The organism is Roseateles puraquae (assembly GCF_002205845.1).
GTDB lineage: Bacteria > Pseudomonadota > Gammaproteobacteria > Burkholderiales > Burkholderiaceae_C > Pelomonas > Pelomonas puraquae.
In genome coordinates, this window is sequence record NZ_NISI01000001.1 from 680596 (window position 1) to 795938 (window position 115343).

96 protein-coding genes and 2 tRNA genes (2 of these 98 only partly in view) are annotated in these 115343 nt (G+C 67.6%); 21 read left to right on the forward strand and 77 right to left on the reverse strand.

The annotated features are described in order from the left end of the window. The 5 genes in view from CDO81_RS03100 to CDO81_RS03120 are tightly spaced (at most 9 nt apart) and all read left to right on the forward strand, a layout consistent with a single transcriptional unit that may run on beyond the window. On the forward strand, positions 1–626 hold the 3' portion of the coding sequence (locus CDO81_RS03100; protein ID WP_158218148.1) for a glycosyltransferase family 2 protein. The gene continues 349 nt to the left of window position 1, outside the view; only the last 626 of its 975 coding nucleotides appear in the window; its start codon lies off the left edge, out of view; its stop codon occupies positions 624–626. Between the two features lie 9 nt (positions 627–635). Next, complete coding sequence (locus CDO81_RS03105) at positions 636–2096, forward strand: lipopolysaccharide biosynthesis protein (protein WP_088481673.1); 1461 nt, start codon at positions 636–638, stop codon at positions 2094–2096. After that, positions 2093–3040, forward strand: a complete 948-nt coding sequence (locus tag CDO81_RS03110; RefSeq protein ID WP_088481674.1) for a glycosyltransferase family 2 protein — start codon at positions 2093–2095, stop codon at positions 3038–3040. The genes CDO81_RS03105 and CDO81_RS03110 overlap by 4 nt, the downstream gene beginning before the upstream one ends. Then, on the forward strand, positions 3037–4230 hold the full coding sequence (locus tag CDO81_RS03115) for a GNAT family N-acetyltransferase (RefSeq protein ID WP_088481675.1): 1194 nt from the start codon (positions 3037–3039) through the stop codon (positions 4228–4230). The genes CDO81_RS03110 and CDO81_RS03115 overlap by 4 nt, the downstream gene beginning before the upstream one ends. Further along, a complete protein-coding gene (locus CDO81_RS03120) occupies positions 4227–5924 on the forward strand; it encodes an asparagine synthetase B family protein (protein ID WP_241516822.1) in 1698 nt (565 codons plus the stop codon). Before CDO81_RS03115 ends, CDO81_RS03120 begins: the two co-directional genes overlap by 4 nt. 214 nt (positions 5925–6138) lie before the next feature. Here CDO81_RS03120 and CDO81_RS03125 read toward each other — a convergent pair whose 3' ends face one another. The 11 genes from CDO81_RS03125 to CDO81_RS03175 all read right to left on the reverse strand — a co-directional run bounded on the left by CDO81_RS03125 (position 6139) and on the right by CDO81_RS03175 (position 19088). Next, positions 6139–6678: a hypothetical protein gene (locus CDO81_RS03125; protein WP_088481677.1), complete on the reverse strand. Its 540-nt coding sequence runs from the start codon at positions 6676–6678 to the stop codon at positions 6139–6141. A 208-nt stretch (positions 6679–6886) separates the two neighbouring features. Continuing rightward, the gene (locus CDO81_RS03130; protein ID WP_088481678.1) at positions 6887–7450 is read right to left on the reverse strand and encodes a hypothetical protein; all 564 of its coding nucleotides are present in this window, start codon (positions 7448–7450) and stop codon (positions 6887–6889) included. An 847-nt stretch (positions 7451–8297) separates the two neighbouring features. Further along, on the reverse strand, positions 8298–9395 hold the full coding sequence (locus CDO81_RS03135; RefSeq protein ID WP_088481679.1) for a DegT/DnrJ/EryC1/StrS family aminotransferase: 1098 nt from the start codon (positions 9393–9395) through the stop codon (positions 8298–8300). Next, a complete protein-coding gene (locus tag CDO81_RS03140; RefSeq protein WP_088481680.1) occupies positions 9396–9992 on the reverse strand; it encodes an acyltransferase in 597 nt (198 codons plus the stop codon). A 4-nt stretch (positions 9993–9996) separates the two neighbouring features. Then, positions 9997–11067, reverse strand: a complete 1071-nt coding sequence (locus CDO81_RS03145) for a Gfo/Idh/MocA family protein (RefSeq protein WP_088481681.1) — start codon at positions 11065–11067, stop codon at positions 9997–9999. Between the two features lie 68 nt (positions 11068–11135). Then, positions 11136–12095 (reverse strand): polysaccharide deacetylase family protein, encoded by a 960-nt coding sequence (locus tag CDO81_RS03150; RefSeq protein ID WP_088481682.1) that lies wholly within the window; start codon positions 12093–12095, stop codon positions 11136–11138. After that, positions 12092–13405 carry a putative O-glycosylation ligase, exosortase A system-associated gene (locus CDO81_RS03155; RefSeq protein ID WP_088481683.1) on the reverse strand — a complete coding sequence of 438 codons (1314 nt, stop codon included), beginning with the start codon at positions 13403–13405 and terminating at the stop codon, positions 12092–12094. The genes CDO81_RS03150 and CDO81_RS03155 overlap by 4 nt, the downstream gene beginning before the upstream one ends. Next, positions 13398–14597, reverse strand: coding sequence for a glycosyltransferase family 4 protein (locus CDO81_RS03160; protein ID WP_088482424.1), 1200 nt, complete (start codon positions 14595–14597; stop codon positions 13398–13400). Before CDO81_RS03160 ends, CDO81_RS03155 begins: the two co-directional genes overlap by 8 nt. 5 nt (positions 14598–14602) lie before the next feature. Then, entirely contained in the window at positions 14603–15835 is a 1233-nt protein-coding gene (locus CDO81_RS03165) for a glycosyltransferase family 4 protein (RefSeq protein ID WP_158218149.1), read from the reverse strand. Further along, positions 15832–17148: a nucleotide sugar dehydrogenase gene (locus tag CDO81_RS03170; RefSeq protein WP_088481685.1), complete on the reverse strand. Its 1317-nt coding sequence runs from the start codon at positions 17146–17148 to the stop codon at positions 15832–15834. Before CDO81_RS03170 ends, CDO81_RS03165 begins: the two co-directional genes overlap by 4 nt. Positions 17149–17168: 20 nt before the next feature. Further along, a complete protein-coding gene (locus tag CDO81_RS03175) occupies positions 17169–19088 on the reverse strand; it encodes an XrtA/PEP-CTERM system amidotransferase (protein WP_088481686.1) in 1920 nt (639 codons plus the stop codon). Positions 19089–19344: 256 nt separating this feature from the next. On the opposite strand from CDO81_RS03175, the gene CDO81_RS03180 reads away from it, so the two are divergent. Continuing rightward, a complete protein-coding gene (locus tag CDO81_RS03180; RefSeq protein ID WP_088481687.1) occupies positions 19345–19740 on the forward strand; it encodes a GtrA family protein in 396 nt (131 codons plus the stop codon). 6 nt (positions 19741–19746) lie between these two features. On the opposite strand, the gene CDO81_RS03185 is transcribed toward CDO81_RS03180, so the two are convergent. The 25 genes from CDO81_RS03185 to CDO81_RS03305 form a co-directional block, all read right to left on the reverse strand. Next, positions 19747–20889 carry a TIGR03088 family PEP-CTERM/XrtA system glycosyltransferase gene (locus CDO81_RS03185; protein WP_088481688.1) on the reverse strand — a complete coding sequence of 381 codons (1143 nt, stop codon included), beginning with the start codon at positions 20887–20889 and terminating at the stop codon, positions 19747–19749. A 48-nt stretch (positions 20890–20937) separates the two neighbouring features. Continuing rightward, a complete protein-coding gene (locus CDO81_RS03190) occupies positions 20938–21876 on the reverse strand; it encodes a glycosyltransferase family 2 protein (RefSeq protein WP_088481689.1) in 939 nt (312 codons plus the stop codon). 2 nt (positions 21877–21878) lie between these two features. Then, positions 21879–22304: a GtrA family protein gene (locus CDO81_RS03195; protein WP_088481690.1), complete on the reverse strand. Its 426-nt coding sequence runs from the start codon at positions 22302–22304 to the stop codon at positions 21879–21881. 1 nt (position 22305) lies between these two features. Then, entirely contained in the window at positions 22306–23154 is an 849-nt protein-coding gene (locus CDO81_RS03200; protein ID WP_338153591.1) for a glycosyltransferase family 2 protein, read from the reverse strand. Beyond that, a complete protein-coding gene (locus CDO81_RS03205; protein WP_088481692.1) occupies positions 23151–24431 on the reverse strand; it encodes a nucleotide sugar dehydrogenase in 1281 nt (426 codons plus the stop codon). Before CDO81_RS03205 ends, CDO81_RS03200 begins: the two co-directional genes overlap by 4 nt. Positions 24432–24475: 44 nt before the next feature. Continuing rightward, positions 24476–26035, reverse strand: a complete 1560-nt coding sequence (xrtA, locus tag CDO81_RS03210) for an exosortase A (RefSeq protein WP_088481693.1) — start codon at positions 26033–26035, stop codon at positions 24476–24478. Beyond that, a complete protein-coding gene (locus CDO81_RS03215; protein ID WP_088481694.1) occupies positions 26035–27228 on the reverse strand; it encodes a TIGR03087 family PEP-CTERM/XrtA system glycosyltransferase in 1194 nt (397 codons plus the stop codon). Before CDO81_RS03215 ends, xrtA begins: the two co-directional genes overlap by 1 nt. A gap of 85 nt (positions 27229–27313) precedes the next feature. Beyond that, complete coding sequence (locus CDO81_RS03220; RefSeq protein ID WP_088481695.1) at positions 27314–28363, reverse strand: FemAB family XrtA/PEP-CTERM system-associated protein; 1050 nt, start codon at positions 28361–28363, stop codon at positions 27314–27316. Then, positions 28364–29263, reverse strand: coding sequence for an XrtA system polysaccharide deacetylase (locus CDO81_RS03225; RefSeq protein WP_088481696.1), 900 nt, complete (start codon positions 29261–29263; stop codon positions 28364–28366). 13 nt (positions 29264–29276) lie between these two features. Then, positions 29277–30374, reverse strand: a complete 1098-nt coding sequence (locus CDO81_RS03230) for an XrtA/PEP-CTERM system-associated ATPase (protein WP_088481697.1) — start codon at positions 30372–30374, stop codon at positions 29277–29279. Between the two features lie 83 nt (positions 30375–30457). Further along, complete coding sequence (locus CDO81_RS03235) at positions 30458–31999, reverse strand: TIGR03016 family PEP-CTERM system-associated outer membrane protein (RefSeq protein WP_158218151.1); 1542 nt, start codon at positions 31997–31999, stop codon at positions 30458–30460. Next, positions 31971–32954, reverse strand: a complete 984-nt coding sequence (locus CDO81_RS03240; protein WP_088481699.1) for an XrtA-associated tyrosine autokinase — start codon at positions 32952–32954, stop codon at positions 31971–31973. The genes CDO81_RS03235 and CDO81_RS03240 overlap by 29 nt, the downstream gene beginning before the upstream one ends. Before the next feature lies 1 nt (position 32955). Continuing rightward, entirely contained in the window at positions 32956–34545 is a 1590-nt protein-coding gene (locus tag CDO81_RS03245; RefSeq protein ID WP_088481700.1) for an XrtA system polysaccharide chain length determinant, read from the reverse strand. A gap of 62 nt (positions 34546–34607) precedes the next feature. Beyond that, positions 34608–35198 carry an XrtA/PEP-CTERM system exopolysaccharide export protein gene (locus CDO81_RS03250; protein WP_420893062.1) on the reverse strand — a complete coding sequence of 197 codons (591 nt, stop codon included), beginning with the start codon at positions 35196–35198 and terminating at the stop codon, positions 34608–34610. 312 nt (positions 35199–35510) lie between these two features. Next, on the reverse strand, positions 35511–36371 hold the full coding sequence (locus CDO81_RS03255) for a ThiF family adenylyltransferase (protein WP_088481701.1): 861 nt from the start codon (positions 36369–36371) through the stop codon (positions 35511–35513). A gap of 15 nt (positions 36372–36386) precedes the next feature. Continuing rightward, a complete protein-coding gene (locus tag CDO81_RS03260) occupies positions 36387–37064 on the reverse strand; it encodes a class I SAM-dependent methyltransferase (RefSeq protein ID WP_241516824.1) in 678 nt (225 codons plus the stop codon). A 132-nt stretch (positions 37065–37196) separates the two neighbouring features. After that, entirely contained in the window at positions 37197–38033 is an 837-nt protein-coding gene (pepA, locus tag CDO81_RS03265) for a flocculation-associated PEP-CTERM protein PepA (RefSeq protein WP_088481703.1), read from the reverse strand. A gap of 178 nt (positions 38034–38211) precedes the next feature. Beyond that, entirely contained in the window at positions 38212–39468 is a 1257-nt protein-coding gene (locus CDO81_RS03270) for a GNAT family N-acetyltransferase (RefSeq protein ID WP_241516886.1), read from the reverse strand. An 83-nt stretch (positions 39469–39551) separates the two neighbouring features. Beyond that, positions 39552–42305 (reverse strand): XrtA/PEP-CTERM system TPR-repeat protein PrsT, encoded by a 2754-nt coding sequence (gene prsT, locus CDO81_RS03275; RefSeq protein ID WP_158218152.1) that lies wholly within the window; start codon positions 42303–42305, stop codon positions 39552–39554. A 23-nt stretch (positions 42306–42328) separates the two neighbouring features. Next, entirely contained in the window at positions 42329–43696 is a 1368-nt protein-coding gene (gene prsR / locus CDO81_RS03280; RefSeq protein WP_088481706.1) for a PEP-CTERM-box response regulator transcription factor, read from the reverse strand. Beyond that, positions 43693–45807, reverse strand: a complete 2115-nt coding sequence (gene prsK / locus CDO81_RS03285; protein ID WP_088481707.1) for an XrtA/PEP-CTERM system histidine kinase PrsK — start codon at positions 45805–45807, stop codon at positions 43693–43695. Before prsK ends, prsR begins: the two co-directional genes overlap by 4 nt. Before the next feature lie 115 nt (positions 45808–45922). Then, the gene (locus tag CDO81_RS03290) at positions 45923–47311 is read right to left on the reverse strand and encodes a TIGR03013 family XrtA/PEP-CTERM system glycosyltransferase (protein ID WP_338153592.1); all 1389 of its coding nucleotides are present in this window, start codon (positions 47309–47311) and stop codon (positions 45923–45925) included. A gap of 645 nt (positions 47312–47956) precedes the next feature. After that, positions 47957–49099 (reverse strand): branched-chain amino acid ABC transporter substrate-binding protein, encoded by a 1143-nt coding sequence (locus tag CDO81_RS03295; protein ID WP_088481709.1) that lies wholly within the window; start codon positions 49097–49099, stop codon positions 47957–47959. Positions 49100–49249: 150 nt separating this feature from the next. Next, complete coding sequence (locus tag CDO81_RS03300) at positions 49250–49672, reverse strand: DNA polymerase III subunit chi (RefSeq protein ID WP_088481710.1); 423 nt, start codon at positions 49670–49672, stop codon at positions 49250–49252. 3 nt (positions 49673–49675) lie between these two features. Continuing rightward, positions 49676–51139, reverse strand: a complete 1464-nt coding sequence (locus CDO81_RS03305) for a leucyl aminopeptidase (protein ID WP_088481711.1) — start codon at positions 51137–51139, stop codon at positions 49676–49678. Positions 51140–51169: 30 nt separating this feature from the next. Here CDO81_RS03305 and lptF point away from each other — a divergent pair, with 30 nt between their 5' ends. The 4 genes from lptF to CDO81_RS03325 are packed head-to-tail and all read left to right on the forward strand — an operon-like array spanning position 51170 to position 54700. Then, positions 51170–52267 carry an LPS export ABC transporter permease LptF gene (lptF, locus tag CDO81_RS03310; RefSeq protein ID WP_088481712.1) on the forward strand — a complete coding sequence of 366 codons (1098 nt, stop codon included), beginning with the start codon at positions 51170–51172 and terminating at the stop codon, positions 52265–52267. Then, complete coding sequence (gene lptG / locus CDO81_RS03315) at positions 52264–53391, forward strand: LPS export ABC transporter permease LptG (RefSeq protein ID WP_088481713.1); 1128 nt, start codon at positions 52264–52266, stop codon at positions 53389–53391. The genes lptF and lptG overlap by 4 nt, the downstream gene beginning before the upstream one ends. Further along, positions 53391–53759, forward strand: a complete 369-nt coding sequence (locus CDO81_RS03320) for a sirohydrochlorin chelatase (RefSeq protein ID WP_088481714.1) — start codon at positions 53391–53393, stop codon at positions 53757–53759. Before lptG ends, CDO81_RS03320 begins: the two co-directional genes overlap by 1 nt. Next, positions 53756–54700, forward strand: coding sequence for a CysB family HTH-type transcriptional regulator (locus CDO81_RS03325; RefSeq protein WP_088481715.1), 945 nt, complete (start codon positions 53756–53758; stop codon positions 54698–54700). The genes CDO81_RS03320 and CDO81_RS03325 overlap by 4 nt, the downstream gene beginning before the upstream one ends. A 15-nt stretch (positions 54701–54715) precedes the next feature. Here CDO81_RS03325 and CDO81_RS03330 read toward each other — a convergent pair whose 3' ends face one another. Then, a complete protein-coding gene (locus tag CDO81_RS03330) occupies positions 54716–56488 on the reverse strand; it encodes a type IV pilus assembly protein FimV (protein ID WP_088481716.1) in 1773 nt (590 codons plus the stop codon). 113 nt (positions 56489–56601) lie between these two features. Between CDO81_RS03330 and CDO81_RS03335 the strand changes: the two genes are divergently transcribed. Both CDO81_RS03335 and CDO81_RS03340 read left to right on the forward strand, forming a co-directional pair. Further along, complete coding sequence (locus CDO81_RS03335; protein WP_088481717.1) at positions 56602–57306, forward strand: Crp/Fnr family transcriptional regulator; 705 nt, start codon at positions 56602–56604, stop codon at positions 57304–57306. 60 nt (positions 57307–57366) lie between these two features. Next, the gene (locus CDO81_RS03340) at positions 57367–58449 is read left to right on the forward strand and encodes a phosphotransferase (RefSeq protein ID WP_420893061.1); all 1083 of its coding nucleotides are present in this window, start codon (positions 57367–57369) and stop codon (positions 58447–58449) included. A 34-nt stretch (positions 58450–58483) separates the two neighbouring features. Here CDO81_RS03340 and CDO81_RS03345 read toward each other — a convergent pair whose 3' ends face one another. Next, a complete protein-coding gene (locus tag CDO81_RS03345; RefSeq protein WP_088481719.1) occupies positions 58484–59218 on the reverse strand; it encodes a hypothetical protein in 735 nt (244 codons plus the stop codon). A gap of 82 nt (positions 59219–59300) precedes the next feature. On the opposite strand from CDO81_RS03345, the gene CDO81_RS03350 reads away from it, so the two are divergent. Beyond that, positions 59301–59993: a glutathione binding-like protein gene (locus tag CDO81_RS03350; protein WP_088481720.1), complete on the forward strand. Its 693-nt coding sequence runs from the start codon at positions 59301–59303 to the stop codon at positions 59991–59993. A gap of 15 nt (positions 59994–60008) precedes the next feature. Here CDO81_RS03350 and CDO81_RS03355 read toward each other — a convergent pair whose 3' ends face one another. The 11 genes from CDO81_RS03355 to CDO81_RS03405 form a co-directional block, all read right to left on the reverse strand. Further along, complete coding sequence (locus tag CDO81_RS03355; RefSeq protein ID WP_088481721.1) at positions 60009–62030, reverse strand: phage tail sheath family protein; 2022 nt, start codon at positions 62028–62030, stop codon at positions 60009–60011. Between the two features lie 39 nt (positions 62031–62069). Beyond that, positions 62070–63671 (reverse strand): mechanosensitive ion channel family protein, encoded by a 1602-nt coding sequence (locus CDO81_RS03360; protein WP_088481722.1) that lies wholly within the window; start codon positions 63669–63671, stop codon positions 62070–62072. Between the two features lie 25 nt (positions 63672–63696). Next, positions 63697–64428: a sulfur oxidation c-type cytochrome SoxA gene (gene soxA, locus CDO81_RS03365; protein WP_088481723.1), complete on the reverse strand. Its 732-nt coding sequence runs from the start codon at positions 64426–64428 to the stop codon at positions 63697–63699. Then, entirely contained in the window at positions 64425–64748 is a 324-nt protein-coding gene (locus tag CDO81_RS03370) for a thiosulfate oxidation carrier complex protein SoxZ (protein ID WP_088481724.1), read from the reverse strand. The genes soxA and CDO81_RS03370 overlap by 4 nt, the downstream gene beginning before the upstream one ends. Next, positions 64748–65158, reverse strand: coding sequence for a thiosulfate oxidation carrier protein SoxY (locus CDO81_RS03375; protein WP_088481725.1), 411 nt, complete (start codon positions 65156–65158; stop codon positions 64748–64750). Before CDO81_RS03375 ends, CDO81_RS03370 begins: the two co-directional genes overlap by 1 nt. Next, a complete protein-coding gene (soxX, locus tag CDO81_RS03380; protein WP_088481726.1) occupies positions 65155–65559 on the reverse strand; it encodes a sulfur oxidation c-type cytochrome SoxX in 405 nt (134 codons plus the stop codon). Before soxX ends, CDO81_RS03375 begins: the two co-directional genes overlap by 4 nt. Further along, the gene (locus CDO81_RS03385) at positions 65559–67709 is read right to left on the reverse strand and encodes a xanthine dehydrogenase family protein molybdopterin-binding subunit (protein ID WP_088481727.1); all 2151 of its coding nucleotides are present in this window, start codon (positions 67707–67709) and stop codon (positions 65559–65561) included. The genes soxX and CDO81_RS03385 overlap by 1 nt, the downstream gene beginning before the upstream one ends. Then, positions 67706–68200 (reverse strand): (2Fe-2S)-binding protein, encoded by a 495-nt coding sequence (locus tag CDO81_RS03390; RefSeq protein WP_088481728.1) that lies wholly within the window; start codon positions 68198–68200, stop codon positions 67706–67708. Before CDO81_RS03390 ends, CDO81_RS03385 begins: the two co-directional genes overlap by 4 nt. Before the next feature lie 83 nt (positions 68201–68283). Next, positions 68284–68976: a response regulator gene (locus CDO81_RS03395; protein WP_241516825.1), complete on the reverse strand. Its 693-nt coding sequence runs from the start codon at positions 68974–68976 to the stop codon at positions 68284–68286. Further along, complete coding sequence (locus tag CDO81_RS03400; RefSeq protein WP_088481730.1) at positions 68973–70256, reverse strand: sensor histidine kinase; 1284 nt, start codon at positions 70254–70256, stop codon at positions 68973–68975. The genes CDO81_RS03395 and CDO81_RS03400 overlap by 4 nt, the downstream gene beginning before the upstream one ends. Before the next feature lie 12 nt (positions 70257–70268). After that, entirely contained in the window at positions 70269–72326 is a 2058-nt protein-coding gene (locus CDO81_RS03405; RefSeq protein WP_088481731.1) for an SPFH domain-containing protein, read from the reverse strand. Between the two features lie 411 nt (positions 72327–72737). Here CDO81_RS03405 and CDO81_RS03410 point away from each other — a divergent pair, with 411 nt between their 5' ends. Further along, positions 72738–73430: an N-acyl amino acid synthase FeeM domain-containing protein gene (locus CDO81_RS03410; RefSeq protein WP_088481732.1), complete on the forward strand. Its 693-nt coding sequence runs from the start codon at positions 72738–72740 to the stop codon at positions 73428–73430. Between the two features lie 18 nt (positions 73431–73448). Here the strand turns inward: CDO81_RS03410 and CDO81_RS03415 are convergent, their stop codons facing one another. From CDO81_RS03415 to CDO81_RS03455, 9 genes are all read right to left on the reverse strand, one after another. Beyond that, on the reverse strand, positions 73449–73673 hold the full coding sequence (locus tag CDO81_RS03415) for a hypothetical protein (RefSeq protein WP_088481733.1): 225 nt from the start codon (positions 73671–73673) through the stop codon (positions 73449–73451). Continuing rightward, positions 73666–73863: a hypothetical protein gene (locus tag CDO81_RS03420; protein ID WP_088481734.1), complete on the reverse strand. Its 198-nt coding sequence runs from the start codon at positions 73861–73863 to the stop codon at positions 73666–73668. The genes CDO81_RS03415 and CDO81_RS03420 overlap by 8 nt, the downstream gene beginning before the upstream one ends. A 144-nt stretch (positions 73864–74007) precedes the next feature. Continuing rightward, a complete protein-coding gene (locus tag CDO81_RS03425; RefSeq protein WP_088481735.1) occupies positions 74008–75681 on the reverse strand; it encodes a glycoside hydrolase family 43 protein in 1674 nt (557 codons plus the stop codon). Positions 75682–75793: 112 nt separating this feature from the next. After that, positions 75794–78961 carry a TonB-dependent receptor gene (locus tag CDO81_RS03430; protein ID WP_088481736.1) on the reverse strand — a complete coding sequence of 1056 codons (3168 nt, stop codon included), beginning with the start codon at positions 78959–78961 and terminating at the stop codon, positions 75794–75796. A 678-nt stretch (positions 78962–79639) separates the two neighbouring features. Beyond that, a tRNA-Arg gene (locus tag CDO81_RS03435) sits at positions 79640–79716 on the reverse strand. Positions 79717–79732: 16 nt separating this feature from the next. Next, positions 79733–81715, reverse strand: coding sequence for an OPT family oligopeptide transporter (locus tag CDO81_RS03440; protein WP_088481737.1), 1983 nt, complete (start codon positions 81713–81715; stop codon positions 79733–79735). A gap of 180 nt (positions 81716–81895) precedes the next feature. Next, positions 81896–81972, reverse strand: a tRNA-Pro gene (locus CDO81_RS03445). A gap of 15 nt (positions 81973–81987) precedes the next feature. After that, positions 81988–85206: a UvrD-helicase domain-containing protein gene (locus CDO81_RS03450; RefSeq protein ID WP_088481738.1), complete on the reverse strand. Its 3219-nt coding sequence runs from the start codon at positions 85204–85206 to the stop codon at positions 81988–81990. After that, positions 85203–87737 carry a PD-(D/E)XK nuclease family protein gene (locus CDO81_RS03455; RefSeq protein WP_241516887.1) on the reverse strand — a complete coding sequence of 845 codons (2535 nt, stop codon included), beginning with the start codon at positions 87735–87737 and terminating at the stop codon, positions 85203–85205. Before CDO81_RS03455 ends, CDO81_RS03450 begins: the two co-directional genes overlap by 4 nt. 149 nt (positions 87738–87886) lie before the next feature. On the opposite strand from CDO81_RS03455, the gene trxA reads away from it, so the two are divergent. From trxA to CDO81_RS03475, 4 genes are all read left to right on the forward strand, one after another. After that, positions 87887–88216 carry a thioredoxin TrxA gene (gene trxA, locus CDO81_RS03460; protein WP_088481740.1) on the forward strand — a complete coding sequence of 110 codons (330 nt, stop codon included), beginning with the start codon at positions 87887–87889 and terminating at the stop codon, positions 88214–88216. A 242-nt stretch (positions 88217–88458) separates the two neighbouring features. Beyond that, positions 88459–89724, forward strand: coding sequence for a transcription termination factor Rho (rho, locus tag CDO81_RS03465; RefSeq protein ID WP_088481741.1), 1266 nt, complete (start codon positions 88459–88461; stop codon positions 89722–89724). 127 nt (positions 89725–89851) lie between these two features. After that, complete coding sequence (locus CDO81_RS03470; protein ID WP_088481742.1) at positions 89852–90103, forward strand: type B 50S ribosomal protein L31; 252 nt, start codon at positions 89852–89854, stop codon at positions 90101–90103. Positions 90104–90248: 145 nt separating this feature from the next. Then, positions 90249–91889 carry a hypothetical protein gene (locus CDO81_RS03475; protein WP_241516826.1) on the forward strand — a complete coding sequence of 547 codons (1641 nt, stop codon included), beginning with the start codon at positions 90249–90251 and terminating at the stop codon, positions 91887–91889. Between the two features lie 5 nt (positions 91890–91894). Here CDO81_RS03475 and phoR read toward each other — a convergent pair whose 3' ends face one another. From phoR to pstS, 7 genes are all read right to left on the reverse strand, one after another. Beyond that, on the reverse strand, positions 91895–93262 hold the full coding sequence (gene phoR, locus CDO81_RS03480) for a phosphate regulon sensor histidine kinase PhoR (RefSeq protein WP_088481744.1): 1368 nt from the start codon (positions 93260–93262) through the stop codon (positions 91895–91897). 16 nt (positions 93263–93278) lie between these two features. Next, positions 93279–93980 carry a phosphate regulon transcriptional regulator PhoB gene (gene phoB, locus CDO81_RS03485; protein WP_088481745.1) on the reverse strand — a complete coding sequence of 234 codons (702 nt, stop codon included), beginning with the start codon at positions 93978–93980 and terminating at the stop codon, positions 93279–93281. A gap of 2 nt (positions 93981–93982) precedes the next feature. Next, positions 93983–94690 (reverse strand): phosphate signaling complex protein PhoU, encoded by a 708-nt coding sequence (gene phoU, locus CDO81_RS03490; protein WP_088481746.1) that lies wholly within the window; start codon positions 94688–94690, stop codon positions 93983–93985. 14 nt (positions 94691–94704) lie between these two features. Continuing rightward, complete coding sequence (gene pstB, locus CDO81_RS03495; RefSeq protein ID WP_088481747.1) at positions 94705–95490, reverse strand: phosphate ABC transporter ATP-binding protein PstB; 786 nt, start codon at positions 95488–95490, stop codon at positions 94705–94707. 12 nt (positions 95491–95502) lie between these two features. Then, entirely contained in the window at positions 95503–96363 is an 861-nt protein-coding gene (gene pstA, locus CDO81_RS03500) for a phosphate ABC transporter permease PstA (RefSeq protein ID WP_088481748.1), read from the reverse strand. After that, on the reverse strand, positions 96360–97319 hold the full coding sequence (gene pstC, locus CDO81_RS03505) for a phosphate ABC transporter permease subunit PstC (RefSeq protein WP_088481749.1): 960 nt from the start codon (positions 97317–97319) through the stop codon (positions 96360–96362). Before pstC ends, pstA begins: the two co-directional genes overlap by 4 nt. 155 nt (positions 97320–97474) lie before the next feature. Further along, complete coding sequence (gene pstS / locus CDO81_RS03510) at positions 97475–98524, reverse strand: phosphate ABC transporter substrate-binding protein PstS (RefSeq protein ID WP_088482426.1); 1050 nt, start codon at positions 98522–98524, stop codon at positions 97475–97477. A 240-nt stretch (positions 98525–98764) separates the two neighbouring features. On the opposite strand from pstS, the gene CDO81_RS03515 reads away from it, so the two are divergent. Continuing rightward, complete coding sequence (locus CDO81_RS03515; protein ID WP_088481750.1) at positions 98765–99244, forward strand: fasciclin domain-containing protein; 480 nt, start codon at positions 98765–98767, stop codon at positions 99242–99244. Between the two features lie 73 nt (positions 99245–99317). Here the strand turns inward: CDO81_RS03515 and glmM are convergent, their stop codons facing one another. From glmM to CDO81_RS03535, 4 genes are all read right to left on the reverse strand, one after another. Next, the gene (gene glmM, locus CDO81_RS03520; protein WP_088481751.1) at positions 99318–100649 is read right to left on the reverse strand and encodes a phosphoglucosamine mutase; all 1332 of its coding nucleotides are present in this window, start codon (positions 100647–100649) and stop codon (positions 99318–99320) included. 13 nt (positions 100650–100662) lie between these two features. Next, entirely contained in the window at positions 100663–101505 is an 843-nt protein-coding gene (gene folP / locus CDO81_RS03525) for a dihydropteroate synthase (RefSeq protein ID WP_088481752.1), read from the reverse strand. A 64-nt stretch (positions 101506–101569) separates the two neighbouring features. Beyond that, positions 101570–103468 (reverse strand): ATP-dependent zinc metalloprotease FtsH, encoded by a 1899-nt coding sequence (gene ftsH / locus CDO81_RS03530; protein WP_088481753.1) that lies wholly within the window; start codon positions 103466–103468, stop codon positions 101570–101572. Positions 103469–103553: 85 nt separating this feature from the next. Next, entirely contained in the window at positions 103554–104228 is a 675-nt protein-coding gene (locus CDO81_RS03535) for an RlmE family RNA methyltransferase (protein WP_088481754.1), read from the reverse strand. 103 nt (positions 104229–104331) lie between these two features. On the opposite strand from CDO81_RS03535, the gene CDO81_RS03540 reads away from it, so the two are divergent. Next, a complete protein-coding gene (locus CDO81_RS03540; RefSeq protein WP_088481755.1) occupies positions 104332–104808 on the forward strand; it encodes a YhbY family RNA-binding protein in 477 nt (158 codons plus the stop codon). On the opposite strand, the gene CDO81_RS03545 is transcribed toward CDO81_RS03540, so the two are convergent. The 6 genes from CDO81_RS03545 to CDO81_RS03570 form a co-directional block, all read right to left on the reverse strand. Then, positions 104786–105229, reverse strand: coding sequence for a DUF4149 domain-containing protein (locus CDO81_RS03545; protein WP_088481756.1), 444 nt, complete (start codon positions 105227–105229; stop codon positions 104786–104788). The genes CDO81_RS03540 and CDO81_RS03545 overlap by 23 nt on opposite strands. Next, on the reverse strand, positions 105229–105705 hold the full coding sequence (gene greA, locus CDO81_RS03550) for a transcription elongation factor GreA (RefSeq protein ID WP_088481757.1): 477 nt from the start codon (positions 105703–105705) through the stop codon (positions 105229–105231). Before greA ends, CDO81_RS03545 begins: the two co-directional genes overlap by 1 nt. An 86-nt stretch (positions 105706–105791) precedes the next feature. Continuing rightward, positions 105792–109067, reverse strand: coding sequence for a carbamoyl-phosphate synthase large subunit (gene carB / locus CDO81_RS03555; protein ID WP_088481758.1), 3276 nt, complete (start codon positions 109065–109067; stop codon positions 105792–105794). A 21-nt stretch (positions 109068–109088) separates the two neighbouring features. Next, entirely contained in the window at positions 109089–109730 is a 642-nt protein-coding gene (gene leuE / locus CDO81_RS03560; protein ID WP_088481759.1) for a leucine efflux protein LeuE, read from the reverse strand. A 10-nt stretch (positions 109731–109740) separates the two neighbouring features. Next, positions 109741–110901, reverse strand: a complete 1161-nt coding sequence (gene carA / locus CDO81_RS03565) for a glutamine-hydrolyzing carbamoyl-phosphate synthase small subunit (protein WP_088481760.1) — start codon at positions 110899–110901, stop codon at positions 109741–109743. A gap of 168 nt (positions 110902–111069) precedes the next feature. Beyond that, positions 111070–111471: a GlcG/HbpS family heme-binding protein gene (locus tag CDO81_RS03570; protein ID WP_088481761.1), complete on the reverse strand. Its 402-nt coding sequence runs from the start codon at positions 111469–111471 to the stop codon at positions 111070–111072. Between the two features lie 92 nt (positions 111472–111563). On the opposite strand from CDO81_RS03570, the gene CDO81_RS03575 reads away from it, so the two are divergent. Beyond that, positions 111564–112256, forward strand: coding sequence for a Bax inhibitor-1/YccA family protein (locus tag CDO81_RS03575; protein WP_088481762.1), 693 nt, complete (start codon positions 111564–111566; stop codon positions 112254–112256). Positions 112257–112332: 76 nt separating this feature from the next. Here the strand turns inward: CDO81_RS03575 and CDO81_RS03580 are convergent, their stop codons facing one another. Continuing rightward, positions 112333–113934 (reverse strand): alpha-N-arabinofuranosidase, encoded by a 1602-nt coding sequence (locus CDO81_RS03580; RefSeq protein WP_088481763.1) that lies wholly within the window; start codon positions 113932–113934, stop codon positions 112333–112335. 57 nt (positions 113935–113991) lie between these two features. Further along, positions 113992–115343: the 3' portion of a glycoside hydrolase family 5 protein gene (locus CDO81_RS03585; protein WP_206602061.1), read on the reverse strand. It continues 169 nt past the right edge of the window; only the last 1352 of its 1521 coding nucleotides appear in the window; its start codon lies beyond the right edge, outside the window — the gene reads right to left on this strand; the stop codon is at positions 113992–113994.

The window sequence follows — 115343 nt, forward strand, 5'->3', positions numbered from 1 at the left end:
CCACGGTTGCCCTCGCGGGCGGGCGCACCGAACTGCAATGGCCGGCCGCAGGCCGCCCGGCGTGGTTTCACGACGGCATGGCCGCCATCGTCGGCGGCGTGGACCTCGGACCGCAGCGCCTGCTGCCGCCACCGGCCAACTACTCGCCGGCGGGCGCCAATCTCGTGGCCCGCATCGACCTGTTTGACCGCGTCGGCCCGTTCTCGGAGGCCCACTTCCGGCACATGGACTACGAGTTCGGCCAACGCTGCCTTCAGCGTGGCGAAGCGGTGGCCTACGAGCCCTCGCTGGTGGTCACGGCCCCGATCGAGCCGGCCATGCTGACCCGTCGGTACTTCCGGCGCTGGTCGCTGAAGGCCGGCATCTCGCCCTGGCAGGACATGGCGCCCGACGTGCGTCATCTCGCCTGGGTGCCCCTGTGGCTGTACCGCCAGATGGTTCAGGATGCGCTGGCCTGGTTGCTCGCGCCGCTGCGGCGTGAAGCTGCAGCCGACCGCTTCTATCGCGAGCTGCGCCTGTGGCGCGCCTGGGGCACCGTGGCGAGCCGCTGGATCTCGCGACTGCGCCCGGGCGCCTACCCGGCCTGGGTCGAGGCGCGATCGCAGAAACGCAAGAACGTGTACTGAGGACGCGGCATGAGCACAGTGCGCCGGTCTCTCGGCTTTGCCTTCCTGGAGCGCTACCTGCTGATCGGCCTGCAGTTGGTGTCGTTTACGCTGCTGGCACGCCTGCTCACGCCGCACGAGATCGGCCTGTATTCGGTCTCCATGGCGCTGATCAGCATGGCCCAGGTGGTGCGCGACTTCGGCCTGGCCAACTACCTCATCCAGAAGAAAGACCTGGGCCGCGAGGACGTAGGCAGCGCCTTGGGCCTGTCCATCCTGCTAGGTGCGGGCCTGTTCCTGCTGATCAATCTGGCGGCACCGTGGATCGCGGAGTTCTACCGCGAGCCCAGCCTCGTCAACATCATCCGCATCATCTCGATCAACTTCCTGATCCTGCCGTTCAACTCGATCTCCATCGCCCTGCTGCGCCGTGACATGCGCTTCGATGCGCTGATGCGCATCAACGTGTGCGCGGCCGTCGCCAGTTGCTTTACAACGCTGGGGGCGGCGTGGGCCGGCGCCGGCTCGGTCAGCCTCGCGATGGGCGAGATCACGAGCAGCCTGACCATGGCCGTGGGCGTGAGCCTGGCGGGCGCGTGGGGCCGCTTGCCGAGGCCGCAGCTGCAGCGGTGGCGGCAGATCGTCGGCTTCGGTGGGCCGGTGACGGCGGCCAATGTGGTGACGTCCATCTCCATGGACATGAATGACCTCGCGGTCGGCAAGATCCTGGACTTCAGCCAGGTGGCAATTGCCAGCCGCGCACAAGGCCTGATGAACCTCTTCGCGCGCGACGTGATGGGGACCATCCGCGCGGTGGCCTACCCGGCCTTCTCGCGGGCCCATCGCGAGGGCGACGCGCTGGAGCAGCGTCACCTGCAGAGCCTGGCAGCCGTGAGTGCGGTGGCGTGGCCTTTCTATGGCTTCGTCGGCCTGTTCGCGCTGGAAGTGCTGCGGCTGATGTTCGGCACGCAGTGGGATGCCTCCGCGTCCCTCGTGCCCATCTATTGCGCGGCCGGCGCCGTCAGCGTCATCAACAGCCTGGTGCCCACCGTCATGCTGGCCGCGGGGCATGCCAAGCTCGTGGCGATGGCAGACCTGATCATCCAGCCGGTGAAGGCGGTCGCCCTGGTCGCTGTGTTGTGGTGGTGGCGTGAGCTGCAGCCGCTTGCGTTCGCTTTCCTCGCGATGGCCATCATTGCCGTTCCCTACTTCTATGGCTTCAAGCAGCGCTGCCTGCCCACCGACTACCGCACGCTGGCCCGGGAGTTGGGCCGCAGCGCCCTGCTGGCCTTGCTCAGCCTGGCGCCCAGCGCCCTCGTCGTGCAGGCCCTGCGTGAGCCGGGGCAAGCGCTGCCGCTGCCCGGCATGCTGGGCTGCGCAGCCTTGACCTGCGTGATGTGGCTGGTGGGGCTGCGCCTCTTGAATCACCCGCTCTATCCGGAGCTGATCGGCTTTCTTCGTCGGCGTCGCGCGCCGAGCACGCCCGCATGAACGTCTTCGTCGTCATCGTCACCTTCAACGGCGCCGCGTGGATCCGCGGCGCCCTGCAGTCGCTGCGGGACAGCGTGCACCCGTGCACGGCCGTGGTGATCGACAACGCCTCCAGCGATGACACGGTCGAGATCATCCGGCGCGAGTTCCCTGAAACCGTGCTGCGCGAGGCGGGCGGTAATCTGGGTTTCGGCCGCGGCAACAACCTGGGCATCGCCCACGCCTTGCAGCACGGCGCTGACGCGATCTTCCTGCTCAACCAGGACGCCTACGTCACCCCGCAGGCCATCGGCTTGATGGTGGATTTTCTGGAATGCGGGGCTGGCCACGAGATCGTGTCCCCCCTGCACTGCAGCCCCGACCTGACCCGCGTCGATCCGCAAACCCAGCAGGGTTATCTGCAGCGCTACGCTGCCGCGTATCTCTCCGATGCCTGCCTCGGCCAGGTCAAACCGCACTACACCATCCGCGGCATCAACGCGGCCGCCTGGATGATGCGCGCCGACGTGTTCCGCCGGGTCGGCGGCTTCGACCCGCTCTATTTCATGTATGGCGAGGACGACGACCTGATCGAACGATTCGCGCACCATGGCATCCGCACCGCCCTGCTGCCGCAGGCGCGCATCGTGCATCTGCGGGCCAAGGCGCCGCGGCCCGCGCAGACGTGGTGGCAAACCACCCGCGCGCGCAGCGAACGGTATCGCTCAGGCCTGCTGGTCGACTTGAAGCAACCTCGCGCCCGGTTGCCCGGCCGCCTGGCGCGCCTGGTGGCTGACGGCGTCATCCGCCCATTTGCCAATCTGCTGAGCTCCCATGACGTGCAAGCGTTGGTGGCCCATCTGTGGGCAACCGCGCGCGTGCTGACGGAGCTGCCGAGAATCCAGCGCCACGCTCGCCTGTGCGCCACCCCGGGCCCGCACTTCCTGGATTCACCATCGCCATGAGGCAGGCGCCGGACGGCCCGCTGAGTGGCGCTGCTCGGCGCCCGGGGCTGCCGCGCGGACCCGCAGAACGAGGCCATCCCGCGCCGACGCAAAGCGACACCGCCACGGTTCAGGCGTACGCCCATGTCCGCGACCTGCCTGCCGACGCCCTGGCGTTGCTCGCCGAGGCGGAGTCACAGCATGTCGAGTTCGGCGCTGACTGGTACGCGAACCTGATCGACACGGTGCAAGCGCAAGCCCCTCGCTCGGCGGAGGTGCGCCTGCATGTGCTGCGGCAGGACGGCCAGGTCAAGGCCGTGCTGCCGACCGTGCGGCATGCGCGGCGGCTGGGGCCGGAAGTCGCGTCGCTGTCGAACTTCTACTCCGCGCTGTATGCCCCCGCGCTGGCCGACGGCGTGGACGCGCCGGCGCTGCTGCCGCTGTTGAGGAGCCTGCGGCGCGAGCGTGTGGCGGCCTATCGCTTCGCGCCGATGGACCCGCAGTCACGCCCGTTCCAGGTGCTGCGCGAGGCCATGCGCCTGGCCGGCCTGAGCACCCATGCCTACTTCGCCTTTGGCAACTGGTACCTGCCGGTTCACCAGAGCTGGCCGGCCTACCTGCAGGCGCGCAGCGGCCAGATCCGCAGCGCCCTCAAGCGCCAGGGCAAGAAGTTCGCCGCGGAAGGCGGCCGCCTGGAGATCGTGCACGGCGGCCCGGCACTGATGCCCGCGCTGGCGGCCTACGAGTCGGTCTATGCCCGCAGTTGGAAGCTGCCCGAGCCCTACCCTGCCTTCATGCCAGGCCTGATCCAACTCTGCGCCCGCCGCGGCTGGCTGCGGCTGGGTGTGGCCTGGCTGGGCGAGCAGCCGATTGCCGCCCAGATCTGGATCGTGGCCAACGGCCGCGCCGACATCTACAAGCTCGCCTACGACGAGACCTACAAGGCGCTCGCGCCCGGCACCCTGCTGACCGCTCACCTCATGGAGCAGGCGATGGATGTCGACCAGGTCCGGGAGATTGACTACCTGATCGGGGACGACCCGTACAAGGCCGCCTGGATGAGCCACCGGCGCGAGCGCTTCGGGCTCGTGGCCTACGACCCGCTGACGGTGGGCGGGCTGCTCGGCCTGGCACGCCAACAGATCGGCGCGGCGTGGCGTCGATGGCACCCGAAACCCGCGCTGCACAACGACAATGCGGCCGCTGCGTGAAGCTCGAACCACAACAAAAGATGCACAACCACACCCTAGCGCCTGACACGCCCTTTGCCGCCGGCAACGCACGCTTCGGCACGGCCGCCGACGACGCGATGAACGCCTGGCAACAGGCCTTTGCCGCCCGTGGCGCCCGCTGCGCGGCCGACGCCGTGGGCGAGTTTGCCGTGGCCCTGGCGCTGCCCGGCGGCGGCACCTACCTCGCGGTGGACCGCTTTGCGGTTCACAGCCTGTGCTACGCGGTGCACGACGGCCGGCTGCATTTCGCCACACGGGCCGATGAACTCGCCCGCCTGCTGGGCATCCAGGAGATCGACCCGCAGGCGATCTTCAACTACCTCTTCCACCACTGCATCCCGTCGCCGCGCACCATCTACGCGGGCATCTACCGCCTGCCGCCGGCGCACTACGCGCTGTTCGAGAACGGCCAGCTCACCGTCGCGCCCTACTGGACGGCACGTTTCGATGAGCTCCGCAACCCGAGCTTCGATGAGCTGCGCGACGAGTTCCGCGGCATCCTGCGCACCGCCGTGAAGGACAGGCTCGCGGCCGATGGCCAAACCGCCTGCTTCCTCAGCGGCGGCACCGACAGCTCCACCGTCTGCGGCCTGCTGGGCGAGGCCACGGGCAAGCCGGCCGCCAGCTATTCCATCGGTTTCGAGGCCGAGGGCTATGACGAAATGGCCTATGCGCGCATCGCCGCCAAGGCCTACGGCGCCGATCATCACGAGTACTACGTGACGCCGGCCGACCTCGTGAAAGCCATTCCGGACGTGGCGGCCCACTACGACCAACCGTTCGGCAACTCGTCGGCCGTGCCGGCGTTCTACTGCGCGAGCAAGGCACGCGCCGACGGCTACACCCGCATGCTGGCGGGCGACGGCGGCGACGAGCTCTTTGGCGGCAACACGCGCTATGCCAAGGAGCGGGTGTTCCACGTCTACACCCAGATCCCCTCGCCGCTGCGCGCGGGCGTGCTGCACCCGCTCTTCATGAACCCGGTGACGGGCAACATCCCGCTGCTCAAGAAGGGCACCAGCTACATCCGCCAGGCGCGCGTCCCCATGCCCGACCGCATGCAGAGCTACAACCTGCTCGACCGGCTGGGCATGGCCGAGGTGCTCACCCCCGCCTTCCTGGCGGCGGTCGACACCCAGGGCCCGCGCGAGCACCAGCGCGCCACCTGGGCCGCCGGCCCGCATGAGGCCAGTCTCGTCAACCAGATGCTCGCCTTCGACTGGCGCTACACCCTGGCCGAGAACGACCTGCCCAAGGTGGTCGGCACCACCGCGCTGGCCGGCGTGGACGTGAGCTTCCCGCTGCTGGACACGCGGCTGCTCGATTTCTCGCTCAAGCTGCCGACCCGCTACAAGCTCAAGGGCCTGAAGCTGCGGTGGTTCTTCAAGGAAGCCCTGCGCGGCTTCCTGCCCGACGAAATCCTGACCAAGAAGAAGCACGGCTTCGGCCTGCCCTTCGGCCCCTGGGCCGTCAAGGATGCGGCGCTGAATGCCCTGGCCACCGAGTCCCTGCGCGGCATAGTGGCACGCGGCATCGTGCGGGCCGACTTCGTCGACAGCCTGCTCACCCAGCGCCTGAAGGAGCACGCCGGCTACTACGGCGAGATGGTGTGGATCTTGATGATGCTGGAGCAGTGGCTGCGCCGGCATGCGCCGAACTACCGGCTGGGTTGAGGCGGCGCTTCGGACGGACTCCAGGCTGGGGTCTGGTCCGCCCAGCAGTTGGGGTGGCGAGCGCTAGTTGAAGAGGCAGCGACGCTGGGAGGTATGGCCGCGAAAGGCTGGTTGCGGTCTTCCGCTGATGCCGGCCTGACTGCCGGCAATCGACCCTGAGCGGAATTCCACAGGCTCGGCTTCGTCGCCACAAAACGGTTGATCGGGCAACAAGTTAGCCCGTCAATTCCAAGCCGTCCTCATAACGGAATCGGTAGATTCGCTTCTCGAAGTCAACTGCCTCAACGCAATCGGGCAGGAGCGCGAATCCCTCGGAGAAGATGTCCGCCCCGGACTCACTCCAAAGAACTGCACCGTCCTCGGACAGTCGCGCGATCTCCAGTTCCCCGTGCGAAACGAATGCGTCCCTGGGTTCGTGAAAGTAGATTCCGAAGCACGTGGCTGAGTCCACCTTGGTCGACCAGATCACCTTAGGCGGCCGAAGGCTCAGGCAGACGACGTTGTCACCCACTGCCAGATACAGAAAGCCATTTCGGTAGACGGCCGAATGCTCATGGACTGCGCTCGCGCCTCCGCCGTTCGAGAACACTGCGACCGGCGCATCGTCCAACAGGACACCATGAATTGAACTCGCTCGCGATCCAACTGCCAAGTCGACTTCAAGCGCGTAGCTCCGTGCGTTGTCAGCAGAACCGATCGAGTGCCCCGGTTCATCGATGACGTGAACGGTCCCTAGCGGAGTCTTGAGGAGCATGGTCTGTTGATCTTGCGTTTCCGGGAGCTGCTGTGCACGACCGTCGGCTCCTGGGCGAGAGTACTCGCTCGCGGGCATCGCCGGAAGCCGCCGTCCGGGCCGACGACCGAAGTCCGCTTCTCAAGGCAGCGATCGGACCGTGTCGACCCGTTCCAGTCATCCACATAACGATTTTCTGGACTGATAGCAGTCGTTGCCATGCAACGCATCACTTCGCAGCTAAGGGCCGCTCGACGACTACGAGGCGCTGCCGGGACAGATAAACGAGCTTGCCATCTCGCACCGTAACGTCTGCAATGCCAGCACCATCCGAGGAGACAAAATCATCAATCAAGCTGAATGAGTCGCCGTCATTCCTCAATAGCAGGAAGCGCGTACGCCCGGCCTGCGGCACTTCTACACCGAACAACGCCAGCACAGAGCCATCCGGCTTTGCTCGTTCACCGAAGGCATGAAGGCCGTAGCCGGGAAACTTCAGCTTGAGCACTGCAGCGACCATCTGTCGTCGGTCAGGAAACTCCTTTGGCAACGACGTTGATTCAACCAGCTGCGCTGCTCGGTCAGCTTCACCCGGCGCTAGATTCTTCGTGTCGTTCCTGAACTCGTCGTAGTCTCGATAGGCCTTGCGCAGCTTGATCGACTGCCCCTGGTACTCGACAGAGTCCCCGAACCTCGCCGTGTCATCAGCCGCCTGGCAGGGCAATGCCGGACAAACGAGCAAACACATCAGCGAAACACGCCGTACCGCGGCCTGCCAAAGGTACTTCGTCATGTCGGTGTAGATAAGTAGTGCATCAACCAGCGCCTGATGCTATGCGAGGCAGCCTCCAAAGCGTCCGGTCGTCAGTGGCTGCTCCTGGCCGAGAGTACTCGCTCGCGGGCATCGTCGGAAGCAGCCGTCCGGGTCGGCCGGCGGCCGATGTCCGCTTCTCAAGGCGGCGATCGGACCCTGTCGAACCGGAGCTGCCATCCATTCTCGCGAACCAGCCACCCCAAGCCGGTCGCATGGCGCCGGCACCTCCCGTCTGAATCGCAAGCTAGAGCTGGTTGGTGCTGTACAGGTCTACTTCAAATCCGTGCCGTTCGACAAGCGCGGTGGCGAGAGTGCGAGCCGCGTTTAGGTCTGCAACGATCAAGTCCTTGCACCTTACGTAGCCAAGCGCACCCTTTGCATGGTTCGACACAGAGAACTCTTCTGTATCTAGGATCACGTCGCCTTCGTGATATCGACTGGACCAGCGATGGTGCTCAGTACCAATCGGCAAGGTGCCAACCGGAAATCGCCACCGCCGGTGGCTCCAGAGGGTCGTCTGACCGTCAACACTCAGCACCAGGCCGCATGCATGCGTCGCGACTCCGTCAAGTCGATATCTGATATCGATCCAGAGCTCTGTACAAGTGGCGTGAGCGCGCATCGCCTGAATCCTATGTAGGGCTGTTCGAGTGCTGACCTTGATGGCTGGCCGATCACGGTCACTCAGCGCTTCTCCTGGGAGCTGCCGTTCGGCGGGGTCGGCTCCTGGCCGACGGCGGACGCCAGCCGCGGTCGACTCGAAGGACGGCACCCGCTGAAATGCAGCCTGCCACCCGACCCCACACGGCCAGCAGCGCCCGCTGGCTCAACCTAGCGCCCGCGCCAGCGCAGCCACCACCTCGTCCTGCTGGGCCTCGGTCAGGTCGGCGCTCATCGGCAGGCTCATCACGCGCGCGGCGGCGCTGACGGCCTGTGGGCAGGCGTCTGACGGCGCGAAGCGCGCGTAGGCCGGCTGGTGATGCAGCGGGCGCGGGTAGTGCACGGCGGTGGGGATGCCGGCGGCCTTGAGCTGCGCCTGCACGGCCTCGCGGTCGTCCACGAACACGGTGTACTGTGCCCAGACGCAGTCGCGGTCGGGGCGCACGGCCAGCAGCTGCAGGTTCGGCACGGCGGCCTGCAGTTTGGTGCGGTAGGCGTCGCCGAGGGCCAGGCGGCGCTCGATCTCCCAGCCGAAGCGGTCGAGCTTGCCCAGCACCACCGCGCATTGGAGGGTGTCCATGCGGCCGCCGACGCCCAGGCGGGTGTGCAGGTAGCGCTGGCTTTGGCCGTGCACCCGGATCTCACGGCAGGCTTGGGCCAGGGTGGTGTCGCTCGTGAAGATGGCGCCGCCGTCGCCGTAGCAGCCCAGGGGCTTGCTTGGGAAGAAACTGGTGCAGCCGAAGGTGGAGAGGTTGCAGCTGCGCCGTCCCTGGTAGGTGGCGCCAAAGCTCTGCGCCGCATCCTCGATCACCGGCAGCCCGTGGCGCGCGGCGATGGCGTTGATGGCGTCCATGTCGGCCACCTGGCCGTACAGGCTCACCGGCATGATGGCGCGGGTGCGTGGCGTGATGGCGGCCTCGATCAGGCGGGCATCGAGGTTGGCGGTGTCAGGCTCGATGTCGACGAACACCGGCACCCCGCCGGCCAGCACGATCATCTCGGCGGTGGCCGCGAAGGTGAAGGGGCTGGTGATGACCTCGTCGCCCGGCTCCAGGCCCAGCGCCATCAGGCAGATGAGCAGCGCCTCGGTACCGCTGGCCACGCTGATGCAATGCGCCGCACCCGTGTAGGCGGCCAACGCGGCCTCCATCTCGGCGACCTCGGGGCCCATGATGTACTGCCCGTGGTCCAGCACGCGCTGGATGCGGGCGTTGATGTTGTCACGCAGAGCCGCGTACTGGCTCTTGAGATCGATGAAGTCCATTCAGCGCACGTCGAGAAGTTGCAGTTCGCCGCCCTGCAGGCGGTAGCGATCGCCGGTGTGGGGGCACTGGGCGTCCAGGGGCTGGTCGCTGTGCAAAGGCAGCTCAAGCCGCTCGCCGAAGCGACTCATCCAGCCGATCTGGCGGGCTGGCACGCCCACCATCAGCGCAAAGTCGGGCACGTCGCGGTTGACGACCGCGCCGGCGCCGATGAATGCATAGCGCCCAATCGTCGTGCCGCACACGATGGTGGCGTTGGCGCCAAGCGTGGCGCCCTGCTTCACCCGTGTGCGGCGGTATTCGTCCTTGCGTGCGATGGCGGAGCGCGGGTTGTAGACGTTGGTGAACACCAGGCTGGGGCCGCAGAAGACGTCGTCCTCCAGCGTCACCGCGTCATACACCGACACGTTGTTCTGGATCTTGACGTTGTGGCCGATCAGCACGTCGTTGCCGACGAACACGTTCTGCCCGAAGGAGCAGCGCTCGCCGATGCGGGCACCGGCGCTGATGTGCACGAAGTGCCAGACGCGGCAACCGTCGCCGAGCTGGGCGCCTTCGTCGACGATGGCACTGGGGTGGATGGTGGTGGAGGCGCTCATCGCGTCAGTAGGCCAGCGGCAGGTTGACGCGCTTGCCATCGCGCGCACTCATGTAGAGGGCGATCAAGAGCTCCAGCGACTTCAAACCCTCGCGGCCGTCGGTCTCGGGGGGGGCCTCGCCACGCAGCGCGCGGATGACGTTGTCGTAGTAGAGCGGGTGGCCGAAGCCGTAGACCGAGGTGGTCTGGTAGCTGGCGTCCTGGATGAGGGCGTCCATCTCATGGGGCGTCTGGAAGTCCCAGTGCTGGATCTCGTTGACGGCCAGGCCGCCCACCCGCACCGAGCCCTTCTCGCCCAGCAGCGTGATGGAGCCTTCGAGGTTCTTGGGGTAGGTCAGCATGCTGACGTTGACCGTGCCCATGGCGCCGTTGCGCCACTTGAGGGCGGCCACGCCGCTGTCTTCCACTTCGATGTTGCGCGCCAGCGTGCCGGTGTAGGCCATGACGCTCTCCACGGGGCCGCAAATCCAGTCGAGCAGGTCGACATAGTGGCTGGCCTGGTTCATGAACGCGCCGCCGTCGAACTCCCAGGTGCCACGCCAGGCGGCGCTGTCGTAGTAGGCCTGGGGCCGGGTCCAGAACACGTTGACGGCCACGTTGTAGAGCCGGCCGAAGCGCCCTTCCGACACGGCGCGCTTGAGCAGCTGCAGCGTCGGGTTGCGGCGGTTCTGCTTCACGACGAAGAGGCGCACACCCGCGTCGTCGCAGGCCTTGACCATGGCCAGGCCGTCCTGCCAGCGGGTGGCCATGGGCTTTTCGGTCATCACATGCACGCCGGCTGCCGCGGCCTCGATGGCCTGGCGGGGATGCAGGCCGCTGGGCGTGGCCAGCACGACGCAATCGACGCCCAGCTCGCCCTGGGCGCCCAGCAGATCGGTGAGGGACGAGAAAGCGCGGGCGCCGGTCTTGGCCACGGCCGCCTGCAGGGCCACCGGGTCGGTATCGCACACGGCCACCAGCACGGCCCGCTCGCCGTGCTTCTTGATGGCCTCCATGTGGTTCTGCGCGATACGGCCGCAGCCGATCAGCGCAAAGCGCACCAGGCGGTCGGTGACGGGAGGACGGGACGGTTGCATGCAGATCACCAGGAGAACGAATGTGCAGCCCGCATTGTCCCCGGGCTCGGCCCCCCGTGACGCCGGCCTCAGTGCGCCAGGTTGCGCAGCAGCCGCAGGCCGAACTTCAGCCGGCTGCGGTCCCAGGGCGTGAAGCGCGGGATCTGGAAGATGTCGTCCCCGCGGCGCGCGGCCGCCCAGCGGGTGGAGACGGCCGCATCAAAGCCCAGCTCCCGCACGATGCCGGGATGGACGTCGGGCAGGTAGTCACTCCCCGGCTTGCCGTTCGGGTAAGCGAACAGGCCCACCTTCTCGCCGAGCAGGGCCTGCAGCACGTCGCGGCTGCGGGCGATCTCGTCGGCAGCCTGCTGCGGCTGAAGCGTGGCGAGGATGGGGTGGCTGACCGTGTGCGCCCCGATCTGCATGCCGGCGGCTCGAAGCGCACGGACCTGCGCGCCGCTCATCATCAGGTCGTCCGGCGGTGCCACCTCGGCGCGGGTCGCTATCGCGTTGACGCAGGCCAGCCGCGGCTCGGGCGGCAGGTACTTGACGCGGCCGATCAGCGCAGCGATGGCCGCGCGGCGATGCGCGGTGTCACCCAGCACATGCTGGCCGAGGTCGTCGCCCCGGCCGTCCTGCAGCCCGCGCAGGTCCAGCGTGGGCAGCGCACTGCGCCGGATCGACTCGATCAGGGTGTCGTTCCACATCCGGCCGCCGTCCAGGAAGCCGGTGGCCACGAAGAAGCTGCACGGCAGGCCATGGCGGCGCAGCAAGGGCAAGGCGATGTCGTGGTTGTCGGCGTAGCCGTCGTCGAAGGTGAGCACCGCAGCGCGTGCGGGCAGACTGCCGTCGGCCAGGCGCCGGGCGGCCTCGTCCAGCGGCAGCACGTTGAACCATGACTTCACCCAGCCGAGGATTTCGTCGAAGCGGGCGGCATCGACCTCGTCCGGGAAAAGCGGGTCGGGCTGGGCCAGCACGCGATGAAAGATCAGCACGTTCAGACGCGCCCCAGCGCCTGCGGGCGACAACAGACTGAGCAGCGGCTTCATGGCTGGGGCACGGCCTTCTTCTTGAAACGTTTCGCCAACCAGGGCGGCAGGATGATCACGGGCTCAGGCTTCTCCGTCAGCCAGGCCTTGCGCGCCAGCCAACGCCGGCCCAGCACCACCATGACCACCATGTTGTACGGCAGGTCCCAGTAGGACAGGCTGAGGAAGGCGCCGCCCACCGCATAGCCCACCAGCGACACCTGCACCATGGCGCCCAAATCGGACAGCCATTGCGTCTCGGCCTGACGCTTACCCTGCACGCGCAGGTACTTGGCCGAGCCCCAGGCAAAGCCGAACAGCGTGAGGAACAGGATCAGGCCGATGAAGCCCTGCTCGCCCAGCATCTGGAAGTAGATGCTGTGCGCCGCGTGGACGTCCGACGGGTCAGGCGCATACAGCGCGAAGATCGAGGCCGTCCAGATGAAGAAGCCGCCGCCGAAGAAGTTGGCCTTGGCCAGGTTCCAGGCCATCCACCAGGCATTGATCCGCCCCATGGCGGAACCGTCTTCCTGATAGGTCTTGATGGTGCCCATGCGCTCCCACCACTCTGCAGGCATGAACGACAGCATCACGAGGGCCGCCACCATCATGCCGATGCCGGTGACGACCTTGTTCTTGCTTCGCAGCCACATCACGAAACCCATGGCCGCAATCGCGAGCAAGGCCCCGCGCGAATGGCTGCCCAGCGCGGAGGCGGCCATCATCAGCATGCAGAAGGTCATCACGCCCTTGGCCCATTTGGCGTGAAGCTGCATCTGCACGAAGCGCATCAGCGGAATCACCATCACCGCGGCCAGCGCCATCTCGTTGTTGCCTTCGATGTAGGTGTTGTCAGGCCCCCAGACGCGGTAGCTGCCCCCGGTCGCCACCGTGAACATGCCGCCCTTCACGCCATAGAAGCCGACCGAGATGACGTTGACCCATACGAAGAGCATCACGTGACGACGGGTGTAGAGCAGCACCATGGTCACCAGCACCATGAGGTCGATCTTCATCACGCGCTTGTAGAGCTCGAAGCTGCCGTCCCAGAGCATGGCGAATGGCAGGGTGATGGTGAACCACACCATCAGCAGGATGAGCGTGATGCTCTCGCGGTTCAACGAAAAGTCGCGCCTGTCCTTGGTGGTGAACAGACCCACGAGGGTGGCACCGCCGATCGCCGCGGCCACCGGCAGGCTCTTGACCTGCCAGGTGAGCTGGTGCGGGTTCATGATGCTGATCCACGTCCAGCACAGGATGCCGATCCAGGGCCGGCGGAAGGCTTGCAGGAAGCACCAGCCGATGATGACGAGCAGGACAAGGTCACGCATGCAAACGACTTCCCGTGACGGAATGGAACAGGTTCAGTTGACCCTGGGTGGTCTCCTGCCAGCCGAAGCGGCAGGCATAGGCCTGCACCGCCTCGCGGGCAGGTCGTGACCGCCATAGATCCAAAGCGGCAGCCGCCAGGCCTTGCGGCGAGCGGTCGTGCACGAGGCGGCCCGTGGACGGGACTTCGACGATCTCGGGAATGCCGCCCACCGCCGTAGCCACCACGGGCGTTCCGCAGGCCATGCTTTCCAGCAGCACGTTGGGCCACCCCTCGCGCTCGGAGGCCAGCACCAGCATGTCGGCCGCACCGTACCAGGCGGCGAGCTGATCCTGGGGCAAGGCGCCGAGGAGCTTCACCTCACGCGCCAAGCCCAGGCGCTCAATGTGAGCCTGGAGCTCATCGCGCAGCGGGCCGGCACCGATGATGCACAGGCGGGCGTCCAGACCTTGGCTGCGCAGGCGCGCCACCGCCTCGATCACGAGGTCGTGGCCCTTGAGCGGCACGAGGTTGCCCACCGACACCAGCAGCGGGCTGCCGTCGACGCCCAGCCGCTGGCGCAGCGCGGGCACATCCGCTTCCACGTGAAAGCGGGTCAGGTCCACACCGTTGCGCAACGCAACCTGGCGGGCGCTGGCCAGACCCAGTTCCTGCATGCGGTCCACCAGCGCCTGGCTGACGCCGATGGAGGCTCCGGCCACGCGCGAGGCCCATTGCATGAAGCGCCTGGGCAGCGCGTGGCGGCCGATGAGGTTGATGTCGCTGCCCCGGGCGGTGACGGTCAGCGGCTTGCCAAACCAGCGTGACAACAGCGCCGCAGCCACGCCGTCGGGGTAGTAGTAGTGGGCGTCGATGACGTCGAAGTCGAAGCCTTCATCCAGCAGTTGCCGCACCGCCCCGCGGGCACCGAGCGCGAGCATCAGCGGCGCCGTCGTCATTCCCACTTTGGGCAGCAGCAGGTAGCGCGGATGCAGCACGTCCAGGCCGTTGCGCTGCTCGCGCAGCGGCGTCGCGGCGAAGCGGGCGTAGTCGCCCCAGCGTGGAGCGGCAGACGGGAACCACGGCACCGGCGCCACGACGCGTGACTCGACCTCGCCGCTCTTGAGCAGTTCACGCAGGCGCGTCTCCACGAAGATGCCATGGCCCGGCCGCACGCTGCTTGGGAACAGCGTGGAGAAGGTCAGCACCTTCAGTGGGCTCACGCGCCGCCTTCCTGAGCCTCGTGCGCCTGCCACGCCTCGACGAGGACGGCACCGAACACATCGGCCGCCACGCGGTGGCCGAAGCGGTCTTCCACCAGCGAGCGCGCCGCGCGTGACAGCTTCAGGCGCAGAGCCTCGTCGGCCAACAGCCGCAGGGTCGCGTCGGCCAGCGCCTCGGCACCGTCAGCGCGCAGGAAGTGCGTGCCGTGGTCCACGTCCAGGCCCTCGATGCCGATGCTGGTGGACACCACCGGCAAGCCCATGGCCATGGCCTCGAAGGCCTTGATGCGCGTGCCGCCGCCCACCCGCAGCGGGATCACAAACGCCTGCGCATCGCGGGCATGGTCGCGCACGTCATCGACAAAGCCCGTGAAGCTCACCCCTGGCACCTGACGCTGCACCAGCGAAGGCGGCGGGTTCTTGCCCACGACGCGCAACTGTGCGTTGGGCACCTGGGCGCGCACGCGCGGCCACACGTCCTCGATGTAGAAGCGGATGCCGTCGACGTTCGCCTCCCAGTCCATCGAGCCGGTGAACACCACCACGGGCACACCGCCGGCCGGGGCCTGCCAGGAGAAGAAGTCCAGGTCGACGCCCGTCGGGATGGCACGCGCGGTCTTGAGGCCGTCGTTCTTCTCGAACATCTTCGCGTCGCGTTCCGACACGGTCACGACGCGCGTGAAGCCGGCCAGCACCTCGCGCTCGAAACGGCGCATCTTGGCGGCCTGAGAGCCCCACAGCCAGCGCAGTGCGGCGCTGGACGCGGTCTTGGCATGGCGCTCGAAGATCTCGGCCTCGACGTTGTGCGTGAAGCAGACCGTGGCGCCCCGCATCTGGCGCGGACGCAGCACGGCGGCATGCACGAAGTCGAACACGACCACATCGAACGCCTGCGCCGCCAGCGCCTGCTCCACGGCCGCCACCGCCGCGGGCGTGCGGTCGTTGACCACGTTGATCGGCAGCGCCGACAGCAGGTCAGGGGCGCGCTGCCAGCGTGGGCGTGGGGCGGCCGGGGCCCAGCCGATGAAGCGGTGGCAAAGGCGCTCGAGCTCGCCCTGCCATTGGCGCTGCTGTTCGGGAGCGGCCGGCGACAGCAGCGTGATGTCGAAGCGGCCGCTTTCCTTCAGCCCGCGCAGGATGTTGCCGGTGCGGATCTTGCCGCCGGCGTCGGCCGGGAACAGGAAGACCGGCGAGATGAACGCGATCTTCAACGGCGAGGGCTGGCTCACCAGCAAATGCCCTCGTACTGCGCAAAGCCAGCGGCGCGCAAATCGGCATACCCGTTCAGGTCCACGACACGCGCGCCCTTGGCGAGGCTGATGATGCGCTGGCGGGTCTCGGCGTCGGCATGCCCCACGACGACGATCTCGGCGCGCGCCAGGGCCGCGTCGGGCGTCTCCTGCAGCAGCTTGTCCAGGTGCGGGATCTCGCGGTCGATGTACTCCTTGTTCTTGCCCAGCAGCCGCGCGATCTTGACGAACTTGTCGTAGATGGCGAGATCGAAGCCCTTGCCCAGCAGCCGCTCGGCGAGCACCACCAGGGGCGAGTCGCGCAGGTCGTCGGTGCCCGGCTTGAAGGCCAGGCCGAACAGGGCGACGGGCTTGCGGCCGGCCGCGGCGATCAGGTCGTAGGCGCGACTGATGTGGGCTTCATTGCTGTTCAGCAGCGAGCCCAGCACCGGGATGTCCACGCCGCGCTCACGCGCGATGGTGAGGAAGCCCTTGACCTCCTTGGGCAGGCAGGAGCCACCAAAGGCGAAGCCGGGGCGCAGATAGGCCTTGGAGATGTTGAGCTGCTTGTCCTCGCAGAACAGCGCCAGCACGTCGCGGGAGTCGAGGCCCGCCTCCTTCAGCACCGCGCCGGCCTCGTTGGCGAACACGATCTTCAGCGCATGGAAGACATTGCAGAGGTACTTGACCGACTCCGCCACGCCCACGTCGGCCGCCACGAAGCTGCCCGGCACGCCGGTGTAGAGCCGTTTCATGACCTCGACGCCGGCTTCGTCCAGGCTGCCGACGATGGTCTGCGGCGGGTTGTGGAAGTCGGACACCGACGAGCCTTCGCGCAGGAACTCGGGGTTGAAGACCAGGGACAACCGGTCACCGATCTTGCGGCCCGCCGCCTGCTCCAGCAAAGGTGCAATGCGGGCCCGCGTGGTGCCCGGAGCGACCGTGCTGCGGATGACCAAGGTGTGCTGCCCGTCCTTCTTGGCGATCTCGGCACCGATCTGGCCCACCACCGCGTCCAGCGCGGTCAGGTCGGGCATGAAGTTGGGCAGCGCCGGCGTGGCGACCGAGATCAGCGAGATCTCGGTGTCTCGGACCGCCCGCGCGACGTCCTGCGTGGCGGTCAGCTTGCCGGCCTTGACCGCCGAGGCGATCAGCTCCTCGATGCCCTCCTCCACCACGGGCGACTGCCCCGAGGCGATCAGCTCGACCTTGAGCGGGTTGATGTCCACGCCCACCACCTCGTGGCCGAGTTCGGGCAGGCAGGCGCAGGACACCGCGCCGACATAGCCGAGACCGAAAACCGAAACCTTCATCCTGTTTGTCCTTGTCGAGATCAGGCCGCGGCGCGCGCCGTGGCGGTGCCCAGGCCCGCATTGCGCAGGAAGGCGTCGAACATCAGCAGCGCCCACAGCGGCTGGGCATGGTCCAGCGCGCCACGCTCATGCTGGTCGAGCAGGCGGGCGATGGTGGCGGGGTTGAACCAGCCGGTCTGGGCCAGCGCGCCGTGCTGCAGGGCCTGGCGGGTGTGCTCGCGCAGCGGGCCACGCAGCCAGCGGGCCAGCGGCACTGCGAAACCCATCTTGGGCCGGTAGAGCACGTCATGCGGCAGCATGGGCTCCAGCGCTTTCTTGAAGATGTACTTGCCTTCCTGGCCGCGCAACTTGACCGCGGAGGGCAGCGTGGCGATCCACTCCACCAGCGGATGGTCCATCAGCGGCTCGCGCACTTCCAGGCTGTGCGCCATGCTGGCGCGGTCGACCTTGGTGTTGATGTCGCCGGGCAGATAGGTGTGGATGTCCAGGTACTGCACCAGCGCGAGCGGGTCGTCGGTGTTGGCGCGGCGGGCGTGGTCGTGGAAGACCTCGCTGGCATGCCAGCCCTGCAGCTCGCGCTTGAAGCCATCGCTGAAGAGCTGCTGGCGCAGCGGATCGCGCACCAGGCCCATGGTGTTGAAGTAGGCATCGACCGAGGTGCGGGCGATGGCCTGGAAGGTGGTCTTGGCGCGGAACACGCGGGGTGCCCAGTCGGCCTTCGGGTAGATCTTGGCCAGCGGCCCGAATACGCTGCGGCGCAGCGCCAGCGGGAAGACGCTGCGCATGCGCTCTTCCATCATGTGCATCTTGTAGCGACGGTAGCCCCCCAGGCTCTCGTCCCCACCGTCGCCCGACAGGGCCACGGTCACGTGCTTGCGTGCCAGCTCGCAGACGCGGTAGGTCGGGATGGCCGACGAGTCGGCATAGGGCTCGTCGTACAGGTGGGCCAACAGGTCCACGAGACCGAAGTCATCGCTGCTGACCGTCTCGACGCGGTGGTTGGTGCGGTAGCGGTCCGCCACCATCTGCGCGAATTCGGTCTCGTTGAACTTGGGATCGTCGAAGCCGATGGAGCAGGTGTTGACCGGTTGGTCGTCGAGCTGGGCCATCGCGGCGACCACGGCGCTGGAGTCCACGCCGCCGGACAGGAAGGCACCCAGCGGCACCTCGGCCTTCAGGCGCAGCTTGACGGACTCGGTCAACCGACGGCGCAGCTCCTCGGCCGCTTCTTCCTCACCGATCTTGGCGTCCAGCGTGAACTTGACGTCCCAGTAGCGCTGCGGCGTGCCCAGCGGCTGGCCACGCTTGACGAGCAGGCGGTGGCCCGGCGCAAGCTTCTTGGCGTGCTTGTAGATGGTGCCGGGGTCCGGCACATAGCCCAGCGCGAAATAGGCCTCGACCGCACGCGGGTCGATCTCCTGGCGCAGGCCACCATGAGCCATCAGGCTCTTGAGCTCGGAGCCGAACAGCAGCCAGCCGTCTTCCGTGAGGGCGTAATGCAGCGGCTTCACGCCGAGGCGGTCCCGCGCCATGAAGAGGCAGTCGCGCCGGCGGTCGTGGACCATGAAGGCGAACATGCCGCGCAAGTGGTGCACGCAGTCCTCGCCCCAGTGCTCCCAGGCACGCACGATGGCTTCGGAGTCGCTCTTGGTGCGGAACACATAGCCGTGGCCGCGCAGTTCGTCCATCAGCTCCAGGTAGTTGTAGACCTCGCCGTTGAAGACCAGCGCGACCGACTTGTCGTCGTTGAAGATGGGCTGCTGGCCGGTGGCGATGTCGATGACCGACAGGCGTCGATGGCCGAACCCCACGCCGGGCTCGATGTGGAGGTCGCCTTCATCCGGACCCCGGTGGTGTTGGGACTCGTTCATCCGGTGCAGGCGCTCCCGCTCGGGAAGACGCTGGCCGCGGGTGTCGAACAGACCGGTGATGCCGCACATGGGTTGGACCTGATTCAGCCAATCATGGGTGAGGGGCGCGGCTGCCGGAGCGGCAAGGCGCGGAGAAAGGCGGATTCTTACCGAGCTTGACCTCGACGCCCGGCGATGAGCCCCCCAGGTGTGACGTGAAGCACGGGTTATCCCCCTGTCCAGGGGATGGATCACTGCAAGCAGCAGGACTGCTTTGCTGCCCCACAGGGCGCCGATACTTTGACGCCCGCAGCGCCACCCCGCCCTACCCCCTCGCCCCCTCCCCGTGATCGCGCAGCTGTTGTCCTTCCTCGGCGTCGGCCTTCTGGCCACCGTGTTGCAGTACGCGGTGACCGCAGGCCTCGTGCTGGCCCAACTGCTGCCGCTGCTGGCAGCCTCCACCGTGGGCAGCCTCGCGGGCGCGGTGTTGAGCTATTGGGTCAACGCCCGCCGCACCTTTGCCGACCAGAGCAGCCCGGTACGCGACCGGCGCCAACAGCTTCGCTTTGCGGCCATGGTGGCCCTGGGCTGCGGGCTGAACGCCGCCTACCTGAAGCTCGGCCTGGTGCTGGGCCTGCACCCGGTCGCGGCACAGATGATGGCCACGGTCGGTGTGCTGGCAGGTAACTTCAGCGTCAGCCGGCTCTGGGTCTATCGCCGATCGCCCCCCGGGTCGACCTGACGGCCCCTAGCGCGACGGCCGAGCAGAGCCGGCGGCGTACAGCGCGCCGTAGGCGTCGACCATGGTTTGCAGGCTGAACTCGGCGCGGGCGCGCGCCAGCGAGGCGGCGGCAAGCCGCTCGCGCAGCGCGGCATCGCTCACCAGCCGGGCGAGCGCGGTGGCCAGGGCGGCGCTGTCCTGCGACGGCACCAACAGGCCATTGACGCCATCGTCCACCAGCTCCGGATTGCCGCCCACCGCCGTGGCCACCGGTGCGCAACCGCAGGCCATGGCCTCCAGCAGCGTGTTGCTGATGCCCTCGGCCTGCGAGGGCAGCGCGAAGACGTCGACATGCGGCAGCAAGCTGGCCACATCCTTGCGGTCACCGGGGAGCCAGGCCTGCGCGATGGCGCCGGCCTGGGTCAGGCGCTCCTGCGCCGCGGCATGCAGCGGGCCACCGCCGAGCATGGCCAGCCGCAACCGCGGCCAGGCGTCGGGGCAGAGCTCACGCAGGCGCAGGAAGGCCTCCACGAGGTTCAGCGGGTCCTTGACGGCCTGCATGCGGCCGACCGCGCCGATGACCACATGCTCGCCACGCCGATACGGCCAGGCCTCGGGCGGCTGGGCCGCCGGCCCGAAGCGCTGCGTGTCCACGCCATTGCAGATGCGCTGGACCCGCGCCGGCGCCAAGCCCACGGGCCCGGTGAGATAGCTCTCGATGGCACGCGACAAGGCCACGAAGCGATGCACGCCCGCACCGTAGACACGCCGCAACCGCTGATTGGCCCGGTTCACGCCGCCCAGGTCGTTGACGTCCCAACCATGCTCGCTGTGCACCCGCAGCGGCACGCGGGCCGCCCAGGCAGGCAGCTGGAACTCCATCGCGCCGAGGTTGCGCGTGTGCACCACGTCGGGCCGAAGTTCGCGCAGCAGTCGATAGACCCGCGGGTAGAGCCACAAGCCCTGGCCAGGCGGCTTGTGCAAGGCGATGAACTGCGTGCCCGGCGCCGTGACCCGTTGCCTGAAGTCAGTGATCTCGGTCACCGCCACCACCGCATGGCGGAAGGCGGGCAGGTGGTTGATCAGGTTGACGACACCGTTCTCCAGCCCGCCGGTGTCGAAGCGGTGGAGCAGGTGAACGACCAGCGGGCGGGGGTCATCAGCAGCCAAGGCAGGCTCCCGGCGGGGTCACACACGGCATGCAGGTTTGGCGCCCCATCACAGCGTCTTCTCGATGAAAAAACGGGGGCGCTGCTTGGTCTCCAGGTAGATCTTGGCAACGTACTCGCCAATCACGCCCATCGCCAGCAACTGGATGCCGCCAAGAAAATAGATCGGGACCACCGAAGACGCCCAGCCAGGGACGACGGCCTTCATGACCAGCGTGCCGTAGATGACGAAGCAGATCATGAAGAACGAGAACACCGACACCAGAAAACCCAGCAACGTAATGAGCCGCAGGGGCACGATGCTGAAGGAGGTCACGCCTTCGATCGCGAAGGTCAGCATCTTGCGCAAGGGGTACTTGGACACGCCCGCGAAACGCGCGGCCCGGTCGTACTTGACGGTGGCGGCGCGGTAGCCGATGAGCGGCACGATGCCGCGCAGGAACAGGTTCACCTCGCCGTACTCGCGCAAGGCCTCGATGGCCCGGCGCCCCATCAGCCGGAAGTCGGCATGGTTGTGGACCAAGTCCACCCCCATGCGGCGCATCAGGCCGTAGTAGGCGGCTGCTGTCGTACGCTTGAACGCGGTGTCCGTCTGGCGGGAATCGCGCACGCCATAGACCACCTCCGCCCCCTGGCGAAACTCCGCCACCATCTGCTCGATCACGCTGACGTCGTCCTGCAGGTCGGCGTCGATGCTGACCAGGGCGTCGCCCTCCACCGTCAGCAGCCCCGCCAGCAATGCCGCCTGGTGCCCACGGTTGCGCGACAGCTTGATGCCATGCACGCGCGCATCGGCAGCCGCCAGGGATTCGATCAAGGACCAGGTGCCGTCGCGACTGCCATCGTCCACGTAGTGGATGGCGCTCTCCGGGCTGACCGCGCCGGCTTCGCGCAGGCGGCCGAGCAGTTCCAGCAGTCGCCGGTTGGTCTCGGGCAGCACTTCCTCCTCGTTGTAGCAGGGGACGACGATCGCCAGTCGAGTGGTCATGATCAGTTCCGATGATGGCTTTCAGTCTGGACCGGCCGGCGCGAACCGCCGAAGACGAGGGTGCGCTGGACGAGGAAGGAGCCTAACGCCATCGGCAGCAAGGCCAGTGCGCCGGCGGTGTAGGCATTCAGCCCCAGCCGCATCAGGCTGGCGATCAAGGCGACGTTGAGGGCGTACAGGATGAGCCAGCACAACACGAAGCGCGGCAGCAGGCGATTGTCATGGCTGCCGAACACCAGTCGCCCTTGCAAGAAGAAGCTGACCAGAATGCCCACCACCAGGGAGCCCAGGTTGGCCCAGCCGTAGGCCAACCCCAGCCACAGCAGCAGGGCGTAGACGGCATAGGCCAGGGCCGTGTTCAGGGCCCCGACGATCAGGAATCGCAGGAAGGCCCCGCTCAACCACACGCGTGCCGCAAGACGCTTCATGTCAATGGACGTGCAGGCGATAGAACGCCAGGCGCGCCAAGTTGTTCAGGGCCGGGGTCAGGCGGCCGAGCAGGCGGTCCGGCCAGGTGGTGCAGGCCTGCACCCGCGCATCGACGCGCCGGATGAACGCGCGGAATTCCCGCCCCTGGTCTCGGCCGATGGCGAGGCTCCAGGACTGCGGCCAGACGCGAAAGCTCGCCAGGTCGGCATCGCAGTAATAGGCATCGCCATGGTCGAGCAGGCGAAACCAGTAGTCCAGATCGATGACGTACGGGTTTGAGGCATCGAACGGCCCCACACGGTCCACCAGGGTCTTGCGCATCAGCACCGCGCCAGGCTCGCCCAGCAGGTTGGTGCCACGGCGAACGCAGTCTGCCACCACACGCCGGGCCGGGAGAACGCCTTCCCGGGCGCCGGGGTAGCCGCGCCGCGTCAGCAGCCGCCCAGTCGGGCCGATGACCCGACGGCTGCTGAACACCAGCGCCAGTCGCTGGCCGCGGTCCTGCTCCAGCACGCCCACCTGGCGGGCGAGGCAGTCCGGGTGCAGCAGGTCGTCGTGGGGCAGCAGCTTGACGTAGCGCCCGCGGGCTTCCCGCAGGCACCGGTTCCAGTTGCCCTGAGGCCCCAGGTTGTGCTCATTGCGCAGGTAGCGAAGGCGCGGGTCCGCAAAGGACGCGACGATGTCGGGCGTTGCATCCGTCGAGCCATCGTCAATGACGACCAGCTCGAAGTCATGCCAGGTCTGGCCCAGCACGGAGGCCAAGGCGGCCCGCAAGGGTTCACCGCCGTTGTAGGTCGGCACGCAGACCGACACTGCAGGCGGGGCGCTGGCGCCCGCCGGCCTCGTCACAGACGCCAGAGCCGGTAGCCGGCGCCTTCGATGGCCTTGGCATCAAACGCGGCCTTCACGTCAATGAAGGCGCCGCCCTTCACCAGCTTCTTGCCGATGTCTTCCATGCTCAGGCTGGCGTACTCGCGGTGCGAGACGGCCGCGACGATGGCATCGGCGCGCGGCAGATCGTCGAAGGGCATGAGGCGCACGCCGTATTCGTGCATCGCTTCCTCGGCCTCGGCTTGCGCGTCCGTCACGAACACCTCGACGCCGTAGGTCTTGAGCTCGTTGATGATGTCGATGACCTTGGAGTTGCGCAGATCGCCGCAGTTCTCCTTGAAGGTCAAGCCAAGCACGTTGACGCGGGCGCCCTTGATGTAGCTGCCGCTGGCAATCATCTGCTTGATGGTCTGCTCGGCAATGAACTTGCCCATGCCGTCATTGATGCGGCGGCCGGCCAGGATGACCTGCGGGTGGTAGCCCAGCATGTCGGCCTTGTGCGTCAGGTAGTAGGGGTCGACGCCGATGCAGTGCCCGCCCACGAGGCCCGGCTTGAACTTCAGGAAGTTCCACTTCGTGCCGGCGGCCTCCAGCACCTCCGAGGTGTCGATGCCGAGCTTGTCGAAGATGATGGCCAGTTCGTTCATCAGCGCAATGTTCAGGTCGCGCTGGGTGTTCTCGATCACCTTGGCCGCTTCAGCCGCCTTGATGCTGGACGCACGATGCACGCCGGGCACGATGATGCGCTCGTAGACCTTGGCCACCTTCTCCAGCGTCTCGGGCGTGTCGCCGGATACGATCTTGAGGATCTTGGTCAGCGTGTGCTCGCGGTCACCGGGGTTGATGCGCTCGGGGCTGTAGCCCACGAAGAAGTCCTGCTTCCACTTCATGCCGGATTCGCGCTCCAGCACGGGGATGCACACCTCCTCGGTCGCGCCAGGGTAGACGGTGCTCTCGTACACGACGATCGCGCCCTTCTTCATGTGGCGGCCCACGCTCGTGGACGAGCCGATCAGCGGGCGGAAGTCCGGGATGTGCGCATCGTCCACCGGCGTGGGCACGGCCACGATGATGACGTCGGCCTCGGCCAGCATCTTGGGGTCGTCGGTGTAGACGGCGTGCTTGGCGGCCTGGACTTCCTCGTCGGTGAGCTCGCGGCTCGGGTCGGTGCCGCGCTGGCAGGCCTCGACCTTGTGGGTGGCGATGTCGAAGCCGATCGTGCGGATCTGCTTGCCGAACTCCACCACCAGGGGCAGGCCCACGTAACCCAGGCCGATGACTGCGAGCGTATTCATGGAACGTTCCTCGTTGCTGTGATTCTTGGAAATGGCCGGGATTGTCACTGCCGCGCCGCCGCCGGCAGGTCCCGGACGCCCCGCAAAGCGGTGTCCAGACTCCCCCAATGCTTGCGCAAAAAGTCGCGCAGCAGCGCGTCGTCAGCGCCGGCAGCGGCCGGATCGGCATGCACCAGGATCACCGCGGCATCGTCGCCGTGCCCGAGCAGCGCCTGCACGGCGCCGTAGGCCTTGGCCTGCCAGTCGCTGGAGAACGCCCGGCCGTTGATCCAGTAGATCTGCCACACCCGCAGGCGCGGCGCCTGCGTGACGCTGTTGAGTTGGGCGAGCGAGTGGCCCCGCAGACTCGCCGTTCGCCAGACTTGCCCGTCCAGCTCCGCCTTGCCCGAGGCCGTGCGGGCCCAGGTGTCCGATTCCGCCGCCACAAGCACGTTCACCGACGTGACCAGCTGACGGCCCTGGCGCTGGTCGCGGTAGTAGCCGATATACACGCCCACCGCTGCGCCGCCATCCTGGGACTCGTAGCGACCATAGGCCGTAGCGGCCGGGTTCAGGAAGTGCGGCTGCCAATCGGTGAGCGGCTCGCCCACCCAGGTCAAGCCTGCCAGCTGAGGCATGCTGACCGTGGGCTTGGCGGCGGTCACGCTGTGCGACGCGTTCGCGCGCATCCCGACCGGCAGCGCCACCAGCAGCAGCGCCGCGACCAAGCTGGCCAGCACTCGCCCGGTGGGCAGGGCATGCGGCGCGGCCATCGGGTGGTCGGCCTGTGCCGAGGCGGGTTCGGCGTCAGGGTCGGCCCAGCGGGCGCCGATCATGAACATGGCCAGCATGATGAGGCCGAAGAACACCCAGCCGTAGATGATGTGGTCGACCCCCACGGCCAGCCGGTTGCCCGAGAAGTGCCCGAGCATGACGATCATGTAGGCGCGCAGCCAGTTCGCCACCAGCGGCGTCACGATGGCCACGCCGACAAAGGCCCAACGCTTGCGATTGCTGCGGTAGTTCAGGTACGCGAACAGCGTGCCCACCATCAGCGAGGCCATCAGGTAGCGGATGCCACTGCAGGCGTCCACGACCGACCAGGAGCCCGTCGGGATCACGAACTGGTTGCCTTCGCGGAACACAGGGATGCCCGTGGCTCGCACCGCCATCACGGTGAAGTCTGCGGTGCGATCGATCAGCCAGGGCGTCAGGAAGTCACCGAAGGGCACCGCGAAGAACAAGAAGCCCAGCGGAAAGGACAGGCGCGCCGCCACCGCCGGGCCGAGCAGTGCGGGCACGAGCGCAACCGCCATGCCGAGCATGGCGAACTGGGTCACGGAGTTGGCGGCTGCCAGATCGCCGAGCAGCCAGAAGAAGCCCAGTGGCAGCATCAGCAGCAACCATGCCGGCGCAGGCCGCGGCTGCATGGGCGCCAGCAGGCCACGCATGCGCCAGACCAGCCAGGCCGAGATCGGGGGCACCGTCCAGGCGTGCGCAAAGGTTTCCGAACGGTTCCAGATCACCACCATCGCGGCACCGGTCTGGGCGTACAGCAGGGCCAGCAGCGCCCAGGCGGCCAGCAAGGCGAAGAGCGGCAGGCGCCACGGCTTGGGCAGGTGCATCACGCAGCCTCCAGGTAATGATCGAGACCGGCCAGATGCGCCTCCCAGCTGCAAGCCTTCAGCACGTGGGCACGGGCCGCTTCGCCGGCGCGCGCCGCCTCGGCGGCATCGTGCAGCCACGGGCTCAGGCGCTCGACGTAGTCGTGTTCACTTTCCGCCGCCACCAGCCCGGCGAGCGGTGATGGGCTGATCGCGCGCACGCAGCTGCCCGCGGCCACCACGGGCCGGGCCATGGCCATGGCTTCGAGAATCTTGTTCTGGATGCCGCGCGCCAGTCGCAGCGGCGCCACCACGGCGGCCGCATGCTGGAGATAAGGCCGCACATCGGGCACGGTGCCGGTCACGTTCACCGCGTCACCGGCCAGCGACTGGACGGCCGGCGTGGGGCTGCGGCCGACGATGTGAAAGCGCAGCGCCGGAAAGCGCTCGCGCAGTGCCGGCAGGATGTCCCGCACGAACCAGCTGACGGCGTCGACGTTGGGCCAGTAGTCCATCGCGCCAGTGAACACCAAGGGCAGCTCCCCGGCCGTGAACGGGCTCGCGCGAGAAGCGTCGGGCGTGAAGAAGTCGGCATCGACGCCATTGCCGAGCGCGGCCAGTTTGACGTCATGGTCGGCACCCAGGCTGCGGAACAGCGCGACCTCGTTGTCGGTCACGAAGAAGCTGCAGGCCGCCCGAGCCGCCACGGCGCGCTCGAAGCCCAGCAGCTTGCCGAACTCCCGGCGGTAGAGCCACGACATCGGCCAGCGATGCTCAGGCGCGTAATCCCGCCACTTGGCGGAGTCGACATCCACGAAATCCACCAGCGTCTTCACGCCCGCCAGCTGGCCCGTGTACTGCGCCATCACCCCGCTGAACACGACCACGGCGTCGAACCGTACCTGCTGCGCCGTTCGGTTGACCCAGGCTTGCAGGCCCGCGTCACGGTAGTAGGGCAGGCTCAGCGCTTCGCCGCTCAACAGGCCGCGCAGGCTCATCAGCTTGGCCGCGCGGGGGTTGAGCCGGGCCACATGCAGGCTCTTGCACAGCGCCTGCACACGCGACAGGTGCTGTTCGTCGTCGGGGTCGTCGATGAAGGTGCCGAGATGCACCTCGTGCCGCGCCGCCAGGTGCCGAAGCAGGTGGTAGGAGCGCACCTTGTCACCCTTGTTGGGTGGGTAGGGCAGCCGGTGCACGAGGTAGAGGATCTTCATGTCAGCGCCGCCTGGTCGTGCGCAGGCCGTGAGATCCCTTCGGGGTGCGCGATCGAAATGAGCGTGCGGGCGCCATGCATCGGTCTCAGCCGAGGTTCTTCACGATGAATGGCCCGAGCCAGTTCGCCACGCCCAGCGGCAGCTTGCGCCAGGCCTTGATCATCAGTTGGTACTTGGGGTTGTTCGGGTTGTTCTGGGGAATGCTGTCGCGCTTGAAGAGCCGGTACTCGTAGGACAAGGGCTGCGGCTCGAAGCCCCAGTTCTTCTTGAAGGCATACGGGCCCGTGCCCTGCTTGCTGCGACCGTAGTCGAACACCTTCAGCCCGCGGGCGCAGGCGCGGCGCATCAGCTCCCAGTACTTGAAGTCATTGGCCGCCAGGTCACGGGCGGCTTCGTCATCGCCCGCGTAGTAGGGCAGCACCTCGTCGCGGAAGTAGAAGGTCAGCACGCTGGACAGCGGCTTGCCGTCCGGCGCGGTCACGGTCAGCACCTCGGCATCGGGCCCGAACTCGTCGAGCAGCGCCTGGAAGTACTTCTTGGGCATGGCGGGCGTGCCGTGTCGGCGCACGTTGTCGGCATACAGCGCGAAGAAGCGCTCGACGCCCGGGTCGATGTCGGCCCGCAGTTCGTTCTTGATGCCCTTGCGCACCATGGCGCGCTGCTTGCGCGGAATGGCCAGCATGTTGGCCTCTTCGTCCGGCAGGATGGCCTTGCGGAAGGTGACGTAGAGGTCCTGGCGCGGCCAGTCGGCGTGGCGCGTGGCACCGAGGTAGCGGTACTCCAGGTGAGCCGCGCCCTGCCCTCGCGCGATCTGCTCGGCTTCGGCCTCCAACGCGGCGGCGGCCTCGTCGTTGAGCGCCGCCACGCCGCCATAGACGGCGAAGGGCAGACTCGTGACCGCATGACCAAACAGGCGGCTCTTCACTTCGGCCAGCGGCAGCACGCCTTCGATCTGGCCGTCACGCTCGGCAAACAGGAAATAGCAGGGATGGCCGAACACGCGCTGGATGACGCGCATCCAGCCGCTGCGATGGAAGAACGTGGCTTGCGGGTGGGCCAGCACGAAGGCATCCCAGCGCGCGGACAAGGCGGGGTCCTGCGCGTCCAGACGCGCAATGCGGAGGGGCGCGCTCATTCAGGCGGGGCTCAGGGCGGCAGCTGCCGTGGCAGCCGGCGGCCGCACATCGCGGCCGAGGAAGATCTCGTCCATGCGGCCCCAGCGGAAGTCTTCCAGCAACTTCGCGATGCGGTCGTGGGTGCGCGAGATGTTCACGTAATGACGAAAGCGCGTCTTCGCATCGATGCCCGCCACGCGCGGCTGCTCGGCGTCGATCTCCCAGGGGTGGAAGTAGAAGACGGCGGACTGGCCATCGACCTCGTTGACGCGGCGGATCATCCAGCGCGACAGCGCATAGGGCAGCAGGCGGAAGTAGCCGCCACCGCTGCTGGGGAGATTGCGCGAACCCATGCGCACCGTGGTCACGGGGATCTCCAGCAGGCCCTCTCGCACCGGGTAGGCGAAGCGCGGAGAGTCGGGCATGCCGTAGTGGTCGTGGGCGATGGGGTAGACGCTGCTGGAGTAGTGGTAGCCCGCGTCGCGGAGCACATCGAAGGCCCACAGATTGGCCTTGCCGATGGAGAAGCTCGGCGCCCGGTAGCCGACGACCGGCACGCCGCCGAGGTCTTCGAGCAGGTGCTTGGCGCGGCGGATGTCGTCCAGGAAGGCGGCCGGATTGAGGTCGCTGGCGCGCTCATGGCCATAGCCGTGGCTGGCGAGTTCATGGCCACCGGCCACGATGGCCTTGACCACCTGCGGGTAGCGCTCCGCGATCCAGCCGAGGGTGAAGAACGTGGCCTTGACCTGCCTGTCGGCCAGCAGCGCGAGGATCCGGTCAATGTTGCGCTCGACCCGGCATTCCAGGCCGTTCCAGTCGTCGCGCCGGATGTAGGGCGCGAAGGCGGAGACCTGGAAGTAGTCCTCCACGTCAATGCTCATCGCATTGCGCAAGGGGCGGGTCGGGGTGGGCATCAGCATGGCAACCTCGCTGTCAGTGCTGCTTGACGGCGTCAACGAGCTTCTGCAGCAGCGCCAGGGTCTGCAGGTTGATGCGCTCCAGGCGCATCATGCTGCGCTCCAGGCGCTGCAGGCGGTCGGTGTGGTGATCGGCGCTCAGGGCTGCGATCTCGGAGGACAAGCCCTCGACCTCGGCCACGCTCATCTTGAGCTTGGCGACATCCAGGTTGCCGGGTGCGCTGTCCAACCCGGCGGGGCGGCTGTCGGGCAGTTTGGCCGGTGCGCTGTCCAGCGGGCTGGCGTCGCTGTGGCGCGGCGTTTCGCTTTCCTGGGCGATGTCGCGCAGGACTTCCTTCACGTCAGCCAGCGTCAGGTGGGTGCGCCCTTGCATGAAGCCGAGCAGCAGCAGCCGATCACACAAGCGGTTGATGCGGCGCGGGATGCCGTTGCTGGCCTTGTGGATGGCCGGGAAGGCGTCGTGGTCGAAGGTGGGCTTGCCCACGGAGCCCGCGCACTTCAGGCGGTGCTCCATGTAGCGCTGGGTCTCGTCCTCGTCCAGCGGGCCGATGTGGCAGGTGGCCGCGACACGCTGGCGGAACTGCTCCATCTCGGGCTTTTGCAGGATGCCACGGAACTCGGGCTGTCCCACCAGGAAGGTCTGCAACAGCGACTGGTTGCTGAACTGGAAGTTGGACAGCATGCGCAGCTCTTCCACCGCGCGGGGCGTCAGGTTCTGCGCCTCGTCCACGATCAGCAGGCAGCGCTTGCCCTGCGTCACCTGGTTCACGAAGAAGGCCTCGAGCGTCATCAACAGCTCGGACTTGGGCGCATCCTTCACGCGCACGCCAAAGGCGGCGCCCACCATGCGCAGGGTGTCCTCGGCATCAAGCTGAGTCGTGACGACATTGCCGATGACGACGTTGCTGCGGTTCAGGCTGTCCAGCAGGCCGCGCAGCAGCGTCGTCTTGCCGGCGCCGATCTCGCCGGTGATGACGATGAAGCCGTCGTTGCGCAACACGCCGTAGTCCAGGTAGGCCTTGGCGCGGCGGTGCTGCTTGCTGCCGAAGTAGAAGTTGGGGTCCGGGCTGAGCTGGAAGGGCTTGCTGCTCAGGCCGTAGAAGGCTTCATACATATCGCTGGCCCCATGACACTCGCAACCCAGCCTTCAGCGCCTTCTGGCGCCGAGCCGAGTGCGAGCAGCCGGAGCATTCCATGTCAGAACTGTTGGGAGACCGTGCCGTAGACCGAGTTCTCGGAATATGGCGCAGTACTCTCGAAACGACTGTGACGCGCGCCCAATTGCACGCTGAGACCGGAACCCAGTCGGGTATTCCAGTTGGCAAACCAGCTCGTCAACTGGGTGGCGCGGCCGGTCCCGTCGCCCTGGCTCTCCTGGCGCGAGGCCGTCAATGACAGCCCCGAGACCGGCGACAGCTGGTAGCTGCCCGACAGCGAGTAGGAACGCTGCTCCACAAAGGCGTTGGTCGCCAGGTCGCCCTGGTTCAAGCCGCTGCCCAACCGGGAAGACAAGGTCCGCGTGGCTGCAGCGGTCACGTTGGTGCGCACACCCTGCAGGGTGAAGCTCAGCTGCTGGCTGCGCGTCTGGCTGGGGCCGGACGACAGAAAGCCCTGGGAGACAGGCGCATCCGGCGACAGCCCCAGGGACTGCAGCGCGGCGCGCACCAGCGCGTCACGCTTGACCGGGTCGGGCTCGACGGAGGTCAAGAGCAGCGAGTAAAGGTCGTAGTTGGTGCGGACGCTGCCAGAAGACCCGGAGTTGCCGACGATGACGCTGCGCGTGTCGGAGTAGCGCCAGACCGAGTTGCGCATGCGATGCTCGAACACCAGCCCCCGCGTATCGCCATAGCGGTGGCTCTGGTAGTTGGCCGACAGCCGGGTGCGCGAGGTCGGCGTCCAGTCGCCCGTGACGCCCCAGGTCCGGCTGTCATTGGCCTCTCCAGACGCACTGAGGTAGTTGCTGCGCTCTTCACCCACGTTGGCACTGAGGGCCAGGTCCGGGTCGGGACGGTAGTTGGCGCCGAGCGTGAGCGTGCTGTTGCGGTTGGCCTGGGCCAGCTTGGGCCGCATTTGCTGCGTAGAGGCCTGCGCGTACCAACCCAGGATGCCAGGGCTGAGCTGGGTCAATTGGAGCGTCGCGCCCGTGCTCCGGCTGTCGCCGAGCGCGCTGCCACGCACCTCCGTCATGGCAAGGTTGCCCCGCAAGCTGACCGCAGCAAGGCCGCCCAGCTGCGAGCGCCACTGGGGCGAGACGGTCAGACTGCCGACCTCACGGCTGTTCAGATTGCTCAAAGGGGACACGCCACCCGTGCCCAGGACCGAATTGGCCTGCTGACCGAAGGCCGACACGTTTTGCCGAGCGATATTCGCCTGCGCCTCCACCGTCAAGGTCTGGGGCAGCAGTTCGGCTTGCAGGTTTGCGGACAGGGCATTCTGGATCTGCGACGGCACATCCGTCTTCAGGTAACTGATCCCGTTGAGCGAGTAGTCGAGGCTGCCGCGAAACGTGCCTGAGTTGCGCGAGACACTGATGCCAGGCGATACGGTCGTGATGAGGGCCGCATCCTTGTTCTGATCGGACAGCCGCAGGTTGTCCGTCCAGGTCTGGGTGAGCGAGAACCGCGGGGTGATCGCACCACGCCCGCCCTGCCCTTCCTGGGCCTGGGCAGCCAGGGAAAGCAGCGCAACAGCCAGCGGCAGCAGACGCGTCTCAGGCCTGAGGCGCGTCATTGCTGCCATAGCCGTATCCGTAGCCGTAGCCATACCCGTAGCCGTACCCGTAACCGTAGCCGCCCGCTGCGTTCGGGCTGGCCTGGTTGAGCAGCATCATCTTGACCGGGCAGGTCTCGATGGCGGCCAGGGCCTGCTGAACCGCGCTCTGGGCGGTCTTCTCGGCATGCACGACGATGATGATCTGACCCATGTGCGACGCCAGCACACGGGACTCCGTCGTCAGCAGCAGCGGCGGGGAGTCGAAGATGATGATGCGGTCAGGGTAGCGCTTGGCCATGTCGTCCAGCAGCTGGCGCATGGCGTCGCTGGCCAGCAGTTCGGTCGCGCGCGGATGCGGCGTGCCGCTGGGCAGGATGGTCAGTTTCTCGACGTTGGTGCGCAGCAGCACTTCGGACATCTCGACGCGCTCTTCCAGCACGTCCAGAAGCCCCGGGCCCTGCGGCAGACCGAGCATGCGCAGCACCGACGGCCGGGCGACGTCGGCATCGACCAGCATGACGGTGTTGTCCAGCTCGGCGGCGATGCTGAGTGCCAGGTTGATGGACGTGAAGCTCTTGCCCTCGCCGGCCAGCGCACTCGTGACCATCATCAGGTTGGCGTGGTTGATGGTGGCCGCGCCCTTGCCCATGGCGTTCTTGATGAGCGGACGCTTGATGACGCGGTACTGGTCGCCGGTCTGCGAACGCGGCGTGTGGGGCATCAGGAAACCCTGGGCGGCCAGGGCCACCACGTCGAGCTCGACACGCTTGGACGACGGGTGATGGCCGTCTTCCTGCAGCGACAGCCCCACCGCGGGCGCTGCAACAGGCGCAGCAGCAGCCGCCTGCACAGCCGGCGCCGGGGCCACGGGAGGCATGGCGTTGTCAGGCGCCGGCTGGCCTTGCTCATCGCCCGGCAGCACCACGCCCGCCTGGCGCAGTTGCTCCAGGCGCTGGGCGGCTTGTTCAATCAGGCTCGTCATGTCACACCACCTGCCGGCTCAGTTGCACAGCCAACACCGTCAATGCGACGGCAAACATCACCAGCAAGCCCCCGGCTCCGGCAGAGAAACGAATCAGGTCCACACGCTGGCGCGCGCGGTCGGCATCCGTGACCAGCCGCGTCACCACGCCCAGGATGGGCAGCTCGACGCGAGAGCGCAGGTCGTTGGCGTCGTGGAACACCGGGCGCAGCTGGCTGGCAGCGAAGGTCGTGAACACACCGATACCCAGGGCCGCGGCCATCGCACCGGCCAGCAGCAGCAGGCGGTTCGGCGCCACGGGCTTCGGGTTGGCGCGCGGCGGGTCGATCACGCGGAAGTCGGCCACGCCGGAAGCCACGTCGAGATCGCCCGAGATGGAGGCCTGTTCACGGCGCTGCACCAGCTCTTCGTAGTTGCGCTTGTGGATGTTGTAGTCGCGGTTGAGCTGGGCGGCTTCGGCTTCGAGCTGCGGCGCCGTCTTCAGCGCTGACAGCGCCTGGGCGTAGCGAGCCGTGTATTCGTCGACCCGGGCCTTCAACGAGGCCACCTGCACTTCAGTGGTGGCCAGAATGCGCACCAGCTCCTGCACGGCGGGCGAACCGCTTTGCTGACCAATGGTGACACTGGGCGTGTTCATCGCCTGCTTGCGCAGCTCGACCAGCTCCTTCTTGCGCTGCTCTTCCAGGTCCTTGATGAGCTTGCGGGTGCTGATGATGTCGGGGTGCTGCTCGGTGTAGCGCTGCAGCAGCCCATCGAGATTGCGTCGCAGGTCAGCCAGACGGGCGTCGAGCTCAGGCGTGGCGATGCTCGCCGTGGACTCCTGCAACAGACTTTGCGTCGTGGTCTGCGCACCGCCACGGGCCTTCTCGGCTTCCAACTGAACCTTGGCCGCATCGCGGGCGTTGACGGCCTCGCGGTACTCCAGGCGGGCTCGCTCAAGCTGGCCACTCAATTCCGAGATGCGTGCGGCGGCATCCTTGCCGTCGCCGGACATATTGGCCAAGTTCTTGAGACGGAACTCCTTCAGCCGGCCTTCCGCTTCCTCGAGCTTGGCCTCGTAGGTCTTGATCTGCTCGTTGATGAAGGTCGTGGCCGTCGCACTGCCGACGCGCGTCTGCCCCAGGCTGGACTCCACGAAGATGGAAACCAGGGCCTGCACCACTCGCTTGGCCGTCTCGGGGTTGCTGTCCCGGTAGCCGAGGATGTAGAGATTGTCGCGACCGACACTCTGGATGGAGAGGTTGGCCGTGACGGTCTCGATGGTCGCTTCCTGCTGGGCCTTGGACTGATTCTTCAGATCCAGGTCGGCCATGCGCACCAGCTTCTCGACGTTGGGCCGGCTGATCAGCGTGCGGCTGAGCATCGTGACCTGCTGCTCGACGTTCGGCTGCACGGCCAGGCCGGACATCAGCGGCTTCAGGATCGATTGCGTGTCGACGTAGATGCGCGCGCTGGCCTCGTAACGGTCAGGCAGCACGAACACCACGACAGCTCCCACCACGCCGGCCACCCAAGCGACAGCCAGGCCCACCCAGCGGTACTTCCACATCCGCCGAACGATGTTCAGAAGCTGACCAATCAGCAAATCCATCGAGAACAGTCCCTGTTAATGCAAAGCAGCCACGGCACGCATGAACTCGCGTGCCCGCAAGATCAGAACAGGCTCTGCGGAATGATGAGGATGTCGCCGGGGCGCATGTCGACATTCGCCGACACGTCGCCGCGCTTGATGAGGTCTTTCAGGCGCACCGAGTACTGCTTGTTGCCCTCGGCCGTGCGGAGGATGGTGGCGCTGTTGCCGGAAGCGAAGTCGGTCAGGCCACCCACGGCGATCATCACGTCGAGCAGCGTCATCTTTTGCTTGTAGGCCAGGAACTGCGGCCGCGCCGCCTCGCCCACCACACGGATCTGCTCACTGTAGGGGCCCACGAAATTGGTCACGATGACGGTGACGACGGGGTCGCGGACATACTTGCTGAGCTGCTTCTCGACGTCGCGGGCAACCTGCACCGAGGTCTTGCCCTGCACGATCATCTCGTCGACGAGCGGCGCGGCGATCTTGCCGTCCGGGCGCACCGGCACCGACATCGACAGCTCGGGGTTGCGCCAGACCTGGATGCTCAGGTTGTCGCCAGCACCGATGATGTAGCTGTACTCGTCTGTTGCGGCGTTCACAGGGGCAGGCGGATAGGAAGCCCCACCTAGCACACTGCAGCCCGACAGCATCACCGAACCGGCTGCCATCGTCAGGGTCAGGGTTCGCGCCGTGCGACGAAACAAGCCGTTCGCGGCGGACTTCAATGTCTCAGTAAAACCTTGAGTGCGGTGAAGCTGCTTCAATGGAATCCCCTGCTCTAATGATGGCGACAGCCCGGGCCGCCAAGCCCTAGCTGAAAGCGGGTGATCATGCCACAGCCCCCTTGGCGGAAAACAGCCGGAGCGCCCCAAGGCAGGGGGATGACGCGGCAGCTGCCGCGTGAAAAAGACCCGGCTCGGGCGATTTCCTTCCGACCCTGAACGACCCCCGCCCAAACACCCCGCCAGTGCGGGGCCGGCTTACAACTTCAAGGCAGGCCGGATGAAGGCCATCAACAGTTGCTGCAACGGATTGGCATTGCCGAACGGCCGCCACGTGTAGCGCAATTTCTGGTGATAGGCATCGAACTGCATGGCCCACGGTGCCGCGCGCAAATGCCCGCGGTTGAGCAGCACCTTGAGGACGGAGGTGCCCATCATGCCGGCGCACAGGTCGCAGGACATCATGGTCGATGGCCCGCGCCGCTCCTGGAAATTGACCGCCTCGGGCGCTACGAGATAGCTGCGCTGCAGCATCGCCGGCGACAAGCCCGCGATGAAACGCGCGTATTGCTCCACCTCACTCTTGCCGTCGACCCGGAAGTACTGCTCGAAGCTCATGCCACCCGGCTTGAAATACAGCAGCGACACGCCCATGCCCAGCGGCGCCGCCGTGAGCGCCGGAATGCCACGCGCATGGCAGGCATTGAACAGCAGGCGCCGCGCCTTGATGGCGAAGAAATCGATGCCGTCGACATAGACGTCGACGTCACGCAGGAACTCGTCGACGTTGCCCTCGTTGACGCCATCGCCGAACACCCGCACGTCCGCCTCGGGATTGATGTCGCGCGCCATGTCGGCAAGCACCGAGGCCTTGGGCTGATCGAGGGTGGACATCATGGCGCCCACCTGGCGGTTGAAGTTATGAACTTCAAAGCGGTCGAAGTCAGCAATATTGAACCGAGCCAATCCCAGGCGAGCCAGCGTCAACAGATGCGCCCCACCGACACCTCCGAGCCCGGCGATCGCAATTCGCGCCCCGCGCAGTCGCTGCTGCTCAGCCTCGGTCACCCAACCGATATTGCGCGAGAAGGCACTGGCGTAATCAAAAGCGGAATTCAAACAGTCACCTCGGTATCAGGGCTTGCGGGCGATGACGTTGTAGCAATTACCCGAAACCTCTTCGCTGACGATCTGCAGACCCGCCCCGACGATACGGGCACGAATATCCTCTCGCTCATAAGGCGTCACGAGGATGCCCTTGCGGATACCCCAGGCGTTGATGCGGTTGGCAATCGCGGCCAGGATGCCGCGCCGGGTTGGGTACAGCAGCACATTGCCCGCCCAGGTACCGCCCGGCTTGAGCACCCGCACCATTTCCTTGAGCGCCGCATCGACCTGCGGCAGGCAGTGGATGGCGTTGGCGATGTTGACGGTGTCGAATTCGTTCGCCTCGAACGGCATCTCGGCCGCATCGGCATGGACGAATCGAAAACCGGGCTGCCCCCTGAACCGGCGAATCGCGCCAGCCAGCATGGATTCGGCGTAGTCCACCCCGACGATGTCCACCTTGGGGAGCTTCTTCCAGCGGCGCCATTTCAGCACCAGGTCCAGCAGGGTAGCTGTTCCGCAGGCCACATCGAGATGCCTGGCGCCCATATTCGAGCCGAACAGCCGAACCTGTTCGGTCAAGGTGCTGTTATAGGCAAAAGTGAGGATGAAAAAACCGCGGACGTCATACCACCACGGCTCTGACTTGTAGGCCTCGGCGATTTCGTCGGCGGACTTGCGCTTCCCCTCACCCATGGTTGCCATCGACGCCTCTTGAATCGTGTTGAGAAACTGCCGGGGATGGTACTACCACGCCCTCGGCAAGCACCAATAAAAAAGCGCCCCGCAAGCGGGGCGCTTTCATGCTGCCAGAGCAGCGCGGCTTATTGCCGAATCTCAGGCCGACTTGCGACGCTTGCTGGCCACACCGACGGCCAGGAAGGCAGCGCCAACCAGGGCCAGGGCGCCCGGTTCCGGCACCGGCACGAAGAAGGCGTTGGCGGAGTTGTTGAGCAGTTGGATGCTCTGGCCCGACACCGGAATGAACGACTGGAAGTTACCGTTCAGGTCCAGCTTGATGTGGAAGGGACGCGGGGCGATGAAGTAAGCCTCACCGTCCGGGCTCTTCAGCTGGAAGTCACCGAACAGGATCTCGAAGTTACCGTTCGCCAGGCCGGAGCCGCTCGAATTGCCGTCCGCAGCGAGCGTCAGCGAAGCCGTACCCAGCAGCAGGTCGTCGGTCAGCGAGGCTGCGCCGCTTGCCAGCACGAGGTCACCAAACGACGGCACAGCGCTAGCCGAACCGCCGACGTTCCAGTCGGTGTCCTGGTTTTGGTCCAGGTAGAGCTCAATGGCGTTGTAGGTGGCCTTGAACGTCGTCGTCGTGCCGTCCGTCGTGTAAGTGCCGGAACCGATGAACTTGGCGTAGATGCCGTAGCCGTAGGCCGGGAACAGCGGGGGGTAGACGGCGTTCAGCTGCGTCGACAGGGCATTGCCGTTGCGGAACCACTGACCGGCGTTGAAGATCGCGGCGGTGGAGAAGTGGCTCGCATCCTGGAACGTCACGACTTCGTCGTACTGGCCGCTGAGCTGGTCAGCCACGAATTGGTTGGGGAAGCCGCCGCCGGCGCTTTCCTGGATCGTGACCGGCAGGCCAACCGTCGCTGCGTGAGCGCCAGCAGCACCGAACGCCAGGGCCACAACAGCCAGCTTCAGTTGCTTGGAAAACATCATTTGGAATCTCCTGTTGGTGAACAAGGCGCTAGTGATTCGCCGCACACCACATAAGCAGAGACCATGCCAACTCGCTCAACTGCTTTAAAAACAAGGACTTAGGAAATTCAAGCCGGATCAGCGCCACAAGCTGTAAACAATTCCGACAAGCGCCGACGCCCACCAGCGCGCCCTGGCCTCAAATCATGAGGTCGTAGGACGTGTGGCCGACTTCCAGCGCCGCCACACACTCCCGCCAGACACGGTCCGGCTCGGCGAGCTTGAAGCCGACGAAGACACCGCCTTCGCTTTCCATCTTGCGCACGGCCGAGACCTTGAGCGTGGTCTTCTCGTTCTCGCCCAGCTCAATCAGGGCCTCGCCTTCCTGGCCGACCTCCACGTCGAGCTTGCATTCGGCCTGGAAGCCCGACAGCGACACCTCGATCACATTGAGGATGAATGGACGAGGCCCACTGGGCGTGGGGAAGGTCACCACACCCGGGCAGCGCAGCGAGAAGCGCTGGTGCTGACGCACATGCACCGGCCCCACTGGATCAAGCTCCAACAGGGGTAGCACCGGCCGGTACTCCGCCATCGTGTAGATCGACCACAGCAGGGACTTCTTGCGATCTTCCAGGCTGGCAAACAGGTCGCTTTGCTGGTTGAAGAAGTAGTCGAGCAGCTCCGGCGTCATGACCGGGTCGTTCGTCGTGTGATAGCGCCGCTGCGGCAGGCGGATGTTGGGCAGCTTCAGCTCGACGAAATACTTGTAGAGGTTCTTGCGCAGCGAGCGGCCCTTGTACGCCTCACGGAAGATGTGCGGCGCCTTGCGCAGGTCGAGCGAGGCCACCACGGCCGGCGCGCCGTTGGCAAAGTCATAGCCCTCGATGGTCTTCTGCTGCATGCGGCGGAAGAAGAGCAGGGCCTCGTAGAGCTGGATCTTGTCCGGGTTGACGGCGATGACGAGGTGGCGCGTATCGAAGTACTTGGTGCAGTACTGATACATGAACTTCATGAGCGGGAACAGGATCCAGCCGCCCGTCTTGCGGAAGTCCGGATGCACGGCCAGTGCCGAAATCTCGGCGATCTTGCCGCCCTCGCTGCGCAACGGGTCCAGGTCGAAGATGGCCTGCAGCGGGAAGCCAAAGACACCTTCGCGGATCATCGACATCGTGCCAACGACGCGCCCCTCGTACTTGGCGCACAGCGTCGTGGTGGTGGGCAGCGCGTGGTACTGCGTGATGCGCATGCCCGAGGGGTGGGGCTTCATGAAGCCGCTGCCGACATAGGCGTCGTGCAGCAGCCGAAAGCACGCTTCGAGCTCTTCCTTGGTCTCGGCGATCTTGAGTTCGAGCCGGGCATCAGGCGCCGGATCGCAATCGATCATGTAGCGCAGCACCGGGAAGCGCACGGCGGGCGGCAGCATGCCGAATGCGGTGCGCAGCACGCCTCGCATGCGCTTTTGCAAGCTGGAACGGCGGACCTGAGCCATCGTGAGTTACCGCGTGAATGTGCCGTTCGGCACCATGCCGTTACGGGTCAAAGCCGCGCCTGCAGCGCCTTCACTTCCGCCTGGCCGGAGAACTTGTCTCCCAGAGCCGCCAGACGATCGAGTTCAACGCGCGCCTTGGCCTTGTCGTTGCTGCTCAGATAGTAGCTCGCCAGATGCAGGCGGTAGAGCGGAACGTCGGGTGCTGCGTCAACCGCGGAGAGCTGTATTTGCAAAGCCTTTGCGAAATCCCGCTTGCTGGCATGGATCTCGGCCAGGGTGTCGAGAAACGCCGGCTCCTGGGGAGCCAACTTGACCGCCTTCTGGGCCATTTCCAGAGCACCAGGCTTGTTCTCCCGGTTCAGCAGCCAGGCCAGGTTGTTCAGCGCCGCAGCGTTGTCAGGCTTGGCTTGAACCACGGTCGTGAAGCGCTGGCGGGCCAGTTCGTACTGCCCCTTCTTGAGCGCCAGGTCACCAAGGTAGAACACAAACGGGGCACTCGTCCACTGAGACTCGAGCTTGGCAGCCGCATCCGCCTGCCCAGCGCGAAGCAAGGCACTGTGCAGCTTGATGGCCACGTCAACCGATGGCTGCTTGGCCAACGATTGGCGGTACGCACCGGCAGCGGCAGCCCAGTTCTTGCCGCTCCATTCAAGATCACCTTCCAGGGCGAAGCCTGCTGCCATGTTGGCGGGCTGGCGCTGCAAGGCACGAGCAGCGGCCAACGCCTCCTTGCGGTTGCCGACACCCAACTCGAGCGCCATCAACCCCTGCCTCGCCTCGACGGAATCGGGCTTGATATCCAGCGCCTTTCGTAGCGCGGCGCGTGCGGCGGGCAGATCCTTGCGAACGCGATGTACATCGGCGAGGCGCAGGTAGGGCTGCGCCGATGCCGGCTGCAGAGACGCGAGACGGGTGAACGTCGTGATGGCCTGATTCTGGTCTCCCGACAGGAACTGCGCGCGACCCAGCGCGTCCAACAACTCGGGGTTGTCAGGCAGCAAGTTCAGTCCCTCTTGCGCGGCGGCGATCCCGCCCTTGAAATCCTTGCGCTCCAGCATCGCATTGATCAGCGCCACCCGGGGCACCACCTCTGACGGGTTCGCCTTGATCGCTTGAACCAGGGCATCCTGCACTTCCGCCGGGCCAGCACCCGACTTGGCACGCAGGCTCGAAAGCAGAAGCGCGCCCTGAGGATCACCTGGCCGCGCCTTGACGAACGCCTCCAGCCGCTGCCGCGCCTGATCGAACTTGTCATCGCCAACGTCCAGCGACGCCAGCGTTGCAATAGACGGAAAATGCGTTGGGTCAAGGCGCAGGGCATTCTCAAAAGCCGCCCTCGCCTCCTTGGCCTTGCTGCGCTGCAACTCGGCACGGCCGCGCAGGTAGGGTCCAAGAGGCGACTTCGGTTGCTTGCGCTCCAACTGCTCGATGGCCTTGAAGGCGCCGTCGTATTCCTGACGGCGCAGATGGCCATTGATCAGCGCCAGATCCGCAGCCACGCCGGGGTCCGACGAGGAGATGGTGCGCAGCGCTTCAAAGCCCTGCTCCGTCTGGCCTTTGGCCATCTGGGCCAGAGCCAACGCCGTGCGGCTGCGTGCATCCTTCTCGTCAAGGGCTGCCGCCTGCTTGAAGAGTTGCTCCGACTTGGCCGACTCTCCACCCACCCGATACGCCTGAGCCATCAGCACCAAGGCTTCTCGCGGTGGGGCCGCCGCCTCCACCAAGGGTTGCAACGCCTTGATCGCCTTGGTCGGCTCGCCAGACTTCACGTAGACCTGACCCAGCAACAGCCGCGTCCGGGGCCGGTCGGGCGCCACCTGGAGCGCGCGAGCCAGATGCGTCTGCGCCTGCATCAACTGCCCCTTGCTCAACTCGATGGCACCGGCGAGTTGCAGCACCATCGGGTCATCAGGCAGGTTTCGCACCAGCGGCTGAACCGTTTCGTAGGCTGTTTTCACGTCCCCCTTCTCGAAGGCCAGAGAAGCCGTGAAGAAAATCGTCTCCAGCGATTGCGGCGCCACCTTGCGCAGGACCTGCAACTGCGCCTCGACGGCCGCCAGGTCTTTGCGCCCCATCAAAAGCCAGATCAGCGAGGTGTGAGCCGCCCCGTTGTTCGGATTGCGATCGATGGCCTCGCGGAACGCCGCCATGGCCGCGTCTTCCTGACCGGTCACCAGCAGGAGTTCTCCACGCAGCTGCCGTGCTTCGGAGTCGGCCGGCGCCGACTCGATGACCTTGTCCAGCAACGCCAGCGCGCCCGACACATCCTTCTGCCCGGCAAGTCGACGGACTTCCAACAGACGCGCGCCGAGGTGGTTGGGCGAGACGGACAGCGCCGCCTTGACGGCTGCATCAGCCTCGACCGGCTTCTTCAGGGTGATGTAGGCCTTGGCCAGGGTGACCTGCAGATCCGCCTGCGCCTCAGGCAGCTTGAGAGTCTTGCCGGCGTATGTGCTGACCACCTTCTGGGCGTCGCCTTTGCTCAGCGCGATCCGCGCCAGCAGCGGGGCTACGCGGTCGGGGTCGAAGCCGAGATCCTGCGCCTTCTGCAACTCCACGCTCGCGGCCGCGTCTTCGCCCGCGTCGAGCATCAGCTTGCCCAGCAGGTAACGCCCTTCGGCGTCATCCGGGTTCTTCTGGAGAAGGTTCTTGAGCTCGATCACCGCGCCCTTGGTGTCCTTCTTCTCGATGTGCTTGCGAGCCGACTCCAGCAGGTTGCCCTGCGACTCGCCGGAACAGCCCGCCAGGCCCAGCGACAGGCCCAGAGCCGCCAGCACCCATGCGCTTTGGCTGAATATCACGTGGTTCTTCCCTGACTTTGGTGTCATTTGATTTGCAGCTTGCTCATGAGGTCGTACAGCGTCGGGCGGCTGACGCCGAGCATCTCGGCAGCTCGCACGATGTTCCCATCGGAACGCGACAGCGCCGCCACCACGGCCTGTCGCTCCGCGCGCTCCCGCACGGTGCGCAAGTCCAGCGTCGGCTCGGGCGACTCGCTCTCGTCGGCCTGGGGCGGCTTGAGGCCAAGGTCTGCCGCCGTGATGCGGTCACCATCCGCCATGATGGCGGCGCGCTTGATGAGGTTCTGCAGTTCGCGCACATTGCCAGGCCAGCGATGGGCCTCCAAGGCCCGGATGGCATCTTCCGACAAGGCAAAGGCGGGGCGGCGCTGCTCGGCGGCAAAGCGCCTCAGGAAGGCATGCGCCACCAGCACGGCATCGCCCATGCGATCACGCAGTGGCGGAATCTCCACGACGATCTCGGCCAGGCGGTAGAACAGGTCCTCACGGAAACGCCCATCGGCGATGCGGGACTTCAGATCCTGGTGCGTGGCGCCCACCACCCGCACGTCGATCGGGATCTCCTGGCGTCCGCCCACCCGCTCGATGGTGCGCTCCTGCAGGAAGCGCAGCAGCTTGGCCTGCAACGGCATCGGCAGATCACCGATTTCGTCCAGCATCAGCGTGCCGCCGTTGGCCACCTCAATCTTACCCAGGGTGGACTTGGTCGCCCCGGTGAAGGCGCCCTTCTCGTAACCGAAGAGCTCGCTCTCCAGCAAGGTCTCGGGGATGGCCGCGCAGTTGATGGCCACGAACTTGCCCTTGCGCCGGGAGGCATCGTGCAGAGCTTGGGCCAGCACTTCCTTGCCGGTGCCGCTCTCGCCCAGCAGCAGCACGGTCGCATCGCTGGGCGCCACCTTCTCGATCATGCGGCACACGCGCTGCATGCCGGCATCGCGCGTGATGAGGCCCGAGAAGACATCGCTGCTCTGCTGCATCTGCAAGCGACGGTTCTCCTGCTGCAGTTCGTAGAGGCGGTAGGCGCGTTCCACCGTCAGGCTCAGCACATCGGGGTCGACCGGCTTGGCCAGGAAGTCGTAGGCCCCCATGCGGATGGCGCGCAGTGCGTTCTCCTGGTCGTTCTGACCGGTGAGCACGATGACCTTGACCGCGGGGTCGAGCTCCAGCAGCTTCTCCAGGCACTTGAACCCCTCCGAGACCGAGTCCCGGTCCGGCGGCAGGCCCAGGTCCATGGTGACCACGGCCGGGTTGTTGCGGCGGAACTGCAGCACGGCGCTGGCCACGTCGTCGGCGGTGACGGACTCAAAACGATCGAGAGACCACTTGAGCTGCTTCTGCAGCGCGAGGTCGTCCTCGACGATCAGCAGGGGGGCGTGTCGGGGCGTGCTCATTGGACGTCGAGCGCCGTCAGCGGCGCCTCGGTCTGGGCATGGAACAAGGGCAGCAGCAGGGTGACGGTCGTCCCCTGGTTCACTTCACTTTGCACGCTGATCTTTCCCCCCAGTTCATGCACGTATTGGTAGCTCTCGTGGGCGCCAATGCCCATGCCGCTGGCCTTGGTGGTCTGGAACGGCTTGAAGAGACGATTCTGGATGAAATCCTCGGTCATTCCGCAGCCCGTGTCTTCCACGCGAACGCGGGCTTGGCTGCCTTGAGCGTCCAGGGTGAGGCTGACGCGACCGTTGGCGGGCGTGGCATCGAAGGCGTTCTGCACCACGTGGCCCAACACCCGCTCCACGCGCTCCACATGCCCCCGCGTGCTGACACCCGGCTGCAGCACCAGTTCCAGCGTTCGCCCCTTGCTGGCCGCGGCCGAGGCCAGACGGCGGGCGATCTGCTCCAGGTCAACGCCACTGGTCACACCATGCGGCTTGTCACCTTCCCGCAGTTGCAGCATCAGCTGGCGCATCTTCTCGAGCGAGTTCTCGACGGTGTCGAGCATGTCCTGCTGGAACTCAGGGTTGTCACGCAGGCGCTTGGCGTTCTTCATCATCAGCGACAGCTGCGTGACGATGTTCTTCAGGTCGTGCACGACAAAGGCCGACATGCGATTGAAGGCGTCGAACTTGCGCGCCTCCAGCAGGGCCTCGGTGACCAGGGCTTGGTCCAGATAGCCCGACGCCTGGCTTGCCGCAGTGCGCAGCAGGTCGCGCACCTCCCAGTTCAATTCCACGGTCGCCCGCGGCCGCCCCAGGACGACGAAGCCGATCAACGCCTCCCGCACCAGCAGGGGCACCAGCAACCAGCACCGGTCATCGGCCACCAGCCACGCCGGCAGGTCGAGCTCCGGATAGGCCTCGCGGCGAGCGCGCCATTCGTCGATGTCGATGATCCAGGCGCGCTGCTGCCAGAACCGCGCCAGAGCACCGTCCCGCGGTTCGCTTGCGACCTCATGGGACAGGTTCCAGCGTGCCGCCTGCAGGAAATCGCCGCCCGACGAGCGCTGCATCCAGAGCATGCCGCTCGGGCTCTCCACCAGGTTGGCCAGCGCCTTGACGACGGTTTCGGAGGTGTGCTCGGGCGCCGTGCTGCCCGACAGCAACTGCGTGAAGCGCAGCCACTCTTCCCGGTAGTCGTAGCGGTAGCTGAAGAAGTTCTTGCTGATGTAGACCCGCAATCGCGATCGCATCGAGCCCGAGGCCACCAGCAGTGCCAGCGCCACCAGCGCCACGAAGACCAGGGCCACCGACAGCGCGCGCCCCCAGTCGCCGCTGGTGTAGCGCACGTAGTAACCGACGCCGGCCACGATCAGCAGATAGGCGCCCACCAGCAACAGCGTGGCCGAATGGAACACCGCCGCTCGCGACACGTGCAGCTTGCCCAGCCAGTCGCCATGGCGGCGCGACGCCACGTAGAGCAGCGGCACGGCTGCCGCATGCACCAGGGCACGCACGCTGATCGCGTCACCGTCGAACCGCTCGAACAAGGCGGCCTGGGAACCGACGAAAAGGTCGAACACGAAGATCGCCCCGAGCCCGAGGCAGACCGGCTTGGCATTCCAGCGCGCATCGCCCGTGGCGTTGCGCAACATCTGCTCGACCAGCACCAGGCCCAGCACGGCCGTGGCCAGGGCCGCGAAGCCCTGAGGCCGCGCAAGCGCACCCGCAGGCAGCCCGTCTGACCAGAAGACCAGGCCAAACGACAACAGCAGCACGCCCGCTGCAAGCGGCCTCAGCAGGCCGAAGGCACCGCCACGCCGCGGCGGGGGCAGCAGCATCAACATGAAGGCGTACCAGCAGCACACCCGAAGGAGGTCCAGCGTCGGCGCGATCCAGCCCGGCGGCCGTGCCGACCAATGGCTCACGCCCTCCAGCAGCACGGCGCCGGCCCAGGCTGTGCTGAACGCCAGCGCCAGCAGGAAGGTGACGGCCACGCGCGTGACGGGCTGCCCGCCAACCACCAGCCGCTGGGCGAAGTACAACCCCAGGCCGCCATAAGCCAGCAGGGCCACCAGCGCACTGAGGCTGCTCAGGACAAGAAAGGGGGCCAGCACCTCGGTCATGACATTCGGCGCAGCGCCCAATTCAGCAAAGTCGCAGACATCCAGGATTCAAGCACGCCACATGGCGCCTGCCCATCCCGTCTAACGCCGCCACATCCGGGGCGGCCCGGCGCGGTCAGCGCGCGCCCTTGCCGGTCAGCACCACCGCCACGGTCTCCAGCATGATCAGCAGATCGAGGAACAGCGAATGGTTCTTCACGTAGTACAGGTCGTACTGCAGCTTCTCGACCGAATCCTCGATGGTGGAGCCATATTCGTAGCGCACCTGCGCCCAGCCGGTGACGCCCGGCTTCACGCTGTGGCGCACCGCGTAGTACGGGATCTTGCTGATCAGCTCATCCACGAAGAACTGCCGCTCCGGACGCGGGCCCACCATGCTCATCTCGCCCCACAGCACGTTGAAGAGCTGCGGCAGTTCGTCGATGCGGACCTTGCGGATGAACCGGCCGACGCGCGTCACGCGGTCATCGTTCTTGGTGGCCCAGCGCGGCTTGCCGTCCTTCTCGGCGTCGGTGCGCATGCTGCGGAACTTGATCACCTTGAACGGCACGCCGTTCAAGCCGACCCGCTCCTGGCGATACAGCACCGGGCCGCGGGACTCCAGTCGGATGGCGATTGCCGTGACCAGCATGATCGGCAGCGTCAGCAGCAGGATCAGCGTGGCGAAGATCACATCGCTCACCCGCTTGATGGCAGCGCGCAGCATGCCCTGGCTGAAGCCATCACCAAACACCAGCCAACCGGCATTGACGTGCTTGATGTTGATCTGAGCCAGGGTCTTCTCGAAATGGGTGGCGATGTCGACCACGCGCACGCCCGACAGCTTGCAGTCCAGCAACTGGCGCAGCGGCATGCTGCCGCCGCGGCGCTCGGTCAGGGCCACCACGATCTCGTCGACGTTGTGCTTCAGCGCGGCCTCGGTGAGGTTGGCGCCGTCGTTGATGATCTCGCTGGCCGGCACATCCGGCTGGTCTTCATTCGGGCCGGCATAGAAGCCGACGATCTGGGCGTGCGGGTCCGAGGCCCGCAGGGTGTTGCCCACCGTCAGCGCTGCCTTGCCGGTGCCGAAGATCAGGATGCGACTGCGCATGCGCGCCTGCGCGCCGGAGTGCGCCGCATAGACCCGGTGCACCATCACGGCCGCCACCGCCACCATGGCCACCAGCGTGAGCGAGTCCCGATGCGTCGTGTTGGACGGCACCAGGCTGAAGATCATGTACGCCAGCGGCAGGCCGAAGAGCAATCCGAACAGCGCACGTGCGCAGGACTCGGTGACCGAGCGGTTGTGGACGTGCTGGTAGAAACCCGTCGCTGAATTGATGACGAACATGCAGCCCGCGAGGGACAGGCCATGCGACGCGGCAAACGGCAGCACCGTCTGCGCCGACTCGCCTTGGCTCAGCACCACTGCAATCACGGCAAAAACAATCAGGCCCAGGTCAAAACAAACCTGTAGCAGAGTTTGTTTATGCAGATAGTGGTTGAATATTCGAATCATTTGCATCCCCGATCACCTACTGCTTGGCACCCTCAATCGCATATTGATCAACGAAATTCGAAAACAATCGATATTTCATTCACCACCCCAGCGCAGACACCTGGCATCTCTAACCCACCAAGTGGCTGTTCCGAGCCTGAGGGCGCTTCGGAGACAGTCCGGCGGGTTCGCGCGGGGTCGACAACCGGCTTTGCAATGACCGTAGCCGACCAGCCTCTGATCGCGCCGGCATCATGCCTCTGGCACCCCGCCTTGAAAGCCCCCCGTTTGGAGGGTGCGCGGACCCTGAAGATGTGACGCCGGCGTGCCCTGTTCGGCGACTCCCCAGCGCCGCGCGTGATGACGGGCGGGAGTAGAACGCAAAGCCAACTTCGGGCGCACGACGGACGCAGCCAAAGCGTGCGGAACGCACGCGCAAACCTGCCAAAACCCCAAAGCAATCACTTATGTGCAGCGTGCGTAACAGCCGCGCAGCCGTAGTTCCCCGCGTCGTCAATATTTACCGAGACGCTGCTTTCGGGGAGTATTCACGCCTTGCGACATTCACCCGCCACACACGCCCGAACGCGCTGGCCGCAGACACGCCGACCCGCGACAAGACGAAAAAAAGCCCGCCGGGCGGCGGGCTTGCAGGAGCGGAGGCGTTCGGGATCAGCGCACGACGGCGATCTGCTCGCGGTTGCCGCCCTTGTAGGTGTAGAGCGTCAGGGCGCCGTTCTTGATGTCGCCCTTGTCGTCGAAGGCGATGGTGCCGGTCACGCCCTTGTAGCCAGCGGTCTTGGCCAGCACGGGCAGGTACTTCGCCGGCTCGGCGGAGTTGGCCTTGACCATGGCAGCGACCATCACGTTGACGGCGTCGTACACGTAGGGCGCGTAGATCTGCACGTCGACGTTGAACTTGCTCTTGAACTTGGCCTTGAAGTCGTCCATGGACTTCTTGGCTTCGCCCTCGACGCCACCGGCCTCGGCGCAGACGACCTGGCCGTCAGCCATGGTGCCGGCGGCCAGCTTGGGCAGTTCGCCCGAGCAGATGCCGTCGCCGCCCATGAACTTGGCTTCGATGCCGAGCTGCTTCATCTGGCGCAGCATCGGGCCGGCCACGGCGTCCATGCCGCCGAAGAAGACGACGTCGGGCTTCTTGCCCTTCAGGGAGGTCAGGATGGCGGTGAAGTCCGTGGCCTTGTCGTTGGTGAACTCACGGCCGACGACCTTGCCGCCAGCCGCCTTGACGCCCTTTTCGAACTCGTCGGCCACGCCCTGGCCGTAAGCGGTGCGGTCGTCGATGACGGCGATGGACTTGCCCTTCAGCGTGGTCACCGAGTACTTGCCCAGCGTGCCGCCCAGGTGCACGTCGTCAGCCACGACGCGGAAGGTGGTCTTGTAGCCGTTGCGGGTGAACTTGGGGTTGGTGGCGGACGGCGAGATCTGCGGGATGCCGGCGTCGCTGTAGACCTTGGAGGCGGGGATGGAGGTGCCGGAGTTCAGGTGGCCGATGACGCCGTTGACCTTGGAGTCGACCAGCTTCTGCGCAGCCGCGGTGCCTTGCTTCGGATCGCCAGCGTCGTCTTCGGCCAGCAGTTCGAACTTGGCCTTCTTGCCGCCGATGGTCACGCCCTTGGCGTTCAGTTCCTCGATGGCCAGACGAGCGCCCAGCTCATTGTCCTTGCCGAGGTGGGCGATCGCGCCGCTGGTCGGGCCGACGTGGCCGATCTTGACGACCAGGTCCTGCGACATGGCGGCGCCGCTGAGCAGTGCTGCCACTGCACCCACCACGATATTCAGCTTGATTTGCATGGATCAACTCCAGTTTGGATGAGAGAGGAACGACAGAGAACGTTGAGTTTTCAACCGAATGAACATACCCCAAATCCGAGGCCCTCTCATTCGGGAAAGCGTGGACGCATCGGCCGTGGGCACGCCGCAACGAGACGGCTTTGCCCGCGGTCAACCCGCCGCCGAAAAATGGTCCAGCTTGGCGCCGGATTGGCTGTAGCGACGGTAGCGCGCACGCCCCGCTTGAACGCGCGCGGGGTCGTGCCCGATGACTTCGAGCACGCGCTCAAAAGCCATCACGTCGCCGGGCATGTCGTCGGCGAGGTTGAGCAGCAGGCCGCGGTGCGGCAGCCGCGCGGCGTCGTCCACCAGCAGCACCTCGCCAGGCGCTGCCGGTGACGAGCCGTCCCAGCGGCGGTGAGGGATGAACTCAGTGGCTTCGAAGGTCCAGAGCAACTGGTCCAGCCGAGCCGCCTCGGCGGCCGGCACGCACACCCCCACCGGCTTGCCCGTCGCCAGCGCCCGCCGGATGAGCCGGCAGGCGAAGTGCAGCGGGTCGGCCGCGTCGCTGTAGAAGCTGACCTGCAGCGCCACGTCTTACTTGGCGTGGCTCAGCACGAAGTGCGTCAGCAGGCCCACCGGCCGGCCGGTGGCACCCTTGGCGGCGCCGCCCTTCCAGGCCGTACCGGCGATGTCGAGGTGGCCCCAGCGGTACTTGGTGGCAAAACGCTGCAGGAACTTGGCGGCCGTGATCGAGCCACCGGCACGACCGGCGATGTTGGGCACGTCGGCGAAGTTGCTCTTGAGGCCCTCGTTGTACTCGTCGTCCAGCGGCATGCGCCAGCACGGGTCGAGCGCCGCATCGCCCGCAGCCGTCAGCGCGGCGGCGAGTTCGTCATCGCTGGCATACATGCCACTGCGCACGCCACCCAGGGCGATGACGCAGGCACCGGTCAGCGTGGCCACGTCCACCACCACGGCAGGCTTGAAGCGCTCCGCGTAGGTCAGCGCGTCGCACAGGATGAGGCGGCCTTCGGCGTCGGTGTTCAGGATCTCGATGGTCTGGCCCGACATGGACGTCACCACATCGCCCGGCTTCACCGCACGACCGCTGGGCATGTTCTCGCAGGCGGCCACGATCATCACCAGATTCAGCTTGGGCTTGAGTTCGGCCACGGCGCGCAGCGTGCCGATGACGCTGGCCGCACCGCCCATGTCGAACTTCATCTCGTCCATCTCGGCGCCCGGCTTCAGCGAGATGCCGCCGGTGTCGAAGGTGATGCCCTTGCCGACCAGCACGACCGGCGGCACGGTCTTGGCCGCGCCGTCGTAGCGCGCCACGATGAAGCGCAGCGGCTCGTCCGAACCCTGGGCCACGGCCAGGAAGCTGCCCATGCCGAGCTTCTCCACCGCCTTCTTGTCCAGGACCTCGACCTTCAGGCCGTGGCTCTTGCCCAGGGCCTGCACCACCTGGCCGAGGTAGGTCGGGGTGGCGTAGTTGGCCGGACGGTTGGCGCATTCGCGGGCCAGTTCGACGCCGGCGGCGATTGCCTCGCCACGGGCCAGGCCCAGCTTGGCAGCCTTCAAGTCGGCCTTGCCCACCAGCAGGGCCACGCGGGCCAGCTTGGGTGCCGCCGGTGCGCTCGGCTTGGTGTGGCGGTAGACGTAGACGGCGTCGGTCGCGGCCACGGCCGTCTGCTCAGCCAGGGACTCCGCCAGCGCAGCATCGAAACCCGCAAAGGCGACGGCGGCGCTCGCTACGCCGCGCGACTTGATCTGGCCCAGCGCGGCGCCCAATGCCGCGCGGGCGGCAGCCAGGCTCGCCTTGCCGCTGGCGGCCAACACCAGGCGGGTCGCCTTGACGCCTTCCGCCGGGGCCAGGGTCAGCACCTGGCCGGCCTTCAACGCGAAGTCGCCGAGCTTGATCGCGGCCTGCACCTGCTTGGCCACGGCTGCATCCAGACCCTTGGGCAACGCCTCACCGGCGATCACCACGACAAGCGCATCCGCACCCACGCCCGCGAGCCCATCGAGCTCAGCGGTTTGAATCTTGAAGTCCATAATGACTGGAAGTAGAAAGAAGTGCGTTTGATGTTATTCGATTCATCCACGCGGTCCGAGTTGGCGCGGAGCTTCGGGGTCACCCTTGTGGTCATCCTGACCATCATGCTGACGGTGACCCTGATCAAGACACTCGGGCAGGCCGCAGGCGGCAATGTGGCGCCGCAGGATGTGGTGCTGCTGATGGGTTACGCCACGCTGGCGCACCTGGCCACGATGCTGAACCTGTCGCTGTTCATCGCCGTGGTGGCCACGCTCGGGCGGCGCTACCGCGAGTCGGAGATGACGATCTGGTTCGCCAGTGGCGTGCCGCTGTCCCGCTTCATCCGGCCGGTGCTGCGCATGGCCTGGCCGATCCTGCTGGCGATCGTGGTGCTGGAGTTGGTGGTGTGGCCCTGGGGCAACCAGAACAGCGCCGAACTCCGCGACCGCTACCAGAAGCGCAGCGACCTCTCCCGCGTGGCGCCGGGCCAGTTCCAGACCTCGCGCGACGGCAGCCGCGTGTTCTTCATCGAACGCGACGGCGACGATGCCGGCACGGGGCGCAATGTCTTCATCCTGTCCAACCAGAACGACCGGGAGTCGGTCACCACCTCCGCCCGCGGCCGGCTCGAGATGGAAGGTGACGACCGCATGCTGGTGCTGGACCACGGTCAGCGCAACGAGACCCAGCTCAAGACCGGCGAGAAAAGCCTCGCCCGTTTCGAGCAGTACAAGGTGATGACCGACACGCAGGTGCTCGCCAACGCCAACCAACTGCCCCCCAAAGCCACGCCCACCCTCGATCTGCTGCGCAACCTGACGGTCAAGAACCAGGGCGAGATCGCGTGGCGCCTGGGCTGGATCTTCGCGGGCTTCAACATGGCGCTGCTGGGCATCGGTGTGGCGGCCTCCAACCCGCGCCGGGCCAACAACTGGAACCTGCTGTTCGCGCTGCTCGCCTTCGTCGTGTACTTCAACTCGATCAATGTGTCGGTGTCGCGCGTGGGCAATGGCACCGCCGCGCTGGCGCCGACGCTGCTCGGCCTGCATGGTGGCGCCTTCGTGCTCGCGCTGACCCTCATCTGGCTGCGTGACAACGGCAACCGCTTCTGCCTGCGCCGCCGCGCCAAGGAGGCCACGGCATGAGGACGGTCCGCCGCCTGCTCTACAAGGACATCATCGGCTCGGTGCTGCTCGTGGCCCTGGCCTTCCTGTCGCTGTTCTTCTTCAACGATTTCGTCGACGAGATCGATCGCATGTCCCGCATCGGCGCGGGCGCGGGCAAGGCCGCGCTGCTGGCTGCAATGGAGATCCCGGGCAACTTCTACACCCTCTTCCCGATCGCCGTGCTGATCGGCGCCATCTTCGCGCTGGCCCGCCTGGCGCAGAGCAGCGAGTTCACCATCCTGCGCACCGGCGGCCTGGGGCCCGCGCGGGCGCTCGGCCTGCTGGCCCGGCTCGCCGCGGTGTTCGCCATCCTGACCTTTGTCGTCGGCGACTACGTCGCCCCCGAGTTCGAGCGCCGCGGCAACGACCTGCGTGCCGGCTTCGCGCACGACGCCTCGCAAAGCACGCGCGGCGCCTGGCTCAAAGACCATCAAACCGTCGACGGCCAGGAGCGCAGCTACTCGGTCAAGGTCGGTCGCGTGGGCGGCGGCGGCGACCTGGAGAACGTCTTCATCTTCGAGTTCGATGCCGAAGGCCGGCTGCTCTCGCGCACCGAGGCCCGCAAGGTCGATGTGGATGGCCAGGGGGTCTGGCATCTGCAGCAGGTCAAGCGCGCGGTCTGGAACCCCGGCCTGCCCGCCGGGGCCAGCCCGGTGGGCAATGTGGTCGTCAGCGAGCAAAGCCTCGACAAACTCGACTGGCAAAGCTCGCTGCATGCCGGCGTCATCGCGGCGGCGGTGCTGCCCGCGATGTCGATGTCGACCGTGGAGCTGTACCGCTACACCCGCCACCTGTCGGCCCAGGAGCAGTCCGCGCAGGCGCACAACATCCAGTTCTGGCGCAAGGCCCTCTACCCCTTCGCGTGCTTCGTGATGGTGGCCCTGGCCCTGCCCTTCGCCTACCTGCACGGCCGCTCCGGCGGCATCAGCATCAAGGTGTTCGGCGGCATCATGCTGGGCATCAGCTTCGTGCTGCTGAACAACGTCGCCGGCCACCTCGGCCTCCTGAAGAACTGGACGCCCTGGGTCGTGGCCGCCACCCCCAGCCTGCTCTACCTCGGCCTGTCGATGGCTGCGTTCACCTGGCTCGTGAGATACCGCTGATGGATGGTCTTCTGTTGTTCGCACACGGGGCGCGTGACCCGGCCTGGGCTCGCCCCTTCGAAGCCGTTGCGCAGCGCCTGCGCGAGTCGCGGCCTCAAACACCGCTGGTGCTGGCCTTCCTCGAATTCATGACGCCCGGCCTGCCGGAGGCTGCCGAGCAGCTCGTCGCGGCCGGCTGCACGCGGGTGCACGTGATGCCGCTGTTCCTGGGCACGGGCGGCCATGTGCGGCGCGATATCCCCCCGCTGCTGGACAGCCTGCGCGAACGCCACGGCAGTGCGGTGCAGTGGGAACTGCACCCGCCGCTGGGCGAGCACGAGGCCGTGCTGCAGGCGATGTGCAACGCCTGCCTGGAGCCGCTGCGATGAACCTGCATCAATTCCGCTTCGTGCAGGAAGCGGCACGCCGCAATCTCAACCTGACCGAGACCGCCAAGGCGCTGTTCACGTCGCAGCCGGGCGTGTCCAAGGCCATCCTGGAGCTGGAAGAGGAGCTCGGCGTCGACATTTTCTCGCGCCACGGCAAGCGCCTGCGCCGCATCACCGAGCCGGGCCAGCAGGTGCTGGCCTGCATCGAGATCATCCTGCGCGAGGTGGGCAACCTCAAGCGCATCGGCGAGGAGTATTCGCGTCAGGACAGTGGCACCTTCTCCATCGCCACCACCCACACCCAGGCGCGCTACGTGCTGCCTGCGCCGGTGGCCCAGCTGCGCAAGAACCTGCCGCAACTGCGCATCAGCCTGCACCAGGGCAGCCCCGATCAGGTCGTGAAGATGCTGCTCGACGAGAGCGCCGACCTGGGCCTGGCCACCGAATCGCTCGCCCAGTACGCGGAGCTCGTCACCCTGCCCTGCTACGAATGGCAGCACGTGATGGTGGTGCCGCGCGACCATCCGCTGGCCAGCGCCGAGCGCATCAGCCTGGAGCAGCTCGCCGCCGAACCGCTGGTCTCCTACCACCCCAGCTTCACCGGACGCACGCGCATCGACAAGGCCTTTGCGGCGCGCCACCTCACGCCCAACGTGGTGCTGGAGGCCATCGACTCCGATGTCATCAAGACCTATGTGCGGCTGGGCATGGGCGTGGGCATCGTGGCCGAGATGGCGATGCGCGAGGAACCCGCCGGTAGCGACCTGGTCGCCCGCCCGCTGGGCAGCCTGCTGGGCAGCAACGTCACCCGCATCGCGTTCAAGCGTGGCGCCTACCTGCGCAACTACGTGTACGTGTTTGCCGAGCTGCTGTCCGACCGGCTGAGCCGCAAGCTCATCGAGAAGGCCATGAACGGGGACGCGAGCGACTTCGGCCTTTGAGCCGACTGCAGGCGCCTAGCCGTCGAAGCGGGAATCCAGCGGCAGCATGAGGTCCACCTCATCGCCGCGCAGGCCGGCCTCGTAGAGGTCGCGGGCGACGCTGTACAGCAGCAGCAGGTCGCGATAGGCCGGCAGGTCGAACTGCGTCACACCCGGGCCGCGGCCGTGGGCCAGCAGCTCCTGCAGCATCCGCATCGCGGCTGCCGAATCCGACCACACCACCTGCAGGTGCGCCATCACGCTCGGCGAGGCATCCAGCGTGCGGCCACGCGACAGGCTCTGCGACCAATCCGGCCCCAGGCTGCCGAAGCGTTGCTGGAACTGCGTGACCAGTTCCGCGAAGGCCTCGGGGTCGCCGCGTTGCTGGCACAGCTCCATCAGCATCAGGTGAGGCATGGCGCCGGTCTGCACGCCCGTCGGGCCGCGGGTGAGGCGGCTTGCCAGCAAGTCGGCGGCGGCGTCCTGCTGGCCGAGCAGCAGCAGGAACTCCACCTGCTGCTGCAGGTCCAGCAGTTCATCAGCCAGGGTGTCCAGCCCCGTGGGTGCGGAGGTCACCACCGGCTCTGCAGAAGCGCGCACCGGCAGGGGCTGCGTCGCTTGCATGGACGTCGGGATGACGGCGGCCTGGGGAGCCGTGGGCGCCGCGGGTGTCGGCGGCCAGGGCATGGGCCGTGGCTGCGGGCGCGTGATCTGGTGTGGACTGTCCTCGGCGCCAACCATCGCCCCGGCCAGCACAGGCGCCGCGACGCCCGACGCGGCTGCCGGCGCCGCCGGCACGGCACGCGGCAATCCGGCGCCTTCGGCCGCATGCAGGGCGCGCCAGTAGGCCAGCTCCTGCCGGGCCCGCTGGTCACGCCAGCGGCTGAAGTAGAACGCCCCGGCGCCGGCAATCAGGCTCATGGCGAGGGTCAAGAGCCAGGTCATGGGGTCCCGGTAGGGCGACGGCCGCGGCGCTGGCGCCAGCGTCGGCGCCACGCGGAAGGCCTCTGGTGCCGGCGCGGCCGACGCCGGTGCCGCCTCAGGCGGGGAAGCGGCGGCCGAAGCCGGCACGGCCGCCTCGGGCGCGGACGCGGCGCCACCCTCCGCCTGCTGGCGAGCCAGGATCTCGGCGCGCAACTGCGCCACGGTCTGCTCCAGCTGGGTGATCTGCGCTTCCAGCTCGGGCGTCAGCTCCGTGACCGCCGAGGCCGCCGGTCGCGCGGGGCGAGCCGCCGCGGAGGCCAGGATCTCCGGCTGCTCCAGCGTGAGACGCGGGCCGGTCACACGAGGCTTCGGGCGCGGCCGGGGCTTCGGAGCGGGCGGCTGCACCTCCAGCCGGGCGGTTTCCACCAGCGGGGGCGGTGCGTAGACGGGCGCGGGCGGCGGCGCCGCGGCCGAAGCCTGCGATGCACCACCCGGCGGGTCGATGAAGGCGTTGAACTCGCGGGTCAACACCAGCGGGCAGCCGAGCGCCAACGTGATGCGCAGGGCCGGCTCGTCGATGCCGACCTGGCTGGTCAGCCGCACCCGCCGCTGACCCGGCTCCCCTTCCAGCCGCAGCTGCAGCAGGCCGGCCGGCACGCGCGCATCACCGGCAATCACCTCGGCGCGCGCGCAGCCGTCGGCCAATTGCTCGCCCTCAGCCAGCAGCAGCGGGAAGGTCACATCCAGCGGGCGGCCGAGGGTGGATTGCACCTGGGGCCGGCCCAGGCCCAGCGCGTGTACGCCTGGGGTGGCCAGGCCCAACAGCAGTGCCAAAGCGGGAGTGATGGCGCCGAGCAACGTCGGGCGCAGGGCCGTGATGGGCATCGACTGCGTGCGGCTACGGATGGGTTGAGTAACGAAGGGTATCGGCGCGAGGCACTCTAGCATGGGGAAAGACGGCTCAGCCCCTTGGCAGACCGGCACAATTCCACCCCAGCATGAACGCACTCAGCCTGACCCCCGCCGAACGGCAGCAGATCGACCAGGGCGCCTGGTTCTCCAAGCTGTCCGAACCCCTGCGCAATGACATCCTGCAGCGCGCCTACGTCCGCCGCCTGCCCGACGAGACCATGCTGTCCCACCGCGGCGAGCCTGCCGAGGAATGGTCGGCCGTGGCCAAGGGCGCGGTGCGCGTGAGCTCGGTGTCGCTCGCGGGCAAGCAGATCTCCCTCACCTACGTGGAGCCCGGCACCTGGTTCGGCGACATCGCCCTGTTCGACGGCCTGCCCCGCACGCACGATGCCTATGCGCATGGCGACACCACGTTGCTGTGCGTGCGCAAGGCCGACTTTCATGCGCTGCTCAAGGCGCACTCCGAGCTGTACGACGCGCTGCTGCGCCTGAACTGCCGGCGCCTGCGCCTGATGTTCGACATGATCGAAGACCTCAACACCCGGCCGCTGGCGGCACGCCTGGCCAAGCAGGTGCTGCTGCTGGCGCGCTCCTACGGCGTGCAGGAGGGTGACGAGATCCGCATCGGCCTGCAGCTGGCCCAGGAAGACCTCGCCCAATTGCTCGGCGCCTCGCGCCAGCGGGTGAACCAGGAGCTGAAAGCCTTCGAGCGTGAAGGCGCCGTCCGCGTGGAGCCGACGCGCCTGGTGGTGCTCAGCCGCGAGAAGCTGCTGGCCGCCGCCGCCCGCTGACACTGCCGCGACACGCCGGCCCCCCGCCGGCTCGCAGAATGCGCGGCTGCACCTGACCACCTGCCTGCCATGGAAGCATTCACCGGCACCCGCCCCCTCGCCCAACCGCTGGACACCGCCGCCCTGCAGGCCTGGCTGTCCGCTCACGTGAAGTGCTTTGCCGGCCCGCTGGCCATCGAGCAGTTCAAGGGCGGGCAGTCCAACCCGACCTACTTGCTGAAGACGCCGGGCGCGCAATACGTGATGCGCAGCAAGCCCGGCCCGGTGGCCAAGCTGCTGCCGTCGGCCCATGCCATCGAGCGCGAGTTCCAGGTGATGGGCGCGCTGGCAGGCAGCGCGGTGCCGGTGCCCGACATGCTGGCCTTGTGCGAAGACGAGAGCGTGATCGGCCGCGCCTTCTACGTGATGAGCTTCGTGCCCGGCCGGGTGCTCTGGGACCAGAGCCTGCCGGGACTGAGCCCGACCGAGCGTGCCGCCCACTACGACGAGATGAACCGCGTCATCGCGGCGCTGCATCAGGTCGATGTCGAGGCGGTGGGGCTGGCGGCGTACGGCAAGCCGGGCAACTACTTCGAGCGCCAGATCGGGCGCTGGAGCAAGCAATACCTCGCCTCAGTCACAGAGGCCAATCCGGCCATGGACGCGCTGCTGGCCTGGCTGCCGGCCCACATCCCCGCCTCGGCGCGGGACGAGGCTGAAGTCAGCATCGTGCACGGCGACTACCGCATGGACAACGTGGTGTTCCACCCCACCGAGCCGCGCATCATCGCGGTGCTCGACTGGGAGCTGTCCACGCTCGGCCACCCCTTGGCCGATTTCAGCTACCACTGCATGAGCTGGCACATCAAGACCTCGGGGGCGGCCCGCGGCCTGGGCGGCAAGAACCTGGCCGAACTCGGCATCCCGAGCGAGCGCGAGTATGTTCAGCGCTACTGCGAGCGCACCGGCCGCGCCGACGTGAACGCCGTCATGGCCGACTGGAACTTCTACATGGCCTACAACATGTTCCGCATTGCGGCCATCGTGCAGGGCATTGCCAAGCGTGTGGTGGATGGCACGGCCTCCAGCGCACAAGCCCGGGAGACCGCCGCCACGGCGCGACCGCTGGCCGAGATGGCCTGGAGCTTCGCGCAGAAGGCGTAGGCGACGCCCCGCGGCTCAAGCCGCACAGGCCCGCTCAGGCCTCGCCCTGGCGGGTGCTGTGCGTCCAGGCGATGGAGGTGGTGGTGGGCCAGACGCCGCCTTCGGAGAGGCGGCCGTTCACCCGCTGCGCCTCACGCGCCGCGGTTTCGAGCAGGCGCACGAGGGCTTGCACCTGGGGCAGTTCGGCCTCGGCCATCTCGGTGCGCAGGTAGAGGTTGCCGCGCAGGCACATCAGCACGAAGCGATGGCCTTGGGGCAGCAGGTCCTGGCTGGCCTGAACCAGCACCTCGCCCAGATCGGACTCGACCCAGGAGCCGGCCAGATCGCTCGTGACCCCGACGATGCCGTAGCGCTCGCGCAGGATCTGCGAGTGCGTGGGCGTGAACTTCGGGAACATCACCAACCAGCGCATTTCCTCGGGCAAGTCGGCGTCCGCCCGGGTCTTGAGCGTGTCGGTGTAGGCCTCGAAGATCGTGTGCTCCAGCTGATCCATCAGGCTGTGGCACATGATCATCAGCTGCAACTCCGCGTGCAGCCCCATCTCGCAGCGCATGCGCAACTCGAAGCCCGGGATATAGCCGCGCTGCGAGGCGCCCCACTCGATGCGCAGCGGGCCGGGAGACGCCTGGCGCTGGTCGATCTGGAAGCCCTGCGCGTCTTCCGCCAGCGTGAACTCCGCCCCGCGGGATTCGGCCCAGTCGTGGATCGGACGCCACCGTGCGGCGTTGGCGCGCGTCACGAGCCAGTGCTTGACTTGCTTTACCACCATGAGTCGTGAGAATCGGGCTGATTGCTGAGATTGGCCGGGACTGAGACAGACGTCCCCGCGGGCACACCGATGGAGGCGACGAATGCTTGAAGTCTACTCATGGCCCACGCCCAACGGGCACAAGGTCCACATCATGCTGGAGGAGTGCGGTCTTGCGTACCGGGTGCATCCCGTGGACATCGGCAAGGGCGAGCAGTTCGCGCCGGACTTCCTGACCATCAGCCCCAACAACAAGATCCCGGCCCTGGTCGACCCGGCCGGCCCGGACGGCCAGCCGATCTCGCTGTTCGAGAGCGGCGCCATCCTCCTCTACCTCGCCGGCAAGACCGGACGCTTGCTGCCCGCCGACGTGGCCGGCAAGTACGAGGTCCTGCAATGGCTGATGTTCCAGGTCGGCAGCATCGGCCCGATGCTCGGCCAGGCGCATCACTTCCGCACCTACGCGCCCGAGCAGCTGCCCTACGCCATCGACCGCTACACCCAGGAGGCCCAGCGCTTGTACGGCGTGCTCAACAAGCGGCTGGCCCACGCCACTTACCTCGGCGGCGCGGACTACAGCATTGCCGACATCGCCGTCTTCCCCTGGCTGCGCTCCTGGAAGAGCCAGGGGGTGGAACTGGCCGATTACCCGCACCTCAAAGGCTGGTTCGACGAGATCGCCCACCGCCCCGCCGTGCAGCGCGGCGTGGCCGTGCTGGCCGATGCGAGGCGCCCACTGACCGACCCGCAGGCACGCGAGGCGCTGTTTGGCGAGCGTCAGCGGCAACAGCGCTGACGCCGGCGCACACGGCTAGGCAACTGCCGTCTGCTGCCCCACCCGCACCACGACGAACTCGGCGGGCTTGAGCAACGCCACGCCGATCAACAGCCGGAGGCGGCCGTGGGCCAGGTCGTCGGGGCTCATGGTCGTGCGGTCGCACTGCACGAAGTAGGCCTGCTCCGGCTTGGTGCCCAGCAACGCGCCGGACTGCCACTGGGTCAACAGGAAATCCTGCACGCACCGGCGAACGTTTGACCAGAGCGCCTCGCCATTCGGTTCGAAAACCGCCCATTGCGTGCCAAGGTCGATGCTGCGGAACAGAAAGTCGACATAGCGCCGCACCTGCACGTACTTCCACTCCGGGTCGGCGCTGAGCGTGCGCGCGCCCCAGACGAGGTTGCCGCGCCCCTCGAAGAAGCGAAGGCCGTTGATGCCTGCCGGGTTGAGCAACTCCTGGTCCCTGAGGGTCAGCACCCGCTCGAAGCCGAGGATGCCCCGCAGCACCTGGTTGGCTGGCGACTTGTGCACGCCGACGGCCTGGTCGTTGCGGGCATAGATGCCAGCGAGCGGGCCGGAGGGCGGGAGGGTCAAGGGCGGGCCACCAGCGGGGTCGGCGATTTGCAGCCAAGGGTAGTAGAGCGCGGCATGCGAGGTGTCGAACGCACCGCGCCAGCTCACCACCTCGCCCGGCAGCACGCCCTCGGGGGGATCGATCAGGGCCATGCAACCGCGCCGGCCTTCGGCGTGCGCCACGAGCTGGCGGTTGATGGCCAAGAGCTCGCTCGGCGTGTATCGCCCTGTGCGGCCCAGGCCCGGGGCCGCGACGGTGGCGATGCCGTCCACCGCGCCCAACTGCCCCAGGCCTCGCGGCGCCACGCCTTCGGCAGCCGGTCGGCCCGCGTAAGCCGCCTCATCCGGCAGCAGGCCGTCGTGCCCTCCGGTCAGAAGGCCGACGGCCAGCAGGCCCTGCTCGAACTTGCGGCGCAGCGTTACCAGCTCCTGCTGGCCGCTGGCGGCCCATTCGGCAGGCGTGATCTGCAGGCTCATGCCCAGCGACTGCAGGGCCGCGAGCAGGTCGATGCCATCCTGCAGCAGGTCCTGCCCGGGTGCGCTGCCATTGAGCAGGGCAACCAGGCGCATCGCTCCTTCGGCCGCAGGCAGGCTCTCGGGCAGCGTCAATGCAAAACTGGCCAGCAGCCCTGGCTGCGCCACATCCGCGGGGCGTGCGGGGTCGGGTGACAGGTCTTGCCATGTGGCGAGCGCCCTGCCCTCGGCGGTCTGCACGTCCAGGCTCAGGCTGACCGGGCTCAGCAGATCGCCGCTGCCCGGCGCGGCATTCAGGCCGAAATCAGCGAGTGCGAAACGTGTCGCACCGGGCGGTGCCCCTGCCGGGGCGAGCGAGCCGGTGAACGTCCAGGCACCCGCTGCATCGCGGCGCGCCACGTACAACGGCAACTCCCGCAGGCCGCGTGCCGCAGTGGGCGGCGTATTGCCGGTGGCAGGTGCCGGCAATCGCGCGGCGGCGCTGGAGATCCACACCACATCGCCATCCGACAACACCGGCGACCCGGCCTGGAGCCGGTTCGCCCCCAGCCTCACACCAAACTGCAGTTGCAGGTTGCCCAGGCGCCCCGGGTGGCGCGCCACGACACGAAAGCCGGGCGTGGTGCCGACCCGCAGACGCGCGTGGCCATCGACCGCGCCCGCCGGCGGGAGGGCCGCCGCCAGGTCCGGCGGCGGACCTCCATCTACCGGACGGTAGACGCGGCTCACGAACAACCGCCGCCCGCCCTGCGCAAAGAAGCTCGCCACCGCGTGATAGAGATCCGTCACGGCAACCGCATTGCCGTCGGCCCCGAAACGCAGCGGCTGCGCATCGCCATATCGATCGACGAAAGCCGACAGGCTCTCCAGCAACACGGGCGCCCCGGCCACGGGGCCATACCGGCAGGGGCCGATGAAGCCGGCCGTGGTGGTGTCCACGCCTTCGATCGTCCGCGCACGGAACGACACCTCTTCCACATAGACACCGGGCGCAAGGTACTCAGGCATGCATCTCTCCTGTCAGGCATTTGAGTCGCGGCGGCCAGCTCAGGGCGGCGGCGGCAGCGGCCCGGCTTCGGGTGCGAACCAGGGGCCGGCCGGCACCACCTGCGGCGAAGCCGGGTCACTCCGGTAGTGCGGCGACATGATCTGCACGCCGTTCTCGTTGAACACATCCTGGATGTGCGCATGCAACTGGCTCAGGGCCTGGGCCCGCAGCCGTGGCGCGGCGCGGCTGCCCTGCGCGCAGAGGCGGTACTCCACATAGAAGTCGCTCAGCGCGGTTTGCACCACGTACGGCGCCGGCGCTTGCAGCACACCCGGCGTGCGCCGCGCCGCCTCCAGCAGCATGGCATGGACCTGGCGCCAGGGCGTGGCATAGCCGATGGTGACGGCCGTGTGCAGCACGAACTGGCCGTCCTCCACCAGCCGCGAGAAATTGCGGATGGGCTGGCCGAACACCACGGCATTCGGCAGGCTCACCTCTTCACCCAGCCCCGTGTGCAGCCGGGTAGAGAACACGCCGAGGTGTGTGACCGTGCCCTCCACCTCGCCGATGCGCACGTACTCGCCGGCCCGCAGCGCCCGCGAGTACATCAACGACAGACCCGCCATCACCTGCCCCACCACGCCCGACGCGCCGAGCGAGACCATCAGGCCCGCGAGCACCGTCACGCCCTTGAAGGCCTCCGTGCTGGCGCCCGGCAGGTAGGGGTAGGCCATGGCGAGCGCAAACAGCCAGACCACCAGCCCCACGAGCCGACGCGTAGGCCCGGCGGTGTCGGCGTCGAGCCCGGCCAGCGTGAATTCGCCCTGCTCCACCCGCTCCAGCACACCCCGCGCGACGCGCAGCACGCCTTGTGCCACCAGGAAGATGAGCCCGGCCGTCAACAGGCCTGGCACGGCGCTGAGCGCCGACCTCGCCAGCTCCAGCGCTTGCGTCAGCAGCCAGTCGCTGGCCCGCTCGCCCCAGGCCCGCGTGGGCGCGAACTGGCGCAGCACGGTACTCGCCCACAGGTCCAGCACCACCAGGGCCACGACCCAACTCGCAAGACCCGCCACACCGCGCAACAGCGCCAAGGCATGCTCGCCTGGCACGCGCCACCAGGGCAGGCCGGTGCCGGGGCTGCTGACGTCGCCCAGGCGCCGAGCGGCCCGCCTCAACAAGCGGCGCCGCAAGGCCGCCAGGGCCTTGAGCAGCACGACAGCGACAACCGTGGCCAACACGCTGACAGCGAGCCCGCGGGCCCAGTGGCGCGGGTCACGCGCCTCGCGCAGCTCGGCCACCGCGACGCGCAACCGTCGCTCGGCATCTGTGCCCGCGGCGTCCAGCAGATTGCCGGCCTGCGGGCCGGCCAGATCCTCAGGCACGAGATGCAGCACCACCACATCGTTCACCCGCAGTCGCACCGCGGGCGTCTCCCCGGCCAGGGCCTGCCGCTCGACGCGATCCACCGGCACGGGCACTGCCAGGGCGGCGGCGAGTGCCGCCTCGGCGGCCTGCACACGCTCCTGCGGCGTCTCGCCCTTGAGCGTGGCGCGCAGGCTCACGACCTTGCGCTGGTTGACCACCAGCTCCGCCTCCTGCGCCTGCGCCGTGCTGGCCAGGGTGCACAGCGTCCACAACAGCATCCAGCACCAAGCTCTCATGCGGCCTCCGGTTGGAGGCCCGAGCTTAGGGCCTGACGCCCGGCGGCTGCATCGGCAGTCCTGCGGAACGACGCGCGAGGTAGACCTCCAGCGCCAGCAGCTCCGCGCTGTCCCAGTCCCAGACGGTGGCGCGCACGCCGTTCAGGCAGCCGCGCAGCCGCCGCTGCAGGCTGCCCAAGGATTGCCACTCCAGGCGGTAGACGGGGTAGTCGTCCACGTGGCCCTGCGGGATGAGGCTGCCGCCCAGGCGCAGGCCGGCACGTTCGTCGTGGCACTGGGCGCAGGAGAGGTTCAGGGCACCCAGGCGCGTCTTGAAGAGACGCTGCCCCTGGGCCGCCGCGGCATCCAGGGCCGGCCCGCGGGGCGGTTGCAGCGGCAGGCCGCGCGACTGCTGGGCGACCAGCGCGGTCAGCGCGAGCAGCGGTTCGGCCTCCGGCGCCCAGGCGGGCTGCTGCTGGTGCTGAACGCGGCAGCGTTGGATACGGCCGGGGAGGTCCAGCAGGCCACGGTCCCAGGCGGGGTAGCGCGTGGCAGCGCCGCGCAGGGTCTGCGGCTCGCCGTGGCAGCTCGCACAGGACTTGGGCCCGCCCGCCCACAGCTCCCGGCCGAAGGCCAGGGCCAGTTGTGCGGGATGCTGGGTGTCGTCGGCCTGCAGGGCGCGCAGGGCGGGGGTCATGGTGTCCCGGCCAGAGCGGCGCTCATCAGCCACGCTCACCAGCGCCACGCCCACGAGCAGCAGACCCAGCCCCGCCTTCATCCCACGGCCAGCACACGCACCTCACGGTGCTCGAAGCCCTGGTCACCCTGCCACACGAAGCTCAGCTCGCCGCTCTTGGACGTCTGCATCCAGAAGGACAGATACGGGTTGGCCGACACCGCGGCGAACAGCTCGGCCGAGAACACCAGCTCGCCTTCCAGCCGGCATTCGAAGCGCCGCACCAGGTCGCGTGGCAGCCGGTTGCCGCCGTCGTCGTTGCGATAGCCGGTTTCCATCGCGTGCGCAACCGTGGCCCTCACCTCGAAGGGCTGGCCGGCCGTGACACGCGCCGGCAGGTGGATGACGGCACGCGCAGCCATCAGGGCTCCACACAGGCGGCCAGGGTCACGATGACCTCCAGGCTGCTTTGCCAGCAACGGCCATCGGCGGCCTTGGCCACGGCCACGATGCGCTGGCTGCGGGCCAGGCGCATGCGGGTGCTGAACTCGGGCCGCGCCACCGCCGGGCCGAAGCTCACATGCACCACCTCGGGCTCGGGGTTCAACGGCGTGAACAGGGCCAGCCCCACCACCGGCTCGCTGGCCACGAGGCGCACCGGGACGGCGTTGCCGTTCTCCACCAACTCGGCCATCTCGATCTTGAGCGGCCCGGCCGTCGGGTCTCGCCCAGCCCAGGCGCGGATGGCGGCGCGCATCGCGTCCTCGGAGGCGCGCGCCGCCGGCAACAAGGCGAGCGCCCCGGCCGCACCGATGAAGACCCGCCGCCTCATGGCGTGGCCAGGCTGCCGAGGTAGGCCACGATGTCGTCCAGCTGCTGCTCGGTCAGCGCCGGGCGGCCCGCCCAGGCCGGTGCCACGTCGCGCAGCCCGTCGGTCGAGCGGAACGGTGGCATCACGGTGGCCGGGTTGAAGCGGCGCATGTCGGCAATGCGCTCCAGCAGCCCGTCACGCGTGAGGCGAGCCGCTGACAGCGCCAGCGGCGGCGCCAGGTTGCCCTGGTTGGGGTCGCCCTGCGCGGTCAGCGCGTGGCAGAGCAGGCACAGGCTCTGGGTGCGGTCGGCCACCAGGGCCCGACCGCGCTCGATGCCGCCCGCCGGTGCGGGCGCAGGGGCAGCGGTCTGCGCACTGGCCTGCGCGCCGGCGATCAACGCGAGCGCCAGCGCCGCACGCATCACACCAGCGCCTGCTTGCGCAGCGGCAGGTCGCGGATGCGCTTGCCCGTGGCTGCGAAGATGGCGTTCAGCACGGCCGGCGCGGCCACCGCAATGGTGGGCTCGCCCACGCCGCCCCAGAAGCCGCCCGAGGGCATGCAGATCGTCTCGACGGCCGGCATGTCGGCCAGCTTCATGACCGGGTAGGTGTCGAAGTTCTGCTGCTCGACGCGGCCGTCCTTCAGCGTGATCTCACCATACAGCGCGGCCGACAGGCCGTAGGCGAAGCTGCCTTCCACCTGCGCGGCGATCTGCTGCGGGTTGACCGCATGGCCGGGGTCGGTGGAGGCCACGATGCGATGGATCTTGAGCTCGCCCTTCTTGGACACCGACACCTCGGCGCAGGCCGCCACATAGCTGCCGAAACCCATGATCTGCGCCAGGCCCAGGTAGCGCCCCTTGGGCCGCGGCTTGCCCCAGCCCGCCTTGGCGGCCACCGCGTTCAGCACCGCCAGGTGCTTGGGCGAATTGGCCAGCAACTCGCGGCGCAGCTCCAGCGGGTCACGCTTGGCGGCATGCGCAACTTCGTCGATGAAGCACTCCAGGTAGACCGCGTTCTGGTTCAGGTTCACGCCGCGCCAGAAGCCGGGCGGCACGGCCGGGTTGCGCATCGCGTGGTCGATCAGCAGGTTGGGCACCACGTAGCCGAGCGCGCCTTCGGCACCGCCGGCATTCAGGCCCTGGAACACGACGGGGTCTTTGCCGTCCTTGATGTTCTGCGGAAAGATGCCCGCGATGATGCTCTGGCCCGAGATGCGCATGTGCAGCGCGGTGAGCTTGCCGGCGGCGTCCAGGCCGGCGGTGAGCTTGCACTGCGTCACCGGGTGGTAGCGGCCGTGCATCATGTCTTCTTCACGGCTCCAGATCAGCTTGACCGGCGTGCCCGGCAGGGCCTTCGCGATGATGACGGCCTGGCGCACCCAGTCGTGCACCGCCCCACGCCGGCCGAAGCCGCCGCCCAGGTGCAGCTTGTAGACCTCGCACTGCGACGGCGGCAGGCCCGAGGCCTCGGCAGCCGCGGCGAGCGCAGCCTCGCCGTTCTGCGTCGGCGTCCAGACCTCGCAACGCTCCGGAGTCCACTTGGCCGTGGCGTTCATCACCTCCATGGTCGCGTGGTTCTGGTGCGGGTAGCTGTAGACCGCCTCGACCTTGCGCGCCGCGGTGGCCAGCGCACCTTTCACGTCGCCCTGGCTGCTGCCCACGGCGGCATCGGGCGCATCCAGCCCGGCCTTGAGCACCGCCGCGGTGTCCGCACTGTTCTGGCCGGCGTTCGGGCCCTCGTCCCAGACGATGGGCAGGGCCTCCAGCGCGGTCTTGGCCCGCCACCAGGTGTCGGCCACCACGGCCACGGCGGAGTCGCCCACCTGCACCACCTTCTTCACACCGGGGCGGCTCATCACCGCGGCAGCATCGAAGCTCTTGACCTTGCCGCCGAAGACCGGGCAGTCCTTGATGGCGGCGTTCAGCAGGCCTGGCATTTGCAGGTCCATGCCGTAGACCTGCGAGCCGTCGAGCTTGGCGCGGGTGTCCAGCCGCTTGATCGGCCGGCCGGCGATCTTCCAGGCCGAGGCCGGCTTGAGCGTGATGTCGGCCGGCGGCGCGAGCTTGGCGGCCTCGGCGGCCAGCTGGCCATAACTGAGCCGTTTGCTGCCATGCTGCACAAAGCCCGCCGCCGTCGTGCACTCGACCACGGACACATTCCACTGGTTCGCCGCCGCCTGGATGAGCAGCGCCCGGGCCAGTGCGCCGCCCTTGCGCACGTACTCATGCGAGTCACGCACGCCGCGGCTGCCGCCGGTGCTCATGCTGCCCCACACGCGGTTGCGGGCGAGGTTCTGGCCGGGCGTCGGGTACTCGGTCTTCACACGCGCCCAGTCGCACTCCAGCTCTTCGGCCACGAGCTGGGCCAGGCCGGTCAAGGTGCCCTGCCCCATCTCGCTGCGCGCGATGCGGATGACGACGGTCTCGTCGGGCAGCACCTGGACCCAGGCATTCAGCTCGGGCGTCTCGCCGGCCTGCGCCAGGCCCGGCACATGAAAGCCCACCATCAGGCCGCCGGCTGCGGCGCTGGTCGCATGCAGGAAGCCGCGCCGGTTCATGACCGCGTTCATGCCTGGCCTCCTTCGATGACGATCGGGATCTGCTTGCGCTGCACCTGGCCGGCCGCCAGGTGGATGGCGGCGCGCACCCGGTTGTAGGTGCCGCAGCGGCAGATGTTGCTCATGGCGGCGTCGATGTCGGCGTCCGTCGGCCTGGGTTTGGCCTTGAGCAGCGCCGCCGCCGCCATCAGCATGCCGCTTTGACAGAAGCCGCACTGCGGCACGTCCAGCGCGTCCCAGGCCTTCTGCAGCGGATGCGAGGCGTTGGGAGCCAGGCCTTCGATGGTGGTGATCTTCTGCGCCGGCGTGAGCGCCGAGGCGGGCATCACGCAACTGCGCACCGGAGCGCCGTCGATGTGCACGGTGCAGGCACCGCATTGCGCCACGCCGCAGCCGTACTTGGTGCCCGTGAGGCTGAGCTGCTCCCGCAGCACCCACAGCAATGGAGTGTCAGGCTCCGCCTCGAACTGCACCCGCTTGCCGTTGACCGTCAATTCCGCCATGCCTGCCCTTTCGCATCGCCGTCACGGTGGCGAGCGCGCGGGAGACTAGCAGCAACCGACGCGCCATGTCATGCGGGGCGGCATCACCCCCCGGCGGCCTCGGCAATGCGGTAGCCCACGCCGGGCTCGGTCAGCAGCACACAGGGTTCTCCCGGATCGGCTTCGAGCTTGGCGCGCAGCTGGCCCATGTAGAGCCGAAGGTAGTGCGTCTGCTCGGTGGCATCGGCGCCCCAGACATCAGCCAGCAGCCGCCGGTGGGTGACCACCTGGCCGGCCTGGCGCACCAGGCGCGCCAACAGCTTGAACTCCGTGGGGGTGAGCCGCACGTCCACGCCGTCGCGGCGCACGCGATGCGCGGTCAGGTCCACCTCCAGCCCGGCACGCCGGTACAGCGTGATGGCCGGCTGCGCCACCGTGCCGCGATGGCGCAGTGCCACGCGCAGGCGGGCCAGCAGTTCACCGATGCCGAAGGGCTTGACGAGGTAATCGTCCGCGCCGGCATCCAGCAACCGGATCTTGTGCCCCTCCACCTGCCGCGCCGAGATGACGATGAGCGGCGTGGACCGGTCGCGACGCAGCGCCTGCAGCAGGGTCTCGCCGTCGCCATCGGGCAGGCCAAGGTCCAGCAGCACGGCGTCGAGCGTGCCGGTGTGGGACAGCTGCGCCATCGCATCGGCCAGGCTCGCAGCGGCCAGCACTTCGTAGCCCTCCACGGCCAAGGCCTCGCGCAGCGTCGCGCGCAGTTCGCGGTCGTCCTCGACGAGCAGCAGCTTCACATCGCCTCCGGCAAGGCCGGTGCCTCGCGAAGCGGCAGCCAGCATTGAAAGCTGCAGCCGCCATGGCCGCGCGGGCGCAGCGTGAGGCGCCCGTGGTGCGCCTGCGCAATCGCGCGGCAGACCGCCAGGCCCACGCCTGCGCCGGGCGGGCGCTGGGCAAAGTCGGCCAGGTCACCACGCTGGAAGGCGTCAAACACCCGCTCCCGCCACGCCGGCTCGATGCCTGGGCCGCGGTCGCGCACCGCCAGCACCACATCGCCGCCGATGCGGCGCACCACCAGCTCCACCGGCGCCGCCGGCGGGCTGTACTTCAGGGCGTTGTCGATGAGGTTGTCCAGCAGCTGCGACATCAGGGCCGCATCACACCACAACAGGGGCAGGCCGGGCTCGATGCGCGACCGCACCCGCTCGCCGTCCGGCCGGCGGCGCACCCGGCGCAGCGCCGCGCCGACGATCTCCTCGGCCGACTCCCAGTCGCTGCGCAGGGCCACGCCGGGCGCACCGAGGCGGGCCAGCTGGAGGGTGTTGTCGGTCAGGCGCACCAGTCGGGCGGTCTCGTCCACGATGCGGCTGGCGAGCTCGCCGCGCTGGGCGGCACTGAGCCGCTCGCCCTGGGTCTGCAGCGCCGAGGCCGAGCCCATGATGGTGGCCAGCGGCGTGCGGTAGTCGTGCGAGATGGCGGCAAGCATCGCATTGCGCGTGGTCTGGACCTCGGCCAGCTCGCTGGCGCGGCGCGCCTCGTCATGCACCCGCTGCCGCTGCAGGGCCAGGCCCATCTGGTCGCACAAGGCCTGGGCATGGGCCATCAGGTCGCCGGGCAGGGCCCGGGCGCCCAGGCCGAAGAGCACCACCGCCCCGAAGGCGGCCTCACGGCCGCGCAGGGGCAGGTAGAGGTCGGGCTCACCCGCATGGTGATCGGTGCCGGGCCCCAGCGCGCGGCCGCTGGCGGCGCACAACTGCAGGCCGGCGAGCGCATTCGCATCCGGCTCGCCCAGCACCAGGTCAGGCGCCTGCGGCTGGGGCTGCAACAACGCCGCCACGGGGGCGGTGGCGCGGGCGGCCAGGGCGCGCGTCAGGTCGGCGGCATGCGTTTCGGGCCGGTCGGCATCGCGCATCAGGTCGCCAAACTCGCGCAGTTCGCGCTCCAACTGCGCGGCGCGCTGGGCCGCCCTCAGGCTGCGCCAGGCCTGGCGCAGCTTCCAGCCCACCCAGGCCAGCGCCATCAGCGAGCCCAGGGCAACCCAGGGCAGCAGGTGGACGAAGGGACGGGTGGGCGTCATGGGCGGCGCAGTTTAGGCGGGCACCGCTTCGGTCAGGGTGGGCACGGCCGACGCGCCCAGGCGGTCCTTGACGAGACCCGCCAGCAACACATCCACCAGCGTGCCGCCCTGGCCCGCCGCGGCGCCGCCCACTAGCACCTCCGGCACCAGCTTGACGCCAGCGCCGGCCAGCGCCTGGGCCACCTGCACGATGGCGTAGTTGCCCGATTCCATCGAGCCGATCTTCTGCCGGATGACCTCGGCCTCGGCCTCGCCGATGGCCAACGTGCGGCCGGCTTCGGCCTGGCCGGTGACGCGGGTCACCTCGGCATCGGCCTCGGCGGTGATCTTCTTGGAGCGGGCCGCGCCATCCGCGGTCTTGACGGCGGCCTGCGCGCTGAACTCGGCGATCGCCACCTTGCGCTCGGCATCCACCACCTGGGCCTGCGTGCGGGCCAACGCCGTGGCCTGCTCCAACTGCTGGCGCACGCCCTGGGCCTCCATCTGGGTCGTGAAGGTGACCTTCTCCTGCTCGGCGAGCTTGCGGTCGGTGAGCGTCTTCATCAGCTCGGCCGGCGGCACGATGTCGCCGATGAGGGTCTCGACCGCCCCCACGTCGTAGGCCTTGAGCGCCAGCGCAATGGCCGCCTTGGCCTCGGCCTGGCGTTCGCTGCGCTTCTTCAAGAAGTCGATGACATCGGAGTTCTGCGCCGCGTTGCGGAAGTAGTTGCCGATGGTGGGCTCCAGCACCTGCGTGACCAGCGCCTCCATGCTGCCGAAGCGGGCGATGACCTTGGGCGCGTCGTTGCGCGGGATGTGGATGATCTGGCTCACGTCCAGGTTGAAGGTGAAGCCATCGGCCGAGCGCACGGTGATGGTGGAGAGATTGGCATCGAGCTTGTGAGCCTCGGTCTTGCCCGTGGCCCAGTTCAGCACCACGTTGGCGGTGGGCACCACGCGCACCTTGTGGGTGTAGGTGTTGATGGCGTATTTGCCTGGGTCCAGCACGTCCACCCACACGCCCTTCTCGCCGCGGCGGACCATGTTGGCATGGCGGAAGCCCTCGCCGGTGACGTCCTCCCCAGCCTTGCCGACGAAGGCCACCACCACACCGACCGAGGCGATGGGCACTTCGGTCATGTCGATGATCTCGACGGTGGCAAACATCGGGTTGATGAAGTAGCGGCCGGCCAGCAGCACCTGCTCCTGCAGGCCTTTGGTGCCGCCTGCGTTCACGAAAGCCTGCGGGTCCTGGTAGACGTTGTGGCCCGGCACTTCGGGGCCGGCGATCTCGCCGGTGTGCAGGGACGCGCCTTCGCGGGTGGTCACGATGCCCACCTTGTTGTCGGGCACATCGGTCACCGGCACCTGCGTCACGCGGAACAGGCCCGGGTTGATGCGGTATTTGCCCTGGGGAATGACGTTCATCTGCGGGCCACGCTCGCCGCCGCCGGCCATGAAGGCGCGGGCGTCCTGGAAGCTGTCGCAAGCCACGGCGCGGCCGATCACCCGGCCACCGGCCAGGGGCCGGCCATCACGCGCTTCGACAATGCCGATCTTGCCCGGCTCGATCACGGTCATGCGCTCCAGGCGCACGCTGAACAACAGGGTATTGATGCGCCAGGCCCCGGGCGGCACCACGCTCATTTGCAGGCCACGCTCGCCGCCAGCCAGGAAGGCGCGCGCATCCTGGAAGTTGTCGCAGTCGACATGCCTTGCCAGCACGCGCCCGTCCGGCAAGGGCAGGCCATCGCAGGCCTCGACGATGCCGATGGCGTCGTCCGGCACGACGGTGAACTTGACCAGATCCACCTGGTACTGCCAGGGCCACAGCCCCAGGTGCAGCCCCGGCGCGAGGGTGTCGGCCTGCAGGCCGGCCTCGCCGAACAGGGCCACGATGCGGCCGGGCGGCAGTTCGCGGTGGCGGCCGAAGAGGACGAACTTCTTGGTGACCGTGCCGATGGAATCATCCGGCACGATCACAAAACCGAAGAGGCGCAGCGTGCGCTTGTAGAAGACCAGCGCGATGACAAGCAACAGCGCAAGCAACGACCACCACGGATGGTCGATCGGGAAGGTCAGGGTGTCCATGCGGAACAGCGGTGGTGAAGAGGCCCCCACTGTGTCCAGGCGGGCATCAGGGCCGCATAAGGGACTCAGCAATAAAAAGACCCCCAGCGCACCGCGCTGGGGGTCAAACCGTCTACCGCTGTCACGGCAAGACGCCTGCTCAGGGAGGAAAAGCAGGGGGCTCTCAACCCGCCACCAATGTAGAACGGGTGCCGGCCAGGCGTGTGTAGGACGAGACGCCGAATCCGCCGTTGACAGGTCGCTGACGGTCTACATCGGCTTACAGAAATGGGCCTGCCCGAGCCCCGTGGCGTGCAAAACCGCATGGTCGGCATGTGTCGGGTGTATCGGTCTGTGAGACCCGGCCCGATCGGGGTTGTACATCCCTAGACTGCGCCCCGTTTTGCAAAGTCCCAGGTCTGGTTGTCGCCCATGATTCCCTCTCTTGAAGCGCTGTTCAGCGCCCCCCGCCATGACACCGGCCACCCCGACCTCGCCTTGGACAGCGGCTTCGGCGGGCTGGACGGCGACGCGCTGGACCTGGTGGAGCGTCGCTACGGTGACCGCGGCCTGGCCGTGTCACGCGAACACTTCAGCAGCCGCAACCAGGACGGCGACATCGTCTGCACCGCCCGCGAACGCACCGGTGAGCGCATCGTCGGCACCCTGTCGGTGCGTTTCGATGGCCCCGAGGGCCTGCATGCCGACTTGCTGTTCAAGGCCGAGCTGGACGACTGGCGGGCCGACGGCCTGCGCCTGTGCGAGTTCGGCGGCCTTGCGGTGGACCGCCATTCGCATGATCCCAAGCGCGTGCTGGCCCAGATCTTTCACCTGGGCTATCTGCACGCGCACCGCCGAGCCCGCTGCGACCGGCTCGTCATCGAGGTCAACCCGCGGCACACCGGCTTTTACCGCCGCTGCCTGGGCCTGGTGCCGCTGACAGCCGCACGGCACAACCCGCGGGTGAACGCGCCGGCGGTGCTGATGAGCGTGGATTTCGCGAGCATTCGCGAGCAGATTGCGCTGTGGGGCGGCCAGCCGGACCAACTGGCCTGTGCCCGCAGCCTCTACCCCCTGGCCTGGGATGAAGCGACCGAGGCCACGATGCTGGCCCGGCTGCCCTGACCCCGGCCGCACCTGCGCTCAGAACTGCGTGGGCACCGCGCTGGTGGTATCGACCGGCTTGCGCGGCACGAACACCTTGCTGAACGCGGCGACCAGCCGCTGGGCGAAATGCGGGTCGGCCTGGATGGCGAGCAACTCCCGCCCTTCCCCGTCGTAACCCTTGATCTGGCCCGGCACGGCGTCATAGACCCAGTGGTGGACGTGAGGCGACACGTCGCGGTTGCGGCGGCTGGCGTCAGACATCGAACTTCCTCACGTCGAAGCTGGTTTCCTGCCAGTCGTCCCAGCTGGCGTCGGTGGCTTCCACGCCCGCCAGGAATTCATCCTGCAGCTGCTCTTCGGCCGTGTGGGCATGCGCGCTGGTGACGCGGCGGATGGCTTCGCGCAGCTGCAGCACGGAGGCTTGCGCGAGGGTGGCGAGTTGGACGTTCATGGCATCTCCGATGTCGATGAACGCAGTCTCGGCCGCCGTCCGTGATCAAGGTATCGCACCTAGGGGGTGTCGGCGGGGGACGTTGGGGGGATGCACCCCCACCCTATCCCTCCAAAGGGGGGCACGCCCGACATTGACGCCGGGTCAGGGGCCCGGCTCGAAGTCCACCCAGGCGAAATCAGCGGTGGCGGGCTTGTCCGTCGCGCTGAAGGCGTACAGGCCCAGGTAGACCCCCGTGAACCCGCCGGCGGACTCGGTCGACAGTTGGTAGGTCGGCACGGTGCACAGCGGCTGCCAGGTGGACTCGCCGGTGGCCGGACGCCAGGCCAGCGCATACGCCTGAGGCGTGGCGATGACCTGCAACTGCAACCGGGTCTGCGGGACGACCGTCTCGGCGAGCAGGTTCGCGTCACCGCTGCCGGCCCGCTGGCGGCACTCCAGGCGAGGCGCGGGCGCCGACCTGAGCTGCAGCAGCACATGGTGTGTCTCGTTCATGCGCAGGGCAATGCCGGCCGCGTCGTCCGGCGCCGCCGGCGTGAACGCCAACTCGGTGGCGAACCGCTGGCTGAGCCGCTCCTGGCGACGTCCGACGAAGGCCGGGGTGCCCACGGTGTCCAGCCCGGTACGGGCGCCGATCAGGCGCAGCTGCCCAGGGCGGGCCGTCAGGGACCACAGGCCCGGCGCCAGGGTACGCAGGAAGGTCCAGTGCGGCGGGAGCGCTTCGTCGGGCTTGAAGGTCTCGCGAACCGGCGCGGGCGACCACGGCGCCCAGGCGGGCAGCCGCTCGGTCGGCTGGGCTTCAGCCAGCATGCCGCCTTGCCCGAACACCGGCCAGCCGTCTTCGCGCCACTGCACGGGGGCCAGCACGGTCTCCCGCCCGATGTGGTGGTGCCGCCCACCCGCGGCCGCCTGGGGACGGATCGCCAGCAGGGTGGCCCACCACGCCCCCTCGGGGGTCGTGACGAGGTCGGCATGACCCAGGGCTTGCAGCGGGTGGTCCGGCAGGTGCCGGTGTGTCAGCACGGGGTTGTCGGGATGGGGCTCGAACGGCCCCCAGGGGGAACGGGAGCGCGCCATGGTGATGCGGTGGTCATAGGACGTGCCCCCCTCGGCGATGAGCAGGTAGTACCACCCGTCCCGTTTGTACAGGTGCGGGCCCTCGGGCCAGATGCCGCCCATGCCCGACCAGACGAGCCTGGGCGTCTCCAGCAGGCGGCCGGCTTCCAGGTCCACGCGGGCCTGGTAGACGCCGCCATTCCGGCCTCCGCCGTGGCGCGTGTAGTAGACGGTGCCGTCATCGTCGAAGAAGAACGAGGGGTCCATGCCGAACACGGATTCCTGCAGACGCACCGGGTCTGACCACGGCCCCGCCGGGTGCCGGGCCGTGAGGAAGAAGTTGCCGATGCCCTCGACATCGGTCGTGACGATGTAGAAGCGCCCGCCACCACAGCGCAGCGTCGGCGCAAAGATGGCCTTGGAGCTCTTGCGGCCGACGAAGCTGATCTGCGAAGCCCGCGACAGGGCATTGCCGATCAGCCGCCAGTGCACCAGATCCCGGCTGTGATAGATCGGCAGCCCCGGCAGGTACTCGAAGGTGCTGGTGACGAGGTAGTAGTCGTCGCCGGAGCGGCACACGCTTGGGTCCGAGGCGAAGCCGCTGAGCACGGGGTTGGTGAACGTCGCCGGACGTGGCGCTGTTGGCACCGGCGCCGGCACCGCGAGCACCGCCGAGGAGGCCGGCGTGGCCGGTGGCGCCGAGCAACCGAGGCCCATCGCGCCGAGACAGAACACGGCCCACCAATGCCGCCAGGATGCCATGGGACCTCTCCGACACAACACAAGGGCCCGGGCCGCGGGCCCGAGCCAGAAGACGTAGGCCCGGCACGCCGGGGCACCGGCGCGGCAAGGCCCGTGGACTGACGCCGCGACCTCAGAACTTCATCTGCGCGGTCAGCTGGTAGGTGCGGCCCGGGTCCCAGTAGGTACGGGTCGCATACTCCTCCTGCACGAACGACTTCTGCTTGGCCGCCCCGAGGTTGGCCACGTCGAAGTTGATCGACACGCCGGGCTTCCAGCCCACCCAGTCACCGATCTCCAGTCGCGTGGAAAGGTCCATCTGGAAGTAGGCGCGGTTGGCCTTGATCAGCTTGTAGGCGACGTTGCCGTCGGCCGACATGGTGTCGAAGGAGCTCTGGGCCTGGTAGTTGCTGCTCAGCCGGATCGAGCCTCGGCTGTTCTCAAAGTACACCGTCAGGTTGGCGGTGTAGGGCGAGACACCGATGGGCACCTGGCCGCTGGTGCCAGGGTCCTGCAGGGTGCGCGTGTAGTTGGTGACAAAGCCGAAGCCGTTGATCGGCAGCCAGCGGTCCAGCGACTGCGACCAGGTCAGCTCCCAGCCCTTGAGCTTCATGACGTCTTCCGTGTTGACCGGCTGGCTGAGCGTCATCAGGTGCCGGTCGGGGCCGCCGCTGGCGTTCACGGCGGCCTCGGCGGTGCTGCCGGCCGCGTAGGTCAGGGAATCGGCGCCGTAGAGCTGGCGGATCTGCGACAGCGTGAGTTGCTGCGTGACCGTGCGCGGGAAGTTCTTGATGTGCTTGGCGAAGAACGCCGCGGCCAGGTAGCCGCCCTTCTTGTCGGTGTACCACTCCCAGCCCAGGTCCAGGTTCTTGGCCTCGAAGGGCTTCAGGTTGGGGTTGGTGGCCGTCACCTGCTGGAAGGCGACGTCATTGACCGTCAGCTGCAGCGGCCGCAGGTCGCTCGGGTTGGCGCGCGTGATCGACTTGGAGCCGGCCGCGCGGATGATCATGTCGTCGGCAATGTTGTAGGCCAGGGTGGCGCTGGGCAGGCTGCTGTTGTAGGAGGCGCGCGAGGACGTCTCCACGATCAGTTGCGGGTAGCGCGCGCCTTGGCTGGCATTGGTGGTGCCGCCGTCGGGCAGCGCCGTGGTGCGCGGGTCGGCCACGGCGGTGAACACCCCGATGGTCTGCATCGCGTGGGTGCGGCGCAGGCCCAGGTCGTAGCGCAGCAGCCGGTCGAATACGCGGGTCTTGCCGTTGACTTCCAGGTAGGTGCCGAAGATGTCTTCACCAAAGCGCTGGGCCGACACACCGCTGAAGCCGTTGCCCGTTCCGGCCGTCAGGTTGGAGGCCAGGTCGTAGTAGCGCGTATCAGCCGCAAAGCGGGACCAGTCCAGGTTCACGAAGCCGGAGCGGCCGGGCATCAGGTACTTCGACACGTCGGGCACGGCGGAGCCGAGATAGGCCAGCGCCGGGGCACCCTTCGTCCAGCCCGTGCCGAAGCCGGGGTACTGCGAGGCCACGTTGACCGACGCGGCATTGGCCGCGGTGATGCTGCCGTTGCAGGCATTGGGGTTGGTGCTGTTGGGGGCAGCCATCGCAAAGTTGAGATACCCGCCGCAGGTGATGTTGGCCCAACGCCCGTCGTCGCCCATGCCGGTGATGCGACGCAGATAGGTGTCGTAGGCCATGCCGCCCTTGACCGTGAGGCGATCGTCGCCCCAAGCCAGGTCCCAGCGCGCGCCGCGGGTCTTGATGTCGCGACCCTCACCATTGATCGTGGCCGTGACGCCTGTCGGGCCGCCGGTGTACCAGCCGTAGTTCTTGGGGTCGTTGGGGTCGATGCTGGGCGTGTAGACGGGGTAGTCGCCGTTGTGGCTGATGGAGGTGGTAAACGGTTTGGCGACGTTGGTGGGAATCAGCAACGTCGGGGCCAGGCGGTCGAAGGTGCTGCGCGCCATGTTGCCCTGGGCGGTCAGCTTCCACTTGTCGGCCACGCGCCACTCGAAGCCGGGCGTGATCGACGTGAACGAGGTGTTCTCGTCCATGCGCCGCCACTCCAGGAAGCCGACCGAGTTGAGGAAGGTGCCGCCCGTGGCAAAGCAGTAGTTGCCGCAGTCGGTGCGGTCGTAGGTCATGCCCATCGGGATGACGCCGCTGTTGCGCACGCTGATGTTGAAGTCGGAGCGCTCCTGGCGGTTGGTCTTCTTGCCGAGCAAGAGATCGAAGTAGCTGTCGAAATCGTCGGTGGGGCGGAACTCGAAGCTCAGCAGCCCGTTCAGCCGCTTGCGCTGGCCCTCGAAATAGACCGGCCGCGGCAGGCGGGGCACGTAGCCGTTGTCCAGCTGCTGCACGGTGGCGCCGGGGTTCAGCGCCTTGAGCAGCGCCGCATCAATGACCTGGCCGGCGACCAGGGTCTGCGTGACGCCGCCGACCGTGTAGGTGCCGGCGGCCGCCGCGGGCACGGTGGTCGGGATGTTCCAGGCGCCGGCCGTCGTCCCGGCGGTGCTGGAGGTGATGCCCGACTGCGAGGGGTTGGCCAGGCGCGGGGTGATCCAGTCCTGCACATAGCCCACCTCGAAGCCTTTGGTGGCGACGCGGTTGTCGGCGAACGACACGCCGGCCAGCACGCCAAAGCTGTCACTCAGCGTGGTGCTGTAAAGCGCCGTTCCCCGCGTGCTTGCATGCGGCGACGGGTCGTTCTTGGCCAGTTGCAGCTTCAGCACGCCGCGGGTGCCTGGCTTGTCGAAGGGGCGCGCCGTGCGCATGTTCACCACGCCGGCGATGGCGCCTTCGAGCATGTCGGCCGTCGGGCTCTTGGACACCGTGATCCGCGAGAACAGGTCGCCGGGCAGGAAGTCGAGGTCGACCTCGCGGTTGGCGTTGGAGGCGCTGCCGAAGCTGGTGGACGCGGACGCCACCGGCGCGCCGTTGAGCAGGATGCGCGTGAAGTTGGCCCCGAGGCCGCGCACCTGGATGTTCAAGCCTTCGCCGGTGACGTCGCGATTCACCTGGACGCCCGGCACGCGCGAGATGGATTCGGCGAGGTTGTTGTCCGGGAACTTGCCAATGTCCTCCGCGTGGATGGAGTCCGTCAGGCCGATGTTGTCGCGCTTCTCGCGCGCCGATGCCGCCAGCGAACTGCGGAACCCGCTGACCACGACGGTCTCGAGCTGCTTGGGCTGTTCGGCCTGTTGGGCATAGGCCTGGTTGACCAGTGCGGCGAGCACCGTGACCGTCAGCGCGCCGCGGGGCGCGGGCACCGCGCGTGGGCGGCCGCAGCCGGGCTGGGATGTCTTCATGCTTGTCTCCTGAGTGGGGCCATCGAGGGCCGATTGCGTGGCCAGGGCACTGACGGCCCTTTCTGATGGTTTGGGTCACCCACGGGTGTCATGCCATCTGCCAGCAAATTATGTAGCGCTACCAATTCTTGTTGGACTCAGGTTTGCCCTCACACATTCAGCAAGGCCGGAGGCGTACGGGCGCGCTCCTGGAGCGACGGCTGGCAGGCATATCTGAATCGGTATCGCTGGACAGGAAAGATTGATCAATCCAGCAGAGGCACTGTTGCGCACCGACGGCGGACAACCGCCCGAGAAGCCCATAAACAGGGGATTCGCAGTCGCTTCGACGGCGTTTTGGCGTCGTGCTCCACGGCGCCATCGCGTCCACCACGCGAGGCCGACGTGTGCCGCACCCCAAGAAGATCCGGCCTCTCGCTGGCGAGCGCCCGTGGGACGGAGCGCTGCTCGCTCGCCGCCTGGTTGCGATATCAGGAACGCAAATGGAGCCAACACCCAACCCGCCAAGCGAGTCAGCGCCCCTTAGACAGCGCCAGAGCCCTGGAGCAGCTCGCGCTCGGGCTGGGACGGCGACTCACCGAGCCGTACCGTCACCCACGGCGCGCACGCGCCTGCCGGCCTGTATCGGCATAGACCAGCGCAACCAAGGAGCGGGGGGTGCGCGTTGCACCCCGGAGATGGCCTGTCCGGAGGGACTCGAACCCCCGACCTGCTGCTTAGAAGGCAGCTGCTCTATCCAGTTGAGCTACGGACAGGCTGAACGCGTGATTATCAGATCAGCACGTTGATGATGGCGTCGCCGATGCCCATCAGCGCGGCGCCGGAGATCAGGCCGGCGCAGATGGGCTCCATGCCTTCCACCCAGATGCGATGACCGCGGCTGCCCGGGTTGGCCTTGTGCTTGCGGGCCATGTACCAGAACAGCAGCGCACCGACGAACATCATGAACGTGGCTTGCGGCGGCAGGGTGACGCCCAGGCCAATGGCCACCGCCGACAGGCCCGAACGGCCGCGCGTGACGATGCGGGCCACTTCGATGACGACGGCCGCAATCGCAGCGACCGCCATGGAGATGAGCGCGGAGGTGGGCAGGCTGGTCAGGCCCTTGGCAATGATGTCGGCCACGCCCTTCCACTGCAGCGCCGCGGGGAAGCCGAACTGGTCGGAGACCATGCTCGCCGCGGTGTTGACGCCGTTGGCATCAGGCTTGATGAAGAGCAGGAAGAACAGCGGCACGCACACCAGCACGCCGGCCAGGTTGCCGATCACGTGGCCGATGGCCTGGTGACGCGGCTTGCCGCCCAGCATGTAGCCGGGCTTGATGTCCGACAGCAGGTTGGCCGCGTTGGAGGCCACCTCGGCCGTCATGCCGGCCGGCAGCAGGTTGGAGCCGGGGTTGCTGCGGTCCAGCGCACCCATCGAGAACTGCGTGATCTTGGACAGCGCACCCGTGGGCGTCCAGGAGGTCAGCGCCATCGAGTTGGTGCAGATGACGGTGAGCACGAAGATCAGCGGCAGCGACACCAGGGTCAGCCACAGCGGCACGCCGAAGAAGGCGTGCGTGGCGTAGCAGCCCATCAGGCTGACGACGGGCACGCCGATCCAGGAGATCCACAGCGGCACTTCGATGTCCTTCAGCAGATCGCTCTGCGGCTCGGCCGGCTTGGCCGGCTTGCGCTTGAAGGCCGCCACGAAGATCTCCGGCTTGGCCAGCAGGCTGACCAGCGCGCCGACCACCATCATCGTGACGCCCCACCACAGCGACCACTGGTTGACGATCTCCACCCGGCTCAGCGGCACGAGCACACCGTTGGGGCCGATGCGGGGCGCGATGTCACCGACCTGGATCATCACCGGCGCCAGCACCACGAAGTTGACGAAGGCGCCGAGGAAGCAGCTCGCCGCAATCGCGATGCCCATCAGGCCGCCGGTGCCGATCAGCGCCGCGTCCACCACCAGGCGCAGGCCCAGGGTGCGGAAGTCGGTGCCGAGGATGTTCGGGATGAAGCCATGGGCCTTGACCGCCCAGGCGTAGTAGTAGTCGTCGATGCGGTCGTGCAGGTGCCAGGGCTCGGTCAGGCCTGCCCACTTGTCCAGCATCAGGATCTTGAACTGGACGAGCTTCATCCAGCCTTCGCCGCAGATGCCCTGCAGCAGCGCGGCGCCGCCCGCCACCCACCCAAGCAGCTTGGCCTTGAACACGCCCTCATTGCCCTGCCCGTGATACAGCGAATCCAGCACCACGCCACAGGCCCGGCCCTCGGGGAAGGGGGCCTGGTCTTCATTGATGAAGCGGCGCTTCAGCGGGAAGGCCAGCAGCACGCCGATGAGCGACACCAGGAACATCCAGATGCCGATCTGCCACCAGGCCGGCACATGCCCCGAGACGAGCATGTAGGCCGGCAGGCTGGAGATCAGCGCGGTCGTCACGTAGCCGGCAGCGGTGGCGATCGACTGGGTGCAGTTGTTCTCCAGGATGGTGTAGTCCTGCGCGAAGCCGCTGGCATGCAGGGCCCGGAAGAGCGCGAACGCGAGGATCACCGAGGTCAGGCCGACCCCGAGCGAAATGCCGGTCTTGGCGCCGATGTACAGGCCGGTCGACGAGAGCACACCGCCCAGCAGGAAACCGGTCAGGCCCGAACGCAGCGTGAGCTGGGCCATGTCGCCGCGGAAGACGTTCTTGAACCACCACTCGTCCTTTTGGGCGCGGGACCAGGTGGCGATCTGCTCGTCGGTCAGGTGTTGAAGTGCCATGGAATCTCAGGCTGCGCTTGTGGCGCGGCCCCGGTTGAAGCAAAGCTGCGGATTGTCCCGGCCGACCGCTCGGTCGACCTTCGGGGATGCCCCAGGAGCGAGAGCCCCCGGATGCGGGGGCTTCAAAAAAAACAAAACCCGCCGCCGGCAACAGCCAGCGGCGGGTTTGTCGAAAAGGTTTGGTCGGGGCGGCGGGATTCGAACTCGCGACCCTCTGCTCCCAAAGCAGATGCGCTACCAGGCTGCGCTACGCCCCGATCAAGCCGCGCATTCTAGTCCAAGGTGACGACCCTTCCCGTGCCGGTGATAAGCGCGGCCCGAACGACCTCTCCTGGCTGCAACGCCTGCACCGCCGTCACGTAGCCGCGCAGCTGCTCGTGATAAGCCTGCACGGCCTCCGGCGTGAGGCCGAGCTTGTAGTCGAGCACCCACCAGGTGGCCGGCTCGGTGGCAGTGGCGCGGCGGTGCACGAGGCGGTCGATGCGCCCTTCCCCGCCGGCCACGGTCACCGGCACCTCGTTGCCGGCCCAGAGCAGCGCCGAGGGGTCGAAGAAGGGCCGTGCCGCGTCGCTGCCCAGGATGGCTTCGACGCTGCGCGCCAGTTGGTCGCGGCCTGCCGCGTCCAGGCCGAAGGCCTGCGAGCTGCCGGCCAGCAGCACCTCCAGGGGCTGGGCCTGCCCCGGTTGGCTGGCCCACTCCAGCACGCGATGCAGGGCCTCGCCCACCTGGGCGGCGCGGGCGTTGTCGGCCGCGCGCACCGGCAGCGGCTGACGCTCGCCCTGCCAGGCCGGCAACGGCCGCCAGCAGCGCGGGGGCGCTTCGCCGGCCGCGCCCTCTTGCAGCGGCACCGGCCAGGGCTGGCCCAATGGCGCCAGGCGCGACCACCAGCTGTCCTGTGGCCGCTTGGCCGGCGTGCGGCTCACGATGAGGGTGCGCCGGGCCCGCGTGAGTGCGACGTAGAGCGCATTGAACTCCTCTCGCTGGCGGGCTGCCTGCTCCTCAGCCACCAGCCCGCCCAGGGACGGCGGCGGCTTGGCTTCGGAGCCGAAGAAGGCCGCGCGCTGCGGCGCCGGCTGGCCGACCGGCCAGTCCAGCAGCAGGCCGTAGGTCTCGGCCTTGGGAGGCGCGGCCTCGGCATCCAGCAGCACCACCACGTCGGCCTCCAGGCCCTTGGCGCCGTGGATGGTCAACAGCTGCACACCATCCCCCCCAGGCGCAGCCGCCCAGGTGAGCGGCCGGCTGCGCAGCGCGCGCACAAAGCCGTAGAGCTGGGCATAGCGGCCGCCGTCCAGGTCCAGCGCCGCGCGCAGCAGCGCCTGCACGCTCTGCACGCGGGCGCCGGCTTCGGTGGGCGGGCTGCTGGCCAGCAGGCGGGGCAGCAACTCACCTTCGTGCACGATGCGATCCAGCAGCTCATGCGGCGTGCTGCGCGTGGCTGCGGCCTGCCAATCGGCCAGCAGCCGCTGCGCCCGGGCCAGCGCCGGGCTGGGTGATGGCAGGCTCTGCACCGCCGCCCACCAGGGCCGGGGCGTCTCGGTGGCCGGCGCGTCCAGGTAAGCGATGCGGCCGGCGGCGGCGGCCAGACGCAGCAACTCGTCTTCTCCGACGCCGAACAGCGGGCTCGCGAGCGCCTGGGCCAGCGACAAGTCGTGACCTGGCGAGGCGAGCGCATCCAGCAGCGACAGCAGATCACGCACCGCCGGGGCCTCGGCCAGCGACGTCTCCTCGGGCGCCGCGTGCGGGATGCCAGCCGCCGTCAGGGCCGTGCTGAGCTGGCGCAGCGGCTCGCGCTTGCGGGCCAGCACGAAGACCTGCCCGGGCCGCAGCTCCGGCCGGGCCGCCAGCAGGCCTGCGATGCACGCGGCCACGCGCCGCGCCTCGGCCTCGCGGCGCTCGAACTCGGGCTCGTGGCGAGGCTCGGTCAAGCTGGGTCGCCAGGCCAGCGGGTCGATCTCGCGCTCGGCCTTCTCGCCCGGCGGTCCGTCCAGCAGCCACAGGCCCGCCAGCGCATCACTGCCCGGCGCGCCCTCGGTGGTGTGAGGCCGAAAGCCCTCCAGCACGCCGTCCAGCGCCCCGTTGACGGCCGCGAGCACTTCAGGCGCATTGCGCCGGGTGTGGTCGCAGGCCAGGCTAGCTCCACCCAGGCCACCGACGATGAACTCCCGCGCGGCCAAGAACACCCGCGGCTCGGCCCGACGGAAGCGGTAGATGCTCTGCTTGGGATCGCCCACGATGAAAACGCTCAAGCCCGCGCCGCCGCCCGCGCCGGCATAGGCCGACAGCCAGCCATGCAACGCCTGCCATTGCAGCGGACTGGTGTCCTGGAACTCATCGATCAGCAGGTGACGCACCTGCGCATCCAGCCGTTGCTGCACCCAACCGGCCAACTCCGGCTGGGCCAGCAGCGCCAGCGCACCGCGTTCCAGGTCGTTCATGTCGACCAGGCCGCGCTGGCGCTTCAGCGCCTCGAACTCGGCCACCAGCCGCAGGCCCAGGCGGCACATGGCCGCATGCTGTTCCGCGGCGGCCTGCTGCTCGGCATCGGCGCGCAGGGCCTCCAGGTCAGCGGTGACCTGGCGCCACAGCGGCAGGTCGTCGCAGGCCTTGCCGAGCTTGCGCGGGGAGCCCATGCCCTTCTCGGTGAACAGGGCCGCCAGCACCTCGCCGAGGCTGCCGGCGTCGATCAGATCGGCCGCAGCGCTCTGCGCCTTGGCGCCGGTGATGGCTCCGAGCGCGCGAGCCAGCGCGGCAATGTCCGGCGCCAGCGCCTCGAAGCGTTCGGCGGGGTCCTGCGCCGGGGGTGGCAGGCTGCCGGCGAGCACGCGATGGGCATCCGCCAGGCCCAGCTCCACCCGCTTGGCGAAGGCGGCCAGCAGCCACTCCCGCAGGTTGTGTCGCCCCCGCGCCAGGGTCAAAGCCTGGAAGTCGGCCAGCAGCGCGGCGTCGGCCAGCACGGCGGCATGGAAGCGCCGCCAGAGCGTGGGCATCAGCTCGGCTTCGTCCTCGATCAGCTGCAACTCGGGCGAGATGCCAAGCTCCGTCAGCAGCGACAGCGGCGCCGCATGCAGCAGCTGGGAGAACCAGCCGTGGAAGGTGCGCACCTCCACACCGCGGCCGCCCCGAAGCAGCTCCGCCTGCAGCTGCGCGAGCCGCGGGCGCAGGCGGTCGGCATCCTCGGCCGAGAGGCCCCGATCGACGAGGGCCTGGCGCTGGTCGGCCTCGTTCGCGCGGGCGAACTCCGCGAGCCACTGGGCCAGCCGCTCGCGCATCTCGCCGGCGGCCTTGCGGGTGAACGTGATGGCCACGATCTGCTGGGGCTCGGCGCCCGCCAGCAGCGCACGCAGGATGCGCGACACCAGCATCCAGGTCTTGCCCGCACCGGCGCAGGCTTCGACGATGCTGCTGCGCGCCGGGTCGCAAGCGATGGCGTAGAAAAGCTCCCGCGGAATGCGCTGGCCGTCGGCGTAATAGGCGAACTGGGTGCCGCTCATGTCAGGTCGTCTTTCCGGCACAGGCCGCGGGCTTCGCAGTAGTCGCAGACGCGGCCTTCGCCCAGCGCTGGCAGCGCCTGGCCCGCGAGCACGGCCGAGAGGTCGGCTTGCAAGCCCTCTCGCAGCACCCGCGCGGTGGCGCTGACCTCCGGGTGAGGCACGGTCACCAGCGCATCGGGCTCGTCCATCGCGAGATAAGCGGCCTGCAGGGCCGGGTTGGCCTCCATCAGCAGGGCGTAGACCGCGAGCTGGGTGTCCTCCAGCGGAGTCTTGAGCTTGTCCTTGAGGTCTTTGGCGCGGCCGGTCTTGTAGTCCAGCAACAAGCGGCCGGCCGGTGTGATGTCAATGCGGTCGATGCGGCCTTGCAGCGTGACGCCGGCCAGTGAGCCCTCGAAAGGCTGGCAGCGACGCTCGACCTCGCCCGCCTCGAAGCGCTGGCCGGCGGCTTCGGTCTCGGTCAGCCAGCTGATGTAGCGCGGCAGCACCCGCTCGAACGCCGCGCGAAACGGCAGGAAGTCCGCCGCGTCCAGGCTCGCAGCTTCCGCATCGGCCGCCGCACGCAGGTCGGCCAGGTCGTCGCCACTGCGCGACTCATGAAAGCGCCGCAGCACGTCATGCAGCCAGGTGCCGTAATCGCGCTTGTCGAGTTCAACGTCCAGTTCGTCGGGCTCGCGCAGGCCGAGCACGCTGCGGCTGAAGAACTGATAGGGGCAGTTGCGCAGCGCCTCGATGCTGCTGGCGCTGAGTTGCACCGGCAAGCGGCGCGGCACCGCGGCGCGGCGATGCGCCGGCAGAGACGCGAGCGGCGCTGCCTCACGTTCGTCCACCCAGGCGGGCACTGGCCCACCCCAGGCGGCTTCCAGGCGCTCGATCAACGGGCTGGGCGGCAGCGGCTCGGCGCCGGCATGGCTGCAGCGAAGCAACGTCACCGCGGGCAGGCGCAGCAATTGTGCGAAGGCCCAGGCCTGCGCCGCGCGCTGCGCGGCCAGGTGCGGCAGACCGAGGGCTTGGGCATCGGCGTCCGACAGCACGCCATTGCGCGGCGCGGCGGGCGCCAGCGTCGCCGCGTCGGCGCCGGGAAGCACGGCAGCCCCAAAAGGCCGCAGCAGCACCCGGGCCAGTGGCGTGATGACCACCGCGGGCTGGGCGTCTTCCGCCGGGCTGAACTGCGCGCTTTCGAGCGTGGCGTCCACCCAGGCCAGGAACTCATCCGGCCGCAGGCGGGTGGCGCCGATGACCTGCTCATGCGCGCTGCCTGCCCAGGGATTGCGGCTGATCCACAAGGCGCTGAGCAGCGGCTCGCCGCCCTCGACCTCGGCCAGCGAGCCCAGGCGACGGAGCACGCGGCCCAGGTCGGCCAGCCAGCCGCCGAGCTTGCGCGGCCCACCGGCCAGCGGTTCGGCCGCATCACGTGCCTCGCGCCAGAGTGGCAGACCGAGCGCGTCCAGCGGGCCGGTCTCGCGCCAGCCCTTGCGGCGGCACAAGGCCTCCAGGTCCCGCAGGGCCTCGGCGTCAAAGCCGGCCCCGAGCGACGACTTCATCCAGGCCAGCCAGTCGTCCACGCCCCCCTGCGCCAGTTGCGCGCGCAGCAGCGCCATCAGGGCCGCCGCAGCCGGCGTGGTGGCCAGCGTCCAGCCGGTTTCGTCATGGATGGGCACGCCCTGGCGCATCAGCAGGGTGCGCACGCGCCGCACGGCCACGCGGTCCTGGGCCAGCAAGGCCACAGGCGTGCGCCCGGCGTTCAGGTGCTGCAGCACGGCGGTGGCGGCTTGCTCGGCCAGGGACTCGAAATCGGTGCAGCGCGCCAGCTGCAGCTCGGCGCCGGTCGCCGGGACGCTGTCGAGGTCGACGTCCGCCTGTAGGCACAGCGACGGCACCGCGCCGGCGGTGAGCGCCTGGGCGAGTGCGTCAGGGCCGCCCACTTCAAGCACGAGCCAGGCGCTGGGCCGCTGTGTGAAGAGGGCATCGGTGGCCAGCGCGCGGTCGTCGGACTGTGCCCAGGCCAGGGCCACGAGACCCAGGGCACGCTCCAGATCGCCAGGGCCGCCTGCCTGCGACGCCAGGCGCTCGGCGGCCGATTCGAAGAAGGCCGCCCGCTGCGATGGGGCGCGCTGGCCCGCGGCACGGCTCAGGGCATGTGCCGTCTCGACGAGTCGGGCGCGCGCGGCCACATAGGCCTTCTCGTCACGGGTCCGCAGGGCCTGGGCCCAGGATTGGCCCGCGAGCAGGCCATCGGCCGTGAAGGCGTCGATGGCTGCATCCCCGCTGATCTGGCCCGGTGCGGCCAGCCGGCTGGGGCCGAGCGACGAGGCCAGGCTGTGGCTGGTGGTGATCAACGGCGCCCAGCCACCCTGCGCAGCAAAGGCGCGGCGGGCGGGAGCGATCTGTTGCGCGAACGGCAGCAGCAGCACCGCGTCGCGCGCGGCAGCGCCCCGGCTCGCCAGCCAGTCGCTGCTCACGGCGGCCAGGCGGCGCCAGAAGCCGGGAATGTCTTCTCCAGGCACCAGGCCCAGGCTGAGGGTGTCGTGCACTTGCAATTGGGGCCTCCCGCCCCGAGCTACCGGCTCACTTCGGTCACCCCGGTGACCGTCCGGGCAAAGTGGCTATGTCACAATGATTTTGCCTATACGGACGGTACCCGAGGCGGTACCGCCACCCTTCTGAGGCCAAGGAACCTCCCATGAGCAGCGAATTGATCAAGCACGTTTCCGACGCGTCGTTCGACGCCGACGTCATCCAGTCCGGCAAGCCGGTGCTGGTGGACTACTGGGCCGAGTGGTGCGGTCCCTGCAAGATGATCGCCCCCATCCTGGACGAAGTCGCCAGCGGTTACGGCGACAAGCTGCAGGTCGCCAAGATGAACGTCGACGAGAACCGTGAAGTGCCGGCCAAGTTCGGCATCCGCGGCATCCCGACGCTGATGCTGTTCAAGGACGGCCAGCTCGCCGCCACCAAGGTCGGCGCCCTGTCCAAGGCCCAGTTGACCGCCTTCATCGACGCGAACCTATAATCGCGCCCAACTGCTGCAGTGCACGTCTGACGCCTACCGGCGCCGGCACTGCAGCAGCCAAAGCCAACACGCCCCGGGTTCCACGGAACCCAGCCAGCGTGGCCTCGGCTCCCCTCCCCCAACTTCTCTGAATCTGCCTTGCTCGCTGTTTGAGCGTTGGCCCTTTCGGTCCTGTCCCGGGGAAGCCGTGGAACCGCCGTTTCGCCTGGGCTGGCGCTGCGGCCCCTGACGGGTGTTCACCCATGCATCTTTCCGAACTCAAAGCACTTCACGTCTCCGCCCTCATCAAGATGGGCGAGGAGCTGGAGATCGACAACGTCACCCGCCTGCGCAAGCAGGAGCTGATGTTTGCCATCATGAAGAAGCGCGCCAAGGCCGGCGAGCAGGTCTTCGGTGATGGCGTGCTCGAGGTGCTGCCGGACGGCTTCGGCTTCCTGCGCTCCATCGAGGCCAGCTACATGGCGTCTACCGACGACATCTACCTGTCGCCAAGCCAGATCCGACGCTTCAACCTCCACACCGGCGACCTCGTCGAAGGTGAAGTGCGCGTGCCCAAGGACGGCGAGCGCTACTTCGCCCTCGTGAAGGTCGACCGCGTCAACAACCAGACGCCGGAGGAGAGCAAGAACAAGATCATGTTCGAGAACCTGACGCCCTTGTTCCCCAAGGAGCAGTTCAAGCTCGAGCGTGAAGGCTTCAAGGGCGAAGAGAACATCACCGGCCGCATCGTCGACCTGATCGCCCCCATCGGCAAAGGCCAGCGCGCGCTGATCGTGTCGCAGCCCAAGACCGGCAAGACCGAGATGATGAAGAGCCTGGCGCACGCGCTCGTGGCCAATCATCCCGACTGCCACCTCATCGTGCTGCTCGTCGACGAGCGCCCCGAGGAAGTGACCGAGATGATCCGCACCGTGCGCGGTGAGGTCATCAGCTCCACCTTCGACGAGCCCGCCGCCCGCCACGTGCAGGTGGCCGAGATGGTCATCGAGCGCGCCAAGCGCCTGGTCGAGCTCAAGAAGGACGTGATCATCCTGCTGGACTCGATCACCCGCCTGGCCCGCGCCTACAACAACGTGCTGCCCAGCTCCGGCAAGGTGCTGACCGGCGGTGTCGACGCCAATGCCCTGCAGCGCCCCAAGCGCTTCTTCGGCGCAGCCCGCAACATCGAGGAAGGCGGCTCGCTGACCATCATCGGCACGGCGCTCATCGACACCGGCTCGAAGATGGACGAAGTCATCTACGAAGAGTTCAAGGGCACCGGCAACTGCGAAATCCACCTGGATCGCCGCATGGCCGAGAAGCGCGTCTATCCGTCCATCCTGATCAACAAGTCCGGCACGCGCCGCGAAGAGCTGCTGCTCAAGCCCGAGATCCTGCAAAAGAGCTGGATCCTGCGCAAGCTGCTCTACAACATGGACGAGATCGAGGCGATGGAGTTCATCCTCGACAAGATGAAGGCGTCGAAGAACAACCTGGACTTCTTCGACATGATGCGGCGCGGCGGCTGACCCTTCTCAGCCCCAACTAGCCAAACCGCTGGGAAGCCCGCTACAATCGCGGGTTTTCCGCCCAGACAACTCCGGAAAGTGCGCCCAGCGTATTGAGCGTGGCTCCCGACCTAGCCAAGAGGTTCCCATGAAAGAAGGCATTCACCCCAACTACCGCGACGTCGTGTTCGTCGACCTGTCCAATGGCTTCCAGTTCGTGACGCGCTCGACCGTCCAGACCAAGGAAACCATCGAACTCGACGGCAAGACCCTGCCGCTGGTGAAGCTGGAAACCACCAGCGAGTCGCACCCCTTCTACACGGGCACGCAAAAGAGCGTCGACAACCTGGGCGGCCGCGTCGAGAAGTTCCGCAACAAGTTCGCTCACCTCAAGAAGTGATCGGGCCGCAGTCCTTGCGACTGCACCACCACCGAAAGGGCAGCTCAGGCTGCCCTTTTGCATTCTTGCTGCACTGCTGACACGCTTTTGCCTACCCCTGCCGGTTTGACGGCATGATGCCGCCCGTCTCATCCCACATTCCCGCGTGAACCTGCCCACCCCCGCCATCGTCGCCGAGCGCGGCGTCGAGCGCCTGCCACGACTGGCGCTGATCCTGCTGTGCGCCGCCTACGTGCTGCCCGGCATCTTCGGCCGCGACCCCTGGCGCAATGCCGACCTGACGGCCTTCGGCTTCATGGCCAGCATCGCCGAAGGCCGCGCCTCCTGGTGGCAACCGGCCATCGCCGGCATCCCGGCCGACGGCGGCCCCCTGCCCTATTGGCTGGGCGCGCTGGCCATCAAGGCCCTGCCCTTCCTCGACGCCCCGGTTGCCGCCCGCCTGCCGTATGCCGTCGTCCTCGTGGGCGTGCTGGTGGCCGTCTGGTATGCCTGCTTCCATCTGGCCCGCACCGAGGCGGCCCAACCCGTGGCCTTCGCCTTCGGGGGGGAGGCGCAGGCGGTGGACTACGCCCGCGCGCTGGCCGATGGCAGCCTGTTGGCGCTGATGGCCTCGTTGGGCCTGCTGCAACTGGGGCACGAGACGACACCTGAGCTCGTGCAGTTGCTGGCGGTGGCCGTCTACCTGTACGGCCTCGCTGCTGCGCCGTTCCGCGCCTGGCGCTCCCGCCTCGCGGTGCTGGCCGCGTTGCCGACCCTGGCCGCCAGCGGTGCCCCGACCGTCGCCTGCGCCTTGGGCGTGCTCGGCGTGCTGTTGAACCACCGCTCCAGCTACGACGCCGCCAAGTCGCAACGCGCCTGGCTGCTGGGCGCGCTGACACTGGCGGTCGTGGCCGCCTGGGCTTTCGATGGCTGGGCCTGGCGACTGCAACCGGAGGTGCATGTCGGCTCGCTGCTCACCTTGCTCGCCTGGTTCTGTTGGCCGGCCGGCCCCCTGGCGCTATGGACGCTGTGGCGCTGGCGCCGACACGGCCTGCGGCGACACATCACGGTGCCGGCCATCGCGCTGCTGGTGCCGCTGACCGCCTGCATCGGCATGGACGGCTCGGAGCGCGCGCTGCTGTTGGCGCTGCCGTCGCTGGCCATCCTGTCAGCCTTCGCGCTGCCCACGCTCAGCCGCGGCTTCTCGGCGGCGGTGGACTGGTTCTCGGTCTTCTTCTTCAGCGCGGCTGCCCTGTTCTTCTGGCTGTACTACCTGTCGATGCACACAGGCTGGCCGGAGCGGCCGCTCGCCAATCTGAAGCGCCTGGCCGAGGGCTTCGAACCCCAGTTCAGCCTGGTCGCCCTGGTGATGGCGGTGCTGGCCTCGGTCGCCTGGCTGGCCCTGGTGCGCTGGCGCACCGCGCGGCACCGCCATGCGCTCTGGAAGAGCCTCGCCCTGCCCGCCGGTGGCGTAGCCCTGGGCTGGTTGCTGGTCATGAGCCTGCTGCTGCCGCCGCTGGACTACGCCCGCAGCCTCGCCCCGCTGGTGTCGCGCCTGAAGGCCCGCATGCCGCCCGAGGTGTCCTGCCTCGCCGCCCCCGAGCAGAACCTGCCCACGCTGGCAGCGCTTGAATGGCACGGCGGCTGGACGGTGCTGGGACGAGGCGCCATTGCCACGTCCGGCTGCAGCTATGCGGTGGTGGGCGCCGGCCAGGCCACGCCGCCGGGCTGGCAGGTGGTGGCGCAGGTCAAGCGCCCGACCGACCGCAGCGGCAGCGCCGGCCTGGTGTTGCTGAAACGGCAGTGACGCCTTCAGTGGTCTGACAGCGCGGCGGCGTTGAAGGCCGCTTCGTCTCCGAGCGCCGAGTCGCTGGCGTGGCGCACCCGCGCTGCCGGGAACATCAACCGGAAGCGCGAGCCTTTGCCCACTTCGCTTTCCACCATCAGCTCGCCGCCATGCCTTTGCATGATGTGCTTGACGATGGACAAGCCCAGCCCGGTGCCGCCCGTCTCGCGGGACCGGCTGCCGTCCACGCGGTAGAAGCGTTCCGTCAGGCGCGGGATGTGTTCGCGCGCAATGCCTGGGCCGGTGTCCACGACACAGATCTCCGCGTTGCCCCCTTCCAGCACGCGCCAGGCCAGGTCGATCTGGCCGCCTTCGGGCGTGTAGCGCACGGCATTGGTCACGAGGTTGGCAATGGCGCTGAGCAATTCGCTCTCGATGCCAGCCAACTCCGCGTGCGTCGCCGGGCGCAGGTTCAAGCGATGGCTGCCGGCGGACAGCACCTCGGCGTCTGCCGCAATGCGCGTGAGGAGCCCGTCCAGCGCCACCCAGCGGTCTGGCGCCGGCCGCGGGCTGCCTTCCAGCTGCGCGAGCGTGAGCAAGTCGGCCACCAGGGTCTGCATGCGCTGGGTCTGCTGGTTCATCAGCGTCAGCACGCGGTCTCGCTCGACTGCGGTGAGCGGCAGGGTGTGCAGGGTCTCGATGAAGCCCGCGAGCACGGTCAGCGGCGTGCGGATCTCGTGCGACACGTTGGCGACGAAATCCCGCCGCATGGCCTCGTTGCGCACCCGCTCGGTGATGTCCAGCGACAAGACCAGCCGCATGCCCTCGCCGTAGTCCCGCACGATGATGGACAGCGTGCCCGGGCCCCGGCTGTTGCCCAGCACCAGCGGCTCGGCATAGCTGCCCGCCTGCAGATAGGCGACGAAGGCCGGCGCCCGAACGAGGTTGGTGATGCGCTGGCGCAGGTCACGCTCGGGGTCGAGAGAGAAATGGTCGGCGGCGACCCGGTTGCACCAGACGATCTGCTCCTGCGCATCCAGCATCAACACGCCATTGGGCGAGGCCTCGATCGCCGACAGGAACTGCTCCAGCTCCAGCCGGCCACGGGCGACCGAACGGTCACGATCCCGCACCGCACGCTCGATGCGATAGCCGAGCTCGCCCCAGAGCCCGGTGTCACGCGGCGCGCTGTCGAGCTGATTGCCGCGCAGCCAGGTCAGCAGCCGATGGCCGCGGACCGCATCGACGAACAGCATCAGCACCACACCGCAGAACACCCCGACACCGAGCGCCAGGCTGTCCACGCCCGTGGCCGCTCGCACGACCGCTCCCACACCGAAACCGAGCAAGGTGGCCCCGAGGGCCATCAGGAGTCGCGACAGCAGCCAGGTCATGCAGGAACGAAACGCCTCAGGCCGACAGCGCGCTGCTGTGTTGGGTCAGGCGGTAGCCGGCACCGCGCACAGTCTCGATCATGCGGGCGCATTGCACGCGCTCCAGGGCCTCGCGCAGGCGCTTGACGTGGACGTCGATGGTGCGTTCCTCGATGAAGACGTGGTCGCCCCAGACGCGGTCCAGCAGCTGCGAGCGGCTGTGCACGCGCTCCGGATGGGTCATCAAGAAGTGCAGCAGCCGGAACTCGGTCGGGCCGAGCTTGACCTCGGTGCCGTCGCGGCTCACGCGGCGTGTGCCTGGGTCCAGCAGCAGCGGGCCCACCTCCACCGCACTGTCCAGCGCCTCGGGCGCCTTGCGGCGCAGCACGGCGCGGATGCGGGCGAGCAGCTCGTTGGTGGAGAACGGTTTGGTGACGTAGTCGTCGGCGCCAGCATCCAGCCCGGCGATCTTGTCGCCTTCTTCGGCCCGGGCCGTCAGCATGATGATGGGCAGCTCCTTGGTGCGGGCCGCACCACGCCACTGGCGCGCGAGTGCCACGCCGCTCTGGCCGGGCAGCATCCAGTCCAGGACCACCAGGTCGGGCAGCACGCGGTCGACCTCGTACTGCGCCTGGGTGGCGCTGGCGGCCAGCGTCACCTCGAAGCCGGCGTGACGCAGGTTGATGGAAATGAGCTCGGCAATCGCCGATTCGTCTTCAACAACAAGGATGCGGCTCATGCTCAACGGACCATGGTTTCGACGGCCTCGGGCGTGTTGTGGCGCACGTCCTGACCCTTGACGATGTAGATGACGACCTCGGCCAGGTTCTTGGCGTGGTCGCCGACGCGCTCGATGGCCTTGGCCACGAACACCAGGTCGATCGACGACGAGATGGTGCGCGGGTCTTCCATCATGTAGGTGATGAGCTTGCGCAGCAGGCCGTCGAACTCCTTGTCGATCTCGTCGTCATGCTTGAGCACGTCCAGCGCGCGCTCCACGTCCAGGCGAGCAAAGGCGTCGAGGGCCTTGCGCAGCTGTGTCGTGGCCAGCTCGGCCTCGTAAGCCAGGTCAGACATCGGCACGCGCAGCCGGCTGGACACGCCCCCCGACACCAGGCGCTGCGCCGTGCGGGCGATGCGGGCTGCTTCGTCACCGACCCGCTCCAGGTTGGCGATGCTCTTGGAGATGGCAATCAACAGGCGCAGATCGCGCGCGGTGGGCTGACGGCGGGCGATGATGGTGGAGAGATCCTTGTCGATCTCGACTTCCATCGCATTGACACGGCCTTCGCGGGCCAGCACTTCGTCGGCCGACTCGGCCGAGAAGTCACCGAGGGCCTGTACCGCCTGGGCCACCTGGGCCTCGACGAGGCCGCCCATTTCGAGCACGCGTGTGGAGATGCCGCTGAGCTCGGCGTCGAACTGGGTGGAGAGATGTTTGTCGACCATTCTTGGCTCCTGGGTCAGCCGAAGCGACCGGTGATGTAGTCCTCGGTGTCCTTGCGCTTGGGCTTCATGAAGAGGTCGGCTGTGGGGCCGAACTCGATCAGGTCGCCCAGGTACATGTAGGCCGTGTAGTCGGAGCAGCGCGCAGCCTGCTGCATGTTGTGGGTCACGATGGCCACGGTGTAGTCACTCTTGAGCTCGTGGATGAGCTCTTCGATCTTGCCGGTGGAGATCGGGTCCAGTGCCGAGCAGGGCTCGTCCAGCAGCAGCACTTCGGGCTTGATCGCAATGCCACGGGCGATGCACAGCCGCTGCTGCTGACCGCCGGAGAGGCCGGCACCGCTCTGGTTGAGCTTGTCCTTCACTTCGGTCCACAGCGCGGCCTTCTTGAGGGCCCATTCGACGCGCTCATCCATCTCCACGCGCGGCAGCGTCTCGAACAGGCGCACGCCGAAGGCGATGTTGTCGTAGATGGACATCGGGAAGGGCGTGGGCTTCTGGAAGACCATGCCGACCTTGGCGCGGATCAGCGAGACGTCATCCTTGCTGGCGAGGATGTTCTCGCCGTCCAGCAGGATCTCGCCTTCGGCACGCTGTTCGGGGTAGAGCTCGAACATGCGGTTGAGCGTGCGCAGCAGCGTGCTCTTGCCACAACCCGACGGGCCGATGAAGGCGGTGACCTTCTTCTCGGGGATGTCGAGGTTGATGTTCTTCAGGGCGTGGAAGTTGCCGTAATAGAAGTTCAGGTTGCGCACCGAGAGCTTGGCGCGCTCGCCCACGGGCGTTTCGACTTTGGCGTCCATGAAAGCGGTTCCTTAGTGTTTGTTCTTGAAGAGCACGCGGGCCAGGATGTTCAGCATCAGCACGCCCACGGTGATCAGGAAGACGCCGGCCCACGCCAGCTTCTGCCAGTTCTCGTAGGGGCTCATCGCGAACTTGAAGATCGTGACCGGCAGGCTGGCCATGGGCGAGCTGAGGTCGCTCGTCCAGAACTGGTTGGACAGGGCCGTGAACAGCAAAGGCGCCGTCTCGCCCGACACCCGCGCCAGGGCCAGCAGGATGCCGGTGATGACGCCGGCGCGAGCCGCCTTGAGCGTGATGGACAGAATGACCTTCCACTTCGGCGTGCCCAGCGCGTAGGCCGCCTCGCGCAGTGCGTTGGGCACCAGGCTCAGCATGTTCTCGGTCGTGCGGATGACCACGGGGATGACCAGCAGCGCCAGGGCCAGCGAGCCCGCAAAGCCCGAGAAGGTCTTGAACTTGGCCACCACCACCGCGTAGACGAACAGGCCGACCACGATGGAGGGTGCCGACAGCAGGATGTCGTTGATGAAACGCACCGCGCTGCCGAGCCAGGTCTTCTGGCCGTACTCGGCAAGGTACACGCCGGCCAGGATGCCCACCGGCGTGCCGACCAGCGTGGCCAGGCCCACCATCACGAAGCTGCCGAAGATCGCGTTGGCCAGGCCACCGCCCTCGCCCTGCGGCGGCGGCGTCATCTGGGTGAAGGTGGCCAGGCTCAGGCCGCCGATGCCGAGATAGATGGTCTCGAACAAGATCCAGATCAGCCAGAACACACCGAAGGCCATGGCCCCCAGCGACAAGGTCAGCGCCACCGCGTTCACGCGCTTGCGCTTGGCATGCATGGCCAGGCGGCCCGCGTCAAGTTGGCTCATGAACGGGCTCCTTCGCCCTTCTTCAGGCGTGCGAGCAGCAGCTTGGAGATGGACAGCACGATGAAGGTGATGAGGAAAAGGACCAGGCCGAGGTACATCAGCGAGGCCTGGTGCAGGCCCTCGCCGGCTTCGGCGAACTCATTGGCCAGCGCGGAGGTGATGCTGTTGGCGGCTTCGAAGACCGACAGCGAGCTCAGCTGGTTCATGTTGCCGATCACGAAGGTGACCGCCATCGTCTCGCCCAACGCGCGCCCGAGGCCCAGCATGATGCCGCCGACCACGCCCGTCTTGGTATAGGGCAGCACCACGCGCGAAACGACCTCCCAGGTCGTCGCGCCCAACCCGTAGGCCGATTCCTTCAGCATGGGCGGCGTGACCTCGAAGACGTCGCGCATCACCGACGCGATGAAGGGGATGATCATGATCGCCAGGATGATGCCGGCCGACAGGATGCCGATGCCCACGGGCGGGCCCGAGAACAGCGCGCCGAGATACGGCACCCCACCAAACATCGCCTGCAGCGGCTGCTGCACGAAGGTGGCGAGGATGGGCCCGAACACCAGCAGGCCCCACATGCCGTACACGATGGACGGCACGGCCGCCAGCAGCTCGATGGCGATGCCCAGCGGGCGCTTGAGCCAGCTGGGCGAGAGTTCGGTCAGGAAGATCGCAATGCCAAAGCTCACCGGCACGGCAATGATCAGCGCGATGAAGGAGCTGGCCAGCGTCCCGTAGATCATCACGAGGCCGCCGAACTTCTCTTGCACCGGGTCCCATTCCGCGCTGGTGAGGAAACCCAGGCCGAAGGCCTGCAGTGCGGGTGCGGCACCGATGATGAGGGAGGCGATGATGCCCACCATCAAGGCCAGCGTGAGCCAGGCGGCACCTTGCGACAGCGCGGCAAACAGCGCATCGGCCCAGGGGGCCACGCGGCGGCGCGGAGGTTGCGGTTTCATCGAATGCGGCTGAGGTTCGCTGCGATCGGCATCGCGGCTGTCGGCGGGGAGTATGGCGGCCAAGGAACCTCCGAAAAGGTCAGGTCAGGAAATGCGGCGCCACCTGTGCCAAGGCCCGGCGAGTGCCGGGCCATGGCCGGATCAGCGCCCGGGGATCACTTGTAGGCGATGGCCTTGCCGGCGGTGTCCTTGATCTGGTCGGCCCACTGCTTGCGCACCAGGTCCTTCACGCTCGCGGGCAGCGGCACGTAGTCGAGGTCGTCGGCCATCTTGTCACCGTTGACGTAGGCCCACTCGAAGAACTTGAGCGCGGCGCTGGCGTTGGCGGCCTTGTCCTGCGACTTGTACATCAGGATGTAGGTCGGGTTGGTCAGGGGCCAGGCGGTCTTGCCGGGTTGGTCGGTCGTGATCTGGTAGAAGGTCTTGTTCCAGTCGGCACCAGCGGCGGCGGCCTTGAAGGCGTCATCGCTCGGGTTCACCCACTGGCCGTCCTTGTTCTTCAGCTGAACGAACGTCATCTTGTTCTGCTTGACGTAGGCGTACTCAACGTAGCCGATCGAGTTCGGCAGACGCTGCACGAAGGCGGCCACGCCCTCGTTGCCCTTGCCGGCCGTACCGGCCAGCCACTTCACCGTGGTGCCTTCACCGACCTTTTCCTTCCACTCGGGGCTGACCTTGGACAGGTAGTTCGTGAAGATGAAGGTGGTGCCAGAGCCGTCAGCGCGGGCCACCGGAGCGATGGCGGCATCGGGCAGCGGCACGCCGGGGTTCAGCGCGGTCAGGGCCGGGTCGTTCCACTTGGTGATCTTGCCGAGGTAGATGTCGGCGAGGGCCTGGCCCGTCAGCTTGACCTGACCCGGGTTGATGCCCTTGATGTTGATGACGGGCACCACGCCGCCAATCACCGTCGGGAACTGCACCAGGCCGTCCTTGGCCAGTTCTTCGTCCTTCAGCGGCATGTCCGAGGCGCCGAAGTCCACCGTCTTGGCCTTGATCTGGCGGATGCCGGCACCCGAGCCGACCGACTGGTAGTTGATGCGGGCGCCCGTGGCCTTGTTGTAGGCGTCGGCCCACTTGGCGTAGATCGGCGCCGGGAAGGTGGCGCCGGCACCGGTCACATCCTGTGCCTGGGCGGCGGAGACGCCGAACAGACCCGCCACGGAAGCGGCGAGCGCGAGGGACTTGCTGACCTGGACAAAGTTCATCTGAAACACCTTCCGCTGAGCGGTTTTGACGACGTCCGCCATCCTAGGGAGGCTTTGTGACGATTCGGTGACTTGGCCGTCACAAAACGGTTCTTCCTAACCCCGGCGCCCGAAGGGAATGGCTCGACCGATGGGTCTCGCCGCCGTTTATGACATTGTCATTTTTCCCTTCATGCGATTGTCATCTTGGGTTTCTAGAGTGCGCCGCACGAACTTTCAACCCCACTCGGAGTGCACCCCATGATTCGTCGTACGTCGCTGATGGCCCTGGCTGCCGCGGCGCTGCTGGCCGCCTGCGCCACCACGCCCGCCCCGGCGCCCCTGACAGACACCCTGGCCCGCGACCCGCAGCTCAGCACGTTCAACCGCCTGGTGGCGCAAGCGGGGCTGGCTGACGAACTGCGCACGGCCGGCGCGCTGACGGTGTTCGCACCGAGCGACGAGGCCTTCAAGGCCGTGCCCGCCAAAACGATGGAAGCCCTGGCGGCCGACCCGGCGCAGCTGAAGGCGGTCCTGGCGTATCACATCATCGACGGCCGCGTGACCGCCGCTGACGTCAAGCCGGGCGCCGCCAAGACGCGCCAGGGCGCTTCGCTGGCCCTGGCCAAGGCGGGCAGCTTCGTGACGGTGGACGATGCCGTCGTCCAGCAGGCCGACGTGGTCGCCACCAATGGCGTGGCTCATGTGATCGACCGCGTGCTGATGCCGCCGAAGAAGTAAGCACGGCGTCCTCGCCCGACATCACCCAGCAAAAGGCCGCCCGAGGGCGGCCTTTGTCATCGGCGGGCCTCGATCAGGCCGCGACCGCGTCGGCGAGGCGGCGTGCGCAACGCTGCGCGAGGTCCGCGTCGGATGCTTCCACCATCACGCGCAGCAGGGGCTCCGTACCCGATGCTCGAATGAGCACCCGGCCCCGGTCGCCCAGTTCAGCCGTCACCGCCGCCTGGGCTTCTGCCAGGCCGGTGCTGTTCTTCCAGTCCTGGCCCGGCTGCAGGCGCACGTTGATCAGGGTCTGCGGAAAGAGATCCACCCCCTGCAGCTGCTCGGCGAGGCTGCGCCCGCTGCGGCAGACCGACTGGAGCACCAGCAAGGCGCTGACGATGCCGTCGCCCGTGGTGTGCTTGTCCAGGGCCAGCAGGTGCCCGGAACCTTCGCCGCCGAGCTGCCAGCCCCGGGCCGCCAACTCTTCAAGCACGTAACGGTCACCCACCTTGGCGCGCACGAACTCGACATCCCGCGCCCGCAGCGCCAGCTCCACCGCCATGTTGGTCATCAGCGTGCCCACCGCACCCGGGACGCGCGCGCCCTGGCTCAAGCGGTCGGCCACCATGACGTAGAGCAGTTCATCGCCGTTGTAGAGGCGCCCGCTGGCGTCCACGAGCTGCAGCCGGTCGGCATCGCCGTCCAGCGCCACGCCGTAGTCGGCCCCATGGGCCTTGACGGCCTCCACCAGCGCGCCCGGCGAGGTCGCACCGAAGCCGGCATTGATGTTGAAGCCGTCAGGCTTGCAGCCAATGGCGATCACTTCGGCGCCCAGCTCATGGAACACATCCGGCGCCACGTGATAGGCCGCGCCGTGGGCCGCATCGACGACGATCTTCAGGCCCTTGAGGGTCAGGTCCGAGCCGAAGCTGTTCTTGCAGAACTCGATGTAGCGGCCTCGCGCATCTTCCAGGCGCTTGGCGCGGCCGAGGCTGGCGGAGTCGACCCACTGCGGCGCTTCCTCCAGCGCGGCTTCGACGGCCAGTTCCCACGCATCCGGCAACTTCTCGCCCTTGGCGGAGAAGAACTTGATGCCGTTGTCGGCGAAGGCGTTGTGCGAGGCGCTGATGACGACACCCAGGTCCTGGCGAAGTGCGCGCGTCAGGTAGGCCACGCCCGGCGTGGGCAGCGGGCCCGTCAGCAGCACGTTGACGCCGGCCGACGCGAAGCCCGCCTCCAGGGCCGACTCGATCATGTAGCCAGAAATCCGGGTGTCCTTGCCGATCAGGACCGTCGGGCGCTTGGCCGACTGGCGGAGCACGCGGCCTACCGCGTGGCCCAGGCGCAGCATGAAGTCGGGGGTGATGGGGGCCTGGCCGACCGTGCCGCGGATGCCGTCGGTGCCAAAGTACTTGCGGCTCATCGAGCTCTTCCTCTTATTCAATCGCCGGAATTGTCGCCGCATCCACGGCGGCCCAGACCTTCAAGGCGTCCACCGTGGCGGGGACATCGTGCACCCGCAGGATGCGCGCCCCCGCAGCCACGGCGCGCAGGCCTGCCGCCAGGCTGGCCGCGAGCCGCTGATGCACCGGTCGGCCAGTGATGTCGCCCAGCGCGCGCTTGCGAGACCAGCCCACCAGCAACGGATAACCCAGTTCAGCCAACTGCTGTTGGCCAGCGAGCAACCGCAGGTTGTGCTCGGCCTGCTTGGCAAAGCCGTAGCCCGGATCGAGCGCGATGGCCTGCGCCGGAATGCCGGCCGCTTGCGCCGCCTGGGCGCGTGCAACGAGGAAGCCGCGCACGTTGGCCACGACATCGTCGTACTGGGCCAAATCCATCATCGAGGCAGGTTCGCCACGCATGTGCATCAGGCAGACCCCCGCGCCCGTGCCTGCCACCGCCTCCAACGCCCCCGGGCGCTGCAGGGCTTGCACGTCGTTGATGATGTCCACGCCCGCCGCCAGCGCGCGCCGCATGATCTCGGGCTTGTACGTGTCCACCGAGACAGGCACACCGAGGGTGACGGCCGCGGCGATGACCTCCGCGATGCGCCCCCACTCGGCCTCGGCATCGACATGTGGCGCCCCGGGGCGGGTGGACTCGCCGCCGATGTCCAGGATGTCGGCGCCTTCGCTCACCAGGCGTTCGCAGTGGGCGATCGCCGCGCGCCGGTCATCGTGATGGCCGCCGTCGGAGAACGAGTCAGGCGTCACGTTCACGATACCCATCACGCGCGGACGGCTGAGGTCGATGGAGAAACGCCGGGTCTGCCAATGCATGGAGGTCTTGTGGAATGGACAACGGGCCCGGTGGTTGCCGGGCCCGTCAGGGGTGGGGGAAGGATCAGGCCGCGGCGGGTGCGCCGTCGGCGCTGACCGGCGGGGAGCCGCTCGGGCCGCTGCTGGGCGTGGGCGGCGTGCCGCCGGGCTCACGCGGCGGGCGGCCCGCCATGATGTCCAGGATCTGGTCGCGGTCGATGGTTTCCCACTTCATCAGCGCGGCCGTCATGGCCTCGACTTTGTCGCGGTTGTCTTCCAGGATCTTCTGCGCGACGGCGTATTGCTCGTCGAGGATGCGGCGGATCTCGGCGTCGACCTTCTGCTGCGTGCTTTCGCTGATGTTGGCCGTCTTGGTCATGCTGCGGCCGAGGAAGACCTCGCCCTCGTTCTCGGCATAGACCATCGGGCCCAGCAGCTCGCTCATGCCGTAGCGCGTGACCATGTCGCGGGCCATGCGGGTGGCGCGCTCGTAGTCATTGGACGCACCGGTGGAGATGTCATGGACGAAGAGATCCTCGGCAATGCGGCCACCGAACATGATGCTGATGCTGTTGAGCATCTGCTTGAAGTACAGGCTGTGCTGGTCACGCTCAGGCAGTTGCCAGGTCACGCCGAGGGCACGGCCGCGCGGCATGATGGTGACCTTGTGGACGGGGTCGGTGCCGGGCAGCAGTTCGGCGACGACCGCGTGGCCGGACTCGTGATAGGCCGTGGCGCGCTTTTCGTCCTCGGTCATGACCATGCTCTTGCGCTCGGGGCCCATGTAGAGCTTGTCCTTGGCGCGCTCGAAGTCGATCATTTCCACGAGGCGCGCATTGCGGCGAGCCGCGAACAGCGCCGCCTCGTTGACGAGGTTGGCCAGGTCGGCACCGCTCATGCCGGGCGTGCCGCGCGCCAGGATGGACGCATTCACGTCCTGCCCGATAGGCACCTTGCGCATGTGCACGTTCAGGATCTGCTCGCGGCCACGGATGTCGGGCAGCGTGACGTAGACCTGGCGGTCGAAGCGGCCCGGGCGCAGCAGCGCGGGGTCGAGGATGTCCGGGCGGTTGGTGGCCGCGATCACGATGACGCCGAGGTTGGTGTCAAAGCCGTCCATCTCCACCAGCATCTGGTTGAGCGTCTGCTCGCGTTCGTCGTTGCCACCACCCAGGCCGGCTCCGCGATGGCGGCCGACGGCGTCGATTTCGTCGATGAAGATGATGCAGGGCGCACTCTTCTTGGCCTGCTCGAACATGTCGCGCACGCGGGCCGCGCCCACGCCGACGAACATTTCAACGAAGTCGGAGCCCGAGATCGTGAAGAACGGGACCTTTGCCTCGCCGGCGATGGACTTGGCCAGCAGCGTCTTGCCGGTGCCCGGAGGGCCGACCATCAGCACGCCGCGCGGGATGCGGCCGCCGAGCTTCTGGAACTTCTGCGGGTCTTTCAGGAAGTCGACGAGTTCCTTCACCTCTTCCTTGGCCTCGTCGCAGCCGGCGACGTCAGCGAAGGTGATGGTGTTGTTGTTCTCGTCGAGCATGCGGGCCTTGGACTTGCCGAAGCTGAAGGCCCCGCCCTTGCCACCGCCCTGCATCTGGCGCATGAAGTAGACCCAGACGCCGATCAGCAGCAGCATCGGCGTCCAGTTGATCAGCATGCTGACCAGGAAGCTTTGCTCCTCGCGCGGCTTGACGTCGAACTTCACGCCGTTGTTGCGCATGTCACCGACGAGGCCACGATCCTGATAGGTCGCCAGCGTGCGGATCTTGTTGCCTTCGGTGTCTTCGGCGTAGATCTCGCCGGTCGGGCCGTCAGGCAGCGTCGCGGACTTGATGCGGCGCGTCTGGACGAGGTCCAGGAACTCCGAATAAGTGACTTGCTTGCCCGGTGCCGTGGTGCCACCGAACTGTTTGACGACCGTGAACAGCACCAGTGCGATCACGATCCAGACGGCGAACTTTGAAAACCATTGATTGTTCACTGCGACTCCTTGGCCCTGATGGCCCAGCGCGGGTTTCAGGACTGTGGGGGCGATTTTAGGGTCGGCAAGGGGTCAACCCCTGTAATCACCGGTTTTTCAATCCGAGGCCGACCAAGAATGTCTCGGAAGACCGTTCCCGGGAGGCCTTGGGCTTGAAGGGCTTGACGGTCTTGAAGTGGGCCTTGAAAAGGGCCACCAGCTCGTTGTAGCCGCTGCCATGGAAGACCTTGGCCACCAGCGCCCCATCGGGCTTGAGGTGGTGGCTGGCGAAATCCACCGCCAACTCGATCAGGTTGGCCACGCGCGCCGAGTCGGTCACGGAGATGCCAGACAGATTGGGCGCCATGTCAGACACCACCACATCCACGGGCCGCCCGGCCAGGGCCGCTTCCAGTTGGGCCAGCACGGCGTCCTCCTGGAAATCTCCCTGGATGAACTGCACGCCCTCGATGGGCTCGAACTCGAGCAGGTCTAGCGCAATGATGGTGCCGTTGAGCTGGCCCACCGCTGCACCGCCCTGCCCGGCCTCCTTAGGTGCGAACTTGCGCCGCAGGTACTGGCTCCAGGCCCCAGGGGTCGCGCCGAGGTCGACGACCACCTGGCCCGGGCGGATCAGCTTGAGCTCCTCGTCGATTTCCTTGAGCTTGTAGGCCGCCCGCGAGCGGTAACCGTCCTTCTGAGCCTGCTGGACGTAAGGATCCGAGACATGGTTGTTCAACCAAGCCTTGTTGAGTTTCTTGCTCTTTGTTTGAGTTTTCACATGCGTATTAGAAGGGACAACCGGCATCGCCGGTTGCGGCAAAGGCTCATGTCGCGCAGCGACGTGAAGGCGCTCCGCGCCGTGCCGGAGCCATAATTCGAGGATGCCTCAAATCAATCTCACCCCCGCCCAGCGCAAGGAAAAGCGCGCCGATGCCCATCACCTCGACCCGGTCGTGATGATCGGCGGCGAGGGGCTGACGCCGGCCGTCGTGAAGGAAACCGACGCGGCGCTCAAATCCCACGGCCTGATCAAGGTCCGCGTGCTGGGTGACGACCGTGACGCGCGGGAAGCCATGCTGGCCCAGTTGTGCGATGAACTGAATGCAGCGCCTATCCAGCACATCGGCAAGCTGCTGGTGCTGTGGCGCCCCATCCCCGAGAAGGTCAAGGCCGAGCGCGAAGACGCCCGTCCGGGCCCGCGCGTCGTGAAAATCGTGAAGTTCTCCAAGAGCGGCAATGCGCGGCCGCAGGTCAGCAAGGTCAAGGTGCTCGGCAACGAGCGCGTGACCCAAGGCGGCGAAATCAAGCGCGCCAAGCGCCGCAAGCCGACCAGCGTCAAGAAGTCTTTCGCAGACTGATCCAGGCCAGGGCCAGCACCGCCAGGCCCTTCACGCCGAAGAACGCGAGCGACACGCCGTGCAAGGCGGCAAATGACGCTACCCCGGTGCCCATCCGGGCGTCTGCCATCAGCGGCTGCAGGCCGTAATAGCCGGCGATGGTGCAGAACAGCGCCACCATGGGCAGCACCAGGCGCATCGAGAACTGGCTGCCACCGAGACCTGCTTCAGCGGCATCGCGGGCCAGGCGCCGCTCCAGCAGCATCAACACGAGGCCGAGCGCCAGGCTGACCTGCGCCTCCATTGCAAACACGCGCGCGACGTAGGCCCCGGCCTGCCCACGCTCCAGCACGGCAAAGGCGCTGGGCGTGGCCACGAAGGCAATGCACAGCAAAAAGCCGCCCCACAGGGCGGCCAGCAGGGCCTGGAGCCGCGCGAACATCACTCGTAGCGGACGGCGATGATCTCGTAGCGGCGCACGCCGCCCGGCGCCTGCACCTCGGCGGTGTCGCCGGCTTCCTTGCCGATCAGGGCGCGGGCGATGGGCGAGCCGATGGAGATGCGGCCGAGCTTGATGTCGGCTTCGTCGTCGCCGGTGATCTGGTAGGTGACGGCATTGCCGCTGTCTTCGTCTTCCAGGTCAACGGTGGCACCGAAGACCACGCGGCCGCCGGCGTCCAGCGTCGCGGGGTCGATGATCTGCGCAACCGAGAGCTTGCCCTCGATCTCGAGGATGCGGCCTTCGATGAAGCCCTGCTTGTCCTTGGCGGCGTCGTACTCGGCGTTTTCGCTCAGGTCGCCCTGCGCGCGCGCCTCGGCGATGGCCTGGATGACGGCCGGGCGCTCCACGGTCTTGAGCCGGTGCAGCTCTTCCTTCAGCGCCTCGGCGCCGCGCTTGGTCAGGGGGATGGTGCTCATGTCGATTCTTCGCTGGGGCAAAAAGAGGCCGCCGCTGCGGCCCGGGCGCTCCCGGGCGGCGGCGGCGGCATCAATGAAGTGAAAGTTTAGGCCAGTTCGGCGTGGAGCTCTTGCAGGGATTGCACGAGCAACCCGTTCTGGTGCTTCATGCCTTCCACCGCGGCCTCGCAGCCGGCCATGGTGGTGTAGTAGGTCACGCGGTTGGCGAGCGCCGCCTGGCGGATGTAGCGGCTGTCGGCAATGGCGGTGCGGGTTTCGTCCACCGTGGTGAAGACGAGCTGGATGTCACCGCCCTTGAGCGCATCGACGATGTGCGGCCGGCCATCCTTGATCTTGTTGATCAGCTTGACCGGCACACCGGCTTCCGAGATGGCCGCGGCCGTGCCCTTGGTGGCCACGATGCCAAAACCGAGGGCATGCAGGTCCTTGGCGATGGCAACCGCGCGGGCCTTGTCGCTGTTCTTCACGGTGATCAGCACGTTGCCCTGGCGCGGCAGGCGCGAGCCGGCGCCGATCTGGCTCTTGAGCATCGCCTCGCCGAAGGTGCGGGCGGCGCCCATGACCTCGCCGGTAGAGCGCATCTCGGGGCTGAGGATGGGGTCCACGCCCGGGAACTTGTTGAAGGGGAAGACGGCTTCCTTGACGCTGTAGTACGGCGGCACGACCTCACGCGGCACCTTGCCGTTGCGGTCCTTCTGGTCCTTCAGCTTGACACCGGCCATGCAGCGCGCGGCCACCTTGGCCAGCTGCTGGCCGGTGGCCTTGGACACATAAGGCACGGTGCGCGAGGCGCGCGGATTCACTTCGAGCACGTAGATCGTGCAATGCGCAAGACCTTGCGCCACGTCGCCCTGGATGGCGAACTGCACGTTCATCAGGCCCACGACCTTCAGCGCGCGGGCCATCGCGGCCGTCTGGCGACGCAGCTCATCTTGCACATCGGCGGCGAGCGTGTAGGGCGGCAGCGAACAGGCCGAGTCGCCGGAGTGGATGCCGGCGGCCTCGATGTGCTCCATGATGCCGCCGATCATCACGTCGGTGCCGTCACTGATGCAGTCCACGTCGACCTCGACCGCATCCTGCAGGAAATGGTCGAGAAGCACCGGCGACTTCTCGCTGACGCGCACGGCCTCGCGCATGTAGCGCTCCAGGTCCTTGTCGCCGTGCACGATCTCCATCGCGCGACCACCCAGCACATAGCTCGGGCGCACCACCAGCGGGTAGCCGATCTCGTTGGCGAGCGTGACCGCCTGCTCCTCGGTGCGCGCGGTGCGGTTGGGCGGCTGCTTCAGACCCAGCTCGTGCAGCAGCTTCTGGAAGCGCTCACGGTCTTCGGCGATGTCGATGCTGTCAGGCGTGGTGCCGATGATGGGCACACCCGCACGTTCCAGGTCCAGGGCGAGCTTGAGCGGCGTCTGACCGCCGTACTGCACGATGACACCGGCGGGCTTTTCCTTGTCGACGATCTCCAGCACGTCCTCCAGCGTGACGGGCTCGAAATAGAGGCGGTCGGAGGTGTCGTAGTCGGTCGAGACGGTCTCGGGGTTGCAGTTGACCATCAGCGTCTCGTAGCCGTCCTCGCGCATGGCGAGGGCCGCGTGCACGCAGCAATAGTCGAACTCGATGCCCTGGCCGATGCGGTTCGGGCCACCGCCCAGCACCATGATTTTCTTCTTGTCGGTGGGCTGCGCCTCGCACTCGGCGCCCTCACCTTCATAGGTCGAATACATGTAGGCCGTCTGCGTGGCGAACTCGGCCGCGCAGGTGTCCACGCGCTTGTAGACCGGACGCACGTTCAGGGCGTGGCGGCGTTCGCGCACCGCATGCTGGTGCGTGCCGAGCAGCTTGGCCAGGCGCTTGTCGGAGAAGCCCTTGGTCTTGAGCAGGCGCAGCTCCGCCTCGCCGAGCGACTCGATCGTGCGGCCCTTCAGGTCGGCTTCGATCAGCACCAGTTGCTCGATCTGGGCCAGGAACCAGGGGTCGATCGCGGTTTCTTCGTGGATCTCATCCAGCGTCATGCCGATGCGGAAGGCATCGGCCACGAACAGGATGCGCTCGGGGCCGGCCTCGCCGATCTCCTGCACGATCTCCTCGCGGTCGGTGCTGCGCTCGGTCAGGCCGTCGATGCCGGTCTCCAGGCCACGCAGGGCCTTCTGGAAGGACTCCTGGAAGGTGCGGCCCATGGCCATCACCTCGCCCACCGACTTCATCTGGGTGGTCAGGCGCGAGTCGGCCATCGGGAACTTCTCGAAGGCGAAGCGCGGGATCTTGGTGACGACGTAGTCAATGCTCGGCTCGAACGAGGCCGGCGTGGCGCCGCCGGTGATGTCGTTCTTCAGCTCATCGAGCGTGTAGCCCACCGCGAGCTTGGCCGCGACCTTGGCGATCGGGAAGCCGGTGGCCTTGGAGGCCAGCGCCGACGAACGCGAGACGCGCGGGTTCATCTCGATGACGATCATGCGGCCGTTGGCCGGGTTGATCGAGAACTGCACGTTGGAGCCGCCGGTGTCCACGCCGATCTCGCGCAGCACGGCCAGCGATGCATTGCGCAGCAGCTGGTACTCCTTGTCAGACAGCGTCTGGCTGGGTGCCACGGTGATGGAGTCACCGGTGTGGATGCCCATGGGGTCGAGGTTCTCGATAGAGCAGACGATGATGCAGTTGTCCGCCTTGTCGCGGACGACCTCCATCTCGTACTCCTTCCAGCCGATCAGGCTCTCTTCGATGAGCAACTCGTTCGTGGGCGACAGGTCCAGGCCGCGCTTGCAGATGGTCTCGAACTCTTCGGGGTTGTAGGCAATGCCGCCACCGCTGCCGCCCAGCGTGAAGCTCGGGCGGATGACCATCGGGAAGCCGCTGCCGCCGATGTCGGCCTGGATGCGCTTTTGCACCGCCCAGGCTTCTTCCAGCGAGTGCGCGATGCCCGACTTGGCCGAGTCCAGGCCGATCTTGGTCATCGCGTCCTTGAACTTCAGGCGGTCTTCGGCCTTCTCGATGGCGGTCTCGTTGGCGCCGATCATCTCGACACCGTACTTGGCCAGCACGCCGTGCTTGTGCAGGTCCAGCGCGCAGTTCAGCGCGGTCTGGCCGCCCATGGTGGGCAGGATGGCGTCGGGCCGCTCCTTGGCGATGATCTTCTCGACCACCTGCCAGGTGATGGGCTCGATGTAGGTGACGTCGGCCGTGTCCGGGTCCGTCATGATGGTCGCCGGGTTGCTGTTCACCAGGATGACCTTGTAGCCCTCCTCGCGCAGCGCCTTGCAGGCCTGGGCCCCGGAGTAATCGAACTCGCAGGCCTGGCCGATGATGATCGGGCCGGCGCCGATGATGAGGATGCTTTTCAGGTCTGTACGTTTCGGCATGGCGGTCTGCGCTCTTGGAACTTAGAGAGTGGCCGTGGCCAGCTTGGCCCCGAATCCAACGAATAGTGCGCCGACGCCGGCGTTCGCGGTGCTGGCCAGCTTGCGCCGCGCACGGAAAGCGGCGGCCAGGCGGGCGCCGGCGAAGATCAGCGTCGAGAGGTAGATGAAGCTGAGCACCTGGATGATGGTGCCCAGGATCAGGAAGGTCAGCGCGGGATGCGGATAGGCCGGATCGACGAACTGGATGAAGAAGCTCAGCAGGAAGGCAATCGCCTTGGGGTTGAGCAGGCTCACCACCAGCGCCTTGCGGAAGGGCTGGCGCGCGTCGACCTGGCGCGGCGCCTCTTCGGCGGGCGCGTCGCCGCGCCAGGTGGCAAACGCCCCGCGCAGCAACTGCAGGCCGATCCAGCCAAGGTAGACCGCGCCCACCATCTTCACGACGAAGAACACCTGGGGGCTGGCCATCAGCAGCGAGGCGCCGCCCGCTGCGGCGGCGGTCATCAGCACGGTGTCACCCACGAACACACCGCAAGCAGCCGTGTAGCCCGCGCGAACACCGCGCTGCGCCGCGACCGACAGGACGTACAGCGAGTTGGGCCCGGGCAGCAGGATGATGAACACCGCTGCCGCGAAGAAGGTGCCGAGGTCGGTGATGCCGAACATGAGGCCCTCCTCAGGCCTTGCTCATCAGGCCGATAAAGCGATCGAAGAGATAGGCGATGTCATGCGGACCCGGGCTGGCTTCCGGATGACCCTGGAAGCTGAAGGCCGGCTTGTCAGTGCGGGCGATGCCTTGCAGCGTGCCGTCGAAGAGGCTGATGTGCGTGGCGCGCAGGTTCGCCGGCAGCGTGTCGGCGTCCACCGCGAAACCGTGGTTCTGGCTGGTGATGCCGACGCGGCCGCTGTCCAGGTCCTTGACCGGATGGTTGGCGCCGTGGTGGCCGAACTTCATCTTGAAGGTCTTGGCCCCGCTGGCCAGGGCCAGGATCTGGTGGCCCAGGCAGATGCCGAACACCGGAATGCCCGACTCGATGAGCTGGGCCGTGGCCTTGATGGCGTAGTCGCAGGGCTCCGGGTCGCCAGGGCCATTGGACAGGAAGACGCCGTCCGGCTCCAGGCCGAAGACTTCGCTGGCCGGGGTTTGCGCGGGCACCACGGTGACCTTGCAGCCTCGGTCGGCCAGCATGCGCAAGATGTTGTGCTTCACGCCGAAGTCGTAGGCGACGACGTGGAACTTCGGGGCCGACTGGGTGCCATAGCCGCGGCCCAGTTGCCATTCGGTCTCGGTCCAGACCTCGCGCCCGGTGCGGCTGACGACCTTGGCCAGGTCCAGGCCCGCCATTGAAGGCGCGGCCTTGGCGGCGGCAACGGCGGTGTCGATGTGGGCTTGCGTGACGGCCTCACCCGCGGCCAAGGCCAGGATGCAGCCGTTCTGCGCGCCGGTCGTGCGCAGCACGCGGGTCAGGCGGCGGGTGTCCAGGCCGGCGATGGCCACCGTGCCTTGCTCGCGCAGATAGGCGTCGAGCGTCTTGCCGGAGCGGAAGTTGGAGGCACGGATCGGCAGGTCCTTGATGACCAGACCGGCGGCGTAGACCTTGCCCGACTCGACGTCTTCTTCGCTGACGCCGTAGCTGCCGATGTGCGGATACGTCAGCGTGACGATCTGGCGGCAGTAGCTCGGGTCGGTCAGGATTTCCTGGTAGCCGGTGAGCGCGGTGTTGAACACCACTTCACCGACCGTCTGGCCCGTCGCGCCGATGGACTGACCTCGGAACACCGTCCCATCCGCCAGAGCCAGGATCGCTTGAGGGGGATGGAGCAGTTCGGTCAGCACAGGGGGTCTCCGCAAGTGGGGCGCGTGCCCAGCATCAACCCGTCCGAAGACGGGTCAACTTGAAGAAACCGAAGGGGTTTGCGCCGGGCAGCAGGTGGGTTCAGGTAAACCCATCGAGTATAGCCGACCCGGGTAAGTACGGAGGCTTCGTGACCCGTTCGTGACGCCTCAAAGGGCCGCGATGCCGGCCTTGGCGATCTCTGCGTCTTCGATGGACTTCACGCCGCTCACGCCGACGGCGCCGATGCACTGGCCGTCCACCAGGATGGGCACGCCGCCTTCGAGCAGCCCCTGCACGCCCGGGGCGCTCAGGAAGGACGTGCGCCCCTGGTTGATGATGTCCTCGTAGACCTTGGACTCGCGGCGCCCCAGCGCGGCGGTATGGGCCTTGGCGGGGGCGATCTGCGCCGAGATCGGCGGTGCGCCGTCCAGGCGTTGCAGCCACAACAGATGACCACCCCCATCCACAATGGCGATGGTCACCGCCCAGCCGTGGCTGGTGGCGTGGGATTCCGCGGCGGCTGCGATGCGCTTGACGTCGGCGAGTTCGAGTTGGGCTTGCTGTTTCATGGCCTTGCTTTCTGGTCGAGTAGCCCCAATGTACCCACCCGGCGCCGACCTAGAATCGGTGCGGTTTCCCATTGGATCTACGGAGGATCTCCATGAACGAAAGCTTGCAGACTCAGTACGGCTACGCCGGCACTGGCCTGGCCGCCGACCGTCAGCGCGTGCTGCGCAACACCTATTGGCTGCTCGCCCTGTCGCTCGTGCCGACCGTGCTCGGCGCCTGGGTGGGTGTGGCCACCGGCCTGTTCCAGTTGATGAGCCCGGGCGTCAGCATGGCGGTGTTCTTCATCGGCGCCTTCGGCCTGATGTTCGTCATCGAGAAGACCAAGGAGAGCGCCACCGGCGTCGTCGCCCTGCTCGCCTTCACGTTCTTCATGGGCCTGATGCTGTCGCGCCTGATCGGCTACGTGCTCGGGTTCAAGAACGGCACGTCGCTCGTCATGACCGCCTTCGGCGGCACGGCCGCGGTGTTCTTCGCAATGGCCAGCCTCGCGACCGTCATCAAGCGTGACCTGTCGGCGATGGGCAAGTTCCTGACCGTCGGCGCCATCGTGCTGTTCGTGGCCTGCATCGCGAACTTCTTCCTGCAGTCCTCGGCCCTGATGCTGACCATCCTGGTGCTGATGCTCGGCGTGTTCTCGGCCTTCATGCTGTACGACATCAAGCGCGTGATCGATGGCGGCGAGACCAACTACATCAGCGCGACGCTGGCGATCTACCTGGACCTGTACAACGTGTTCCAGAGCCTGCTGTCCCTGCTGGGCATCTTCGGCGGCGACCGCGACTGACGCCTCGCCCCACATGAAAGGCGGCCTGCGGGCCGCCTTTTTCATTGCAGGCGACCACTGCCACCACGGAGCGACGTCAGCGCCGCAAAGCCACCACGCTCAGCGAGGCCGGCGGCAGTGTCAGCCGCACGCGGCCCGCCTCTGCCCGCACGGCCACCGGGCGAGGCACCACCTGCTGTGGCCGCTCGAAGCTATTGACGCTGTCAAAGCGCGGCGCGGCCAGCACTTCACCCTGCGCGCCCACGGCACCCCCTTCCGCGGCCAGCTCGACCGCCAGCGACTGCGCGGGGTCGAGGTTGACGAGCGCCACCCACACCTGCCCATCACGCCCTCGCGCCGCAACCGCGTCAAGCCGTGGCAGGCGCACGTCGCCCAGCACGACGTCGCCGGCCTCGAAGGCCAGCGGCAGCCGCTCGGCATCCTGGAAGGGGATGTAGAGACGGAAGGCGTGGTAGGTCGGCGTCAGCACGATGCCGCGGTCGGACGTGAGGATCATGGCCTGCAGCACATTGACCATCTGCGCCACGTTGGCGCCCCGCACCCGCTCGGCGTGCCGCATGAAGATATTGAGGTTGAGCGCCGCGATCAGCGCGTCCCGCTGCGAATTCTGCTGCTGCAGGAATGCCGGGTTGCTGCCTGGTAGCGGCGCATACCACGCCCCCCATTCATCCACGTACAGCCCCACCTTGCGCTCGGGGTCGTAACGGTCCATCACGGCAGCATGGCGGCGCACATAGCCGTCCATGTCGAGCGTGTTTCTGAGGACGGCGGCGTACTCGTCGACACCGAAGGCCTGCGACGGGTGCGATGGCGGCCACTTCTCGATGCCGGTGTAGCTGTGCAGGGACAGGCCCTCCATGCCCCAGCTGTAGATGTGGTCCTTCCAGTGGCTCATGACCACGTCGGTGAACCGCTCATCGCCCTGATTCGGCCCAGAGGCAATGCGCAACATCTTGTTCGGCGCCTGCTGCTGGGCCGGATGGTGGTTGAGCACGAAGGTGGCGTACTTCTTGAGCTCCGCCGCGTACTCCTCGGGCTTCATGGAGCCGCCGCAACCCCAGGTCTCGTTGCCGATGCCCAGCATCGCCACCTTGAACGGCGCCCGCGCCCCGTTGCGCACCCGCTCCCGGGCCAGCGTGGAGCCGTTGGGCGACGTCAGGTACTCCAACCAGCCGCTGGCCTCGGCCACGGTGCCGGAGCCGACGTTGATGGACAGATAGGCGTCGGCGCCGATCTGCTGCGCGAAGTCGAGGAACTCGTGGCTACCGAAGGCATTCGACTCCTCCACGCCGCCCCAGTCCGGGTTGAGCGTGACGGGCCGCCGGCCGCGCGGGCCGATGCCGTCGCGCCAGTGGTATTTGTCGGCAAAGCAGCCGCCCGGCCAGCGCACATTGGGCACGCGCAGCGCCTTGAGCGCCGCCACCACATCCTTGCGGATGCCGCGGACGTTGGGGATGGGTGAATCGGGCCCGACCCACACGCCGCCATAGATGCCGGTGCCCAGATGCTCCGCAAACTGGCCGAACAGATGCCGGCTGATCGTCGGTCCGGCCGCCTGTGTGGACAAGGTCAGGACCACCGGCGCCTCGGCCGCCGGGGCGGCCATGGCGGGCACGCCGGTCACGGCCAAGGCCGTCGCCAGCGCCGCCCCCGTGGCGCTTCGCGAGAACAGGTTCATGAGAGGTCCTTGGCGTGAGGCGGCGCTGCAGGCGTCATGGCCCCATGCCGCCCGCTGTCACTTGGCGGGCGTGTAGTTGCGCAGCACAAAGGGCGCGCTCAGCCACAGCGGCTGACCCACCTGCCCGATCTGCACCGACAGGTTGACCGTGCCGGCTGGCTGGTCGACCTGCGCCGTGCCGTTCAACACCACCGGCTCCAGCTTGCTGGTCAGCATGGCCGAGCCGGACAGCACCGCGGTGTAGGGTGGCGCCCCGAGCTGCAGCGACAGCGGCACCTGGACCTGCGCCTTGGGATCATCCGTCTCCAGCCGCGCCCACAGCAGCACCTGGAGCTTGTCGCCCTTGCGGATGTCGCCCGTGATCGGAGCGATGGCGCCGATGTCCCACGGATTGGCACGTTTGCCCGTCAGCGCGACGCGCAGGCAGGTCTTGCCTGCTGCGTCGCAGGCCACCTGCTGCGTGGACTGCCCCTCGCCATACACCGACCAGGCACTGACCTTGTTCACGTTGATGAGGTGCTCCAGCGCCGGATCGCTGCGCGCGGCCATGGCCGCCGCAGGGGCGCCGGGTGACGGAACCAGCGCATTCAGGATGGGCTTGACCCAGCCATCAGCCTTCATGTCCCAGACGATGAAGTCGGAGTCGAACTGCCAGTAGGTCCAACCAAAACCCCGCGCCTCGGCGGCCCGCGCCACGGCGGATGTCCAGGCCACACGCTGGGCCAGCGGCCCGGTCTCGAGCGCACCAAACTCACCCAGCAGGATGGGCCGGCCCGTCTTCTGCGCCCAGGCCCGGACCTTGTCGAAGTCCTTCTTGATTTGCTCCTGCTCAGCCGCCGTACCCCAGGTGACGCCGGAGGTGTTCTTGAGCTCCTCCACCCAGTGCGCCCCTTGGTGCGTGAAGGGGAATGGCGAGTAGTAGTGGAAGGTCACGACCAGGTTGCGGTCACCCTCGGGCAGCTGGAGACTGTCCAGGTGATCCATGGAGTTCCAGAACTTCGGACCCACGACCACGCGACGCTTGGGATTGCTGGCGCGGATGATCTGCAGGTTCTCCGCCAGGATGTCGTTCCAGAGCGGGTCGGCGGCGCCGTTGGGCTCGTTCAGGATCTCGAACAGCACCGCATCGGGCGCATCCTTGTAGCGCGGGGCCACTTGGCGCCAGAAGGCCTTGAGCTTGCTGCGGCAGGTGTCGATGGCCTTGGCGCAGTCCATGAAGTTGTGCTGGTCGATGATGACCTGCAGCCCGGCGTTCAGCGAGGCGGCAAGCACCTCGTCCAGCGTCTTGAACCAGCTCGCCGGCAATTGGCCTTGTGCATCCATGTGCTCGAAGGCGTGCAGGTTCAGACGCACGTGATCGAAACCACCTTCACGGATGAGCCGCAGATGGCGCATCTGGAAACGCGCCT

Bases quoted from the DNA above. Each gene is read 5' to 3' on its own strand.
- CDO81_RS03105 (WP_088481673.1), top strand. From the start codon at position 636: ATGAGCACAGTGCGCCGGTCTCTCGGCTTTGCCTTCCTGGAGCGCTAC.
- CDO81_RS03110 (WP_088481674.1), top strand. From the start codon at position 2,093: ATGAACGTCTTCGTCGTCATCGTCACCTTCAACGGCGCCGCGTGGATC.
- CDO81_RS03115 (WP_088481675.1), top strand. From the start codon at position 3,037: ATGAGGCAGGCGCCGGACGGCCCGCTGAGTGGCGCTGCTCGGCGCCCG.
- CDO81_RS03125 (WP_088481677.1), bottom strand. From the start codon at position 6,678: ATGCTCCTCAAGACTCCGCTAGGGACCGTTCACGTCATCGATGAACCG.
- CDO81_RS03130 (WP_088481678.1), bottom strand. From the start codon at position 7,450: ATGACGAAGTACCTTTGGCAGGCCGCGGTACGGCGTGTTTCGCTGATG.
- CDO81_RS03135 (WP_088481679.1), bottom strand. From the start codon at position 9,395: ATGGACTTCATCGATCTCAAGAGCCAGTACGCGGCTCTGCGTGACAAC.
- CDO81_RS03140 (WP_088481680.1), bottom strand. From the start codon at position 9,992: ATGAGCGCCTCCACCACCATCCACCCCAGTGCCATCGTCGACGAAGGC.
- CDO81_RS03145 (WP_088481681.1), bottom strand. From the start codon at position 11,067: ATGCAACCGTCCCGTCCTCCCGTCACCGACCGCCTGGTGCGCTTTGCG.
- CDO81_RS03150 (WP_088481682.1), bottom strand. From the start codon at position 12,095: ATGAAGCCGCTGCTCAGTCTGTTGTCGCCCGCAGGCGCTGGGGCGCGT.
- CDO81_RS03155 (WP_088481683.1), bottom strand. From the start codon at position 13,405: ATGCGTGACCTTGTCCTGCTCGTCATCATCGGCTGGTGCTTCCTGCAA.
- CDO81_RS03170 (WP_088481685.1), bottom strand. From the start codon at position 17,148: ATGAAGGTTTCGGTTTTCGGTCTCGGCTATGTCGGCGCGGTGTCCTGC.
- CDO81_RS03175 (WP_088481686.1), bottom strand. From the start codon at position 19,088: ATGTGCGGCATCACCGGTCTGTTCGACACCCGCGGCCAGCGTCTTCCC.
- CDO81_RS03190 (WP_088481689.1), bottom strand. From the start codon at position 21,876: ATGACCACTCGACTGGCGATCGTCGTCCCCTGCTACAACGAGGAGGAA.
- CDO81_RS03195 (WP_088481690.1), bottom strand. From the start codon at position 22,304: ATGAAGCGTCTTGCGGCACGCGTGTGGTTGAGCGGGGCCTTCCTGCGA.
- CDO81_RS03205 (WP_088481692.1), bottom strand. From the start codon at position 24,431: ATGAATACGCTCGCAGTCATCGGCCTGGGTTACGTGGGCCTGCCCCTG.
- xrtA (WP_088481693.1), bottom strand. From the start codon at position 26,035: ATGCACCTGCCCAAGCCGTGGCGCCTGCCGCTCTTCGCCTTGCTGGCC.
- CDO81_RS03215 (WP_088481694.1), bottom strand. From the start codon at position 27,228: ATGAAGATCCTCTACCTCGTGCACCGGCTGCCCTACCCACCCAACAAG.
- CDO81_RS03220 (WP_088481695.1), bottom strand. From the start codon at position 28,363: ATGAGCGCGCCCCTCCGCATTGCGCGTCTGGACGCGCAGGACCCCGCC.
- CDO81_RS03225 (WP_088481696.1), bottom strand. From the start codon at position 29,263: ATGCTGATGCCCACCCCGACCCGCCCCTTGCGCAATGCGATGAGCATT.
- CDO81_RS03230 (WP_088481697.1), bottom strand. From the start codon at position 30,374: ATGTATGAAGCCTTCTACGGCCTGAGCAGCAAGCCCTTCCAGCTCAGC.
- CDO81_RS03235 (WP_158218151.1), bottom strand. From the start codon at position 31,999: ATGGCAGCAATGACGCGCCTCAGGCCTGAGACGCGTCTGCTGCCGCTG.
- CDO81_RS03240 (WP_088481699.1), bottom strand. From the start codon at position 32,954: ATGACGAGCCTGATTGAACAAGCCGCCCAGCGCCTGGAGCAACTGCGC.
- CDO81_RS03245 (WP_088481700.1), bottom strand. From the start codon at position 34,545: ATGGATTTGCTGATTGGTCAGCTTCTGAACATCGTTCGGCGGATGTGG.
- CDO81_RS03250 (WP_420893062.1), bottom strand. From the start codon at position 35,198: ATGGCAGCCGGTTCGGTGATGCTGTCGGGCTGCAGTGTGCTAGGTGGG.
- CDO81_RS03260 (WP_241516824.1), bottom strand. From the start codon at position 37,064: ATGGCAACCATGGGTGAGGGGAAGCGCAAGTCCGCCGACGAAATCGCC.
- pepA (WP_088481703.1), bottom strand. From the start codon at position 38,033: ATGATGTTTTCCAAGCAACTGAAGCTGGCTGTTGTGGCCCTGGCGTTC.
- CDO81_RS03270 (WP_241516886.1), bottom strand. From the start codon at position 39,468: ATGCGAGGCGTGCTGCGCACCGCATTCGGCATGCTGCCGCCCGCCGTG.
- prsR (WP_088481706.1), bottom strand. From the start codon at position 43,696: ATGAGCACGCCCCGACACGCCCCCCTGCTGATCGTCGAGGACGACCTC.
- prsK (WP_088481707.1), bottom strand. From the start codon at position 45,807: ATGACCGAGGTGCTGGCCCCCTTTCTTGTCCTGAGCAGCCTCAGTGCG.
- CDO81_RS03290 (WP_338153592.1), bottom strand. From the start codon at position 47,311: ATGCAAATGATTCGAATATTCAACCACTATCTGCATAAACAAACTCTG.
- CDO81_RS03295 (WP_088481709.1), bottom strand. From the start codon at position 49,099: ATGCAAATCAAGCTGAATATCGTGGTGGGTGCAGTGGCAGCACTGCTC.
- CDO81_RS03305 (WP_088481711.1), bottom strand. From the start codon at position 51,139: ATGGACTTCAAGATTCAAACCGCTGAGCTCGATGGGCTCGCGGGCGTG.
- lptF (WP_088481712.1), top strand. From the start codon at position 51,170: ATGTTATTCGATTCATCCACGCGGTCCGAGTTGGCGCGGAGCTTCGGG.
- lptG (WP_088481713.1), top strand. From the start codon at position 52,264: ATGAGGACGGTCCGCCGCCTGCTCTACAAGGACATCATCGGCTCGGTG.
- CDO81_RS03320 (WP_088481714.1), top strand. From the start codon at position 53,391: ATGGATGGTCTTCTGTTGTTCGCACACGGGGCGCGTGACCCGGCCTGG.
- CDO81_RS03325 (WP_088481715.1), top strand. From the start codon at position 53,756: ATGAACCTGCATCAATTCCGCTTCGTGCAGGAAGCGGCACGCCGCAAT.
- CDO81_RS03330 (WP_088481716.1), bottom strand. From the start codon at position 56,488: ATGCCCATCACGGCCCTGCGCCCGACGTTGCTCGGCGCCATCACTCCC.
- CDO81_RS03335 (WP_088481717.1), top strand. From the start codon at position 56,602: ATGAACGCACTCAGCCTGACCCCCGCCGAACGGCAGCAGATCGACCAG.
- CDO81_RS03345 (WP_088481719.1), bottom strand. From the start codon at position 59,218: ATGGTGGTAAAGCAAGTCAAGCACTGGCTCGTGACGCGCGCCAACGCC.
- CDO81_RS03350 (WP_088481720.1), top strand. From the start codon at position 59,301: ATGCTTGAAGTCTACTCATGGCCCACGCCCAACGGGCACAAGGTCCAC.
- CDO81_RS03355 (WP_088481721.1), bottom strand. From the start codon at position 62,030: ATGCCTGAGTACCTTGCGCCCGGTGTCTATGTGGAAGAGGTGTCGTTC.
- CDO81_RS03360 (WP_088481722.1), bottom strand. From the start codon at position 63,671: ATGAGAGCTTGGTGCTGGATGCTGTTGTGGACGCTGTGCACCCTGGCC.
- soxA (WP_088481723.1), bottom strand. From the start codon at position 64,428: ATGAAGGCGGGGCTGGGTCTGCTGCTCGTGGGCGTGGCGCTGGTGAGC.
- CDO81_RS03370 (WP_088481724.1), bottom strand. From the start codon at position 64,748: ATGGCTGCGCGTGCCGTCATCCACCTGCCGGCGCGTGTCACGGCCGGC.
- CDO81_RS03375 (WP_088481725.1), bottom strand. From the start codon at position 65,158: ATGAGGCGGCGGGTCTTCATCGGTGCGGCCGGGGCGCTCGCCTTGTTG.
- soxX (WP_088481726.1), bottom strand. From the start codon at position 65,559: ATGCGTGCGGCGCTGGCGCTCGCGTTGATCGCCGGCGCGCAGGCCAGT.
- CDO81_RS03385 (WP_088481727.1), bottom strand. From the start codon at position 67,709: ATGAACGCGGTCATGAACCGGCGCGGCTTCCTGCATGCGACCAGCGCC.
- CDO81_RS03390 (WP_088481728.1), bottom strand. From the start codon at position 68,200: ATGGCGGAATTGACGGTCAACGGCAAGCGGGTGCAGTTCGAGGCGGAG.
- CDO81_RS03400 (WP_088481730.1), bottom strand. From the start codon at position 70,256: ATGACGCCCACCCGTCCCTTCGTCCACCTGCTGCCCTGGGTTGCCCTG.
- CDO81_RS03405 (WP_088481731.1), bottom strand. From the start codon at position 72,326: ATGGACACCCTGACCTTCCCGATCGACCATCCGTGGTGGTCGTTGCTT.
- CDO81_RS03410 (WP_088481732.1), top strand. From the start codon at position 72,738: ATGATTCCCTCTCTTGAAGCGCTGTTCAGCGCCCCCCGCCATGACACC.
- CDO81_RS03415 (WP_088481733.1), bottom strand. From the start codon at position 73,673: ATGTCTGACGCCAGCCGCCGCAACCGCGACGTGTCGCCTCACGTCCAC.
- CDO81_RS03420 (WP_088481734.1), bottom strand. From the start codon at position 73,863: ATGAACGTCCAACTCGCCACCCTCGCGCAAGCCTCCGTGCTGCAGCTG.
- CDO81_RS03425 (WP_088481735.1), bottom strand. From the start codon at position 75,681: ATGGCATCCTGGCGGCATTGGTGGGCCGTGTTCTGTCTCGGCGCGATG.
- CDO81_RS03430 (WP_088481736.1), bottom strand. From the start codon at position 78,961: ATGAAGACATCCCAGCCCGGCTGCGGCCGCCCACGCGCGGTGCCCGCG.
- CDO81_RS03440 (WP_088481737.1), bottom strand. From the start codon at position 81,715: ATGGCACTTCAACACCTGACCGACGAGCAGATCGCCACCTGGTCCCGC.
- CDO81_RS03450 (WP_088481738.1), bottom strand. From the start codon at position 85,206: ATGAGCGGCACCCAGTTCGCCTATTACGCCGACGGCCAGCGCATTCCG.
- trxA (WP_088481740.1), top strand. From the start codon at position 87,887: ATGAGCAGCGAATTGATCAAGCACGTTTCCGACGCGTCGTTCGACGCC.
- rho (WP_088481741.1), top strand. From the start codon at position 88,459: ATGCATCTTTCCGAACTCAAAGCACTTCACGTCTCCGCCCTCATCAAG.
- CDO81_RS03470 (WP_088481742.1), top strand. From the start codon at position 89,852: ATGAAAGAAGGCATTCACCCCAACTACCGCGACGTCGTGTTCGTCGAC.
- phoR (WP_088481744.1), bottom strand. From the start codon at position 93,262: ATGACCTGGCTGCTGTCGCGACTCCTGATGGCCCTCGGGGCCACCTTG.
- phoB (WP_088481745.1), bottom strand. From the start codon at position 93,980: ATGAGCCGCATCCTTGTTGTTGAAGACGAATCGGCGATTGCCGAGCTC.
- phoU (WP_088481746.1), bottom strand. From the start codon at position 94,690: ATGGTCGACAAACATCTCTCCACCCAGTTCGACGCCGAGCTCAGCGGC.
- pstB (WP_088481747.1), bottom strand. From the start codon at position 95,490: ATGGACGCCAAAGTCGAAACGCCCGTGGGCGAGCGCGCCAAGCTCTCG.
- pstA (WP_088481748.1), bottom strand. From the start codon at position 96,363: ATGAGCCAACTTGACGCGGGCCGCCTGGCCATGCATGCCAAGCGCAAG.
- pstC (WP_088481749.1), bottom strand. From the start codon at position 97,319: ATGAAACCGCAACCTCCGCGCCGCCGCGTGGCCCCCTGGGCCGATGCG.
- pstS (WP_088482426.1), bottom strand. From the start codon at position 98,524: ATGAACTTTGTCCAGGTCAGCAAGTCCCTCGCGCTCGCCGCTTCCGTG.
- CDO81_RS03515 (WP_088481750.1), top strand. From the start codon at position 98,765: ATGATTCGTCGTACGTCGCTGATGGCCCTGGCTGCCGCGGCGCTGCTG.
- glmM (WP_088481751.1), bottom strand. From the start codon at position 100,649: ATGAGCCGCAAGTACTTTGGCACCGACGGCATCCGCGGCACGGTCGGC.
- folP (WP_088481752.1), bottom strand. From the start codon at position 101,505: ATGCATTGGCAGACCCGGCGTTTCTCCATCGACCTCAGCCGTCCGCGC.
- CDO81_RS03540 (WP_088481755.1), top strand. From the start codon at position 104,332: ATGCCTCAAATCAATCTCACCCCCGCCCAGCGCAAGGAAAAGCGCGCC.
- CDO81_RS03545 (WP_088481756.1), bottom strand. From the start codon at position 105,229: ATGTTCGCGCGGCTCCAGGCCCTGCTGGCCGCCCTGTGGGGCGGCTTT.
- greA (WP_088481757.1), bottom strand. From the start codon at position 105,705: ATGAGCACCATCCCCCTGACCAAGCGCGGCGCCGAGGCGCTGAAGGAA.
- carB (WP_088481758.1), bottom strand. From the start codon at position 109,067: ATGCCGAAACGTACAGACCTGAAAAGCATCCTCATCATCGGCGCCGGC.
- leuE (WP_088481759.1), bottom strand. From the start codon at position 109,730: ATGTTCGGCATCACCGACCTCGGCACCTTCTTCGCGGCAGCGGTGTTC.
- CDO81_RS03570 (WP_088481761.1), bottom strand. From the start codon at position 111,471: ATGAAACAGCAAGCCCAACTCGAACTCGCCGACGTCAAGCGCATCGCA.
- CDO81_RS03575 (WP_088481762.1), top strand. From the start codon at position 111,564: ATGAACGAAAGCTTGCAGACTCAGTACGGCTACGCCGGCACTGGCCTG.
- CDO81_RS03580 (WP_088481763.1), bottom strand. From the start codon at position 113,934: ATGAACCTGTTCTCGCGAAGCGCCACGGGGGCGGCGCTGGCGACGGCC.